This window comes from Bacillus sp. B1-WWTP-T-0.5-Post-4 (assembly GCF_009183795.1).
GTDB classification, from domain to species: domain Bacteria; phylum Bacillota; class Bacilli; order Bacillales; family Bacillaceae_G; genus Bacillus_A; species Bacillus_A cereus.
Genome location: NZ_WEIJ01000003.1, coordinates 288,358 through 403,700, shown reverse-complemented (window position 1 = coordinate 403,700; position 115,343 = coordinate 288,358). Strand labels below are relative to the sequence as shown.

Sequence of the window (115,343 nt, the reverse complement as noted above, 5' to 3'; positions counted from 1 at the left end):
AGGGAGTTTTCAAGGGGGAAGTTTGGCAGAAGATACTAAGGGAGAGCAAGTTTCTTATCGAAATGTGCTCAAAATGGAGCCAGTCGGTGTACAACTACCAGTACAAGAATTAGCTCATTCATCGAAAGTGCTCGAAAGCAAGTCTTTTGAGAAAAGGCTACAATTTGCCGATTTATCACAAAGACCACCTGAGGTGAAAAAAGAAAGTAAGCAATTAGCTGTAGCGAAAACTTATACAATTGCTGAATTAAATCAATTAAGCAATCAGCAGTTAGTAGATTTACTTGTAACAATTGATTGGGAGCAAATTACGGGGCTATTTCAGTTTAATACAGACAGTCTAGCATTCTATCAAAATGATAGTAGGATGCAGGCGATTATTGATAAATTGAAGCAGCAAGGACAAGCCTATACGAAGGATGATTCAAAAGGGATTGAGACATTAGTGGAGGTATTACGTTCAGGATTTTATTTAGGATTTTATAATTCGGAACTTAGTAAATTAAATGAACGGAGTTATCATGATAAATGCTTACCTGCATTAAAAGCGATAGCTAACAATTCAAATTTCAAGCTGGGTACATTAGAGCAAAATAGAGTGGTATCATCATACGGAAAGTTAATAGGAAACGCTTCGAGTGATGTGGAAACGATAACATCAGCTGCAAAGATTTTTAAACAATATAATGATAATTTTTCTACATTAGTAGATAATCTTTCAGCTGGAAATGCTATTTACGATATTATGCAAGGTGTTGATTACGATATTCAATCGTATTTGTACGATACGAGGAAAGCACCGAAAGATACAGTATGGTATCAGAAAATAGATAGTTATATTAATGAATTAAGTCGTTTTGCATTAATGGGAACGATTACAGCAAAAACCGGTTGGCTTATTAATAATGGCATTTATTATACAGGTAGACTCGGTACGTTCCATAGTACAGGAACGAAAGGGTTACAAGTTGTAACAGATGCGATGAAAATATATCCATATTTAGGGGAGCAATATTTCGTAGCTGCTGAGCAAATTGCAACGAATTATGGCGGGAAAGATGCAAATGGTAAAGTGGTGAATTTAGATCAAATAAGAGAAGATGGAAAGAAAAAATATTTGCCAAAAACGTATACGTTTGATGATGGGGCAATTGTTTTAAAAGCTGGAGATAAAGTGACAGAAGAAAAAGTAAAACGTTTATATTGGGCGGCAAAAGAAGTGAAGGCACAATTCCATCGTACGGTTGAAAGTGATCAACCTTTAGAAAAAGGAAATCCTGATGATGTATTAACGATGGTTATTTATAATAGCCCAGCGGAATATCAATTTAATCGTCAATTGTACGGATATGAAACGAATAACGGTGGTCTTTATATAGAAGGAACAGGTACGTTCTTTACTTATGAGCGTACGCCAGAAGAAAGTATTTATAGTTTAGAAGAATTATTCCGGCACGAGTTTACGCATTATTTACAAGGTAGATATGAAGTACCAGGGTTATGGGGACAAGGAAAAATATATGAAAATGAAAGATTATCTTGGTTTGAAGAAGGAAATGCTGAATTTTTTGCAGGGGCAACGAGAACGGATAATGTTGTACCGAGAAAGAGTATTATAGGAGGGTTATCTTCAAACCCAGCAGAGCGTTATACGGCAGAGCGAACGTTAAATGCAAAGTATGGAACGTGGGATTTCTATAATTATTCCTTTGCTTTACAATCGTATATGTACAATAAGAGATATGATATGTTTGATAAAATACATGATCTTATTAGGAAAAATGATGTAACAGCATATGATGCATATCGCTCTACATTAAGTAAAGATGCGAATTTAAATAAAGAATATCAAGACTATATGCAAATGTTAGTTGATAATCGTGAGAAATATAATGTGCCATTAGTATCAGACGATTATTTAGCGAATCATGCATCGAAGCCAGTTTCAGATATTGCAGCAGAAATAACAGCGGAAGCAAAATTGAAAAATGTATCAGTGAAGAAAAATAAATCACAGTTCTTTAATACATTCACACTACAAGGAACATATACAGGAACTGCAGCAAAAGGAGAATATGAAGATTGGAAAACAATTACACAAAACGTTAATGATACGTTAAAACGTTTAAGTGCAAAGGAATGGACAGGCTATAAAACAGTAACAGCATACTTCGTAAATTATCGCGTGAATGCATCAGGACAATTTGAATATGATGTTGTGTTCCATGGTATTAATACGGAAGAAGGGGCAGAGAATAAAGCACCAGTTGCGGTTATAAACGGTCCGTATAGTGGAAATGTAAATGAAGCAATTTCATTTACAAGCAACGGATCAAAAGATGAAGATGGGAAAATTATTTCATATAAATGGGAGTTTGGTGATGGAGCAGTAAGTAATGAGCAAAATCCAACTCACGTATATACAAAAGAAGGAACGTATACGGCTAAATTAACAGTAACAGACGATAAAGGAGCAACTAATACTGCTACAGCGACTGTAGCTGTTCAAAAGAAAGAAGATAACAGTGTAGAAAAAGAACCGAATAACTCATTCCAAACAGCAAACAAACTGCAGTTAAATCAAGTCTTACGTGCTAGTTTAGGAAATGGCGATACAAGTGATTTCTTTGAAATTAATGTGGAAACTGCTAAAAACCTTCAAATTAACGTAACGAATGAAAATAATATTGGAATGAACTGGGCACTTTATTCTGAAGCAGATTTAAATAATTATGTTACGTATGCTCAGCAACAAGGGAATAAATTAGTAGGTAGCTACTACACGTATCCAGGGAAGTATTATTTACATGTGTATCAGTATGGCGGGGGGACAGGGAATTATACGGTGGAAGTAAAGTAGTAAAAGGGGAGTTGTCTTTTTCAATGAATGGAAAAAGGTCTGTACTTTAATGAAAAAACAACTGCAGGAAATGTCACTAGTGATAATAACAAATTAAGTGTCGCGAGATATTATATTTACATTAAACAAATCTAATCAGTAAATGAGATAAAATCGATGAACTAGTATTTCATCACGATGTAAGAAAAGTTATAAATATTAAGTGCGTTTAATGTAGTTAAACTAAAGGATCAGAGTGTATCTGTAACAATAGATAAGCTCTGATCCTTATTATATTTAATTAACGCATATGAATTTAAGATAATTAATAAGTAAGCTAGCTAGCGGGATTCTTAAAATTCATTTATGTAATTAACTAAACAGAAAATTGTTATCACATTAGCAAGGGATACTAATAGAAAAGCGTGTCCCTTTACCTAATTCACTCTCTATTTCTATATCTCCGTTTAATTCTCTAATAATACTATAAGCAATCATAGTACCAAGCCCAGTTCCTTTTTCTGTTGTTGAATAGAATGGCAAAGCAATTCGTTTTATTTGTTGAGATGACATCCCAATTCCTGAATCAATAATATCAATTATGATATTTCCTTTTACTTTTTGTATATTTATTTGTAATAATCCACCATTTTTCATAGCCTCAATTCCGTTTTGGATGATGTTGTTTAGACAGAGTTTGAATTTTTCGGGGTCCCCATTTATATAAAAGGAATCTGTACTATTTTGTTTGATTTCAACTTTGTATGACAGAGCGAGTGGTGAAATAGTATCTTTCACCTGATTTAAAATGTGATTAATATCTATTTTCTCTTTTAGGGTGTTCTGTGGTTTGGTTAAAGATAAATAGTTATTAATAGTAGATTGTATTTGCTGCATTTCAATTAACATGATTTCTAAGTATTGCTCCTGAGATAGCTTAGAGGCATGTTTTTCATTTAATAATTGAGTGAATCCATGTACCGTGGTTAGTGGGTTGTGGATTTCGTGTGCAATTGACGCTGCTAGTTCGCTAGCTATATAAAATTTTTCAGCCCGTTGCAGTTTTTCTTTCATTTTATATTTCTCAATCATTTCCTCTATAAAATAAACTGATAATAATACTGTGAAAATATTAATGACTATATAATTTAATAAAAATTCTATGAGAGTAGAGTCTATTTTACCTCCTGTATTTATTTGAGTTACAATACCGCAAATAGAAAGTGAAGCTGTACATACTAAAATAAGAAGTAAGCTTAATAATATCTTTTTTTCTTTAAAATACATAGGTAATAAGTAACGAAAGAGCATTGTTATACCCAAAATAATAGTGAAGATAATAAATGATGGAAGAACGCCATTTCCGCCTAAGTAAAACCGGTAAGAAAGATATAAAATTCCTATAAAAACAATGTTTTTTGTATTTCCATATAGAAAAACTAATATAATAGGAATAAAACGTAAATCATAAATAAATCCCACATGTAAATGAAAAGGAAAAGTCATACAAAAAATAATAGCAATGGAGGAAAGGATAGAAAATAACATATTATTACATGTTATTTTTTCTTTAAACTCTAGCCAGAATACGTGATAGCTAAGGATACAAATTATTATAATAAAGGTATTTAATAAAAGAGTAGAAATTCCCATAGTTTTGCATCTCCGATAGTTTGTAAGTAGAATTATGTATGAGTTGGACAAAGATGTTTAGTATTAGTAGACTTTTTATCTAAAAAGGAAGGGTACTTGAAAAGTGCTGTTATATTACTCGTATTAAAATCGATAAGGAAAATAGAAAAAATAATAGATAAAAAATCTATTTAAATTCATGTGCATATGAAATTATAAACTAACTTTTGTATAGGTAAAATTGGGATTGAGTTACTGATAAAATAAGGTTCTTTAAGTATGAATATTCTGTGAAAATGATATGTGTGGTGACTCCTGTTTTGTAGCCTTCGTTATATTAACATGGAATATATCAAATTACAAAGTGAAATTTTAGAAAAATTTTATTAGTACATTTTATCTGAAATAGAAATGCCATTTATTTGAGTATTTTGGTACTTCCTCGTATAAAACTTTGTTAGAAAAAGATTTTAAAATTTATAAGTTTTTTATGAAGTGTAATATTGTAGCTTTATCTATGTGGCTTTCTCAATAACTATTAAGGCGGAAAGTTAAAATATATAGGTTTATAGATATGAATTATTACATAAAAACGCACTTAAAAAAGGATGTATGATGGTAATAGAATACAAACATCAAGGGGGAACTTAAAATGAAGTTAAATAAACTAGTGCTTAGTTGTGGAGTAGTTTCAGCATTAACACTTGGTGTGTTAGGGAATAATACTTATGCTGAAGAAGTACACAAAACGAATGATCCAATTCATGTAGTTGAACATGTTTCTGCAGACTTATTATTAACCCAAACAATGGATTATAGTGGCGAGGCTGTAACTTCTTTCGTATATGATGGGAGTACTGACTTAAGCTTTTCTATGAAAAATAATGGTCAAAATACAATGGGATATAGTGTAAAAGGTCCAAATACAGAGCTAATTGTTGGTGGTTATATAAAACCTGGAGAACAACAAATTAATGTTACAAATGTACGGAATGCTTTATCTCCATTACCGAATGGAACATATAAAATTTACGTTTCAAATGATGATGGTTCTAAGGGGCAATTCCAAGTTTCAGTAAGATCTATGAATTAAATTTAAAACGCTTTGTTTTTAAGTTAATTTAATCTTTACTTATTGGAAAGAAGCTAAAGTGAATTGAGAATTACCGATAAAAATGAAAACGAGCACCTTATCTAATTGTGAGAGGGTGTTCGTTTTTTGCTATTAAACAGAAAATAATTATAAATATATTTTGATATTCCCATTGCTAACCTACTAGATTGTGTCAACTAGAGAATGTCTACTATAAAACATATTAAAATAAAGATGATGTAACATTCCGCTAAATTATATGGGGAAATAGAAAAACCACCCTTATATGAGTGGTTTTAGTAATTATTTTTAGGTTATACATTTAAAATTAGGCTAAGTTATAGAAATAATAAACATTTAATCCGTTGTTATTATTTTGGTTCTGGATAATGATTGTAGTATGAGATTCTAATAAATTCTTGGTAGACATTTGTTAATTTTGCATCTCTAAGAGCATCGTTGAATTTTTGCATACGTACACTCCCTTGAGCGTAGCCTCCACCTGGAGTATAAGGGGTTCTTGCTTCAAAGTCATCCAAAAATACTTTTAATTTTTTATAGTCTTGAGATTGATAGAAAGCCACGGCCTCTTCAGGAGTGACATCAAAGTAAGAGGATGACGTTGAGTTATAAGAAGCTGCTTGAGCAGTAGGTGCCTCTAGCATAGTTGCAGCTCCACCGAACATAGTAAGCGCCATAGAAGATACAATAATTTTTTTAAACATAATAAAACCTCCATGTAGAATATTGGATTAATAGTAATCCTGTAATCATTATAGTTACACTGGAAATGATTATCAAATGCAATATTGCATAATGTATTCCGCTATTTTGGGGCAGTAAGACTCCCGCCCAAAAATTCAATGAAAGCAAAGAAGTTAGATGGGAATCGGGAGGATTAAAGTTTCACTTTATTCTTTGAACGAGAAGTCACCTTTATATTTAAATGGAGGAGTGTAATAGATTAGAAGAGGTGTATAAGTTACTCAGGTTAACAAGAAAATGAAGAGGATATTTTTAATAGGGGAAAGCTTAATAACTGGAGTAAAGGAATTGCTATTTATATATTTAACATACATATTTGTCTTTTAAATTGTAGGCGTGTTTTAGAATTTGTATATAGTAAATTCGTTAAAAAACTTGATAAATAATAAAATGTGTAAATTTTTTGACTATTTTATTAAAATTATTTAATATTTGTAATTTATTGTTTTATAATGATAAATGGGTCGATCGTGAATGTTTTAGATATTGCGATATATACTCGGATTAATTTATTCTAGGGAGGTTACAAAATTGGGTAAGAGAGTCATTATAAGAGTTTTTACATTATTATCAGTACTGGCATTATTCCTTAATGTATTTTTACCTAGGGCTAGTGCAGAGGTTATGACGCATGAGAAATATTCAATGGACTGGAGTTATAGTAATAGTCTAGGTAAGTACATTCGCACTGAAATGATTAAAAATTCAAGTGGTCAAATTGCTTATTGCTTAACCCTTGGATTAAAATCACCAAATGGTGAAGATCTTCCTGAAATGGGGAAAACAGATAATGTAGTATATAGAGTCTTATTAAATGGTTTCCCGCAAAAAAGTGCTGAACAGCTGGGAGTAGCTAATAAAAATGAAGCGCATTATGCAACGCAACTTGCGGTTTGGAATGCATTAGGTCAACTCGATGTAAATGAATTAAAACATGAGAATAAAAATGTTGAAAAAGCAGCTAAGGCTATTATTAGTAATGCTAATAATAGTGAAGAGACTCAAGATGTTTTTATGAATGTGATTCCTGCTGAAAAGCAAAAAGCAGAATTAAAGGGCGAATTCTTCGAAACAAATCTATATTCAGTACAAACAAATGCTAAGAGTGGTTCTTATAAGGTAGTAGCGAAAAATGCACCTAATGGAGTTAGAATTGTAAGTGAAAATGGAGAAGTGAAAGATCAGCTTTCAGTTGGAGAAAAATTTCGTATCCAAATTCCTAAGAATACAAAAACGGGTGAATTTAATTTAAGCGTTGCTGCTAATTTAACTAAAGTTCAAGCAATTGCTTACCGTGGTACGGATACTGTTCAGAATGCTACAGTACTATTAGAGAGAAATGAAGAAAAGCTTAGTAGTGATCTTGCAGTAAATTGGGAAGCAGCTGGTTCTTTAAAAATTAAAAAGGTTGGAGAAAATGAAGAAGTTTTAGCTGGTGCAGTATTTGAGGTCTTTAATGTAAATAATGAATCAGTCGGAAAAATCACGACTGGTGCTGATGGTATGGCAGAATTAAACAACTTACTAATTGGTACTTACACATTAAAAGAAATTAAAGCACCAACAGGCTATGTTTCAGATGATAAACCACAAACTATTGAAGTTAAGACAGGAGAAACAGGAGCTGTCCAAATAGTAAATAACAAAGTAAAAGGTAACATCGAAATTAAAAAGCTTAGTGATTCAGGAAAGATTTTACCAAATGTTGAATTCACAGTCTTCACTGAAGATGGAAAAGAAGTGAAAAAAGTAGTAACAAAAGAAAATGGAATTGCAAACGTTGAAGGTCTTACGTATGGTAAATATTATTTCTTAGAGACAAAAACACCTAATGGATATATTGGAAATAAAACAAAGTATCCTTTTGAAATTAAAGAGCACAATAAAACACTTACTTTTACAGTGGAAAATACCGAAGTGAAAGGTAGTGTAAAATTACTAAAAGTAGATAATGAAGATATTAGTAAAAAATTAGAAGGTGCAGTATTTGAATTGAAAGATGAAAGTGGAAAAGTAGTTGGAGAATATAAGACAGATAAAAATGGCGAGATTAACGTCAAAGATTTAGCGTATGGTAAATATTCATTTGTAGAAAAGGCTTCTCCAAATGGTTACGTTCTTGTTAAAGAACCAATTGTGTTCGAAATAAAGGAACATGGAAAGATTATTGAGTTATTGGCAGTTAATCATCTTATCAAAGGTGATCTAGAAATTACAAAGGTAGATGTAGCTGATGGAAATAACAAGCTTCCAAATGCAGAATTTACGATTTATAACGAAGCAGGAAAAGAAGTAGTAAAAGGAAAAACAGACGATAAAGGAATCGCTAAATTTGAAAAGTTACCATTTGGAAAATACACATATAAAGAAACTGTTGCACCAAAAGGTTATGTATTAAATGAAGAAACGTTCTCTTTTGAAATTAAAGAGAATGGTCAAATCATTAAACACATTGTCAAAGATGAAAAGATTCCTTCAATAAAAACAACAGCTACTGATAAAACAGATGGTACAAAAGAAATGCACACGTCTAAGTCTGTAACAATCCAAGATAAAGTGGAATACAAAGACCTACAAGTAGGTAAAGAGTACACTTTAAAAGGTAAATTAATGAATAAAGAGACTAATAAACCATTAGTTGTAAATGGTAAAGAAGTAACTGCTGAAACGAAGTTTACACCAAAAGAAGCAAATGGTTCTATTACACTAGATTTCACTTTTGATGCAACTGGTTTAGAAGAAAAAGAAGTAGTAGTATTCGAAGAGTTACTGAAAGACGGAAAAGTTGTTACGACACATGCTGATATCAATGATAAAGGTCAAACAGTTAAGTTCGTTAAGCCATCAGTAAAAACGACAGCAACAAACAAAGCTGATGGTGGAAAAGAGATTCATTCAAAGGATTCTATCACTATTCAAGACAAAGTGGAGTATACTAACTTAGTTGTAGGTAAAGAGTACACTGTAAAAGGTAAACTAATGAACAAAGCTATTAACAAACCATTATTAATTGATGGTAAAGAAGTAACAGCTGAAACGAAGTTTACTGCAAAAGAAAAGAATGGGTTTGTAACATTAGACTTTACTTTTGTTGGTGCTGAACAGCAAGGAAGAGAAGTAGTCGTGTTTGAAGATTTATTACATGAAGGTCAAGTAATTGCAACTCATGCTGACATTAACGATGTAGGTCAAACAGTTCGATTTGTAGAACCTTCTATTAAAACGACAGCAACAAATAAAGCTGATGGTTCTAAAGAGTTAGATGCTTCTAAATCTGTAACAATCCAAGATAAAGTGGAATACAAAGACTTAATCGTGGGTAAAGAATACGTAGTAAAAGGCAAACTAATGGATAAAGCAACCAACAAACCATTATTAGTTGATGGTAAAGAAGTAACAGTAGAATCTAAGTTTACTGCTAAAGAGAAAAATGGTTCTATCACACTAGATTTCACATTTAATGCTTCTGCATTACAAGGTAAAGAAGTAGTAGTATTTGAAGAACTGTATCAAGATAATATATTAGTAGCTATTCACGCTGAAATTGAAGATAAGGGACAAACAGTGAAATTTAAAGAGGGAAAATCGGAACAACCTAAACCAGAACAGCCAAATTCAGATGAAAATACGCCAACACCAGAGCAACCTAACGAGCAAGTAAAAGAACAACCACAACTTAAGAAAGAAATTCAATCTAAAATTGGATGGTTACCGCAAACAGGTACTAATCTTACAAGTTGGATTTCTATGGCTGCAGGAGCATTACTGTTAATTGCTGGTGGAGTTATTTTCTTAAAACGTAAAAACGCATAAAAACTAAAAAATAAGCACATCTGTTTTTATAACAAGATGTGCTTATTTTTATCATTTTAGCCAAGAAGACTCCTATATTTAAGCGTGAATGGCATTTAAAATAGCAACTTTATTTGTAGTAAACAATACATAATTTTGTTTTACTGTTTTAATTAAAATACGGTCTGTTGTCCCATAAGCTGTTCCAATACGTATTACATCTACTTCTTCAACACCAGCATAGGTAGCATCTTCGGTAACCTCAATCACATCACGTAATGGAATTGTAATCTCCGCCAATTGCCATGAAATAATTAACTCTTCATTTGTTTTTTTTACATTAATGCCTAGCATTATACCAAGACCTTTCAATAATAATAATATGCTACACTTCTAATCTTATTATATAAATTTTTAGATTATTTATCTATATATAGGAATAGAATTTATTTCTATTTGTGAGCATCTTAATGATGTCAAACAAATAGAAGGATATACAGTCTTTCTATTAAGAAATATGTTAAGAACAAAATTTTACTTCAAATTAATATGAATTTGATATGGTTGAGATATTATGAACGAGAAACAGTAAGAGTTGCAGGAAGGAAATGAATAATGAGACTTAAATTAGTAGGGATTTTCATTTGTGTAATTATGATGTTAGGTATCTTTATAATTTACACCAATCAATCTATTGGTAAAGAATCAGATAAGATGAACTATGAATCTCGTGAAAACTTCATAAATAAAGAGAAAGATAGTAGAGGAAAAAGGCAATCAAAATACAATGAAAGTTCTTTTGCTAGTATACAGGCTGTAGTTAATAAGGAATATGGATTACCCGAAGACTTAGTGGACAGGATTGTTACTGCATTAACAGATAAACTTAATGTGTAAATTATTCAGTGTTTATGAATTCTATTATTACTATTTAAAGCCTAATTTCTCAATGTATTGTAGAGAAATTAGGCTTTTTTTATCAATTCATTAAAGTTTTTATAATTCAAGGACTCAAGTTAATGATTATATTTTCAAGTATTCGTTTTGAGCTACATAGATATAGTTTTCGTTGCAACTGTTTGTTGAAATATTTTATCATGCTCAACAATAACCATTGTGGGATTAAATTGTTGAATAAGTTCTTCAATCTGCATGCGGGAATAGATATCTATAAAATTTAGTGGTTCGTCCCATATATATATATGAGCTTTTTCACATAAACTTTTAGCGATAAGCAGTTTTTTCTTTTGTCCACCAGAATAATGAGATATATCTTTTTCAAATTGAATTCGGTCAAAGTCCATCTTACTTAGGATGGACTTAAATAAGGTTTCATCAATCTTGTGCTCTTCAATAAAGCCTGATAGCGATCCCTTCAAATGAGAAGTATCTTGTTGGACATAGGAAATGATGAGTCCTGTACCTAAAGTAACTAAGCCTGTATGCTGTATCGGATGTCCTAGAATTAGTTTTAGGATACTACTTTTTCCGCTCCCATTCGTTCCATCAAGTACAATTCGGTCACCTTGTTCAACTATGAAGCTAATCGGCTCATTCACAATTTGATCATTGTACTTAACGGACACGTCAACTAAAGTAACCAATTCATTTGATTTAAATTGCAATTGTTCCAATTTTAATGACTCAGTTTTTTCCACATTTTTTAGTAATTTTGATTTTTCCTCAATAGCTTTTTGTTGCCTTGATTCAAGGTTTTTTGCTCTTTTCATCATCTTGGCTGCTTTATGTCCTACAAACCCCTTATCTAACTTAGAGCCTGAATTCCTCGTTCCATTTTTTGAAGCTTCCACGTCATGAGACCAACTTGCTGAACGTTTGGAAGACTGTTTTAATCGCCCTATGTCTTTTTGTAGACGCTCATTTGTAGCCTTCTCGTGTTCTTGCTGTCTATCAAAATTTAACTTCCAAGATGAATAGTTACCACTTTGAACTTCAATATTTGCTCTATTAATAGATAGGATATGGTCAACGCACCCATCTAAAAAGATTCTGTCATGTGAAATTAAAATAAATCCTTTTTTCTTCCTTAGATAATCGGAGACTATCTTTCGTGCATCTGTATCTAAGTGATTTGTTGGTTCATCAATTAATAGAAATTGACCCGCATTTAAAAACAGTGCAGCAAGCAACACTTTTGTTTGTTCCCCATTTGATAATGTTTTAAATGGTCTGTACATGACCTCAGCATCAACATTTAAATAGGATATCTCACGTAGAAGTTCCCAATCTGCGGCTTGGGGACAAATTTCTTCAAGGATTTCATGAGTGAATTTGTTCTTATCTGAAACAGAGTAGGGGAAGTAATTGAATTCTACTGAAGCAAGGATTTTCCCGCTATACTCATAATTCCCTAACAATAAATTAAAGAATGTCGTTTTACCTCGTCCGTTTCTACCGATAAATCCCAGCTTCCAATCCGTATCTATTTGGAAGTTTACACTTTCAAAAATATTATCAAAGCTACCTGGGTATGAAAAAGTTAAGTCTTGGACCTTTATCATTGACATAATAATTCCTCCTTTATATATCGAAACGTTTCATATAAAGTCGGAACATCCATCCATTTTTTAATTCCTCTATATAAGTTTGATGGATATTAACGACTTATATAGAGCATTACATGTGTAACAATAGTATCTGAAGTACTCATTTTTCTCGCTCCTTTATTTGTGAAGTACATTTAACAATTAGTAAGTTTCAACTAAGACAAACAGGAATAAAAAAATCCCCCAATTTGTAATCGGAAGGATTAGTCTTTCGTCTATACTTAATAAGTACTTATTAATCATTTGAATCATGACAAATAAAGTATGAACTGAATTTTAAAAATGGATAGACTAACCCTATATTTTGTAGTTTGAAGTTATAAAATTCAACTTAAAATATAAATTAGTTAATCATTATTCATCCATCATTCCTTTCATAATTCTATTTTTAGAGTAACATTCTTTTTAGGGAGATGCAATATTAGCTTCAATTTCATCTAATACTAAATCATTTATAATTCTTTGAGTAAGGAGATAAAACTTTACCGCCCTTTTTATAAACATCACATTTTTGTTCAATAGGTCATGTCTTTTGTCCGTTAAAAAGGGAGGATATGAAATTGACATCAACTTTTTGTGTAACTATAATAGTTACAGTTGGTTTCGTAAACTAATTTGAATTTCTATTTTAATGATAGTATATTTTCATTCCTTTTTAAGTGTGACAGATAGCAACTATAATCCAATAGAGGAGTAGATTCTATCTCATATGTAAAGAGTAGATAAGTTGTACCCGCCAAATTTACGACGCGCAAATACTTAAAAAATTACATTTTTCAGCTTATCCTTTTTAGAATCCTCAGTATTGGTAATTGTAAACATCTACAAAAAGTTAATAAGATTGTTGTGTGTAGAAAGAAATCTTTTAAAAAGGTCATAATATGGATAATAGGTAGCACACATTTTAATTAGTAGGACTTGTGCTACCATCAAGCCATTTTTTAATAAAAGTATAGAAAAACTCAAGAAGGTGAGTCCATTGCGTAAGCATGCATATGTGCAATTTTATGTATTGATATTGGCTTTAATAACTTATATAAGCTTTTGCTTTATATTTTTATTTGTTTTTCCGAATCATTATTTCGTATCAGATTTTAATATCCGACTATCATCTTTAGTCGTTGAAACTACTGTATTTATCTCATTACTGTATTCTATATTATCCCAAAAAATTAAGTTAGGAGTATTCTGGGTTTGCATTACTATTGCAATAGGGTGTTTTTTGATAGGGAATTTCATATCCGCTTTTCAAGTACTTAATGTAGAATTACCAATACAAAATTTTAATATTTCTGATGTATTTCTACTGTTTTTCTTATTCTTCTTTCTTTTTGCGTTCTTTTATAAAATTATGATGGAATGTAACAAATGGGAGAAAACGTATTTACTTTGTGATTTATGCATTGTTGTTACTGCTATTTTTACATTAGAGTGGTACCTATTTAATAAACCATCTGCAAATATTTTATTCTTATCAATTGGAGATGTTTTTCTCTCATTTATTTTTCCGATTATAGATTTATTGCTTCTATTACTTGGAGTTACACTGATCTTTCGACCTGCTATTTTCAATGCAAAAAGTAAATTGTTTATTTTTATCCTAGTATTAACTGGATTGGCTATTACGGACTATTTGTATTTTTATTTACAAGGTGATTTGTCAGAGCGTTCAGTTATATTTTTAAGGTGTTTGTATAGAGTTTTCCTATTATTTATCGCTATTGCTGCTACAATCCCAAAGAATACTTCTTCTAAAAGAAATTATTTTATTATTAATCCGACATTTGGAGAGAAACTTCTTGGTATATTCCCTTATCTTGCAGTTGCAGTCTTAATTGGCTTTACTTTGAAAGAGCAAACTTCTTCAGCTACATTAATTACGGGAAATTGTATTGCTTTTGTATTTGTACTGATTCGTCATACAATCGTACGAATGCAAAACAAAGAGTTAACTAAAACATTAAAAGTGTTTAATAATCAATTAGAACAAACAGTATCTCAAAGAACAAGGGATTTAATAAATAAATCTAATGATTTAGTAAAAAATCAAGAGAGATTTAAGTCATTATATGAGTATCATCCGGATCCTATTTTAACGATTGATTCAAACGGTATCGTATTAAATATAAACCAGGCTGGAAGTATGTTACTAGGAAAAGAAAGTGCTGCATTGATAGGGAAAGAGTGCTTCTCTATTTTTTTAGATGAAGATAAATCTGAATTGGAAGCAGCTATAAAGAAAGGGAAACGATGTAGTTCATCTTCACTACAGTTACGTGTGAAAAATAACAATGAGAAGGATATACTCTTTTGGTATGTCACTATAGTTCCTATTATGATAGAAGGACAAACCTTTGGGAGCTATGTAATGGTAAAAGACATAACAAGGATGAAACAACAACAGGAAGAGATAAATTACCTTGCATTCCATGATACGGTGACGGAGATTGGAAATCGTATATTCTTCCAACAAGAATTAGATAGATCTATTAAGCGTGCACAAAAAACACAGGATAAGTTTGGGCTCCTGTATATTGATTTAAATCGCTTTAAGACTATTAATGATACATTGGGTCATTCGATTGGTGACAAGGTTTTAAAAGAAGTTGCCAAACGTTTTAGGACATGTCTGTCACCGACTATTCCTCTAGCAAGAATAGGTGGTGATGAGTTTGCGATCATTGTCCATAACCAAACAGAGCAACAGCTATTGGATTTGTGTAAAACTCTATTTCGTATAACTGAAGAACCATTTGTAGTAAATCAGCATAGTTTTTACTTATCTCTTAGTATAGGAATAGCAGTGTATCCATTTGGAGGAATAAATACTACTACACTTTTACAACACGCTGATATCGCTATGTATAGCGCAAAGGAAAAAGGTAACAATGCTGTTTGTATGTATGACGAGACATTATCTCAAAAAGTAACTCGTCGATTACGATTAGAACAGGATTTACCAAATGCAATTGAAAATAATGAGTTGTTTTTATTGTATCAACCACAAATTGATAGTAAGGCAGGTAAGGTTATTGGTGCAGAGGCTTTAATACGTTGGCAACATCCAGAGCTTGGGCTGATTTCTCCTTTTGAGTTTATACCTATCGCAGAAGAAACGGCGCAGATTATTTCAATTGGGAAGTGGACGTTACAGAAAGCGTGTCAACAACTGAAAGAATGGCATTCTACGGGCTTTTCAAATCTAAAGATGGGGATAAATTTATCAGCTATAGAGTTTGAACAGAAAGATTTTGTTCAAACCATTATATCTACCATAGAAGAGATAGGAGTACCTGCTAATTCGATTGATTTGGAATTAACAGAGCGAATAGCAATGGTAGATGAAAAGGAAACCTTATCGAAGTTAAAAGCATTAAAATCATATGGTGTACATTTATCAATTGACGATTTTGGTACAGGTTATTCTTCATTAGCGTATCTGCCTCTTTATCCAATTGATACTTTGAAAATTCCAAGAGAATTTGTTAATAGGATTGGAACTTCTACTGATGGAGATGAAATTATACAAACCATTATTTCACTTGCTCATACTTTAAACATGAAAGTGATAGCAGAAGGGGTAGAAACGAAGGAACAATTAACAGTGTTACAACGTAATGCATGTTATCTAATTCAGGGCTATTACTACAGTAAACCTGTAAATGAAGATGAATTTATTGGTTTTTTAAGTACAATACAAAATGAATAAGTGAAAAATCAGTATATGTATGAAATAAAGTGAAAAGACGATCTATCCATATGGATTTGAACGTCTTTTCACTTTATTTTCAGTAGTTATGCAGCAAGGTTTCAGCCTTTGAAAGTAAAATAAGTATCTATATTCCTTGTATTTAGGGCTAATGGGATATGAGGTGAAAGTTGCTTCTTGTGAAACCGCATTAGGGACAGCTCGTATATTCTTAAAGCAATTTGAAAAAGCGGAAGAACATTTCAATCGTTCCATTGACCTTTTGCAAAAACATAATAAAGAAAAATTGATTTTAATAGTAAGGCATAATCTAGGACTATTATATGCAACTCAAAATTTATCTAAATTAGCAATTCGTCATTTATCAGAAGTGACAGAGAAGAATATTGCCCATTTTAAAGCATTGTTCTTACAAGCGCGTGAACACTATAAGCTAAGAAAAACAAATATTGTAAAAGAACTTATTGAAAAAGGATTAGCAGTTTGTATGGAATTAGGAAATGAAGAGTATGTATATCATTTCAATATTTTACGTTCTCTTAATGAAGATGAAGCAATTAAACTCTTAGAAGAAGTGAAAAAAGTATTTCTTACTTCGAAAAGCAAGGTTTATGGGATTTCGTAGAAGAATATGCAGATCTAAAAAAGGAAGAAATTATACAATAATCACATGCTATCATTTTTAATAGCTAATTAACAAAAGGACTCCAATTATGGAGTCCCTTTGTTAATGGGATAATGCTTTAGTTTATCTAATTATAACAATATTTGTAAAAAGTGTAAAGGGGTCCTAGTTTGGAGGGGGAATTATTTAATCTTTTTTATTTAATAAAAGGGATGATATTTAGTTATCTGCGCTTCTTAATTATGTTTTTTATCACAATTTGAAGTAAATTTCAGTTAATCTTATTTATTTTATAGGAATTATAAGTTATACTAAAAGTAGGTGCAAAATGTACCATTTGAAAAAGAGTGCATTGCAAAAAGGAATCCGTAAAGGATTCCTTTTTTGTTTCTTTTAAAATGAAGCAACGTTCTAATTATCTCTTTCTTTTTTTATGAATGAACTACCAATGTATAAATTTAAAAGGTATTTTTGGAAAATTGCCATATTCCTGTAACAAAACAAAGGTATGTTATGTGTGTTAAATATAAAGAGAAAGAAGGAAAAGTTGTGAAAAAAGTTTTGCCAATTGTTGCGTTATTAGGCATGATGAGTTTTGGAGTACAGGAAATGAATGTAAGAGCTGATACATACCACAAGGGCGATTCAAAAATTAGTTTTTGGGATTCGAAAAGAAAGGGTACTAATTTCATGAATAGTACGTCATTACCTGAAAACTATAAAAGTGCAAAAGAAGCTAATATTGAATATGTACGTTTAGCACCTGATAAATGGGCAAAAGATAAAGATTTTCTATTTGAGGATAAACCAGATACTTCTGGAAAGGATTTTCTGATAGGTAATGCAGATAACTATCGGGGATTAGTAAAGGAAGATCTAGAAAAATTAAAGGCGGATTTAGATGCCGCACAATCACAAGGAATGAAAGTCGTTCTTACAAAGTTATCCTTACCTGGTGATCGATGGCGCCAATTTAATAATAATAAGAATGACGACAGAATATGGGAAGAAGAGAAGTATCAAGAACAAGCAAGTCAATTTTGGAAGGACCTCGCTCTGGAACTAAAAGATCACCCCGCGGTGGTTGGTTATAATATTATAAATGAACCACATCCAGAAACAGCTAAAAATAATAGATATAATGATTTTTGGACGGAAGATTACGAGAAATGGTATGCAAAAGTAAAAGGAACGACAGCTGATTTAAACAGATTTTATGAAAAGGTGATTAACTCCATTCGTGAAGTGGACAAAGAAACACCGATTATTTTAGATTCAGGTTTATATGCTACTCCATGGGCCTTTAAATATTTAAAACCAGTAGAGGATAAAAAAACACTATACGCATTTCATATGTATGAACCATATGAATTAACGAGCCAAGGTGAAAAACAAAACAAGGAATATCAATATCCAGGATTAGTAAAAGTAGGGGATTTAGAGAAACCTGTAATGTGGAATAGACAGGGATTAGAGAAGTTTTTGAAGCCAATTCAACAATGGTCTAAGAAAAATCATGTACCATCTAATCGAATTATTGCAGAGGAGTTTGGAATTAACCGTACTGTTCCAGGTGCTACCCAATACATGCAAGATCTTATTTCTATCTTTAACCAAAAAGGATGGCATAAATCATTCTATGCATTCCGTGAAGACACATGGACAGGGATGAATTATGAATTGGGAACAGAAAAAATAAAATGGGATGAAGAGGGTAAACCGATGCGTCAAGATAATTCACTCTGGGATGTAATAAAAAAAGATTTACAAACGCGTAAATAGTTTAGAATATTAGGTTTAAGGACTAAATATAAGCATCTAATTCAAATAGAATTAGATGCTTTTTATTTCGAAAAAAGGTGGAGTTGAATTAAAGGTTCCATCTTTTCTTTTGCATAAAGAGTACCAATCAGGTTTATTTACAACGAAAAATAAGATTTTTAGAGAATAGCTTAGAAAAAATTGTGGAGGTTTAAACAAATGTGGTCACAATTGTTTAAACCTTTAAAGTAAAATGGAAGTTGGACAGTTGCTATACAGGCAGCAAATTTACAATATGTTTCGGCTGAGCCTTCGGGAAATATAATAGCAAATCGTAATGCAGTTAATGAATGGGAGAAATTCGAATTAATTCCGACTGGGGAATTATATACGTACGCTTTAAAAACTAAAAGTAATGGGAAGTATGTTTTGTTTGAGCCAAATGGTAGAGTAGTAGCAGATCGTACATCAATTGGTGCATGGGAAAAGTTTATCTTATATAATGGTGGAGACAATAGGATATATGTATTACAAGCACTAAGTAATGGTAGATATATATCAGCAAATGGTGGTAGAGAATTAACAGCTACTAGTTATGTAGCTGGAAGCTGGGAAAGATTTGTTATTGTATACTTCTAAACTTTGAAGTGTTATATATCTAAATGATAATGGCATGTTTAGTTGGTATAAATACCTAATACAATAAAGTTTTAAGCATGTAATACAAGTGTATATTAACGTGTAAAAGGGCTGCAAATAATTAGCAGTCCTTTTTGCATGGACTTACTGAGGTTATAATGAGAAGAAAAAGAACCCTATAGGGTTCTTTTTCAAGGCATATTAACAGTAAGGAGAATCATGAAATGCTACTTCAAATCTTTATTAGGGGAAAGATTTTGAAAAAGCTTAACATGTATTTATTTTTACATAAATGTAAGATGTAGTAAATTGATAATGTTTATACTTACTATTACTAATATTCAATTAAGATAGTTAATACTATTTATATAGTGTTAACTGGTGTATAGTACAGTATAGATTTAGAAATTTAATATTAGATTACATTTGTTAAAAAAGTTAATAGATATATTATTTCAAATTTTAACTAACATTTAAACGGTTTTAATTGAAATTGGTTGTGTATTAACCCTTATAAGCCAATAAAAGTAAATAAAATAAACAAAGACCCTGTAATAAATACAGGGCCGGATACAGGGTTAAGGGAACGCATAGTTTCTTAATATCATAGTAGCATATATTCTTTGTATAGCTACATGAGGATTTTGACAGAATTAAGAACAAGACAGAAAATCTGTAGGAAAGCAAATATAGTGCTGGAAATGTGATTTTAAATTAAGCTATAGGTATATTGAAATGGATGAAAACTCTTGAGTACCATGATTAAATTGCCTTTAATTATGAGGTCTAGGTTAGAGGGATAATTGGATCTTACTGAAAAGAAAAAATGTTTTTTAGATTAAAAGAAGAAAAGACATCTTTTGGGTGTCTTTTCTTTAGGTAAACAGTTCACATATTGCTGAATTAGATACGAAACCATAATTCGACTACGAAGTAAATCCTAACATAATCTGAACAGAAAAAATATGTAATATTACATTTTTAGTTTTTAATTATTTTATTCAATATAGAGAAACAACGTAAATAAAAGGGCATGCAGTCGTATCTGCAGCCCTTTTTAGGAGGAATTCAAGACACCATTAGGACACGTATTGGTAAACAGGTTCAAAAATAGTATGTGTGAAAAGAAAAAGTCCTATACCAAAAGTAGACAGGACCTCATCTTTTTACATTTTAAAAAATGAAATTCTGTCCTTTTGAAATCAGTACAGCACACACTTGGTTTGAAATGAAATTAGAAAAAGTATACATGAAAATGGCAGACAACTATTTTGTTGCCTGCCGGTGCCAGTGGGTTGAATGAGTTAGTCAATTCAATAAATTGTGCTATCCCATTACCAGAAGAGTGAAGCCGCTAGTTCAAACGGCTTAGACATAGTTTGTCTAATAAAGAAAAAATTATGAGTAAAGATTTTGTTTGCTCTATATGAAAAGATAAATAGATATTCATCAGACAAGGATAATTTAGCATATCTTGAATAGGGTGTAGGAACGAATTAAAGAAAGGGATATTTGTTTAGGAAGGGACTGACTCAGGAGTGGGACTTTCGGACAGGGTTTGGGGAGCGGTGATTGCCTTTGGCATTGCGACTAATCTCGTTGCTTGTATAATGGCAGTATACATTCAAAAATATGAGCTAATGATAAATCATCTTACAAATATTTTATTTTTAATAATTATCTCTTTAACGTTTATAAAGATGAAAATTAACAGATGGGTGGCTTTAGGATTTACATTAGTTGTAATAGAGAAAGGTATTAAAGCGGGCTATGACTTCTACACACATAATTATTATAGTGTCAGTTGGAGTTTAGCTATCATTGTCTATTGCATATACGAGATGGAAAAGTATCATATTGAAATAAACGAATAGGCGCAACAAAAAGGTGTTAGTAGGTGGAATTCTTTTTAAAATACTATAAAAAAGACACTACAAGAGTGTCTTTTTTTTGAAAATACTCTATAATTAACTTTGGGGAAGGTAATGTTAGAGTATTCGTTTAGCATTATCTTTATATTTGATAAACCATGAAATCGAAAGATTTTGTGGTTTATTTTATGAACAATAGATATTAAAGTATTGGCAGTGAGTTATTAATCATTTTAAGCATTAGGGGAGAATGGATTAAAAGTCTAACATCGAATAACGGTTCCGGAATATAGTGTTGCGAAATGATCTCCCATATCCCAAACGGTACTTGCCTGTATATAGCCCTTAAAGCCTTCTGAAGAATAATAAATCTCTTTTGGTATACTTTCTTTAGTTTGGAAATGTGCTTTAGAGTACTTTACATAATGGTTTTTAACAACTTTTGCTTCTGGAACAATAGTGTTTTTTTGTTCCAATTTTGGCCTAGCACTAGAAGGTGGTATGAATTTTACATTGTCTTGGTAATTAGGCTCTAAGGTGTCAGCTTGTACACTGTGTGACGAAACAAAGGTGCTTAGACTACTTCCCGCGATTAAAGTTGCAAATACTAACTTTGAGAATTTTGTTAATCTACTCATTCTATAATCTCCTTTTTATTATTTTGTAAGGTATCTCCTTACACCTCACAGTCTATATCCACTACAAAAGGGTGTACATACATATTGATAGACAAAATTCTACAAAATACCGCATGTTTTTGGGGTTTATGTATAATAATCCAATGTCTAATAATCTACCAAAAGTAAAAAGGTAGGTCTTATATAAAAGAAAATGAATAATTTATGCAGGTAATGTATATGGAATTATTGTTTAAATATTCTAAAATGAGTTGATAAAGATGTTGGTAGGTTTTTTGGAAAACAAATAATTCCCTAGGTGAAATTTGGAGGGAACATTCTCTGTTAGAGTTTTTATAAGGGAATTCATTTTCGTAGATTCAAAATGTAAAAATAACTAAAAGAGCAAGTGTTTCAATGGGTAAAAAGCTATGTTGAGTCTTTTTTCTCTGTTGGTGGTCGTCTAATCAATGAAATGACGGATGCTAATGATAGTTTGTGTCTAGCAACATTCGTGTATAAACGAATGAATTAAGAAAAGGGTGAAATATTGGATAACTCGAAATGGATGCCTTTAAGTAATGTTGATGATGATGAGGAAATTTGGGTAGGAGCAAGAGTTAGGTTGTACAATGTTGGTATGAATAGAGAAGATAAAGAAAATAATTTCTATGAATATATTATTTCTTATATCTACGACAACACTAACTACTTACAACTAACTAATTTAACAACAGGAAAAGCAGGTTATATTATTTGTGTCATTGAAAAAGAATTACCAAATAATTATGCTTTGGGCAGAACATTAAAGCAAAGAATAGGTTTAGAAAATACCTATTTTAGATTTGAATAATCAACAAATAAGGGAAGCACCAACTCTAAGGTGTCTTCCCTTATTTAATACTTTTTATCAATAATCAATATTAACAGAGCCTAAATAAAAAAGTGAGAAAAATGATAAACACTCTTCTCACTTTCATCAATTAGGGTGGCATATACATAAATATGCGTTTGGGTGGATTTTGGATGAAAAATCCACATGCATAGTATAACAAAAAAATTATGGCTTTTCGCATGTAATATTGCATATGAAAAATAGTAAAGTTTTAAATTTTAATATTAACAACTTATATATATGTGTTACAATGTAATTCTCTAATTTATTTTATTCTCCTATTTAGAATTTATAGTTTAGTGATTCAATAAAACAAAAGTGGTTGTAATAAATAGATAAAACGATGAAATAATACAGTTAGAATGGTTAAAAGGCAGTTAAATATAAGTATTAAAAGAAATAAATTTACTTATTTATGTTTAGTGAATGTATTATGGTAAGAATTTCATCCGATTGGATTAGCGCTAAACTAGATTTTTATCCAAACAAATCCAATAATTATTTTTTAAATGAAGTATATGTTGCATCAAGTTTATTTGGAATAATTCGTAGTCTAATAATTGCTGAATCTAGAAAAATAACATATTCGAAAGGAGGACAGATAAAACTCTGTCTGTGAAAATTAAATCTCTAAATTATAAAGTATGGATAATAGGATGTAATTGTGGTTTCATTTCGAATGGTACCATAAATGAATGTGGAAAAGTAAAGGAGAAAAATTTAAATAAACTATATAAGTAGTAAAAATGAAAAGGAGAAGTAGCTAGTGTTTAATATAAAAGAAAGATTGGGGCAAATAAAGCTTAAAACGAAGTTGTCTATGGCATTTATAGCAATATTAATTATACCAAGCCTTATCGTAGGAGTATCATCTTATAATAAAGCAAAAACAGATCTTAATGAAACAATTCTACAATCTGCAAAAGATAATATAAGTATTTTAGATAAGATTGTTGATGATGAATTAGAAAATAAGCATACAGATATCACTCATTTTGCAAAGGTACTCACACAAGGGGATTATAATCCTGAACAATCGCAAAATGTACAGAATAAATTTGATCAATATATACAGTTACATCCAGAGATAGAAACGATTTATACGGCATCCAGTAACAATCAATTTATTCATGCACCTGTTGGAAAAATACCAGAAGGGTTTAATCCGCTAGAAAGCAGTTGGTACAAGGATGCAGTAAAAGCAGATGGAGAGATTATTGTTTCATCTCCATATAAATCAAAGTCTACAGGAAATATGGTAATTGCAATTGCAAAGCAGAATGCAGATAAAAGTGGTGTCATTGGCGTAGATTTGAATATTAAAGATATCGTAAAAACATCCAAAATGATAAAAATTGGGAAGCAAGGATTTGTATCTATAGTTAGTCAAGATAAAACTATAGTTGTTCATCCATCACTAAAACCTGGAGAGAAATTAGATAAAACTTTAGTGGATGAATTGTACAAGACAGAAGATGGAGTAATTACTTATAGCCTCAATGGTGAAGATCGAAACATAAGCTTTAAGACAAATAAAAAAACAGGTTGGAAAATAGCTGGCGTAATGCCTACGAAAGAAATTGAAGAAGCTACCAATCCTATTTTTTATAAAACGCTCACTATAATAGGGGCTTCATTATTGTTAGGTGGAATTGTAATTCTATTCATACTCAAATCTATAATTACTCCACTCAGACAATTAGTCATTTCAGCTCAAAGAATTAGTCAAGGAGATTTAACCGAGAAAATAGATATTCGTTCAAAGGATGAACTTGGTCAATTAGGTGGTAGTTTCAATACAATGGCAGAGTCGTTACGTAATATTATTTCTCAAATTAACACATCTGCAGGACATGTAGCTGCGTCTTCTGAGGAACTAACTGCTAGTGTAGAGCAAGCAAGTGTTGCGACAGAACAAATTACAAAAGAGATGGAAGAAATCTCGAACAGTGCAGAGGTTCAAAATAATGAAGTTGAGTCTGGAGCTGAATTAATTGGTGAGGTAACACGAAATATTCAATACGTAGCTGAGAGTGCTTCTGAAGTATCGGCTTCATCCATATACACTAAACAAAAAGCCAATGAAGGTGAACAATTAGTAGAACAAACTGTAACACAAATGCAGTCTATCCATCACTCTGTTTCTCAATCCGATAATGTCATAAAATTATTAGATAAGAAATCACAGCAAATTGGCAGTATATTAGAAGCGATTCAAAATATTGCGGAACAAACAAATTTATTAGCATTAAATGCAGCGATTGAAGCAGCTAGAGCTGGGGAACAGGGGAGAGGGTTTGCAATTGTTGCTGATGAAGTTAGAAAGTTGGCGGAGCAATCATCCGAATCTTCAATGGAAATTGGAAGTTTAATTAAGGAAATACAAGCAGACGTACATGAGACTGTAAAAGCTATGAATGAAGTAGGCGTAGAAGTACAGTCGGGAATTAAGGTTGCGAATGATACAAAACAAAGTTTTTATGAGATTTCAAAATCTGCAAATGATATTGTATCAAAAGTGCATGGTATGGTAGAACTATCAAATAAAATGACAACTGATGCAATGAAAGTTGATACATCGATTGATCAAATAGCTATGGCTGTAAAAGAAAATTCTTCAAGTATGCAAACGATAGCTGGTTCATCTGAGGAACAACATGCTTCTATGGAAGAGATAAATTCTTCAGCAATACAATTAGCACAGATGGCGGAAGAACTTCAAGAGTTAATTGGTGGATTTAAGATTTAAGTTGAGATTCTAGGAGAGAATGCTAGAATCTTGTTACAGAGTGGAAATGAAAAATCCTATAACATAGTAAATAAGTATAATATGTACTCTCTATGCGTATTGAACAGGCAGATAAGCCATTTAAAAACCCTCCATTTGGAGGGTTTTTAAATACATTTACATTAAATTTGTGGTGGTGCACCACCATAATCGCCAACACTATATGAAGGAGCAGGATAATGCCCATGAGTAGCAAGCTGATCTGTTTTAGAAAACTGAAAAATTCCCACCGTTAATACCCCAATAAAAGCAATGCCTGATAATAATAAGCTAATTTTTTTCATTATTTTAACACTCCTTTTGCGATTGATTTTTGTCTTGCTTGATAACAAATATGGAAATAGTCACTTACTTTTTGGTGGTTCTCTAATTGTCTACATTTTGTGGCAAATAATTCGGCGTATTCGACAACATATTCCCATAATTCTTCTTCCTCAAAGTATAAGATTCCTTCTTGAATGATTTTTTCTAATTCTTCCAATGGAATATTTTCGTTTAATTTTTTTAAAATAGAGAAGTGGTGTGTGTATTCTTCGTTATGAATTTCTCTACAAATCTGTAGCCCCTTATCAATGAGTTGGCTGGCCGTTGATTGTTCTCCTAACTTATAATGTTCCTTAGCTTGTAGGAAGATGGCCTTGAAGTGTGTCGGGATTTTCTCTGTTACTTCTGAAAGGTGACGAATAGCTAAAGTAGACATACTTTGATCAGAATACAGCCACCCCATAGTATTTTTTACGTATAACAAGGAATCTTCTTCCCTATTTTTTTGTAGTAAATCAATTGCGCAATGTAGATATTCTTCTGCTTGTTCGTACTGTTTTAAATAGATGCAGCAACCACCTAGCAAACTATTACAAAAGGCTGTTTTTACTTCATAACCTTCGTACTTTGAAAAGATTGCTCTCGATTTATTTGCGTACTCGATAGAAGCGAGATTGTTATAGGTATGGTGATAGAAAGTAGCAATTCTATAGTAAAATTCAGCATGTTCAATTTCATCTGGTATAGCTACCAATATTTTTTCTGCTAGTTTATAATGTTCCTCTGCCTCAGTATAATTAGATATAAAAGTGGAATGAATGGATTTGAAAAAATGATAATAGAATTGTAGAAATTGATCTGTAGGCATATCATAATCGCTAATAGTATCAAAACTATTTTGTTGAATACCAAGGCTATCTGTTAAGACCTTGTAACGAAATTCGAGTAGTGAATAGTATAGTAACAAATTTTGATCCTGATGTTCTTGATCTGGCTCAATGCTTAACTTATTAATTTTTTCATCAATTTTCTTTTTTAGATTAGTAGCTTTTATAACTTGTTGAGATAGCATAGCTCGATACCAGTCGTTCAATAGAGAGGTTAATTGCTCATTTCCCTTTACTGAAACACTCATAATATACGCCCCCATTTTCTAAAAAAATCCTAATCCAATTTAATTATAAACATCATAACAAAATAGAAGAAAAAATGGAGTGATATTACAATATTTTTCAAGAAAATTCATAAAAAACAATCAATTTGTGTCGAATATACTTAGAATAAAACATCCAAAAATTATCAAAAGATGATATGAGTCTTTATACGTTCTATCAGGTGAACTTAGAAACTGTGATTGAAGATTTATGAAATTTCCTTTTCTTAAAACGGATCAATTACATATTAATTTTTAAATTATTTTATCGGATACATATAGTATGTATCCGATAAAATATATAAATCTTGCGTATGTAAATAAGAAGACAATAAAGAAAATAAAAAAGAACTTGTAAGAATTCCTATAAGTTCTTTTTTAGATAATGTAAAAAGGTGAAACAGAACATCTCATTATTTGTAATAGTGAAATTATCTTACTTATGGTTTTGTTTTATAGAAGATGTACTATATTGAAGATTTGTTCTTATTGTTGATTAAAGGCAAATTAAAGACTGGTAGGGAAGAAGTGCATAAAAGAGAAAGCCTTCTTTACTTATTCTGAAAAGATAATTCAAAAAGCAATTTGTGTATAGAATAAGCAATGCATGAATTCATCAACATTGGTGATAATAAATCAGAGAATCAATATATAAGCATGAACTTTAGTGGAATAGCTACAAGAAGGGGATAATTCTATAATAGTAGATATAATTATCAAAATTTTCATCTTAGTTACTTTTCGGGTAGGATAAGTAGAAGAAAATAGGAAGTTTTTCTTTGAAGAAAGCTCTTTTGACAGGAATAGATTTTTTCATAACTAGAACAAATAAATTAATAATCGCATATACTGTATTGTCGTTAAAGCAAGACATTATTTTCTCAGAACAAGGGAATCACTAGAAAAATATGTGATTCCTTTATTCTTAAGTATAATGTCAATAGTTGATTTGAAATAACCGAAGAAATAAAATCTTTGTTAATGGACAATCACATAATTTTAGGTATAGTAGGTTTATAATTTAGACTATAAAAATTAATGTATCTTTTATTATTTTAACCAAGAAGACTCCCTCCATAAGGAACTCACAGCAAGTATGGGGAAGTGGGAGTAGTTCAAAACATGCAATATTGTTTGATTTGGCTAATACATAGATTTATCATCTCAGAACTGGTGTAAGAATTATAATGTTTATACCATTCTATTGTATTTTCTAAAGTCTGTTGTAGGGACCATTTTGGCTGCCAATTAAGATTGAATTTTGCTTTGCTAATGTCAAGATTTAGTAAATTTGCTTCATGAAAATTTATTGGACCTATATTTTCTGCTGTCCAATCCCCGCAGCCCCAAATATCTAGTAAACTGGTCACTAATTTTTCTACTGGAACAATATTGCTTAGGGATGGCCCGAAGTTCCATGCTCCTGAATAAAGGATACCGTTATTTATAATTTTTTCTGTAAGGAGTAAATACCCGCTTAAAGGTTCTAGTACATGTTGCCAGGGTCTAATAGCAGTAGGGTTTCTAATAATAATGTTTTTGTTTGATTCTAATGCTCGTATACAATCAGGAATAATTCTATCTATTGACCAATCACCACCACCAATTACATTACCAGCTCGAACGCTTGCAATTATTTTCTTGTGTTGAGAAAAGTTTTCTTCTGAAAAGTAAGAATTTCGATAGGAAGAAATTAAAAGTTCACAGCATCCTTTGCTTGAGCTATATATGTCATGGCCGCCCATAGGGTCAATTTCACGATAACCCCAAGGCCATTCTTTATTTTCATAGCACTTGTCACTTGTCACCATAATTCCTATTTTAGCTGATTCATGTAATCGAATTGCCTCTAGTACATTCATAGTCCCTACAACGTTTACCTCGTATGTTTCTCTAGGATATTCATATGAATAATTAACTAGAGGTTGGGCAGCTAAATGGAATACAATTTCAGGTTTATAATCTGTAAAAACCTTATTTAATTTATTAAAATCTCTAATGTCTCCACGAATATCAATTATATTATTTTGAAGGTTAGTAATGTTAAAGTTATCATTCTTATTTTTAGGATCTAATGAATATCCGATTACAGTAGCACCTAATTCATTCAACCATAGGGATAACCAAGAACCTTTAAAACCAGTATGTCCAGTAATTAAAATTGTTTTTCCGTAAAAAGCATTATTAAAGTTTTGGTTTAACAATTAGTCCACCTCCTTTAGTACCCTATTTTTAGGGGGTTAGGTATAAATGTTTATTATTTTTATACCAATTAACAGTTTTTATAATTCCTTCTTCAATATTAATTCTAGGTTCCCAGGAAAGAGAGTTTTTTATTTTTTGCACATCCGCTTCAGGAACCCATCTTTCATTTGTTCTAGAGGAAATTGCACCGTAATTTGGTCTGGAATTGGTTTTCAAATGTTTGAATAATAATTCTACATAATGTTTCAAGGGGTGAATAGTGCCGCTCCCAATATTAAAAATTTCATTTTGTACAGTAGTATTTTCTACTGCTAGGATACAGGCATCTATTACATTTTCTATATAACAATAATCTCTTAATTGATTACATAAAGTTAAATTTACATCTTTGTTTTGTAATACTCGCAAGATTATATAGCTAAAAATTTTATGCGGCTCTTCGCCTTCTCCGAATATGCCAAAAGGTCTTAATGTTATAAGATTAATATTGTTTTCGCTAGCAATTTGATGGGCGAGTATAGTAGCAGCAGCTTTGGTACTTCCATAGATATCCACAGGAGTTAGTAACATATTTTCATGAATAGGTTCCATCTTGTTACCGTATTCAGAACTACTCCCAAAATTGATGATTTTTTTACAATTCACCAATTTTGCTGCTTGAATAATGTTACAAGTCCCTATAACATTTGTTTCTATAGCATGGATGTAATCTGTATGGGCAGAATTTACACCATAGGCTGCCAGGTGAAAGATATAATCGGGATTAATTTTCTTTATTGCATCTTGTACTTGTTTTTTATCTCGTATATCTATTTCATAGGTTTCAATATATTTTAGAATATCCTTTAGTCTCCAAGAGTTTGATGGTGTTCTTATGAAAAGAACAATTTTTGCTTGTAAATTTAAAAGTCTTCGTGCCAAGTGAGAACCAATAAAACCGTATCCACCAGTAATAAGGAAAGTTTTATTTTTAAATGAAGCAATCATAGTGATAATCTATCCTTTATTAAGATGTATTTTTAGTTGCTGAAATAAATAGATTTATTTTTAAATAAGGAAAGTATCAGTCTTAATTGTGATGAGGGGAGGGGTATTTAAAATAATTTTTTATTGTTGTTGTATCAATTTGATCAGCAAATAAAGAGGAGGAAGGTTTTTGAAAAGTATTATGAAGGGTATGACATGTCTTATTCAATTGTTCAATATAAGGAATGTATATATAATCTAAAACTGCTGGAGGTAATTCTAAAGTTTCGTGTTTCCATAAATCGAACTCATTTGGATTAATAATTTGCATACTTCCAAAATGAAAAGCTATTAATTCATCTTGATCAATAAAAACTTTATTATCTGTTTTGGATATAGAACTGCTATTTAAAATGACATTCCAAGGTGCTGCATCAATACCTCTATGAGTCATGATTTTTATATTAGAAAAGATGTTAGGAATGTGATTTAAATATTTTTGATCACCCCATCTATCCATTTCAACATCATAATGATTATTACAATATTCTAGGCATTTATCTTTCCACCATGTTAAAATTTCTTTACTATTTTGATCGTTTTTGAAGCCTACTAAACCAGCTTGGTATATACCGTGTATGCTTTCAATTTCAGTAGAGCTTCTTTGAGGGCAAAGGAATACAGAGTATTTCCACCACTCATCAAGAATGATATTAGGTGCTGTAAAGAAATACATATCAGCATCACAATATATAATGTGATCAACTTCCGGATAAAGACTAAGGACATGTAGACATAGGGGCGCTTTTAATGTCCAACAATACTCTTGTAAACTTCTATCATTTTTTATACTGAGGAGTTCATGATTTTCAATTTCTTTTACCGGAATTAGTATGGCGTGCTTTAATTTTAATTTCTCTAATATTTGATAAGTTAGATCATCCATACAACAGATCCATACAGTAAATTTAGCGTTGAAATTTTCTAAGGAATAATAAGAGGTCAATCCTTGAATTAATCGTTCTTTACTTATAATCATGGAAAAGTTCATAAAATGATTGGATTGATTCATTTTTCTTCTTAATTGTGAATCTTTATATAAAGTTTGAGCTTTATTTATATCTTTTTTACTTAAAAATTGTTTAGTATCTTTATTGAATTTATCCTTTAATTGCTTTAAAACAAATTGAATTCTCTCTAAATACGGAGTGTAAATATGGTTTAATATATTATTGGGTATTGAAATTTCTCCCAAAGACCAAAGATCAAAATCATTTTCAGTAAAGATAGTAATACATGCAAAATGGTAAACAACTAGTTTGTCGTTTTCAATAAATATATCATTTTTAGTCTTGTCAATTTTATAATCGTTATTATATATACAGTTCCAAGGCGCAGCATTTATACCTAAGTTATTTGAAATTTTTACTTTTGGAAAATATATAGGGATATAATCTAAATACTTTTGGTCTCCAAATTTCCCCTCTTCAGCCTCGGCACTGCACCAATCTATACATTTATTTTTCCACCATCTTACACTTTTTAGTCCATAGAGATCATTCTTAAATCCAATTAGACCAGCCTGATATTTTCCGTACATTTTTTCTACCCAATCACGATCTCTTTGGGGGGTTAGGAAGATAGAATGGTCACCCCATTCCTCAAAAATAATATTAGGGTCAGAGAAAAAGCATAAATCACCATCACAATATAGAATAGATGGTAAATCATAATTGACCAATAAATATTCTATCAAGACAGATTTTAAAGTCCAACAATATTCATTTACTTTTCTTTTTCTCTTAATTGCTTTTAGTTCACGATCTTCTAATTCTTCAACTTGTAAAAGGTTTACATTAATTAAACTCATTTCTTTTAATAGTGAATATGCAAAAGGATCTATACAACAAATCCACAATGTGAATTTTTCTGAGTACTGCATTAATGATTGCTGTAAAGCAATAATTTTCAAGACATACTCACTACCTACAATGACGCAGAAATGATTATTTAGATCATGTTGTTGATTATAGAATTGGGGATTAATTCTTTTTTGAGTATTTTTTTTGGAGAGATTTGAAGCTTTAATTCCTGTTGAAAGTGGGTTAACTATTTTCTCATTAGAGGGGATGTACAATCGAGGTAAACTTATTTTTTTATCATTAGAGTTCAATGCTTATTCAGTCCTCTCCACTAAAATTTATTTGGATTCCAACTTTCATTTACAGTTTTTAAATCTTTAGGTGTATCGACACTAGCCCAAAAGTCATTGTGTTCATAGACGGCGAGCTCATTGTCTTTTATTAAATTTCGAAGAGGATCTTCTTCTAGAACACAATCATCATTATTACTTAAATAATTGAATATTTCTTTGTTAAATACAAAAAAACCGCCATTAATTACTTCATCAAGTAATGGTTTTTCTTTAAAATCAATAGCAATTCCATCTTCGACCGCCAATAGGCCGTATTGACTATTTTTTTTAATTCCAGTTAATGTAGCAATTTTTCCTTTTTCTTTATGGAATGCTATTAGTTGATCAATATCTATATTGGCTAATCCGTCACCATAAGTTAATAAAAAGGTTTCACCCTGTACAAAGGATTCAAGTTTTTTTAGTCTTGCCCCGGTCATTGTATCAATTCCTGTATCTATAAAGTGTATATTCCAATTTTCTAATTTCTGAAGTAGCGTATATTGACTGGTTTTAAAATTCAAACTAAAGTCATTCTCTTTCCAGCTAAAGTCCATAAAATATTCCTTAATTTTCTCACCTTTATATCCTAAGGGTAAAATGAAATCAGAATGTCCATATTTTCTATACCAATTCATTATATGCAAGAGGAGAGGCTTTCCTTGAACTCGAACTAATGGTTTGGGAATGTCCTCTAAAATTCCTTGCATCCGAAGCCCTTTTCCGCCACACAAAATTATGACTTTCATAGATTTATTTCCTTCCTCTCTATATATTTTACTAATTTAAACTATGTAGTTTGTTTGGTAAATGTATACACGGTTGTACCATAATGACAATCAACTAAAAAAAATATGTTAGATTTATAATTCAGATGCTGATTAAACGTGGAGAATACACACTGTAGTTTATCATTAATTATATGTAAATTAGGTTCTTTTAAAATCTATGCTTTAGTTTATTTAATATTAATGAAAGAAATTGCTTGTTCTTAAGATAAAAGAAGGGGAAGGAAATCCAGGGAATTGAAGAAGCTTATAATGAAATATCCAAGAAGACAAAATATAAGATAAAGTATGGAAGTAAGTAGTCGTGAATGCACTACATAAGCAGAATATGCTGATCGCATAAATGATTATACAGAAATCAATAGAAGAATAACAAAGGGAATTAGCCATTTAAAGGAAAATGGAACAACTATTTTTACATTTTATAAATTCAAAAAAGAGCACCGCATAAAGGTGCTCTAGTGATGGAACTAATTTTGTAAAGAACTATTTATTCAATAAAGAAGGACTTACGAATTATTATATGAACGTTTTGTTAATTAAGTGTGTATCAATTAGACAGGAATTTTATTTTTCTACACCTATTTGATTTTACGGGCCAAATCATGTTAAAAGTAAGAAGAAAATTATTAAGTTAATGTTATTTTGTTTAAAATAACATCCCAATCGGAATCATCACCTTCCCATCTATCCTGATAACGTGGGAGTTCAATTGAACAAACCCTCGATATTCCCCAATTTTGTTCAACAATATTAGATATACCCTCCTTGAAATTAACAATAAGAATATTAAAATCCTTATTTGTAATTTTAGATAATACGTTTTGTAATTCAACCGCTTCATCTCGATTTCCCCAAATTCTAATGAATAAAATGGATTCACTACTATTTATTTTTTCAAGGAATCGATTAATTCTAGTGTCTAATTTAGCTTTAAAAGAAGGATAGGTTGATTTCAAATCCTTTTCGGAATTAATAGGAAAATCATGCATTGAAAAACAATTATAATAAGTGTCCTTTATACAGTAGGTAATTCGTTCTGCCCATTTAATTTGATTATCAAATTCTGATTCAATAAGACCGTAACTTTCTGAACCTTCTATAACCATATTTTCCAACTTCATGAATTTTTTAAATCGATTTTGAAGTAATCTGTTTACATCTGAAAGTGATGGATAATAAAACCAATCTAAAGGTCCAGAAAATGTTCTTAAATTGTGTCTTTTGATTTGGTTGGTGACTTGACACAATCCTCCTAAACTTACAATTACGCCATAGGATTTTTGTATATCTTCTAGGTTCATGCTCATCATCCTTTATAAAAGTAATTTAAATTATCTGTTCAGTATATGATGCAATAACATATTGATGTGGACCTATATATCACAGTACATAGAGCTAAGACATTTGTATAAATTTAAAAAGTCAAATACCTAAGTTGAGGGATTTCATCTTTGACGTTATATCATGGAGTTATTATTGGAATGAAAGCTGGTAGGGATATTGCGCCAGAGTTATATATTCTCCAGTAACTTAATTTAGAAACCTGTTCTTGATTACTGTAGTAAAATTGTTGTTCTTTTAAAAGAATCCTTAGATAAAAAAGAAAAATCTATTGGCTAGCATTTAACCAGTAGATTTTTCTTTTCATCTTCATAGTTTTCCTGCCTCTCTTAAAGTTATGATATATAATCTTTTAAAGACTGACACGGTGCATTTTTTTTCATAATGCACGCAAAAAAATCAGTTTAAGAATTATGTGAAATCGTGTCAAAAAATTAAAGGTAATTATATATGTATTTAAGATGATATCCATCTGCGTGTATTTTTTGAAATTTTTAGATAAATGCAATGATAATGGCTTCTTAAGAATTAATTTAGCACCTTGTTTATTTAGAAAAGCCCTATAAACCATTTAGTTCATAGTAAAAGTAATATATTTAATATTAAATGTCTTGCATAATGCGATAAAATTTCACAATTTTTTATCAATATATACAGAAAAAGGTAACGAAACTTAAGCGATATTTAATACTTTTCATATTTGTGAAGTATGTGAATTTGTTTATTTTAACATCTAAGATGTTAGATGTTGTTTTTTAAACATTACTTATCCGGATTCATGAAAAGTATTTTAATGCATTATTTTTATTTTATATAATAATATTTAGTTTTAATATTAAAACTAAAATATGGAAGTAACATAGGGGATTTACGCATATAGTAATGTTGATGGTAAAATTAACAAAATTTTCATTTAAATCAGATAAAACTATGATGTTTTTAACTTATAATCATGTTACTACGATGAAAAAATGGCTACTAATTAGTTAATTTAAAAATCAATTTTAGATAGGAAGAGGATAATGAAGACCAGAGATAGTTATAAAATTATTGTAATTGGTGCTGGGACAGCAGGACTATCTTCTACTGCACATTTATTACGAAATGTACCCCTATTGAAAGAAAGTATAGCAATTATTGATCCATCAAAAAAACATTACTTTCAGCCACTATGGAGTTTAGTGGGGGGAGGAATTGTTTCAAAGGAAAGTACGATGCGTAATCAGGAATCGCTTATTCCAAAAGGGGCAACGTGGATCCCTAAAAGTGTTGTTGAGTTATTTCCATCTGAAAATAAGATACTTTTAGATGACGGACTGCTACTTGAGTATGAAATTCTTATTGTAGCAGCTGGTATCCAAATAAATTGGGACAGTATTAAAGGCTTAAAAGAGTCTATTGGCACTAATGGGGTATGTAGCAATTATTCTTATACATATGTTGATTCTACTTGGAGAGAAATCGAAAAATTTAAAGGAGGAAATGCGCTTTTTACCCACCCTAATACTCCTATTAAATGCGGTGGTGCTCCACAAAAAATTATGTACTTAGCAGAGGAGTATTTTTGTAATAGTGGTGTAAGAAACAGAAGTAAAGTAATATTTTATTCTGCAAACAATAACATATTTCAGGTTCCACGATATGCAAATACTTTAGAACAAGTACTAGAAAGAAAGCAAATTATAACGAATTATAATAAAAATCTAGTGGAAATTATCGCCGAAAAGAGAGAGGCAATTTTTGAAGATACGCAAACACTAAAAAGAGAAACCGTACCATATAGTATGATACATGTTGTTCCGCCAATGGGGCCACCTAATTTTATTAAAGAGAGTGAGATAAGTGATCATCAGGGGTGGGTAGATATAAGCCCTTATACTTTGCAGCATGTGCAATATAAAAATATTTTTGGACTTGGAGATTGTACCAATTTACCTACCTCTAAAACTGGAGCAGCAATTCGAAAACAAATACCCGTCTTAAAACAAAATATTATGGACGTACTTAGCGGAAGAGATTTACAGGCTAAATATGATGGATATACATCATGTCCGATTGTTACAGGATATAAAAGTCTTATACTTGCTGAATTTAACTATGAACATGAGCCTCAAGAAACGTTTCCATTTAATCAAGCGAAAGAACGGTATAGTATGTTTTTACTTAAAAGATATATGTTGCCATATATGTATTGGAATTTAATGTTGAAAGGGATTCTATAGGAGAAGATAAAAAGTGGTTACAAAAATTGAAAATTAATTTGAAATAACTAATTGGAGGGAATAGCTATGCTTTTAAAATATTTTTATGATGAAAAATTAGCACATGCTTCCTATTTAGTCGGTTGTCAGAAAGAAGGCGTAGCAATCGTTATTGATCCTAGTCGCTATATAGAACAATATATAGAATTTGCTAAGAAAGAGGGGATGGAAGTAATTGCTGCGGCTGAGACTCATATTCATGCTGATTTTCTTTCTGGGTCTAGAGAACTTTCTAATCTTTACCATGTAAATTTATATGTATCTGATGAAGGAGATTGTGATTGGAAATATCAATATCTTAACGAAGGTCGATACAAATTGGTTAGAGAGGGCACAGAGTTTAAAGTAGGTCATATAAAATTTAATGTAATTCACACCCCAGGGCATACGCCTGAAAGTATTTCTTTTTTAGTAACTGATACAAGTCAAAATAATTATACGAATGATAAACCGATAGGAATATTCACAGGTGATTTTATATTTGTAGGAGATATAGGAAGACCGGATTTATTAGAAACTGCAGTCGGTATTAAAGATACTGCAAAAATAGGAGCGAAACAATTATTTGATTCTATACAAAAAATAAAAATACTTCCTGATTATTTGCAAATATGGCCATCACATGGTGCGGGAAGCGCATGTGGAAAAGCATTAGGAGCAATTCCAACTTCTACATTAGGTTATGAAAAGATGTTCAATTGGGCATTTCGGTGTAATGAAGAAAGTGATTTTATATCGACTTTATTGACGGGACAGCCAGAGCCTCCAAAGTATTTTTCATTAATGAAGAATTTAAATAAGTATGGTCCGCCAATTCGTAAGAAGAGAAAAAGTACTGCTATTAATACAGTAGAAGAACTTCAAGAAATTTTGAAGAGCGTTTATCAAATAGTTGATATAAGGGATGTAGAGAGTTTTGCTGCAGGTCATATCGAGAAGTCAATTAACATACCTTATAACAATTCTTTCACAACTTGGTGTGGATGGTTATTAGATTATAAAAAAGAAACTTTAATAATTCTAGATGAGGAAAAGGTTAAAGTAGAGGCAGTTATTAGAGAATTTGAATCTATTGGGTTAGATAATATTATTGCTTTTGCACCCTTAAAAGTAATACAAAGACTTGATAGATTTGAAAGTTACAAAGAAAAAACATCGATTGAATTATATCCGCATATAAAAGGTGGAAGCGTTAAGGTTATCGATGTGCGTAGTAAAAAAGAGTGGGAGGAAGGACACCTTCATGATGCAATACATATCACTTTAGGTAATCTATTTGAACAACTAGATTATATACCGAAAGATTTTCCAATAGTTTTGCAATGTCGAACCGGATTACGTTCCGCTATAGCAGCTAGTATTTTACAAAGAGCTGGTATAAAGGAAGTAGTGAATTTAAAGGGAGGATTTCTTGCATGGAAAGAAGAAGGGCTTCCTTATACAACATGCAATCTCAATGTGTAGGAAAATATTATATGCTAGGTAAGAATAATTAAAAGAAGTTATAGATGACGTGTTAGAAAAGGGAATCATAATTGTCGCAGATTCAGGAAATACATTAGGATTATTAATTGATTATCCAGTTAAATATGAAAATGTAATATTTGTTTTAGCATTAAATAATTTAACATTGGATCCATCTTTTATGGAATGGCAGTGTTGGAAGTACTTAGGTATTATCAATAAGAACCCAATTTAAAATTCTCTTGGATGCAAGAGAATTTTTTTATTGGGAATAGTAAGGGGGAGGGGAGGTGCATTACATATGGGAAAAGGTAGAAGTAATAATGCTGGTAAAAAGCAACCAAATTTTGATGATTCATCTAATTTTGCTAAACAAAGCCAACCGACAGAAAAGAAGAAGAAATAAGAACAGGAGCTCTCTTGATAAAGGGAGCTCCTGTTAAAAGTGGACTGACGTTTCAGAATAACATATCGATGGATTAACCCAATAGCCATAAATACAAGGTTTTAATTTTTCGAAGGGCACCTAATTTAATATTATTGTCCCGCTTTTTTATACTTATTGACGCGTTAAATCCATTTAAAATGCTCCTTAATGGCGTTGGGCGTGACCTTCATTAAAATTTTTTAAACCTAATGGGACTTACCATTAAGAGGGCGAGGATTAAAGTAATCCATGCATTACTATATGAAAACAATGCCATACCAGCCAATGATAATCCTGCAGCTGGAATAGGTAATCCCTTAAAATATCCAATAGTTGGTTTAATACTAAATTTAGCTAATCTTAAAGCACCCATTGTTGGGAATAGGATAAATGCCAAAGAAGTTAAAATAGAAGGTGTTGCTATCGTATGAAATAAAAGCGCAGGAGCGACGCCGAAACTAACAATATCAGCTAAGGAATCCAATTCTACGCCAAACTCACTGTTCACTTTTAATTTTCTTGCAATTCTTCCATCAAGAAAATCTAAAACAGCTGAAAAGAAAATGAGAATGGAGGCTGCTCCTAAATATTCACTCATATTCAAGGTGATTGAGAAAACACCGCACAATAAATTTCCAATCGTAAATAAATTCGGTATAACTTTTACAAGCTGATTAAACAAGTTTGTTCCTCCTAAATTAATTAAACTTCACATTTCTGTAGCAATTTCTATATATTCTTCCGTTATTCTTAAAAATATATGACCACTGTATTACTGTAAGCTAATTAAATTTCGATAAGAGAAAAATTGATTTCTTAAATGTTCCACTGGTTTATAAAAATGTTTAATCATTTTCAGTACGCGTTATTGAATATTAGCACCTGATAGTTGATATTTCGAGTAGTCAGGGATTTTCCGGTTCTGGTGCAAAAAATTCAAGGTAATTAAAAATAATCTCTAAAAAGGAGACATAATGATACTATTATTTTAAAAAGGTTCGTGGTTGGTATCGAATATAAAAAAATAGAATTTTTATACAAAAATCACCCGAAAGGGTGCCTTTTGTACCTCTTAAAATGACTGAAGATGTGTTTACTTGAGTTCATTAGGTAGTTAGAGGTTGATAGACTATCTTTAACGAAAATGTTGAGTAGTTCATCTTCATTATATATCAATTTAATAATGATTGGGGATTTAGAAAGTTCCATGGAAAGTACATATCAACCTGATTGGAAGATTGGAAATTTAATAACTGGTGATACATTTTACTTAACGCAACATTTTGGTGCGCAAATGAAAATTTTTAAAGTCCACACAAATGGTACCCTAGAACGATTCCAAACAATAGAACCAGAATTAAAATAAAATTTTTGTAGCATCAATTAAATTCATTTCTTTTTATGCAAACACACTTTCAGCGGAACTAACTTCTTCACTATTTTGCGCTGGAAAGACTTTATAAAAAATGGTTACGTTTTCTGATCTTGAAATAACCCTCTCGAATTGCAATCCTGCTTTTTCTAAAAGCTTTACTGCATCAACAATAGAAGTAATTGCTACAAAAGTTTTTCAAATAAAATTTCTAAAAGCTTGATAGGTAATACCAAGGGAAAAGACCGTAGCTACTATATGTGCAGTCCATTTAGGCATATTTAAATTTAATACGGTATTGTACAACATTCCATATACGATACAAATGATTAATATGAATGCAATGAATTGAAGAACTAATAAAAATAGCGGTTGTTCCATTTATTCTCACTTCCTTTATTTGATATATTAATATAATTTATTTAAATGTGAAAGTTTTATTTCTATGAATTTCCAAAAAATGTGATATGAAAGGCATAGTAGTAATCACAAGAATTACTGCAAAACTATAATGGAACTAAAAGTATTATGACGAGATCAGTAAAATAGTAAAGAAGGTCACCATTCACGGCGACCTTCTTTACTATGCGTTATACCCAAATAATTTTAAATCTTCTCCTGAATCTGAAATGATTTTCTCAAATCGTAATCCTACTTTTTCTAAAAGCTTTCCTGAGGCGATGTTATCTATAGAAGTAATTGCTACAATTCGTTTCATGCTGAGCTTTTGTACACCGTATTCGATTATCGCAGAAGCTGACTCGTAGCCGTATCCTTGTGAACGAAATGTCTCTAAAAAGGCAAATCCGATATCAACGTCTTCTAATGAATCTCTTTTAATAAGGCCACACATACCAAGTGGAGTGAGATCTTCTTTTCGTTCTACTAAGTAAAGGCCAAATCCGAGTTTGTTATACATATCGATGGGACCGTTTACAATATAACTTTTTGCATCTTCTAAGTTTCTAACTCCTTTGTCACCGATAAACTGAATCCATGCAGGATCGTTTACTAACTCAAGAATAAAAGGAGCGTCTTTTATATCAAACCAACGAAGGTTAAGACGTTCGGTTTCAAGAACTATCAATTATTACACCACCTTTAAAAAGTTATAACAATTAGTATGGATTGTGTAAAACAAAAGTGCAACATATTTTAATGGAGCTTTGTTTGTTCACATAAAGTTCGTTTGTTTTGTATAGAGAGATATTTTATAATTAGGATTGATTGTAAAGAGTGAGATGCTTATACAATGACTCCTAGGTGACTAGGAGTTTTTACTATATAACTATCATTATTACTAAATATGACACACTACACATTCTACTCAAGGAGGTACATAATGAAGAAATTATATAATGCATCGTTTACGTATTTGATTATCGGTTTATTATCAGGGATTTTCGCTAGGGAGTATGGTAAGTATAAAGGGATTTTAGGATCTACTTTGTTAAATCTTTTGCATACACATACACTTGTACTTGGCTTTTTCTTCTTTTTAATTGCTTTAGGATTAGCAAAAGTATTCGCGTTTCATGAAGTGCAAGGGTTTAATAAGTGGTTTGTTTTACATAACATTGCATTAACATTAATGTTAGGTTCGCTAGCAGCGAGAGGGCTTCTTCAGTTAAATGGAGCTGACTTTAAAGGGTTAACTTATATTGTAGGATTTTCTCATTCGTTGATGGCAGTTACTTTAATTTGGTTTATGTTGTTAATAAAGAAATCGTTTAAAATGTAGTGGAAAAGAACTTGTAGCGTGTGCTGCAGGTTCTTTTTTGTATGTTTAGATTTAAAAATCTCATTTTTCTAATTATTTTGTATAAAGATGGTATACTTGTTTTAAATTTAAAAAGGAGAGTTGATTATGGAAATAACAATTGAACATGTAGTAAATGAATTAAAAGGCATACTTCCTGAAGATCGAGTAGTAATAAATATGACAGTACGAGAGTTACATAGTAAAGATGAATCTTACCATGTTAGTAGTTTACCTGATGTAGTTGTTTTTCCAAAAACGACCGAAGAAGTTAGCGCGATAATGAAAATAGCGAGTCAGCACGGAACAGCTGTCGTTCCATTTGGAGTAGGGTCCAGTTTAGAGGGACATGTAATTCCTTACGAAAAAGGAATCACAATGGACTTTTCTCTTATGAACAAAATACTTGAAATAAGAGAAAAGGATTTTCTTGTGAGAGTACAGCCAGGGGTGACGCGCTCTCAGCTTAATAAAGAATTGAAAAAGTATGGATTATTTTTTAGTGTAGACCCAGGAGCTGATGCAACGTTAGGAGGAATGGCTGCTACAAATGCGAGCGGAACGACAGCGGTAAAGTATGGGGTAATGCGTGATCAAGTCCGAGATTTAGAAGTCGTTCTTGCTGATGGAGAAGTAATACATACCGGGAATTTAGCGGCGAAGTCATCATCAGGTTATCATTTAAATGGTATTTTCGTAGGCTCAGAAGGAACACTTGGATGTTTCACGGAGTTAACTTTAAAAGTATACGGTATACCAGAACATGTTATGGCTGCGAGGGCATCGTTTCCAACTATAAATGATGCAGTAGAAGCTGTAATTAACATATTACAGGCAGGTATTCCAATCGCGAGAATTGAACTCGTTGATGAATTATCTATGAAACAAGTAAATCATTACAATGAAACAAGTTACAGAGAAGAACCGACACTGTTTTTAGAGTTTCACGGCAATGAAGCAGGGTTAAAGCAAGATATTGAATTTACGAAAGAAATCGTTCTTGATCATAAATGTATAGAAATTGCATTTGAGATGGAAACAGCAGCGAGAAATAAACTGTGGGATGCAAGACATAACTTAGCGTACTCTTACGTGCATAGTTATCCTGGTAAAAAGCTAATGAGTACAGACGTATGTGTGCCAATTTCGGAATTAGCTGGAGCGATTCAACATGCGAAAGAGGTATTAGATAAAGTAGGGCTTATTGGCGGTATTCTCGGTCATGTTGGGGATGGGAATTTCCATGTACTCTTAATGATTGATACAAATGATAAAGAGGAAGTGAAGAAGGCAGACGAAATAAATGAAAGTATCGTTCAGTATGCTCTTAAACGAGGAGGAACGTGTACAGGAGAACATGGCGTTGGAATCGGAAAACGAAAGTATCAAGAAGAAGAGCATAGGGCAGCATTATTTGTAATGGAGAAAATAAAGAAAGCTCTTGATCCGCAAAATATTTTGAATCCGAATAAGGTGTTTCAATTAAAAGATAGGGGCTGAGTGGATGAAAGTACTAGAAGCGATAAGTAATGTAGCTGGAATGTATTTTGCATTTTGGACCGGCTGCTGCACTCCCAAGTGTATTAGCAGCAGTATGGCATAACATTGCAGGGCCAATATTAGCAACCATCTGGTCAAAAAATGCAAAGAACACTTTCAGCGATGAAAATGTATCAATAAATATAGAAAAATAGGAATGATAAATAATGCAAAAACGTATTGTACATTTTGAAGGAATGGTTGTATTTTTAGCCACGATTTATATGTATTCGATATATGAGTTTAGTTGGATTATATTTTTTGTATTCCTTTTAGCGCCGGATCTATCAATGTTAGCATATGGGATTAATAATCACGTTGGTGTGAAAATATATAATGTATGTCACACATATATCATATCCATATTAATTGTTCTACTAGGTGTCTATTTTAAGATAGATACCGTTATAATGATTGGCTTAATATGGACAGCACATATTGGAATGGATCGAATGTTTGGATATGGATTGAAATATGAGACGGGTTTTAAGGATACTCATATTCAGAGGTTATAAGAAAAAGTATTCATATTTACAGCGGATTTATTAAAATATTGAACGAAATTCAGTGAATGAATTTCGTTCAATTGTTGAGAAATATATATATAGATAGATATAAATAATCGAATTATGTTATTTTTATGATAATTAAAAGAAGGAGAGTGGATTTGATGAATATACAAATCACTGGCAATGAATTAATTACTAAGATGCTGAATGATTGGTATCGAGATATTAGAGCTCAACGTATAAGTGAAGCAAAAAAATTAAAAGGGGAGATCGATAAAAAGCTTTATATTATCGAATCAGATGTAAAGGTTGCATTTCACTATTATCTGTTAGAATTTCGATATAAAGTGTTAATAGATGGTTTAGGTAATTTGAAAAAAGCTTTTGATAAAATAGATGCATTGCCTAAACCAAATGATGAATATTCTAATTATTATTATTATTTATTCAAAGCCATTCATTATACAATTCTTACTAATTATAGTAAAGCTAGCAACTATTTTGAAAAAGCTGAAGGGTTATTAGAGCATATTTCAGATGAAATTGAATATGCAGAGTTTAATTATAGAGTTGCTATATTAAAATACCACTTGCATTACGCATATTCAGCTATTGAATACGCTTCAAAAGCAAGAGATATCTTTGTTAAACAAGCAGGGTATGAAGTGAACATAGCGCTGTGCGAAAATATATTAGGATTATCTTTTTCGGAATTAAAGCAGCATGATAAAGGTGAGGAATATATTGCGTCAGCAATAAACATTTTACAAAAAAATGATGCTGAAATGTTAGTATTAAGAATCAGACATAATTTAGGTTTATTGTATGCGAGTCAAAATCTTTCAGTTTTAGCAATTAGACACTTATCTGAGGTTTCTAAAAAAATGCCTACTCATTATAAGGCAATCTTTTTAGAGGCAAGAGAATATTATAAATTAGGTGAAATAGAAAAAGCGAAGGAATTAATTGAAAGTGGATTGAAGGTTTGTGAGGAATTAAAAAATGATGAATATAGATATCACTTTTTAATTCTAAAGGGATTTTGTCAGCATTTAGAGGTAGAAAAAATAGAAAAAATTATTCTCGAAGGTTTTTCTTACTTTGAAAGAAAAAATTTATCGGAGTATATTCACGAATATACTGAAAGTCTGGCATTAGAGTTTCATAAAGTAGGTAATATAGAAAAAGCAGAAAAGTATTTTTTTATGAGTTATGAAATAAAAAAGAGAATACTTGAAAAAGAAGCATTGAAATAAAGAAAAAACTTGGATTATCTATAATAGGAATAGCAGCTGGAGTTATGGGGGTTTATGGTAGAAGGTCTTTGTAATAATTTAGCTCAAAGTGGATATGGTGGAACGTTTATAATTATAAAACCTAATGAAAATCCATATGCTGTCTCTGAAGATACAACGATGCCTGCAAAACAAATCTTCTATTGAACGTGGGTAATTAAACAAGTCACAAATTATAATTTGTGACTTGTTTAAGGTTGGATACTAAATGTGTTGCTTTCAATATTGAAAGCAACTTTTAAGTTTGTGATTAATAGTTAACTTAATAAATTTTTGGGTTAAAATAAAAACAAATTTTTAATCAAGTGCCACAAAAAGTACGATAAGGGCGATTCGTCGGTGCAGGCGGAGCGCAGTATTCTTCTTGATCTGTAGAATACGCATAAGGGTTTGATAAAGCTTCAAGAAGTTTCTCCATTACGCTATAGTCGTCATTTGTAACAGCTGCTTCTAATGCTTCTTCTACACGGTGGTTCCTCGGGATGATTGATGGGTTATTATTTTTCATCATCTCGTAGGCGTTTTCTTTCGATTGTTCTTGTCTGTCTAATCGAGATTGCCACAGTTTGTACCATTCTTTAAATTCAGGACTTTCAAATAGAGCTGTATTTTCGATAGCATCAAGAGTTAATGAACGGAATGTATTTGTGTAATCCGCTTTATATTTCTCCATCATTTTTAAAAGTTGCTCAATAAGTGAGTGATCTTGTTCTTCGTTGCTAAATAGTCCTAATTTCTTTTTCATTCCAAGGAACCACTGTTTTTCATACTGTACGCTAAATTTCGAAATTTCGTCTTGAGCGATTTTTAATGCTTCTTCTTCATCTTCGTGCAGAATTGGTATTAAAGATTCAGCTAGTCGTGCTAGATCCCATGCGGCCATATATGGTTGATTTCCATATGCATAACGACCTTGTGTGTCAATAGAGCTAAATACAGTTCCTTGGTCGTAATTGTCCATAAATGCACAAGGACCGTAATCAATTGTTTCGCCACTGATCGTTATATTGTCAGTGTTCATTACGCCGTGAATAAATCCAACAAGTTGCCATTTTGCGATAAGACTGGCTTGTCTTTTAATGACTTCTTGTAGTAATGCAGTATATCGGTTTTCATGAGATTCAATTTCTGGGTAATGCCTTTTTATCGTATAGTCAGCTAGTGATTTCAGGTCCTCTATTGAACCACGAGCTGCAGCATATTGAAATGTACCGACGCGAATATGGCTACTAGCTACTCTAGTTAAAATTGCTCCAGGTAACTTTGTTTCACGATAGGTTGGTTCACCGGTTGTGACAACTGCTAAACTGCGGGTAGTTGGAATATCGAGTGCATACATTGCTTCGCTAATAATATATTCACGTAGCATCGGACCGAGTGCAGCACGGCCATCTCCTCGGCGTGAATAGGGAGTAGGGCCAGAACCTTTCAGTTGAATATCGAAACGCTCACCTGAAGGAGTAATTTGTTCGCCAATTAAAAGAGCACGACCGTCGCCTAACATATTAAAATGTCCGAATTGATGACCAGCATATGCTTGAGCTAATGGATGAGCTCCTTCTGGGAGTGCATTACCAGCGAAAATAGCAATTTCAGCTTCCTTTTTCAGTTCTTCAGGGGTCAAGCCAAGAGATATCGCTAATGAATGGTTTAGTTTAACTAACTCCGGTGAACTTACGGGAGTAGGGGGGATTTCTGTATAAAATGATTGTGGTAAAGTCGTATAACTATTATCTAAATTCCAACCTGTTTCATTATTTTTAGTCATTGTATCTCCTCCTTTTTGTATTTTAAGTTATGTATTTGTACGTATGTATTCTTTGTAAAGTTAACTAAAAGTATAATATAATATTTCCCCTTGCAATCTATTGTAAGGACTTCATTGCACTATGTCTATTTAACAGCAAATTTAAAACCTCCATTTTAAGAAAATGGAGGTTTTATTATTATTTAATTTTTACAATTATTTTTCCTTTTGCTCTTCCAGACTCTGAATATTCCATTGCTTTTTGCGCATCTTCAAAAGGGAAAACTCGATCGATTACCGGTTTAATTTTTCCGGCTTCAATATAGTTTGCAATAGTACGTAATTGATCCCCGCTTGGCTTCATAAATAAAAATGAATATTGAGCATTATGCTTTTTTTCAAGTACAGTAAGTTTTTTGCTGGCTAATGAAAACAAGAGAGTTTTAAAGAATCCTGAACCAAATTCTTTACCGAAGCGAGCATTCGGCATACCTGAAACGGAAACAATGTTTCCTCCGCTTTTTATAATATTGAATGATTTTTCAAGTGTTGCACCGCCGATTGTATCAAATACCGCATCATAATTTTTTAGTATATCTTCAAATTTTTCTGTTTTGTAATTAATAATTTCATCTGCGCCAAGAGACGTTACTAAATTTGCACCAGCTTCACTAGCAGTCGTTGTAACAGTAGTACCCATTATTTTTGCTAACTGAATAGCGAAAGTACCAACACCACCGGATCCAGCGTGAATTAAAATCTTTTGTCCTTTTTGTAATTGCATGATGTCATGTAAAGCTTGATAGGAAGTTAAGCCAACGAGTGGAATCGAAGCCGCTTCCTCAAAACTTAGATTTTTTGGTTTTAAAGCAATATCATCTTCATGAATGGCTATATACTCCGCGAAAGTACCAATCTTATTTTTTCTTGGACGAGCATATATTTCATCACCGACTTTAAAACGAGTCACTTTTGATCCAACCTTCGTGATGACACCGGAAAAGTCATTCCCAAGGATTAGAGGCATTTCATATTTCAGTAACATTTTAACTTTTCCATCACGTATTTTAAAATCAATTGGGTTAATACTAGCTGCATGAATTTCTGCGAGCACTTCATACTCATTAATTTCAGGAGTAGGTACCTCTGCCATACGCATTGGGACTTTTCCATATCTATCAATTATCATTGCTTTCATATCTTATACCTCCAAGTTTTAATAAAAGTTTTGCAATAGCTTCTCAATATCTAATACAAGATTTTTTAATAAACCTAATTTTGTACGTATATCAATATAATAAAAATTCTTTGTACCTTCTTTTCTCATTAAAATAATGCCAGCTTCTCGTAAAATCTTAAGGTGATGTGATACTGCTGGACGGGAAAGGTGTGTTTGCTTCGTGATTTCTCCTACACGTAATCCTGTTTGACATTCTGTTTCCATTAGCACTAATAAAATAGCTTGACGTGTTTCATCACCAATTGCCAATAATACTTTTTGAGAATCAATAAAATCTTTTTTTATAATATTTAATTGTTCTTGTTTATTCATTTCAATCACTTTGCCTCCAGGTAATTAGTCGAAAGGTTTAAGATGATAAACCGTTACTTCGATACGGTAATGCTACATGATTGTTGCATGAGGTGCAATATTGAGAAAGAAAATCGAGACGAATGAATTTTTTATTGTTGAAAATTATAGGGAGATAGAAAAGGGATTGGAAGGATTACATAACACAATAGATGAAGTTTTAAAAATAAAAAATGATGTAACAATAAAATAAGCGGTCGTAACCTTGTATAATCCATAAGGTTACGACCGCTTATAATGTTTATATTATTTTTGATTTTTACGATAGAACATGGTTCAACGTAAAGTAAGTTCTTTTGTTTTACACTTTCATACAGACACAATTCAGGTGGATTATAGATGTATGAAAAGGTAAAAGGAATTTTGGGGCGTAATCTATCTGTATGATAATTCAAAATGAAATATAAGTCTATATTTTAATGTTTTTTTGATTATATTTATGTCACTGAGCTCAGAACAATGATGTGGAGGGTAAATATATGAAATCGAATTATGTACCAGTTTTAATTGTTGGAGGGGGATTATCTGGGTTAGCGTCTGCGTTATTTCTTGCAAAACATAACATTGAGTACTTACTTATTGAAAGGCATCCGTCTACTGCCATTCATCCGAAAGCAGGTGGTCTTACTTTACGTACAATGGAGTTATTTCGAGAATTAGGCTTGGAACAAAGAATTAAATTGGCAGGTAAAGCATTAGAGAACTGCCGAGGAAGAATAGCGGTTCATACAATAGCTGAAGCGAATAAAGAAGACTTGGAACAAATGAGAGCGACGCAATACAGAAACGATGAAGAGTTACTTCAAAAAATAGAAAAGATTAGTCCATCAAAACAAACTGCATGTTATCAAATTATTTTAGAAGAGATGATGTTACAAGAGGCAAAAACGCTAGGCGGGCAACTATCTTTTTATCATGAATTAGTTTCATTTGAACAAAGTGAAAACGGGGTAAAAGCAAAGATTCGAAATCGTGAAACAGAAAAAGAAAGTGTCATACATTGTGACTATGTAATTGCAGCGGATGGAGCGAAAAGTAAAATACGTGAGCAGTTAGGGATTAAAACTGAGGGTCGTGGAACCATTGGTGGCTATTATATGAATATTTATTTTGAAGCTGATTTAAGAGAGTTTATACAAGGAGACGCATTCGGTTTTTCGATGGTACTTCATCCGGAGGTTCTTGGTGCACTTATCCCGGTTGATAACGTAAAAAAATGGATTTATCATGTAGCCTACGATCCATTAAAAGGAGAGGGGCTAGAGGACTTCACTATAGAACGTTGTAAACAAATTATTCAAATAGCAATTGGAAGTACAAATGTTGAATCAAAAATATTAAGTGTTTTACCGTGGGAAGCGGCCGAAAGTACAGCGGTGAAATTTCAAGGGAATCGAACCTTTTTAGTTGGAGATTCAGCACATATTATGCCGCCAACAGGAGGATTTGGTTCAAATACAGGAATACAAGATGCGCATAACTTAGCTTGGAAATTAGCGGCTGTTATAAAAGGGAAGGCAAAACCAAAACTGTTAGAAACATATCATGAGGAGAGACACTCTGTTGCAAAATTAACGACAGCTTATGCAAGTAGTTTACTGTTTCGTGCTGCGAATAGAGAGGAAGGCAGTTTGAATAATATGGATGGTTTAGCTGTTACAGTTGGATATCAGTATTGTTCAGAGGCAATTATAGATGATTCAGTCACTCCGCATAGAATGGATAGCATAGAGTTGAACGGAAGACCTGGAACGCGAGCGCCACATTTATGGGGAACGTATGAAGGGAAGAAAGTTTCTACATTAGACTTATTCGGTAACAGTTTTGTATTACTTACAGGAGTAGAAAATAGTTCTTGGGCTGAGGCAGCACATGCTGTTTCAGCTAAATTAGGAATAAATATAAAAGGGTATCGTGTTGGCTTAAGTGGAGACTTTGTTGTTCCAGAAGATATTTTTAGCAAATTATATGGTATAGAGAATGGAGGTGCTGTATTAATTAGACCAGATGGCTTTATCGGATGGCGTTCGGAAAAAACGGTAGTAAATCCAGATATAGTATTGGAAGAGGTAATGAGAAATTTATTATGTGATTTTTAAGTAACTACAGAAATATTGTTTTATGTGCTTCACTCTACTGAAAAAAATATTCACAAATTTCAATAGGTTTGATATGATTAAATTCGACAAGTTAATAGAGGCCGGAGATATTTGAGAAAAGCCATAAATTTATTTAGGGACACAGGAGTGTAGCCTAAATAATTTATGGCTTTTTTTATTGAATGAACCGTACAAAATAGGGAGTTACATGTGAAAAGGAGGGTTATAGAAATTAAATAGGATAATACTAGTTTTCTATATTAATAATATAGAAAACATTTGTAAGATTGGAATTTTAATATAGGTTTATAAAAATAATGAAAGTGTGTCTTCTGTTTCGTGTAAATCTCATTAGCTTGTTGAAATTTGCAACGTAGGAAGGGTTAGAAGAATGAGAAAGATTATTAGCGTTTTAGTTATTTTCTTTATGACTGGAAGTATGTTTGCTGGGGGAGCTGTTCATGCGAAAGCAGAAGGAAAGCATGAATGGAATACGAATAAGTTTTTAAATATTGCACATCGCGGAGCAAGTGGGCATGCACCTGAGCATACTTTTGCTTCTTATGATTTAGTGAAAAAAATGAAAGCGGATTATTTAGAATTAGATATTCAATTAACAAAGGATGGCCAATTAATTGCAATGCATGATACAGCAGTTGATCGCACTACAAATGGAACAGGCGAAGTACGCGATAAAACGTTAAGCGAAATAAAGAGTTTAGATGCTGGATCATGGTTTAATAAAGCGTATCCAGAAAAGGCTAAGCAAGAGTATGTTGGGCAAAAGGTTCCAACTCTTGAAGAAATCTTCCAAAAGTATGGAAGAAGTATGAAGTATTATATTGAAACAAAATCACCAGATGTGTATCCAGGAATGGAAGAGAAATTGTTGGCGTTGTTACAAAAATATAATTTAGTAGGCCAAAACATGTCTTCTAGTCGTGTTATGATTCAATCATTTAGTAAAGATAGTTTGAAAAAGATTCATAGTATGAATGAAAATATTCCGTTAGTTCAATTGCTTTGGTATTATCCAAATGAAAACAATGAAATTGTTGAATGGTCTGGCATTACACATGAACCGAAAAGTGTAACAAATGATGATTTTCAAGAAATTAAAAAGTATGCAGCGGGTATTGGACCAAACTTACGTAATGATAACGGGGAACTAATTATTGATGAGTCCTATATGAAAATGGCTAGGAAAAATGGACTGTTAATTCACCCTTATACAATTAATGAGAAACCAGATATGAGACTGTTAATCAAATGGGGTGCTACAGGAATGTTTACAAATTATCCGGATCGATTACATAGTGTATTGAAGGAAAAATAAGTGGAACAGGGTATACCAGTGTTTTAGGTATACCCTTTTTAATCTAACTCTCCGATAAACAGAATCTCTTTTTTATAGCATTCATCTGCATCATAAATAATTTCTTGAAAGTGAAGCGTTTTGAAGGAATGACAAACTGACATTTCCCATGTCTCCCAAAAATCAATTTCATTTGAAAGAAGAATCCATTTTTGAAATTCACTATCTCTATTAAAGAAATTATGAAAGTAGTCCTTATTTTTAAATATAATGATTTGCGAATCCCACAAATTATTTATAGAAATCAAAACAACAACTCGATATGTATGTGTATCGCTCGGTTTCATATTTATTAAATGATTTGCTTGATTTAATAAGGTTTGAATACATAACCGTTTTACTTTTCTAGGTGTTTTACGAGAGTCAATAAAAGCTTGCGAAACTGGCAATAGCATATTCCAATATTCATCGTTATAGAAAGTAGAAGGGAACGTTTTTGTATGTTCCTCAATTCGCTTTATCATAGTGTTTGTTTTTCGGTTCATACCACGTATTTTCTTTTCACGCATTGTGAGTCATCTCCATAAATTTTTGTAATGCAGCAGAGTGATATATATCTTTTCTAGTAATAAAAGTAGTAGGAACTTTTTTGAAGCTATTTGGTAAAGGATTGAATGATATGTCATGTTTATGACCACTTAAAATAGACTTCATCATAATTGCTATGCCCATACCTGATTTTACACATGCGAGAATCGCTTCAATTGTTCCAAACTCTAATACTCGCTTAGGTGAAATTCCTTCTTCTTGAAGCCAATCTTCTAATAAATTTCTATAATAGCACCCATGACTAAATGCAAGTAAATTCATGTCTCCTATGTCTTTAAAGGAAGATAAAGGCTTTTTGCTAATGAGAACTAATTCTTCTTCACGAAATATATTTGTATGAAGTTCAGCATGCTGAGTAGAGCCAGCTATAAACGCTCCGTCCAGTTTTCGTTCTAGTACAAGCCTAATCAATTGTTCCGTCGTATTTGATTCTAAAATCAATTCGACTTTTGAGTATTTCTCATAATAGGCCGTTAATATAGATGGAAGTCTTACAGCGGTTGTAGATTCTGTACATCCAATTTTTAAAGTGCCTCTTGGTTCGATCCCATTACTTTGAACTGCTTTAACAGATTGATCCATTAAGTAGATAATTTGTTTGGCGTATGTTAATAAAATCTCACCGTTAGAAGTTAAAGTTACACCTTTTCCGTTTCGGTAAAATAAAGGCACACCTAATTCGTTTTCTAGTTGTTTCATACGCATTGTTACGCCAGACTGTACATAGTTTAAATTTTTAGCTGCGTGAGATATGTTTTTTTCTTTCGCAACTTCGTAAAATACAGTTAAATCTTTTATATCCAAGTATCATCCCTCCAGAAAAGGTATCATTTTTTTTGATGAATTACATGATAAATCTTTATTTTATATGATATCAGAACTTTCATACAATGGAAGGGGATGGAGGGATTATTGTGTTAATGGAAGAAAGGGTGAATAGTACTTATAAGTGGGTTATGTTAATTTTTGCGACGGTTGCTCAAACAACAGCGACACTTATAACGTATGGTGTTGGAGCGTTTGCTTTATTTTGGAAAGAAGAATATGCACTTACGAATACGGAGATTGGATTGTTAGTAAGTGTTGTAAATATAGGACCGCTATTTTGTATGCTTTTTGTCGGGCGGCTACTTGATCAATACAATGAAAAGTTGTTAATTTCGATAGGTTCATTTTTACTAGGAGGTTCGTTTTTACTGACTAATATGGTCAATGGATTTAATGGGTTACTCTTTGTACTTTTATTAGTAGGAACGTTTTATAGTGTTTCGCAGCCAGGAGGAAGTAAGGTGATAATGAAGTGGTTCTCAAAAGAAAATCGCGGGTTAGCGATGGGGATTAGACAAGCCGGTATACCGATTGGTGGTACATTAGCGGGAGTATTGATCCCGTTTCTTACAATAAAATATAATATGGCCTATGCGGTAAATAGTATTGCATGTATTTGTATAATTGGAGGGTTTTTATTTTTTATATTTTATAAGGAACCATATATTCAAGAGAAAGTTAAACAAGAACGTAGTAAACTTTCTTTTTGGATGCAGTTAAAAGAAGTGATGTGTAAAAAAGAGTTGTATGCAATTTATATAACTGGCATTTGTATGATTTCATTGCAAATGGTGTTAGTTGCGCACTTTATAAAATTTTTAGTATTGGAACAATCAATCACGCCAATTTTAGCTGGAAAAGTATTTTCCGTTATGTTCTTTTCTGGAATGGTTGGTAGGGTTATATTAGCAGCTACTAGTGATTTATTTTATAAGGGGAATAGGCGTACCCTCCTATTTATAACTGTTTGTATTTCTATTTTCTTCATTCTAATATTAGTAATGAGCATACATACAATAACGAATGTATTGTATGGTGTAAGTGCGTTGTTAGGGTTCTTTTCAATTGGATGGTTTAGTCTTTTTATAACTGAAGTTGCGGAATCAGCAAGTGAAGAATCGGTAGGGATGACAGTGAGTTTTGCACTTACATTAAATCAAATTGCCATTATTGCTGCGCCTGCTTTATTTGGTTATATTGTAGATAAGAAGGGATATACGTATGCGTGGTTATGCATAGTTGTATTACTAACTATTTCAGCGGTTAGCTTATATAGGAATTATAGAAAATGAAGGAATGTTAGCAATGTAAATTTTTTATGAAGAAAGTCTAAAGAAATGTTGAATGAGCGACATTTCTTTTTTTATTTGTTGTATAATCAAAATATAAATGAGATTCGTTTTCAATTTCGTTCATTACCTCTTTTGAAATTACCTGTAATTTTAGCCATAATTAGCTGTTTTTCTTTATCGTTATTTGCATGATTTATTTTATTTAAAAATTTTTCAGCATCATTTCCTTTTAATACTATAATCTGTTTTTCGTAATATTCGATTAATACCATGTTATTTTTTGTTATCCGATAATGAAACATCTTATCATCTAAACGATTGCGTTTATCGGTGTTTTTCATATTACATCTCCATTCTTTTTAGTATGTAACAAATGTTACAAAAGAATTTGAAATTATAGTGTAATGCATCCGATTGTATGTTGGAAATTTTGCAAGAAAGAAATACAATAGAGAGTAGTCAAAATTGAAAATGAGAAAAAGGAATCTAGTTTTAACAGAGTGAATATTAAATAATATTATAATATACTTGATAATTAAAAGATATAAAATAGAATGGATGTACGTTAAGTGAAACTAGATAAAAGAGGGTTCCTAGTATGTTAAAGAAATGGTTAATCGTTTTCTTTATTTTTGCAGTTTTTTGTGGAAGTATTGTTACACTAATACATGCAAATAAAGGAAAAAAATATGATGCAAAGGCATTTTCTAATGTAAATAGTAAGCAAAAAGATGTTAAGCAGGAAATTGATGCGAATGAGAAAAAGCGTTATGAAATTGCAGCTGGAAAACTAGATCAGTACTTAAAAGATAAAGGATTTAATGGAAGTGTTCTTGTAGCAAGTAAAGGTCATGTGATTTTACGAAAAGGCTACGGTTATGCGAATGTGAAAGATCAAGTATTAACAACGCCAAGAACGAAATATCGCATTGGTTCTATTACGAAAACAGTTGTTGCAATATCTATTATGCAACTAAAAGAAAAAGGGAAGTTGAACATTGAAGACAATGTAAATAAATATATCCCATCGTTTCCAGCAGATAAAAATATTACGTTACGAAACTTGTTAACACATACGTCTGGATTACCAGAACAGGGACAAGGTAGTGTTGACGCAGCATCACGGTTAAAATTAGTAACGTGGATTGGGGCACAAACGTTACAATTTCCAGCAGGGACAGGATGGAAATATACAGATTATAATTATATGGTGCTTGCATATATTGTAGAAAAAATATCGAATAAACCACTTGCTGAATATGTGAAAGAAAATATTTTGACTCCCGTTGAAATGAATGAATCTGGAATGGGCGCAACACTTCCAGAAGATATTTTCTTAGCAGAAGGGTATACGAAAAAAGATAATAAGTTAATAGCCACGCCGCGCTTAAAAATGAACTGGCTGTATGGTTGTGGTGAAATGTATACGACTGTTGAAGATATGAAAAAGTTAGATGAAGCTATTATGGATGGTAAACTACTTTCTAAACAAAGTGTATCAGATATGTTTTCTGCATCACCTGCAAGGAAATATGGATTTAGTTTCTATATTTACCCAGATTATTATCATAACCACGGTGTATTAGCTGGCTGGAACACTTTTAATAATTTTAACTGGGATAAACGAACGTTTGTCATATTATTTTCTAACGTCCAAAATGGTATGAATGACGCATTTAATCAAGAATTTAGGAAAATGGCGAATGATTTAATAGAAGGAAAGGGAATATAAAAAAGAGCCTCTAGCGAGAGGCTCTTTTTTATAGGGTTGAAAACTCCTCAACAAGTTGAGTGAATTGTTTCAATGCACTTTCAATCGGTTCTGGCGTTGTTAAATCGACGCCAGCTTTTTTCAATAAGTTTAATGGGTAGTCTGAACTTCCACCTTTAAGGAATTCAATATAATTTTTCTGAGCATTCGGATCACCGCTTAATAGTTTATCAGCGATTTGAATGGCAGATGCGAATCCAGTTGCATATTTGTATACGTAAAACGGGCGATAGAAATGAGGGATTCTAGCCCATCCGTATTTTACTTCTTCATCAAATACAAGTGAATCACCGTTATATTCTTTAAATAGCTTTTCATAAATTTCACTGAAGACTTGTGCATTTAATGGTTTACCTTGTTCAGCCATTTCATGTGTGATTTTTTCAAATTCTGCAAACATAATTTGTGTAAAGAAAGTACCTTTAAATTTCTCAATAAAATGGTTAATTAAATGGTTACGCACGTCCGTATCTTTTGCTTCTTTTAATAAATAGTGAATTAATAACACTTCATTTACTGTAGAAGCGACTTCTGCGACAAAGATAGAATAATGTGCAGAAATTCTTGGTTGGTATCCATGTGAATAGTGCGTATGCATACCGTGACCGCATTCATGAGTAAGAGTGAACAGGCTGTTTAAATCATCGTGATGATTTAAAAGAATGAAAGGATGAACGCCGTATACACCAAAGTTATAAGCACCAGAACGTTTTCCTGGTGTTTCTCTTACGTCTATATATCTTTTATCTTTAAAACTTTTTAATGTCTCAATATATTCTTCTCCTAAAGGAGCTAGTGATGCAATCATAATGTCAAATGCTTCACTATATGGGATGTCTTGTTTTGCACCTGCTACTAAATCGACGCCTAAGTCGTATTGTCTTAGTTCATCTACGTTTAATTTTTCTTTTCGAATTTCATTGTATGTATGTAATGTTTGAATGTTTTTTTTCGTTGTATCAATTAGGTTTTCGTATACTTCTTTCGGAACCATATCGCCAAATAATGATTTCTCTAGCGCTGATGGATAGGTTCTTAATTTCGAAACAGTAACATTATTTTTAATAGCAGCGGATAAAGTAGATGCGATGGAATTCTTTAACTGAACATATGGTTTGTAATATGCTTTATAAGCTTCTTTACGCTTTTCACGATTCGTATCTTCTATTAACTTTGCATACATTCCGCGTGTTAAGTTCACTTTTTCTCCATCGTCAGTCGTCACTTCACCAAATAATATATCTGCATTATTTAACATACCAAATGTGTGCTGTGGAGAAGAAAGAGCTTCACCCATTTGTGATAAAATTGCTTCTTGGTCCTGATTCAATACGTGTTTTTTATAACGATATAATTCAAATAAGTCTTCTTTATAATATTGTAAGCCTTCTGTTTCTTCTATGTAAGAATGTAATGTGTTTTCGTCTATGCTAAGTAAGAAGGGGGAAAAGAAAGATTTCGCTGCACTTACTTTCACGTGTAATTGTGATACTTTATCGACAAGAGATTGCGCGTCAGTATCGCGTGTATCAAGGTCAGATTGTAATCGTGCATAAGCGAACATTAAAGATATTATGCTAGAAATTTCTTCACTCTTCGTTAAATAAGCTAATAAACTATTGCCATCGTGAATATTGCCATTAAATTCGTGTAATTCCTTCGTTAATACTTCAATTTTATGAAAATCACTTTCCCAATCTTCAATTGTATGGTAAATGTCTGTTAAATCCCATTTTTCTATATCAGCTACTTGTAATCGATCTTTAAGTTCTGTCATAATCATTTCCTTTCTAAACATGTAGTTATATTTCTATATAACTATGAAATACAACAAATTGCAAAAAATCCCTGCTGAAAATTGAAAAGCCTTGCTAAAATAACAAGGCTTACTTACTTATAGTGTAATTCCGAATTTTGAATGTAAAAGGTTTGTATATTGCATGTCTGTAACGGTTTCTTTCGTTTTTTTACCATTTTTCGCTACTGTAAGGCTATCTTTCGTTAAAGAGGCATGCCCATCTTCAGTTAGTTTTACAATAAGAGGTACTTTATTAAAGGGTGATCCTTCATGTTCAACGATAATTTTTTGTGCTGTATTTGTTTTTTCTTCATCCACTTCTTCTATATAAAATGCATAGCCTAACGTCCAATCATCAGCAGAAGATTGATCCAAGAACTCATTGTTTTTCCGCATCTCTAAAATGTAGTTTCCCTTTTCGGTCATTTCTTTACGAATACGATAATCTCCTGTAGCAGAGTGAATGACTTCACCTGAGAAAGGGACAGGGGCAAGAGGTAAGTATGATCCGAATCCTACTTCAATTAAATAAAGTTCATTATGATGTGTTAAAACGGTTGCGATATGGCCAGAATCAACAGCCCATATGGAGTTTGCAGCGTTATAAACTGTTCCTGAAACGAGGTGAACATCGAATCCAGAATCTTTCAGGAAGTAATACATAGTAGGATTGAGTTCATAACAAAGACCGCCACGGTTATTTACTAAAATTTTCTCTTTCAAATTTTCTTTTGATATTTCTTTAAAATTCTTTTCGAGAATATTTAAGTTTTCAAAAGGAACAGTTTGTGCCATTGCGTACATAATGTTAGATAAATCTTCAAATGAAACTGTGTCTTTTTCTTCTATATGTAATCGTGCGAAAAATTGTTTTTGAAAGTCTGTCATCGAAATCCCTCCGTTATGCTTTTATAGGTAAATTGTAAACAATCTTGAATAGGATGTGAAATGAAAACTACGTTGAATATTTGAAATTAGATTAAAAATAATATGGGAGAGTGAGAGATTGCTACTTTACTAACGGTGGGACGAATATTATAATAATTCTGATAAACTATGCAAACGCTTTCTTGGAAGGGGATGGTGTACAGATGTTTAAAAGAATAACAATAGTCGGATTGTCAGTTGTTATGTTTTTACCTAGTATATATGAGGGGAGTAAGGCATATGCAGACACAGTTAACAATGGAACGTTAATGCAGTATTTTGAGTGGTATTCTCCGAATGATGGGAATCATTGGAATCGTTTGCGTACTGATGCTGAAAATTTAGCGGAAAAAGGAATTACATCTGTTTGGATACCACCTGCATATAAAGGAACTATGCAAAATGACGTAGGATATGGAGCATATGATTTATATGATCTGGGGGAATTCAATCAAAAGGGCACAGTGCGGACGAAATATGGGACGAAAGCACAATTGAAATCTGCAATTGACGCTTTACATAAGAAAAACATCGATGTATACGGTGATGTAGTTATGAATCATAAAGGTGGGGCTGATTATACAGAAACTGTCACAGCAGTTGAGGTAGACCCGAGCAATCGAAATAATGAAGTATCAGGTGATTATGAAATTAGTGCGTGGACGGGATTTAACTTTCCAGGGCGTGGAGATTCTTATTCTAATTTCAAATGGAAATGGTATCATTTTGACGGAACGGATTGGGATGAAGGAAGGAAATTAAACCGAATTTATAAATTTAGGGGCATAGGTAAAGCATGGGACTGGGAAGTGTCTAGCGAGAATGGGAATTATGATTATTTGATGTATGCGGATCTTGATTTTGATCATCCAGATGTTGCGAATGAAATGAAAAAATGGGGAACGTGGTATGCGAATGAATTAAATTTAGATGGTTTTCGTTTAGATGCTGTTAAACATATTGATCATGAATATTTGCGCGATTGGGTAAATCACGTTAGACAGCAAACAGGGAAAGAAATGTTTACAGTAGCTGAATATTGGCAAAATGATATCCAGACTTTAAATAATTATTTAGCAAAGGTTAATTATAATCAATCTGTGTTCGATGCACCACTTCATTATAATTTTCATTATGCTTCAACAGGAAATGGAAATTATGATATGAGAAATATTTTAAAAGGAACGGTAGTTGCGAATCATCCTACACTTGCGGTTACTCTAGTTGAAAATCATGATTCACAGCCTGGTCAGTCATTGGAATCTGTAGTGAGCCCTTGGTTCAAACCGCTGGCATATGCATTTATTTTAACGCGTGCAGAGGGGTATCCTTCTGTTTTCTATGGTGATTACTATGGTACAAAAGGAAATAGTAACTATGAAATTCCAGCGTTAAAGGACAAAATTGATCCGATTTTGACGGCACGAAAAAACTTTGCATATGGTACGCAACGTGATTATTTTGATCATCCAGATGTGATTGGCTGGACAAGAGAAGGTGATAGTGTACATGCTAATTCTGGTTTAGCAACATTAATCTCTGATGGACCAGGAGGGGCGAAGTGGATGGATGTTGGAAAGAATAACGCAGGGGAAGTATGGTACGATATTACGGGTAATCAAACAAATACTGTAACAATTAATAAGGACGGATGGGGGCAATTCCAAGTAAGTGGAGGATCAGTTTCCATATATGTTCAGCAGTAATTTGGTGATGAAAAAGAAGAGGTAGACTGAAATATAAGTTTTCCTCTTCCTTTTTACATTCTGTATAGTTATAAAAGTATGACACCTTTACTTCTCACGTAACATATAGTATGATGATTTCAATAAATTAGATTTCAATGACTATAATATAACTTAATGAGAGGTGCTTTTTGTGAGTGCGGTAGGTATTAAATAGGAAAAATTTAATGAAATAAATCGGATAAGACCAGGGGATTTTTATGTACATCATACCCCTAATTTTGTCATGCATTTATTTCAAAACCTATGAAGATACCTACAATACTTTATAAAGCGTGTAATAAGGGACTGCCATCTATTTTTTATGGCTTATTTCCTCATATGTTATTACACATGCCTTGTAAATGTAAAAGCTGCGGTATCCCCGCAGCTTTTTTGTATATGTTTTTATTGTATAATTATGGAATTTTATATATGACTCATTGGAATCTAATGAGTAGGTATCTTCATTTATGATAAAAATCAATCATAGTGAGGAGAAACAAAATGAATACGATGACTTTTGAAAAGTTACAATATAACGAATTAAAGGATATAGTGAAATCTTATTGTGTAAGTGGATTAGGTAAGGAATTATTAAACAAATTAGAGCCGAGTACGAGTATAAAAGTAGTGAGAAATCGGTTGAATGAAACGACAGAAGCACGAGCTATATTAGATGCAGAAGGGCATGTTCCTTTCTTCGGCATTTCTAATATTGCTAGTACAATTCAAAAATTAGAAAAAGGTATGATTTTAGATCCAGAAGAATTAGTGAGTGTTTCAGACTTTTTACGTGGATGTAGAAAGATTAAAAAGTTTATGTTAGATAAAGAATTTTTTGCACCAGTATTAGCTTCTTATGCAAATTCAATGACTGAATATAAAAGTATTGAAGAGGAAATTAACTTTTCAATTAAAGGAAATAGTATTGATGCAGCTGCAAGTAAAGAGTTAAAACGAATTCGAAATAATATCGATTCTGTAGATGGGAAAATAAAAGAACGTTTAACGAAGTTTTTAAATAGTAGTGCAAATAAGAAATTCATTCAGGAATTCTTTATTAGTAAAAAGGATGACCGTTATACGATTCCAATTAAATCTTCCTATAAAAACCAAGTTGCCGGAAGTATTATTGAAGCCTCGGCAAAAGGTTCTACTGTATTTATAGAACCGCATACGGTTACGAAATTGAATGCAGAACTAGCAGGTTTGAAAGCAGAAGAAGCGGTTGAAGAATATCAAATTTTAGCGACTTTATCAGGGATGGTATTAGAAAATATTTATAGTATAAAGATTAACATGGAGCTAATTAGTCAGTATGATATGGTATTTGCGAAAGCGAAGTTTAGTAAATCGATTGATGGAATAGAACCGAAGTTAAATGATCATGGCTACATTCATTTAGTGAATTGTAAGCATCCGCTTTTAACAGGGCAAGTTGTACCCTTAAATTTTGAAATTGGTCAAGAGTATCGTAGTTTAATTATTACAGGGCCGAATGCGGGCGGAAAGACAATTGTGTTAAAAACAATTGGATTGTTAACATTAGCTACAATGTCAGGTCTTCATATTGCAGGAGATAAAGGGACAGAAATCGCTATTTTTGAAAATGTATTTGTAGATATTGGTGATAATCAAAGTATCGAAAACGCACTAAGTACATTTTCATCTCATATGAAAAATCTTTCTGAGATTATGAGGATGTCAAATAATAATACGTTACTTTTATTTGATGAAATAGGGAGCGGTACAGAACCGAATGAAGGTGCAGCACTTGCAATATCTATTTTAGAAGAGTTGTACCTTGCAGGATGTATTACCGTTGCGAGTACGCATTACGGAGAAATTAAACGATTCTCAGAAATGCACGATGACTTTATGAATGCAGCGATGCAATTTAATAGTGAAACGTTAGATCCGCTTTATAAATTAGTTATCGGAAAATCAGGAGAAAGTAATGCACTTTGGATTGCGAATAAAATGAGCGTAAAAGAACATGTGCTGAAAAGAGCGAAAGAGTATATGGGAAATAAAGAGTACGCTTTAGAAAAAGTGAATGAAAGTAAAATTAGAAAACCGAAATTTGTACAAGAAAAAAGAGAATCTCATTATGAGTACAAAATCGGAGATCGTGTTAATTTATTGGATCATGATGATTTTGGTATCATCTATAAGGAAAAAGATAATTTTTATAACGTTGTTGTATATTATAACGGTGAATTCGTTGAAGTAAATGTAAAACGTATTACTTTAGAAGTAGCAGCGAAGGAGTTATATCCAGAAGGATACGATTTAAATACACTATTTGTTGATTATAAAGAAAGAAAAATGCAACACGATATTGAGCGCGGATCGAAAAAAGCACTTCGTAAAATTCAAAAAGAAATAAGAAAGAATAGAGGATAAGTTAAAATGGTAACGATTAGACAAGAACAAAAAAATGATTATAGAAAAACAGAAGAAGTCGTAAAAGAAGCATTTTTAAAGGAAGAATTTAGTGATAAAACAGAACATGAACTTGTAAAACGTATTAGAGAATGTGACGCGTTTGTTCCGGAGTTATCAATTGTTGCGGTAGATGAAGATATAGTTGGTCACATTATGTTATCGAAAATTACAATAGAACAATGTGGAACTTCTGTAGAATCGTTAGCACTTGCACCAGTTTCAGTTGCTAGGGGCCATCAGAAGAAAGGAATTGGTGGAAAACTGATTACGGCTGCTTTAGAAAAAGCGAAAGAACTTGGATACGGATCAGTTGTAGTATTAGGACATCCAGAGTACTACCCGAAATTTGGTTTTAAGAAAGCAAGTGAGTGGAATGTAAAAGCACCGTTTGAAGTGCCTGAAGAGGTATTTATGATAAAGGAATTAACAGAAAATGCTCTTCTAGGTGTAGAAGGAATTGTACAATATTCGAGTGCTTTTGCTGAGTAGGAGTAACGGTTAAGAAATGTAATCATAAAAGATGCTATCTTTTTGTATGGATATACAGAAAGATAGCTTTTTTTATTAAGCGGATCTACTGACGTATATTTTGCTCAATGAATAATTGAGGTGGTAAAATTGATATAGAAACGTAAAGGGAGAGAATGAAATGAATAAGCGAGAAACAGATAGCAATGAGAATGCAGTTACGTTATATGTTACAAGACACGGTAAAACAATATTAAATACGAATCATCGCGCGCAAGGTTGGGCTGATTCTCCATTAGTAGAAAAAGGTGTTGAAGTTGCCACAAATTTAGGAACAGGATTAAAAGATATTCATTTTATGAATGCGTATAGTAGTGATAGCGGCCGAGCGATTGAAACTGCTAATTTAGTATTAAAATATAGTAAGCAATCAAAATTAAAACTTGAGCAAAGAAAAGATTTGCGAGAATTAAATTTCGGTATTTTTGAAGGTGAAAAACTTGAGAATATGTGGGATGTGGTTGGAAAAGCTGCAGGCGTTGCATCACCAGAAGAACTTATGAAGTTTTCTATTCAAGAAGTGATTAATCTTATTAGAGTAGCAGATCCTACAAAACAGGCGGAAGATTGGGAATTATTTTCTACTCGTATAAAAGCTGAGATAGATAAAATTAGTGAAGAAGCTGCTGGAAATGGTGGCGGTAACGTTTTAGTTGTCGTTCATGGGCTTTTGATTACTACCTTAATAGAAATGTTAGACAGTAGCAAAACAAAACTTGGGGTGGAAAATGCTAGTGTGACGAAGATTGTATATCAAGATGGAACATATACAGTCGAGTCGGTTGGAGACATGAGTTATGTTGCAAAAGGGAAAGAAAGTGTGGAAATATAATTAAATCTCAAATAGAAATAAGAAAAGGAAGGTAGAGAAATCTAGCTTCCTTTTCATTTTGTGAACTATGGGATTAATAAAATCTTCCCTGTGCTTTTACGGCTCTCTAATAATTCATGAGCAAGAGCACCGTCTTGTAAAGAGAATGTAGTAGGATTTGAAATGTTTAATTTTCCAGTTGCGATCCAATCGAATAATTGAGTAGATCGTTTTTTACGTTCTTCATAAGTGGTAAGAACGTTCCAAAGGTCTCCGCCAGTTAAAGTTTTTGAAGTATCCATAAGCATACGTGGATCAACTGGAGCAGGATTACCACCAGCCATTCCGTAAAATACGACAGTACCGCCAATTTTAGTAGCGTTAAAACTTTCCTCTAATGTAGAACCTACTGATTCATATACAAGATTTACTCCAGTTCCATTAGTCATTTCAAGTACTTTCGTATGCCATTCTTCGTTATATAAAAATACGTGATCGGCACCAGCTAATGTAGCTATCTTTGCTTTTTCTTTTGATGATGTAAGACCAATTACTGTTCCGCCCTGTAGTTTAATCATTTGAATAAGAAGTTGACCGACGCCACCAGCTGCAGCGTGTACTAAAGCTATATCACCTTGTTTTAGTTGATAGCTATCGTGCGTTAAATAATGTGCAGTTAATCCTTGTAATAAGACAGAAGCGGCTGTTTCAAAAGAAATAGAATCTGGTAGTGGGATTACTTTTTCAGATGGAACGGCAACTAGTTCTGCATTTGCAAATGGGACGTCCGCAAATGCAATACGGTCTCCTAGGTTGATAGTAGTAACGTCAGCTCCTACTTTTTCAACAATTCCAGCTCCTTCATAACCTAATACATAAGGCGGATTGCCAGCAAGATGATAATCGCCGCGGCGTCTATAAATATCAGCGAAGTTTAATCCGATTGCTTTCGTGCGGACAAGAATTTCATTTGGACTTATGATTGGATCGTGTATTTCTTTATAGTGTAGAACATTAGCGTCTCCGAATGTTTCGAAACAAAGTGCTTTCATATGGAATACCTCCATTTATATTGTTTATAGATGTTCTTTATCATACAATACAAATATCAATAGACAAAGAGGATTATTTCGATGGAATCAATCGGAAATATCGATTGAAAAGAGGGATGATAAATGGAAATAAAACAGTTAATTACATTTAAAGTAGCGGCACATACTTTGAACTTTACACAAACTGCGAAGAAATTAAACTTTGCCCAATCGAGCGTTACAGCACAAATTAAAACATTAGAGGCTGAGCTCGGTACACCACTATTTGAGAGATTAGGGAAACGTCTTTTCTTAACTGAAGCAGGTAGGAAGTTTCAACTATATGCCGACAAGATGATTGCACTCAGTAACGAAGCGAAAATGGCTGTGAAAGATGATGAAGAAATAGCAGGTACGTTAATAATTGGTGCACAAGAAAGTCAATGTACATACAGACTGCCTTCTATATTAAAGAGGTTTAAAATACAATTCCCAAAAATAAAACTTATATTTAAACCAGCACACTCCAATAAAGATGCGAAGGAACAATTGATGGAGGGGAAAGTAGATCTTGCATTTATTTTGGACGAATGTAAAACAGAAGATGTTTTACATGTGGAACCACTTATGAACGAAGAATTAAAAGTAGTAGCTGCTCCTACGCATCGTTTACTTGAACAACCTTCAGTTTCTATAAAAGATTTAGAGAGTGAAACACTTTTACTAACAGAATTAGGCTGCTCGTATCGGACTTTATTTGAAGAGCTATTTCGCTGGGAAGATGTATATCCAACAAATAAAATTGAATTTGTTAGTGTTGAAGCAATTAAACAATGTGTTATTGCAGATTTAGGTATAGCCGTTTTACCAGCGATAGTAGTAGAAAAAGATATACGGGAAGGGAAGTTAAAGGAGTTGATGTTAAACGAAACAATCTCTCCGATTTATACGCAAATCGCTTGGCATAAAGACAAATGGATGACAGTGCCACTGCGACAATTTATTGATGTAACGAGGGAGTTTTTTACAACGGATTAAGTGGAGAAATATTTATTTTATATAAAAGAAACAATGGCAATTTTGTATAAAGAACCGATGCTTGAATATAACAAGTATCGGTTCTTTTATGTTTTAAATAAAGGATGCTATAAAATTTGTATTTCTCAACTTTTTTCTTACAAGGATAAGTAAAATTCTTCGTATATTCCAATAATCATAAGGGAATTTACAACATTTATTCGTTTCTGTAAGATGCATCTAGGAAGCGTGAAAGGAGGGCTTACATAACAGTATAGGTTGTCTTTAGTATATATAATCATTTTGAGGGGGAATTTAAAATGTTTAAAAAGTTAATGAAAGTATGCGTGTTAAGTGCGGCAAGTATAGGTGTATTATTTAGTTTCCAAGGAAGTACATTTGCAGCTACTGATTTAAGCAGTTATTATGACGGGAAAAATCCAGCAACAACGAAAGTATACGGGGGAAGTACGACGTGTGATGCAGATGGATTTAATGCAAAGTCTACAGCAGTTTATGAAGGTAGTAAAAAAGTAGGAACAGTGTATTTACGTTACAGTAATAAATGTCATGCAGCATGGTCTAAGCTTGTTTTAGATCAACCAGCTCCTTCTGTTTCTGGAGGGGTATATGCTTACGCTGTTATTAATAAATATAAAAATGGTGTATTCCAAAAATCAGTAGACTCTAATAGTGGCAATGGAGCAATAAAAACAGGACAAACGAGTACGTATACAGGAATGGTGTTTGATTTAACTGCTGATTTTGGTTATACAGCTGATGCCGAAGCGGTGACGATTAATAACGGCTACGGGAAAACTGGACGTTATTAATAAAGGAGTGGAATTCTATGAAGCTTTTTAAAAAGGTAAGCGCATGTCTTTGTCTGGCATTGCTCATCGTAACTAGTGTGTTTAGTACGACCAACAATGATAAAGCATACGCAGAAGACCATTCATATGATGGGAAAAGTCCTTATTATAATAGCTGTGATCAATCCGCAGTAACGAAAGAAAAGAAGTGGATTGATTCAAATTCTTATGTAGAATTAAAATTTAGCACGACATGTAAGACAGCATGGGCGAAAGTTACTGTAACTCGCCTGGCAATTTATAATAATGAAGCTGATGCAAGGATTGTTAGAAAAACAGATGGAAAGGCATACACTTGCGGAAGTGCTGGAGGAAATGGTGTTGTAAATAAAGGGCAAACATCATGCTATACGCCAATGGTATATGATTTAGATCCAAGAAAGGCACAAGCACAAGGGAAACATGCCATTCCGAATAGTGATGCATATAATTATGCGGAGACTATTTGGTATTGATACGATTATACATGTTTTAAGAGCTGTTATTTGATATAAAAAAAGAAAGAGCCTTACTGCATTTTATTGTGGTAAGGTTCTTTAAAATTGTTTAATAGATTAAGTACATCCATTTACAAAGATCTGTCTATATAATCGCTTTTAAGTATGGCCATAATAATTTCATCTGAGTATGTATCGTTATAAAATAAAGATTGACGTAAGGTTCCTTCTTTTACAAAACCAACTTTTTCATAAGCTTTAATTCCGCGTAAATTATGGCTAAATACTTCTAACTGTAAACGATTTAATGATAGTTGTTCAAAAGCAAAACTTAAAACTATTTTAATAGCTTCAGTTCCATAGCCTTGTCCTGTTAATGCTATTGAAATCATTGATATTCTGAATCCTGCTCTTTTGTTCTCCTCATCGATATCTAAAATCGACAACTCTCCAATCATCTCGTCAGTACTTTGTAAACAAATAGCGAAATCATAGCGACTTGAATCATTATTTATATGATCTATATGTTTCGTAATTTGCTCCAATGAAAAAGTGGACTTAGTTCCAGTCATATATCTTATTTCATCATCCATTGTACTTTCTAATATAATAGGAGCATCTAGCTGACAAAGAGGCCTTAAATAAATTCTTTCGCTCTCTAATCTCATTATAATTTTCTCCTTTAGTTAGTAATTGAATGTATAAATACTTAAACTTTCTTCAATGAGTTACATAAAAAATATGAATCTTAATTCGATGTTACATGAATTTTATAATGGTATGGTATACCTAAAACAAATAATAAAAGTTTTATACACAACAAAATGTATCAACGAGTTTTTTGATCATACTATTATTCTTGCTGCTCATTCCGCTTTTAAATGAACACGAATGTATTAACTAAGGTCTGTATCAGGAGGAGTATATCCAAGGTGACGAGCCATAGATACAATTTGTCCTTTATGGTGAAATTCATGCGTCTCCGTATGAGTTAAAAGCCATAGCGGAGTTGTGCTCCAAGGTTCTTTTTGCCATTTCACTTCATTTGCTATATTTTCGAGCCAACGGTCATTGTATTCATCTAAAAAACGTTGTACAGTCTCATCTACTAACTTAAATCTAGCGCGAACTTTTTCCACATCTGCATGCTCAATTTCGTAATCGCTAGCAAATGAAAAATCTGCTCTTTTTTGCTTGAATGCGAATGATCCAAGCCAGTATCGATAGCAATCGGCTACATGAATATGAGTCTTTATAATGCTACCGCTTCCGAAATTAGAAACTGTGCTATGTAATTTTTCTACTGGGATTTCTTCCAAAAACGAAAATAGAGTTTCTCTTGTAGCACTAATAAGATTATATTGTTGTTTTAAAATATGTAACATGCAAGTACACTCCTCTTTTATTAACATAGTAAGTAATTCTATATTTACGAGGAGTGAACCTTTTTATTATTTTTAATAAGCATATTAGATGTATTTCTTATTTGTTTCTGATAGATTAAACAAGGTGAAACCTTAATAAGTTGAACATTCTTAGTTCATAATAAATTGTACATCAAGAAGGGGAACGATAAAATGAATAGACTAGTGGGTTTAAAACAATTTGAAATAACGCGCGGGGCGTTACTTAAATTTATGGAAACGTTAGATGATAAAACTGTGGATACGCAGCCAGAGGGTTTTAACAATACAATTCGTTGGCATATTGGACACGTGTTAACAGCAGCAGAGACTTTCATGTTCGGAAGAGAATTTAAACAATTGCCAACTGAATATCCAGGTATGTTTGGATATGGATCAAGACCATCTAAATGGACGACAGAAGGACCATCGTTAGAAGTGTTAACGGCTCAATTAAAAGAACAAGCAAAACGTATTAACGAAATTCCAGCAGAAGCATTTGAAAATAAACTGCCAGAGCCATTCCTAGGATTGGAAACAGTAGGGGAGCTTTACGGTATGATGCTTTATCATGAAGCTGATCATATTGGGCAAATGAAGGCGATGGAACGTATTATTAAAGCTCTTTAGTCTTAATTGCATATAACAAGCAATACAGTTGTAATGTTAAATAATATATACAAAAAAGGTAGATAAATTATTATCTACCTTTTTTGTATAACTTCTTGAAGGATTAGAGAATTTTATAATTTTTTATGTGGTGATTATTAATTATAGTATTCCTAAATATGGAATATACGTATAATGATAGAGAAGAACTAGAAATAGGGGTGAATACTATGATTACATTAGAGAAAAAGTTGGAGCAATATAAACATACATATGTACAGTTAAAGGGAGAACTAAAATGGAAAACGAGTGATTCTCGAACAGGAATGATGATTGCTGCTATGTATGCAGGTAGTGATAAATTGTTTGATCTCGGACGTTTTTTAGAAATTAGTAGTTATATTAAGAATCAGGTAGGGATGTTTTCATACTTAAAGTCTTATCATCGTTTTGTAGTGGCCGCAACATTAGATATTCACTTTACAGATTACAAGAAAGCTTTTCGGACGTTTTTAGATTTATATGAACAATTGGTCATTGGTGGCTTTAGCCGGAGTATATTTACTTATCTCGCAGCAGCTGTGCTTTTGACAGAAGAAGATGAACAGCATGGCGCGCACATTCAGCGTTCGATGCAAGTATATAAACGCATGAAAAAGGATCATCTCTTTCTTACAAGTACAAATGATTATCCGCTCGCAGTTTTATTAGCAGGACAATCAGAGCATGTAGAAACACTTATGGACCGAGTGGAACGTCTTTATCAGAAACTAGCGACAGCTGGTTTGCGTAAAGGGAATGATCTTCAATTCTTGAGTCATATTCTTTCATTAAAGAAGGAGGTCAGGGAAGAACTATTAGTTGCAAAATGCACAAATATATGGAATTTGTTAAAGCAAGAAAAGGTAAAAGTAAAACAGATGCATTACCCAGCTATTGGGCTACTAGCGTTACTCGAGGACGGAGAAAAAGAGATTCATTCTATTCGAGCATTTATTGAAAAATTGCAGGGGGATAAATTGTTCCGTTGGCATACAGATACAAATATTCTTATTGCTATTCAACTGTTCGTAAGTCAGAAAGGTGAGGAAAGTAAAGCTACCAACACAGGTTTACAAACAATGATAGAAGTCCTCATACAAGCACAACAGGCAGCCATGATGGCAACGATTGCTGCTTCATCTGCAGCAACATCTTCTGCTAGTAGTGGTTCATAATGTGCAACTGCTTATGCTCTTGTAAATTATAACTCCTTTGATAAGGTCGGTTTAAAAAATATTACTAAAAAAAGCCCATCACTCTCTAATGAGTGATGGGCTAATTGATTTTACATAATCAGCATTATCTTTTTGATTCCTTCAAATGTTTGAGCTGCGTGACAATCATAATGCTAATAACAACTAATAAAAACCATGAGCTAATTTTGCTTAAGTGAACGAGGTTCCATGCTTCCCGTTGATTTGGATATTGCCATGCACCGAAAAATGTTGCGATGTTCTCTGCAATCCAAATGAAAAATCCGATAAGGAAAAAGGAGAGAACGAGTGGTATTTTATATGTAACGCCTCGTAATGAAAATTCCACAAATGTCTGAAAGAAAACGATGAATAGAAGTAAAGTTAAGAACCATCTAAAATCGTATAGAAAATGATGCGTAAAAAAATTGAAGTAAATCATTGCTCCTAATGGCACGGTAAAAATAGTTTTCGGCCAATGATGCATTTTTAAATGCAACCTTCTCCAGGCTTGACATATGTAACTCGCGACACTCGCATACATAAAACCGCTGTAAAGCGGAACTCCAAAAACCTTCGAATATGCCTCTTCGGGATAACTCCATGAACCGAAATGTACTTTATATATTTCTAGTAAAAGGCCGATGAGGTGGAAGATGGTAATTACTTTTAGTTCGTCTTTTGTTTCAAGACCAGTCTTGTACATAATCCACTGCATAAGAAGGCATACGATGAGTATGAAATCATAGCGGTATAACCCTGGGATCGAAACGATTTTTGAAAGGGCTAGTGTTAAGAAAATAACGACTGGGAATAAGCAGGATAATGCTTGTTCATAAGTAAAATAGAGTAGTTGTTTTATATATAACATTGCATCACCTTGGATATTTTTATTTGAAAACTCAAAATAATGATTAAGTATACTACACTTTTAAAAATAAGCTAGTAGTCTATTTTGCGTGTATTTGTAAGTTTTGGAAGGGAATTGTAATAAGTATTTTAATATTTAGCGAAGTGAAAAAATAGTTTGCTATTTAAAAAAAGTGGCGATATAATATCTAAATGAAAATGATAATTATTATCAATAATAATTACAAATAAAAAATAATTATAAAAAACAACTGAATATAAAGGATGAAATGAAACATGTTACATAAGCCTGCTGTATATGCTGGCAATAATCGCTGGCTACATATTAAGTTCATATGTTTCATGAGCTTAACAATTTTATGTTTAATCGGCTCTATATTTTTAGCTGTTGCATTTGGTGCAAAGGATATCCATTTGCAAACCGTATGGACAGCGGTTTTTGACTATAATCCGAAATTAACGCAGCACCAAATTATTTATGAATTAAGGCTCCCGAGAGTAATTGGTGCAGCAGTTGTAGGGGCAGCTTTTGCGGTTGCTGGTGCTGTTATGCAAGGTGTAACACGAAATCCTTTAGCTGATGCAGGTGTACTTGGAATAAATGCAGGTGCGATGTTTGTAGTAGCACTTAGTTTTGCTTTTTTCCCACATATGCCGTATGCCTATTTAATGATTGTTTCCTTTATTGGAGCTGTCTTAAGTACAGTACTTATTTTTGTTATTGGATCAGCAACATCAGGCGGGTTAACACCAATGAGGTTAACGATTGCTGGAGCGGTTATGGCAGCGCTTTTACATTCATTAAGTTCAGGTGTTGCGATTTATTATGATTTAAGCCAAGATTTAGCGTTTTGGTATGCTGGTGGTGTTGCAGGGGTTAAGTGGGAACACTTGAAATTTTTAGTCCCTATTATTCTTATAACGATTATTTTCGCGACAATGCTAGGGAGATCTATTTCACTCATATCAATGGGAGATGATGTTGCTACAAATTTAGGAGTGAAAACGAACCGAACGAGAATACTAGGGATGATTATAGTAGTTATTCTGGCAGGTGTTTCTGTTTCAGCTGTTGGTTCTATTGGATTTGTAGGACTAGTTATCCCGCACATTGCTAGAAAATTAGTTGGTGTTAATTATAGACTCATTATTCCTATGTCAGCATTATTAGGAGCTATGTTATTAGTTGTAGCTGATTTAGGGGCAAGAACAGTAAATCCTCCTAAGGAACTTGCGATAGGGATTATGGTAGCTCTTGTTGGAGTTCCGTTCTTCCTCTATATAGCACGTAAAGTTGGGAGGGAGTTATAAGTGAAGGATCTTTTTAACACGGATAAAAAGAGAGCTATTACTGTAACTACAATCTTCGGATGTATAAGTATCGCTGTAATTTTAATTAGTTTAAATACAGGGACACTGAGTATAGCGCCACTTAGAGTAATTGAAACACTTTTGGGTTATGGTAATTTTGAGAGTGCAACCGTGCTATATGATTATCGTATGCCAAGAATAATAGTCACGATGTTAGCCGGTATTGGTCTTGGTATTTCCGGTGCGATTTTGCAAGGGTTATCACGTAATACACTTGCAGATCCTGGTATTTTAGGGTTGCATTCAGGTGCATCTTTCGGTCTTATCGTATTTGTTACTCTCTTTCATTCTATTAATGAGAGTGCATCCATTTTAATACCGTTATTTACATTTGGCGGAGGAGTATTAGCTGCATTTCTTATTATTTTACTTGCGAGTGATCGGTCGAAAGGTTTACTTCCCATTAGACTTATTCTCGTTGGTATTGCAGTTTCAGCTGGCTTTAGTGCAATTTCGTTATTTTTCTCTCTCAAGTTAAATGATGAGACGTATACATTCGCTTCTAGATGGCTAGTTGGTAACGTGTGGGGAAGGGATTGGATTCATGTCTTTGCATTATTACCTTGGATTTTCATACTAACCCCTTATGCGTGGCTAAAATCTAAAACGTTAAATGCATTGTCACTAGGTGATAGTGTAGCGGCAGGACTTGGTGTTTCTGTTCAAAAAGAACGGTTATTACTATTAGCTACAGCAGTTGGATTATCTTGCGCAAGTGTATCGATGGCAGGAGGGATTGGTTTTATCGGTTTAGTTGCTCCGCATATCGCAAGGAAGTTAGTAGGTACTACATATCAACACTTTCTTCCTTTAGCTGGCATTATCGGAATGATTATTTTAGTGCTAGCAGATACGATAGGTCGTTCTATATTTGAGCCAAACTCTATTCCAGCTGGTGTAGTAGTGGCAGCTTTAGGAGCACCGTATTTTCTTTATTTACTTACAAAAACAAAATAAATACTTCAAAGAGGAGAACATATGAAAAAGAAACTTACTATTTTATTTAGCATGATGTGTATTTTAGTATTAGCAGCATGTGGTCAAACGAAAGCTAATGAAGAAGCAACGAAAAAAACGGAAAAAAGTAATGACCCAAAAATTGCTTCCATGTCTATTCATTTAACGAATGATTTACTTGCATTAGGAATTACACCAGTAGGTTCTGTTATTGGTGGAGATTTAAAAGATTTCTTACCGCACGCTAAAGAGAAGTTGAAAGATACGAAGAAGCTTGGTGTTGTAACAGATCCGAATATGGAAGCGTTACTTCAATTAAAGCCAACTGACATTTATGTTGATGAAAAATATGCTGGTAAAGATGTAGCGAAATACGAAAAAATTGCAAAAACACATTCTTTCAATTTAGATGAAGGTACGTGGAGAGAGCATTTAAAACAAGTTGGTAAACTTGTAAACCGTGAGAAAGAAGCAGATAAATATATTAAAGATTACGAAGAGCAATCAAAACGAGTAAAAGGTTTAATAGATAAAGAGCTAGGTAATAACGAAAAAGTAATGGCAATTCGCGTTACTGCAAAAGAATTGCGTGTATTTAGTACGAAAAGACCGATGGGACCAATTTTATTCCAAGACTTAGAGTTACAGCCTGCAAATGGTGTAGAGAAAATTGATGGAAACCGTCCTTTCGAAGTCATTTCACAAGAAGTATTACCTGACTTTGATGCAGATGCGATTTTCGTTGTTGTAAATAGAGATGATAAAGCAAAAGCAGCATTTAAACAACTTCAAGAAACGCCAATTTGGAAAGACTTAAAAGCAGTTAAAGGCAAGCATGTATACATTATCAATGATCAACCATGGCTTGACTATTCTGCTTTAGGAAACAAAATGGCAATGGATGAAGCGGAGAAAATGTTTACGAAATAATATAGTTTTGCTATTAGGAAAGGCCCTCTAAATTTGGAGGGCCTTTCTATTATTGTTAGAATAAATAAAAAATTATACAATGAAGTTAATTCAATATGGAGGAGATGTGCCAATGTCAGTGCTTATTGTAAGTATCCCGTTTATGAAACAGTTTATGGAACAAGGGGATAAATAGGCTAAAATAAGTATCCCTGTTATTTAAAAGGGGGAGTTTGAAATGACAATGAATCTTTTTCGAAATAAAACGATTAAATTATCAGCTATGAGAGAAACAGATGCTGAAGTAATGGCTATGTGGCAAGAAGATAGTGAGTATTTAAGAAATGTTGATACAGATGTAGCATTCCCGCAATCTTTAAATGAAATAGCAAGTGATGGGTTATTAAAAGGACGGAGATCGAATAGTGTTTCTTTCATGGTAAGGACAGTTCAAGAAGCTCGCTTAATTGGTTTTGTGGCGATTCATAGTATAGAGTGGAATAACAGAACAGGTTTATTAGCCATTGGTATAGGAGATGCGAATGATAGAGGAAAAGGATATGGGAAAGAAGCAATACATCTTATTCTAAAGTATGCTTTTTATGAATTGAATTTACACCGCATCGGTCTCGATGTTATTTCGTATAATAAACCTGCCATTGCATTGTATAAAAAGATGGGTTTTGAAATGGAAGGCTGTATGAGAGAAGCGGTTCAAAGAGATGGGAAGTGTTTTGACCGTATGATTATGGGGATATTGCGGGATGAATGGATAGAGCGGCAAGGTTAGAAAGTACATTCGAAATTATATATGTAGTATGCAGGAGATATAATGGTAATTGGCGAAAATTTACAGTGTGTTGATTGAATTTATAAGGAGTCATGCAAAATGAATTTAGAAAAGGAAAAACCAGTAAATGAAGAGGTCGCCGAATTAAAAGAACTTATTAAAGAGTTACACGGAAGTGTGCACCAACTTCAAAGTGAAGTGCAGCAACTAAGGCACGAAAGACCAGTTGTTGAAGTGAGAAAAGGTGTTCAATTATCACCAACAATTGTCGGACAAATTGGTGGTATGATTTTAGGTGGTTTAGCAATTATCGGTATATTTTGGTGATGAAAAAAGGTTTGCAGCATGATGCTGCAAACCTTTTTGTATTTGACGATATAATTTCATGCAATACAACTTTTACATTAAATAACGTAAATATATATAGGCATGTGATAACAAAAGTGCAACAATAGTTAATGGTAAACCAATTTTTAAGAAGTCCATATAAGAGAATCCATGTCCTTCACGTTTTGCAATACCAGCAACGACTACGTTTGCAGATGCTCCGATTAGTGTTCCATTTCCTCCTAAGCAAGCTCCAAGGGATAACGCCCACCAGAGTACTTCGATTTGCGGAGAATCGACAGATAGTCCGAGTCCTGTAGCTAAGTCTTGAATAAGAGGAATCATCGTTGCGACAAATGGGATGTTGTCGATTGTCGCAGATGCGATGCCAGATACCCATAAAATAAGTATAGCTGCGAATCCGATGTTACCGTTTGTTACGTCGATTACTTCTCTTGCAAGTGAAGAGATAAGTCCGATATCAATTAACCCGCCAACGAGAACAAATAATCCGGCGAAGAAGAAAATGGTAACCCATTCAACGTGGGCAAATACATCTTCAATATCATGTTCTTTCACGCCGATTAACATAAGAAGTGTAGCGCCTGTCATCGCGATAACAGCAGCGTCTACATGAATAATCGAATGAAGTACGAAGCCTAAAATAGTGAGTCCTAAAATCGAAATAGATTTTAAAAGGAGGCTTTGATCTTTAATATAATCTTTTTCGTTTAATGCCATTAGTTTTTCGATTTGTTCAGGTGTTGTTTTTAGTTTGTTACGATACATGAAGTAAATAATGCCAAGTGTCACGATAGAAATAATAATTACGATTGGAGCTAAGTTAATTAAAAAGGCGTTAAAGTCTAAATGCTTGTTTGCTGATCCAATCATAATATTAGGTGGATCACCGATTAATGTTGCTGTTCCGCCTATATTTGAAAACAGCACTTCTGAAATCAAATAAGGCACAGGATTTACTTTTAAAATACGTGTAATGGATAATGTAACAGGAACGATTAATAAAACAGTCGTTACATTGTCCAAAAATGCTGATCCGACGGCAGTTAATAGGGATAGTAATAATAAAATGCGAATCGGTTTTCCGCCAGCTGCTTTTGCCGCTTTAATGGCCACAAATTCAAAGACGCCTGATTGACTCGTAATATGTACGAGAATCATCATCCCAATTAAAAGGGTAATCGTTTCCCATTGAATATGTGATGTGAAAGCAGTATGTAAATCTACAACTCCAAAAATAATCATAATAGCAGCACCGAATAGTGCGATTACAGCACGATTCAATTTCTCAGAAATAATAAATCCGTACGTGATTAAAAATACGGCAATTGCAAAATAATATTGCCAATTTGCTACTTCATGTGCTGACTGTTCCAATCATGTCACCTTCTTTAAATTATGTATTCAATTGTCGAAATGTATCTCGCTGCAATAATACGGGATAAAATATATTGTAGCAAATTCAAAAAAGAAAGAAAACTATTTAACAAAGTGAAGGAAAAAATGTATTTTTTACATATCATATAAAAAATATAAAAAACACAGTGCAAATTATTAGGAAAAGTGAGCGTTGTCCTCTAATATAGAGATAGCAATTTACATTATTTTTGCGTAAAATGGTTTAAAGAGGTGAATTCCGATGGAAATAGTAAAAGATAGTTCTCTTATTCAAAATGAAATTGAACGTTTTGTAAATAAAGATGTATATATTCATTTAGAAACGACAAACGGAGCGTATGCATCACACATAAATGAAAAGATGATGACAGTTGGTGCTTTCATTCGAAATGCGATTATCCGTTTTGAACGCGGGAAGATAACTGGAACAAATCCATACCGAGTTGGTCTGAAAATGGATCACGGTTGGGTATATGCTGAAGGTATTACGCACTGGGAAGTAGACGATCAAGAGCGTTTATTATTAGCTGGACATGATAATTTAGGTCGTCTAGCAGTTGCACTTGAGTTAAGCTTAACACCATTTAAGTAAGAAGGAGGGAAACTTATGGAGAGACATGTACTTGTTGTATTTCCGCATCCAGATGATGAAGCATATGCTGCGGGAGGAACAATTCGCTTATTAACAGATCAAGGAGTACCTGTAACGTATGCATGTGGTACTCTAGGACAAATGGGACGTAACATGGGTAAGAACGTATTCGCTAACCGTGAAACGATTCCACATATCCGTAAGAAAGAATTGAAAGATGCTTGTGAAGCGATGGGTATTAAAGATTTAAGAATGCTTGGCTTCCATGATAAAACGTTAGAATTTGAAGATGTTGATTTCGTTGCTGACAAAATTGAAGCAATCATTCAAGAAGTAAATCCATCTCGAATTATTACATTTTATCCAGAGCACGGTGTACATCCAGATCATAATGCATTTGGCCGCGCTGTCGTTCGCGCTGTATCACGTATGCCAAAAGAAGAGCGCCCAGTTATTCATGCTGTTGCGATTACGAAAAATCGTGAAGCAGTATTAGGAGAACCGGATGTTGTAAATAACATTAGTGAAGTATTTGATCATAAATTAACTGCATTAGGTGCGCACCGTTCACAAACAGAAGCAATGCTTGAAGACACGCATGCAAAAATAAAAAACAAAGATGCAGCAACATTAAAATGGCTGCAACTTGAACAGTTTTGGACTTATAAATGGGAGTAGGCTAGAAGGATACCTTCTAGTTGCTCTTACATAGAAAAAGCGCCGTCACTTGTGATGGCGCTTTTTCTTTTTGAAGACTATACATTTTTTAGGGTGCTTCAAAATTTTTAAATTAACGTGCAGTATAGCCTCCATCAACAAGAAGTGTTGTACCGTTAACAAAACTAGCATCATCACTTGCTAAAAATAAGACAGCTTTAGCGACTTCTTCTGGTGTTCCAAGTCTGCCTTGCGGATGAAGTGAAGCTAAATATTCTTTCTGTTGAGGATTAACACTACCCAGTAAAGGGGTGTCAATATAACCAGGGCACACCGCATTAATACGTATTCCATATTTAGCGTAGGCAGTACATAAATTTTGAGTTAATAGTTTCACACCACCTTTTGCAGAGGAGTATGCTGTTGGGGTAGGTAATGAAACAAAACTATGAATCGAACCAGCGTTAACGATGACACCACCTGTACCTTGTTTAAGAAATTGTTCAATCGAATATTTATCAGAAAGGAATACCCCAGACAAATTAATATCAATAGTTCTTTTCCATTTTTCATAGGATAATTCGTTTGCCGGTGCATCATCAGCAACGCCGGCATTGGCATACATAATATCTAATTTACCGTATGTACTTACTGTCTCATGAATTAGCTGTTTAATATCTGTCTCTTTTGTTACATCGGTTTTAATAAATAACGTATTATATCCATGTGCATTCAATTCATCTGATAGTTCTTTTCCACGTTCAGAAAAGTCAGCAATAACTACTTTTGCACCTTCTTCGATAAAAAGACGAACAGTAGATTCGCCAATTCCACTTGCACCACCAGTTATGATTGCCACTTTGTCTTTTAATTTCATATAAACCTCTCCATTCATCAATGAATTTAAGTCGAATTTTTAAATCTTGTTACTAAACTATTAACCTTAAATAGTAAGTAGATAGAAGAAAAAGCTCGCGTTTACTTAATCGTGAGAGTGCTATTTTTTCTTTAGTGTACTTTTTGATACAGTTATGGACGAAAATATTAATTTGGTCAATTTTATCATTAGATTGAATATTTGGTAAAGAGCTCTCGAACAGAGCGAGTAAGGATGTTGAAAAAGTAAAATAAACATTCAGTATTATTTGTAGGGTAAGGAACAAAGGGGAGAGATGCATAACGAAAACTACTACTCTAGTTAAATAGGAAAAAGCCTTGCAGGGGGGCAAGGCTTTAAACAGGGTATTAAAAATGATTGATTTATTAAGAATAACTTCTTCTTGTGAATAAACTAATTTTAGCATAATAACTCATATATATGTGTTACGAATTTGTGAATAAAAACTCAATGATAAAAGTATGAGTGAAAGGAAATAATGTATATGAGAAGCGTATATTTTGAATTATTTAATAGAATAATATATATTTATATTGATTTAATGATTTTAGTTTGTTAAAAATGGGGAAATCGATATGAAGGTTAAATTTGCCGTAATAAAAGATGAGAATTTTGATTGTAGTTTATTGGAAACAAAATTATTGAAAACTTTTAAAGAAGTAGATTGTGAAGCAGATATTGTAAAGGTTGAGGATGAAATTTTTGAAAACAATGATATACAAACGTATTTATCAGAAATAACCATTCATGTTACTGGAAAAAATATTGGATATAGATCCGTTTCAGCCAGTATATTTATTGTTCTAGAGAGTTTATCAATACAGCTATTTCGTATTCATATTAGTATACTTTAAGCACTTCAAAAAGTGACTTCTTCAGAAAATCATACTGATTATATTGAGTTGTAAATATGAAAACAATAGAAATTATCGTAGGTGCTTCAGAATGTTGGATTGCACCTTGTTTGTTGTTAAATAAACAAGGGATTCTTTTTTTAATTTATCTTAACGCTGATTTATATAGAAGATAGGAAACATGTGAATAATTCAATTAGATTGTACAAATAATTTGGTACGCGGATATACGCAATGTATTCACAGGTAAGAGGGTTGTCTCATAATATATATAGATTTTTCTATTAAGATGAACAGAGGGTGTGAATATATGGAAGATGTTTACGCTAAAATTGACAGTCTCAAGGCGGAGCAAAAAGAAATTATGAGAGACATTCGAAATTTAGAAACGCGTACTACTATTAATGAGAAAGACATAGCAACAATCAATAAGCAATTAGAAAAAATAAGTACAAACACTACTTGGATTTTGCGAATTATTATTAGTGCGATAATAATGTCAGTTTTAGGATTGATATTAAAAGGGATGATTTAAAAGAAAGAGGGGAGCTCCCTCTTTCTTTTATGTAAATGAGAAGCTATAAATTTTCCGTTTCCTTTTCATCTGCATACTTATCCTCTAAGGAAATTAATAGAGGGATTGATATAGTTACAAGAATGATTAAAGTAGTTATAAAAGATTTAGAAAGAGAAAAAGAACCTTCAATTAAGGGTGATAAAAACTTGAATGAAAGTATGCTTGTTATTAAGGAAATTACTAAAAAGCTCAAAAGAGATATATTTTTATTCTTTATAGATGTCTCTATAAAGTCTTTAACACAGGTTATTACGACAAATATAGTTAATATGATAAGAGAAACAAAATAATGTGTTAAATTCGTCATACTAATAGTAGGATCGTCTATTATGTAAGCAAGTAACTTAGATACTAATATTCCTCCAAACAATAAAATAATAAAAGCAAGTAATCCTTCCGATATATAAGTGCTGAAATTGCCTTTCTTGTTAAAGAGTTTATAGTTTAGAGTAGATTGGGTTATTTGAATTAGGAATAGGGTAATAATCCATACATAATATACAAATGGTAATTCTCCTGAGAATAGAGAAAGTAGAAAGTTTACTACTGTCCTTAAAATTTCAATCATTACGAAAGGCCTCCAGTTTGTAAGCTTGTGACATTAAAATATGCTAGTCTATCGTTTAATAATTAAACTTACTAATTCAAACTATTTCTAATTATTCCATAAAAAGGTGAATGCATCAAGTTATCTTTTTAACAATTCTCCAAGGCCGAGCACTAGTAAAAGAAACGCAGAATGTAATATAATTGAAAAAGTATATTTAAAAATCGATGTTAATATTACCCTCCTATAAGTATTAACATACGTAATTGAGGTGTTTTCTTTGTTGTTTTATGAACGGATTTCTATCATGGCCCCTCCTGTTCCGTAGCTAAGGAAAGTCTTTTTATTTCTGAGATTTTCAAAGTTATAGGAGGGTATGAAAAATGAAAAAAGTCTCAGTACCATCACTTTTGTTAATGATTGTTCTTGTCGCATTTCCGCAAATTAGTGAAACGATTTACACACCGTCTTTACCAGACATTTCAAAGGCGTTACATGTAAGTAATAATGAGGTGCAGTTAACACTTAGTGTGTATTTTGCTGGTTTTGCGTTAGGTGTATTTTTTATTGGGTGGTTATCAGATATAATTGGTCGTCGCCGGGCGATGTTACTTGGAATTGTCGTATATGGCGCTGGGAGTTTCTTATGCTATATTGCAAGTTCCATTGAAGTTTTATTGATAAGTCGTTTTATTCAAGCGTTTGGAGCAAGTGCAGGATCCGTGGTTACACAAACGATTCTTCGGGAAAGTGTAGAAGGGCATAAGCGGCATGTTATGTTTGCTCAAATCTCGGCAGTCATTGCTTTTACACCAGCGATAGGACCGTTAATTGGTGGCTTTCTTGATCAAATGTTTGGATTTAAAATAGTATTTTTAAGTTTAGTAGTTATGAGTATCGGTATTTTTCTGTATACGTTTGTTTCTCTCCCTGAAACAAAAACGGTCTCAGTAACGAATAAAATAAATGTATTTTCAGTCTCGAAGAGGTTAATTACAAATCCGAAAGTGGTAACATATGGGCTGTTAATTGGAGGAGCAAATGGTGTTTTATTTAGCTATTATGCAGAAGCGCCGTTTATCTTTATTGAATATTTTCAATTATCGCCTAGTATGTATGGATTTCTAGGAATTGTTGTTGCATCTGCTTCTATTGTTGGAGCGAAAATTTCAAAACGTTTACTTGCTACTTATAAACCAGAGAAAATTATATATATCGGTTGTCTCGTAATGACAGGGGGAGCTATCCTTTTATCTGTTATTACGTTTATTGGATTAAATCCGAATGTAATATATATGGTTGTATTTTTAATAGCAATGTTTATATTGTTATTAGGGATTGGAGTAGCGTTACCTAACTGTTTAAGTTTAGCGTTAGTAGATTTTCAAGATGTCATTGGTACAGCAGGTGCATTGTTTAGTTTAGGGTACTATGTAATTGTAACGATGACAATTTTGGGAATGAGTCAGCTGCATACAGGCTCGTTACTAGTGATGCCACTTTATTTTCTGGTTATTGTAGTTATAATGGTAGTGTTTACTAGGGTATTTATCTTTGGTAAGCAAACTTCGAAATCGATTTAAATATGAAATTGTAAAAGAGTCTCATTTTTTAATGAGACTCTTTTATATTTTGGCTGGGGTAAAGAAGTTAGTAGTTTATTAATATATTAAATTTCTCATTGGTATATAAATCGAATGTGTGGGGAATTACGTTATTAACTATAAAGGTTGAAGTATTTGAGATATGAAACCGAGGAAGAAATACTCTCCTCGGTTATTTATATTGTAATAATATACATGCCGGAATCATATTGAATAGATGTATTTTATTGTTAATTTAGTTAAAAATTAATCAGACTTATGTATAATAATTTATTGAAAAAATAATTGAATTTTTCAGATTAATGAATTAATATAAGGTAAGTAATTTTAAGATTTATAGAATATTGGAAGATGAAAGGTTTTGAGAATTTTATTAGGAGCGCAAAACGATTTTAGGATAGCTTTAAAGCTAGTGTAAAATGACGTTTGCTTCATCATTTTCAGGGCCGAAAGGAATTAGGGGAAAGCATCTTGTGTTAAAATGCGGCTATGAATCATCTAAGAGGGGGAAGTGAAGTGGCAAACAAAGAATTGAAAAGAGGTTTAGAAGCACGTCATATTCAAATGATTGCTTTAGGCGGAACGATTGGTGTTGGTTTGTTTATGGGGTCAGCCAGTACAATTAAATGGACAGGTCCGTCAGTAATGCTTGCTTATGCAATTGCAGGTATTTTCATCTTCTTCATCATGCGTGCCATGGGAGAAATGTTGTATATGGAGCCAAGTACAGGCTCATTTGCGACGTTCGGTCATAAGTATATTCACCCGTTAGCTGGTTATATGACAGCGTGGAGTAACTGGTTCCAGTGGGTAATCGTTGGGATGTCAGAAATTATTGCGGTTGGAGCATATATGCAATATTGGTTCCCGGACTTACCAGCTTGGATACCAGGTGTAATTGCAATGGTTATTCTTGGCGCAGCTAACTTAATTTCTGTTAAGTCATTTGGTGAATTTGAATTTTGGTTTGCGATGATAAAAATCGTTACGATTCTATTAATGATTATTGCGGGATTTGGACTTATTTTCTTTGGAATTGGTAACGGCGGAGAAGCGGTTGGCATATCTAATCTTTGGTCAAATGGCGGTTTCTTTACAGGTGGTTTCTCAGGATTCTTCTTTGCTTTATCACTTGTAGTTGGTGCATACCAAGGTGTGGAATTAATCGGTATTACTGCTGGTGAAGCGAAGGATCCAAAGAAGACACTTACAAGAGCGATTCAAAGTACAATTTGGCGTATCTTAATTTTCTATATTGGTGCTATTTTCGTTATTGTAACTGTGTATCCGTGGGATCAATTAAGTACAATTGGTAGTCCGTTCGTAGCAACTTTTGCGAAAGTTGGTATTACGGCAGCTGCTGGACTTATTAACTTCGTTGTAATTACAGCAGCAATGTCTGGTTGTAATAGTGGTATTTATAGTGCTGGTCGTATGCTTTATACGTTAGGTGTAAATGGACAAGCACCGAAATATTTCACGAAACTTTCTGGAAATGGTGTACCTTTATTTGGTACAGTTGGCGTAATTATCGGTCTGGCGGTTGGTGTTGTTTTAAGTTACATCGCACCGAAAAACTTATTCGTATATGTATATAGTGCGAGTGTACTTCCTGGAATGGTACCATGGTTTGTCATTTTAATTAGTCAAATTAATTTTAGAAAAGAAAAGGGAGCAGAGATGAAAGATCATCCGTTCAAAATGCCATTTGCTCCTGTTACAAACTATTTAACAATTGCCTTTTTAATTATGGTATTAATCGGAATGTGGTTTAACGATGATACTCGTATTTCATTAGTTGTAGGTATTATTTTCTTAGCTATCGTTACAATTAGTTTCTATGCTTTCGGAATAGGAAAGCGAGCTCCGTTAGACGTTCAAAATAATAAAGAGATTTCAAGTAAATAAAGAAAAGGCTGTTCATCTGGAACAGCCTTTTCTTATTGTTGTTATTTGTCGATAAATCGATATAATTTGATTTATGATAGATATATTTGAAAAATCGTTGATATATTGTACGTTATGATAGATATATTTGAAAAATCGTTGATATATTGTACGTTATGATAGATATATTTGAAAAATCGTTGATATATTGTACGTTATGATAGATATATTCGAAAAATCGTTAATATAACTTCACATACTATCTGTCACTATCATGATTAAAATTTCTCTAATACGATTTTCCCAATGGTGTGCCCGCTTTCAAGTAGTGCATGTACTTTCTTTAAGTTTTCAGCGTTAATCGGTGTTAATGTTTCATTTTTATGTAAACTGTACTGATAGTTTAGAAGGAGTTTATTTCTAAAAAGAAGAATTTTTTACTGTATTACTTTATCCTAAACTAAATGTAAAGGTGGATACATAATGACAGTAAAGAAACTTTATTTCATCCCAGCAGGTCGTTGTATGTTGGATCATTCGTCTGTTAACAGTACGTTAACACCGGGAAAATTATTAAACTTGCCGGTATGGTGTTATCTTTTGGAGACAGAAGAAGGTCCTATTTTAGTAGATACAGGTATGCCAGAAAGTGCAGTTAATAATGAAGGGCTTTTTAACGGTACATTTGTTGAAGGACAGATTTTACCGGAAATGACTGAAGAAGATAGAATCGTGAATATATTAAAGCGTGTAGGGTATGAGCCGGACGACCTTTTATATATTATTAGTTCTCACTTACATTTTGATCATGCAGGAGGAAACGGTGCTTTTACAAATACACCGATTATTGTGCAACGAACGGAATATGAGGCAGCACTTCATAGAGAAGAATATATGAAAGAATGTATATTACCGCATTTGAACTATAAAATTATTGAAGGGGATTATGAAGTGGTACCAGGTGTTCAATTATTGTATACGCCAGGCCATTCTCCAGGCCATCAGTCGCTATTCATTGAGACGGAGCAATCCGGTTCAGTTTTATTAACGATTGATGCATCGTACACGAAAGAGAATTTTGAAGATGAAGTGCCGTTCGCAGGATTTGATCCAGAATTAGCTTTATCTTCAATTAAACGTTTAAAAGGAGTTGTGGCGAAAGAGAAACCAATTGTTTTCTTTGGTCATGATATAGAGCAGGAAAAGGGTTGTAGAGTGTTCCCTGAGTATATATAGTGCAAAAAGTCATGAGTTCGCGTGCTCATGACTTTTTCGTTTAAATAATTTTTTTAAATAAATTATAAACTTTTTTTGAACTATCTTCGTTTAACTGATAGTACGTAAGGTTTACATCATCAGGAGTATCTTGCTGAGCAATCATCACTTCGCTGCTGTGATGATCAACTATCCATATGAAATATTTTTTATAAGTTCCATCCTCGAAAGTAATCCACATATCACAATCTATTAAATCTGATCCTTCTTCATCCAATGTTAATTTGCCTTTTTTTGCGGTATTCATACTGTTAATAAATGTTTTTAATTCATCTGTTTTTGTGAGAAAGATATCCTGTTTTGTTTTAATTGATTCGACATGTATATCTTTTATTTCCTGTTTACCTAAAAAAACAGGAGGCTCATTTGGATCTCGCGAGCTTGAAATAATAGTAGCTTTCTTTTTCGGTTTATTTGCAGTATAGAGATCTTGAATAGATTTTCCCGAGTTTATAAACCATACAATTCCACAAATAATCAATACACTACCTAGCAATAAAATAATTTTTTTAATAGGATTTTCTCCTCTCTATTACTTCGTGTGAAGAGCTTTTCTATTAATATATGATAGGTAAGCGTAAAGTATTATAGTTGAACTTGGTTATGCTTCACAGTTTTTATCGGGCGATCTATGAGTAAATTGTAAGTGAGCCCAATTAATACGAAAATGCCACCGATAACTTTACCAATTGAGAGTTCATTTGTCAGGAAGAAATCAATAATAGTCCCCGCAAATAATTGTCCGATAAAGATGAGTAATGTTAAATAAAAGGCTGATATTTTAGGAGTAATATAGTTGGATAATGAAATAACGATAACGCCTACTAATCCGCCTAAGTATACGGCGATAGGAATAGATTGCAACTTATGAATAGGGATATACAATGAATCTGAACTGAAAATTAAAAATAACATAGAGAAAAATAATCCAGTAATATAATTGAAAAACGTGCCTTCCCAGTTTCCAATTTCCTTTGCTAAATTCGCGTTAATAATTCTAGCAACGACGATAGAAACACCAGCTAAAATAGCGATCGTAATATATAACATATTTTTGCCCCCATTAATATATTGTCATGATAATAATCCCAGAAGAGATGAATACTAATCCAACTAGTTTTTTCTTTTCAAACTTTGCAACTTTCATTCCTAATAAGCCGAAATGATCGATAATGATGGAAGCAATGGATTGGCCGAGTAAACTTAATGCGATCGTAATAGAGGCACCAAGGACGGAGAAACTTATATTATTAAAAAGAACAGTGAATACTCCAATCGCTCCAGCGCTATATAAAAAAAGCGGAATACCTTTATCGAAATGAATTTTATGTTTGTTTAAGATTAAAACGAAAATAACTGCAATTAAACCGACAAGGTGAATGACCACGCTTGCTGTGTACTTGCCAATTAACTCAGATAAAATCCCATTCAGTGGAAGCATAACGGCGATGAGCACACCAATAAAGACAGAAAGAAAGTTATACAATGTAATATCCCCTTTGTATTTCATATTTGTAATGACTGTATCATGCTGAAATTGTGTATTGTTATGACATATGTCATAGTGGAAGAAGAAAATTTTGATTACAATGGGGATGAGTTGTAAAGGTGGGGAACTATGAAGAAAGTATGTAATTCTATTAAATTAGCAGAGTATATGAAGAAAAATAATATTGATTCATTTTTTAGTCATGATATGAAGCCATATATGGAACTTATATTTTTTAAAAAGAATGAGTTTATTTGTAGAGAAAATGAAGAGATAGATTATTTATATTTCTTTGTTGAAGGAAAAGCGAAAGCGTTTAACACATTAAGTAACGGGAAATCCGTATTACTGTGTTTTTATGATAGTTTGCAGTTACTTGGAGATGTGGAGTTAATTCATTCCCAAAGGATTACTTCAAATGTACAAGTAATGGCAGATTCATATTGTGTTGGTTTACCATTAGGAAAAGTGAGAAATCAGCTATTTCATGATGCGAAATTTTTAAGATGTATTTGTGGATCGTTAGCACATAAGTTAAATCGACTTTCAAAAAATAGTACAATTAATTTATTGTATCCGCTTGAAAATAGACTTGCGAGTTACATGTTAGCAGCAGGGGAACGAGCAGTTCAGCATGAAAATAGAATTGTGTTTAGTGGGAATTTAACGGAAATAGCGGAATTGTTAGGAACGAGCTATCGGCATTTGTTGCGAACATTAAATATTTTTTGTGATAAAGAGATAATAAAGAAGAACGATGGATGCTATGAAGTAGTAAACGTGGATGTTTTGAGAGAATTGGCAGCAGATGTTTATAAATAGGAGGAGAGTATAAATGATAACACCTATATTTAGAATTTTTGATATTGAAAAAGCAAAACTATTTTACTTAGGTTTTTTAGGATTTAAACTGGATTGGGAACATCGGTATGAGGAAAATATGCCATTATATTTGCAAATTTCGTTACAGGATGCTGTGATACATTTATCAGAACATCATGGTGATGCCTCACCAGGTGGTGCGATTCGGATCAAAATAGATGATGTAAAGGATTATCATTCTGTATTATTAAGTAAAGAATATGCTTATTCGAAGCCGAATATAGAAAAACACCTTTGGGTACAATTGAATTAACTGTAATTGATCCGTTTTCAAATAGAATTACACTGTACGAGGAAAAATTGTAGAAATGGAATGAAGAGTAGTTCATAGAGCAGTGAACTGCTCTTTTTTATTTTGAGTAGATATTGAATTATATAAAAATAAAATGTTATGATTATGGAAACGTATGAATATATGAACAAGTATTCATACGTTTAAGAAGAGGAGGGATTAGAATGAAAGATCTAATTATTATTGGGGCGGGTCAAGCTGGATTAACAATGGGATATTACTTGAAGCAAGAAGGGTATAATTTTTTATTACTTGAGGCAGGAAAACGAGTTGGTGATTCATGGAGAAATCGATATGATTCTTTGCAGCTTTTTACCCCAAGGTCTTACAGTAGCTTGCCGGGTATGGCGTTAATAGGTGAAAAAAATGAATTTCCATATAAAGATGAAATTGCAACTTATTTAGAAAAATATGCAAGACATTTTCAATTACCGGTACAATTACAAACGGAAGTTCTAAAAATAAAGAAAGAAAAAGAAATATTTGAATTATATACTCCTACAGAAATTTTACAAACGAAAAAAGTTATTATCGCATCAGGTGGTTTTCAGCAACCATTTATTCCCTCAGTTTCAGCAAATCTATCATCACATATTTTTCAAATACATTCATCACAATATAGATCATCATCGCAAATTCCACAGGGAAAGGTACTTGTAGTAGGTGGCGGAAATTCAGGAATGCAAATAGCAGTAGAACTTGCAAAAACGCATGAAGTTATGTTGTCTATTAGTCATCCTTTAACGTTTTTACCGTTACAACTTTTTGGAAAAAGTATTTTTAATCTGCTAGAAAAAGTGGGTTTATTGTACGCTGAAATAAATACAAAGAGGGGAAGATGGTTTCAGAAGAGAAAGGACCCTATTTTCGGTTTTGAAGGTAAGAAACTTATTCGTAATGGAGCAATCAAACTGCAAGAAAAAGTAGTAAGTGCATCAGGAAATAACATTATGTTTCAGAATGGTGATACTTATAGTGCAGAAAGCATTATATGGTCAACTGGTTTTGTTCAAAATTATAATTGGATTGAAATTAAACAGGCAGTGAATGAGAAAGGATTTCCTAATCATATAAAGGGAATCAGTCCAGTAAAAGGATTGTATTATATCGGATTACCGTGGCAATCTCAAAGGGGTTCCGCACTTATTTGTGGTGTAGGAAAGGATGCAGCGTATGTACTTTCTGAAATCAAAAAAATAGATCAGTAGCGATAACTACTGATCATCCATATGTACATGAATTAGGAGAGGTCAAACATTTATTAACTTTATTATAATAGATTTTCATAGAATTAAAAACTGAAAATTCAAATTTCATGTTGAGAAAGTTTTTTGTATCGAAATATATGAAAAAATAGGGATTTTTATTAAAACAGAAAAAGATATTTCTATTTTAGTAAATTATGATATAGTCTAAATAATCGTGTTTTTCCATAAATGTAATTATTTTCATTTTAGTTTTGTTTATATGAGGGAAGGAGAAGTAATTATGAAGTTTGATGATCAACGCTTACTAGGAGTACGATTAGGTTCTGTGCTTGTGACAGAGGAAAATCAATATTTAGTAATTAAGAAAAAAGATCATTATGCACTATTAAATATACATAATTTAGAATGCACACATGTTGAAGTGCAGTTAGAACATTTGGAAGAAATGTTGCGGGAAGATTTCCAAGAAAGTATAACGGAGATTATCGCACCAGAACATATAAAAATTGTTGCGAAAAATGTTATATAAATAAAGAAGCTGGAAGGAACAGCTTCTTTATTTTCATTATAAGGATAACGTTTTTACAACCTCACCAATGATCCCTTCCATTTGATGAACACCTAAATCGGAATTAGTCATAATAACAGCACCATTCCCGCAGTATGGATAACAAACCATCATACATTGAAATCCAACGCCCCATCCAAGTGAATATATTTGTAAGTCTTCATTTGAATCATCTAGAAAAACACCTAATCCAGTCCATTTTGAGCAACCTTGAGAAGAAATCATGTCTATTACTAATTTTTGAGAAAGTTTTAGTTTGCCCTTTCCTTGTAAGGAATGAATGATTTCAATAACTAAAGCTGATAAGTCAGTTGGTGTTGTCCAAATACCTGAAGCAGCTGCAAATGGATAAAATGGATACTTCTCATTTGTTACAGTTCTATCTTTATTATGTCCGCAAGCAAAAACGTCGGTTTTATCTATGTCTTGTGGAGAGAAAAGTGTACTGTTTTTCATTTGTAGTGGCTGGAAGATGTGTTCTTCTAATAACTGACTAAATAATCTTCCTGTAATATCTTCAAGTAGTAGTTCGGTTATACAAAAGCTTGCGTCTGAGTAGTGAAATCCACTTTCTGGTTTATAAGTTACCTCTATAGGTACGGGACAATATAGTGTTTTACCAGAAAGGAGCTCAGACATATTAGGTAATCCTTTTGCAGGTGTATAATGTTCAAAACTATTAGGTGGATCAATGAGTCCAGATTGATGGCTTAATAAGTTTCTCAAAGTGATGCTTTTTTGTGAAGTAAATAGATTAGTAGGAATGTTCCAAGATGTGAGTTTATCATTTACGTCTTCATCTAAATGCACGATACCATGCTCTGATAATGTTAGTACGAGCATTGTAGTGATGAATTTGCTGATAGAACAAGAATTAAAGAGAGAATTTGTAGTAACAGCTCTAGTTGTTCCAGCTTCAAGTGTTCCAAAGGCAGTCGCTTCATCTAGTTTGCCATTATGTATAATAGCGAGGCTTAAACTTGCAACGGAATATTGATTCATTTTCTCGTATATATTGCTACTTTTTAAGTTCATGGTGACTCCTTTCTTTAAAGACAGAATATTATTTTTATTATACAGTAGTAAAAAAAAGAAAACACTTCTTCATTCACCAATGAAGCGTTTTCTTTTTTTGTTAGTTTGAAGTGAACTTTTGAAAAGATTTGTCTCGGTACATGTACATAACCGATGAGATTGTTATTAAAGAAATAATGATTTGTTTGTTTTTAATTGGTGCATTGAAAACAAGCCAACCAACTATATCAAATAATAAATGTAGCAAGATTGAAAGAACTACAAATTGAAGTAACGTATTTAAAAATCTTTTCATAAAGTGTCCCCCTAAAATAATAGGTTTTATTAACAGTTTGATATAGTGGCATTATACAGTAAATGTTTCATGTGGTAAAATTTACATAAGTTAGTGAAATAAAACAAATGAAAGTTAGTAAAGGGGAACATTTATGGAATTCTGGATGGTTATACTGATATTAGCCTTTGGTTTCATTTATATCGCTGAAAAATTAGCTACAATTGAAAAGAAAAATGATGCGCGTTTAAAGAGAATTGAAGATAGATTACAATTAATTACGAAAGAAATGGGAATTGTAGAAAGAGAACCTGAAATTAATAAAGAACTACGCCAGCTTGTAGAAGAAGGAAAAAAAGTTACAGCAGTTAAGAGAGTAAGAGAAGCTTTTGGTTTTTCCTTACTAGAAGCGAAGCAATATGTTGATAAATTATAAAAAAGATCATCCATTTGGGTGATCTTTTTCACTGCACCATGCGTGCATTTACATAAGCCGCGATTATAAAGTGTCCAATTATATGGAACAAACATTTGAGATAAATTGTCTAATATAGGTAATAACTATTTAGCTTGAAAGAAAGGGTTGATGACATGAAAAAGAATACGTTGTTAAAAGTAGGATTATGTGTAGGTTTACTAGGAACAATTCAATTTGTTAGCACAATTTCTTCTGTACAAGCATCACAAAAGGTAGAGAAAACAGTAATAAAAAATGAGACGGGAGCCATTTCAATATCTCAGTTAAACAAGAATGTATGGGTTCATACGGAGTTAGGTTATTTTAATGGAGAAGCAGTTCCTTCGAACGGTCTAGTTCTTAATACTGCTAAAGGACTAGTGCTTGTTGATTCTTCTTGGGATGACAAATTAACGAAGGAACTAATAGAAATGGTAGAAAAGAAATTTCAGAAGCGCGTAACGGATGTCATTATTACACATGCGCACGCCGATCGAATTGGCGGAATAAAAACGTTGAAAGAAAGAGGAATTAAAGCGCATAGTACAGCATTAACCGCAGAACTAGCAAAGAAAAGTGGATATGAAGAGCCACTTGGAGATTTACAAACAGTTACGAATTTGAAGTTTGGCAATACAAAAGTAGAAACGTTCTATCCAGGGAAAGGACATACAGAAGATAATATTGTTGTTTGGTTGCCACAATATCAAATTTTAGCTGGAGGCTGTTTAGTAAAATCTGCGGAAGCTAAAGATTTAGGAAATGTTGCGGATGCGTATGTAAATGAATGGTCTACATCGATTGAGAATGTGCTGAAGCGATATGGAAATATAAATTCGGTAGTACCTGGTCATGGAGAAGTAGGAGGCAAGGGATTACTTTTACATACATTGGATTTATTAAAATAAGAAATTGTAGAAATACAAAAGAGAGGAGAAATAATTTTCTCCTCTCTTTCTTCTAACTATATTTAAATGCTGAATCTGTCGATTACGTCAGCATATATTACTGAGATTTTAATTCCAAGTATACAAATACTAGTACTGTCATAATTGCAATAACAACGTAAGTAGCATCAAGCATTATAAGTGTTTTTAAAGTTTCAGTCATCGTAATTCACCCCTGTTATAAAAATATAACATGATCTTTTTATTGATTGGATAAGAGATCATAAAGATAAAATGTATATGAAATTTCTTAAGTAGCTTCTATATAAATATATCATATAAATAATGTAAGTAATGTTAAGATAATGTAAATGTATTGTAAATAAAGAGGTTTACAATGAAGGCTTTAATAAAAAAATGATAGTTCCTTAAAATAAAAAATACGCTATTTTCATATGAGATGAATTGCAATTATTTGTATAAGGGATTCAAAAAAATTTTTTCGTTGTATATATTTCTCCAAATTAATTATTTAGCTATTTAAAAGTATCGAAAGATGTGTGCACACTAATGTATATTTTTTGGATGTCAATAAAAGTATTATGTCAACAATATGAACTGTCACAAATCTTTATATATTATTGTGATTGATATCACATCACTTTTTTTCAATGGGTATTATGCTTAAGGTGTAATGAATGATTGGGAGAGGGTGGGATGATATGTTTTGTTATCAATGTGAACAAACGCCAACAGGCGGATGTAAAGTAATGGGTGTTTGTGGCAAGAATGAAACGATTGCGAGTTTACAAGATACGATTGTGTTTGGGCTAAAAGGAATTGCAGCTTATCGCACACATGCTGCTCAGCTAGGGTATACGGATGCATTTGTAGATGCTACAACACAAGAAGCTTTATATATGACATTAACAAATTCTAACTTTAACGAACAAGAGCATATTGATATGGCTATGAAAGTTGGGAAATCAGCTTTACGGGTGATGGAGTTATTGGATGAGGCACATACGAATCATTTTGGTGTGCCAGAGCCTGTACAAATTACACAAAATCGTGTAGAAGGTAAAGCAATTGTAGTTACGGGCCATAATGTATTTGCATTAGAAGAACTATTAAAGCAAACAGAAGGAAAAGACATTAATATTTATACGCATTCTGAAATGCTACCAGCACACGGATACCCGCAGCTGAAAAAATATAAACATTTAAAAGGAAACATCGGTAAGGCATGGTATGATCAAAGACGCCTTTTTGAAAAATTTACTGGTGCCATATTAGCTACAACGAACTGTGTTATGCCAATTAAAGGCTCGTACTCTGATCGATTCTTTTCATATGAAATTGCAGGTTTAGAAGGTGTACAAAAAATTGAAAATGATGATTTTACACCATTGATTCAAAAAGCGCTAGAACTTCCAGAAGTACATATGGAGTCGGATGAACAGTTAGTGACAGGGTTTCATCATAATACAGTATTATCATTAGCTCCAGAAATTATTGATGCAGTAAAAGAGGGGAAGATAAAGCGTTTCTTTGTTATCGCCGGTTGTGATGCACCGGGAAAAGGCGGAGAATATTATCGTGAATTAGCAACGTCACTTCCGCCAGAAACGGTTATTTTAACAACTTCTTGCGGGAAATTCCGCTTTAATGATGTGGATTACGGTGTTGTACCTGGTACGGAAATTCCGCGTTACATTGATTTAGGACAGTGCAATAATTCAATTTCTACAGTGAAAATAGCGGCTGCTTTAGCTGATGCTTTTCAATGTGAAGTGAATGAATTGCCAGTAAGTATTGTACTATCATGGTTTGAACAAAAAGCGGTTGCCATTTTACTCGGGCTATTTAGTCTTGGGATTCAAGATATTCGCATTGGTCCAAAGGCTCCTGAATTTATTTCACCTGGCGTGCTTGATGTATTACAAGAAACATTTGGTTTAAAACTAGTTACAAATGCAGCAGAAGACATGGCTATGATGTTATCGTAACGGAAAAGATGTTTTCACTTAATTGTGGTTTTATAAATCATTTGTATGTGTGTGAGTAAACGCACATACAAATGATTATTAATAAAGAAAATCGCTATATCTATAAATTTTATAGAGCTTTTAAAGTGTAACACCACATGCCCATCACCTTAAGATTTTAAGTATCCCCAAAACGAAATTTCTACATGAATATCTATAATTTTACCTCTTTTTCATTTGATTTGAAAATAAGCTTTCTATTTTTAAAAACCAACGATACCACCTCAAATTATAGGAATAAAATCCATTCATTTATTAGGAAAATGGATTGAAAATAATAAGGTAGACTAAAAAGTAAAATATTATTTATGATAATCATTCTTTTATAAAATTTAAATTGGAAATAGCCCTACTCATTTTGATTGCGCATTTTCAAAATGGAGGGGCTTTTTTTACTGTAAAATCAATAACTGCATCTTATTTTTGTTGAAAAAATTCTCATTCTTATTTTGAAAGTGATATGGGTACATTTACATGCACATCAATCTTTTATTATGAAGTGGCCCTTGAATATATTGTTTTTTTATTGACAGACATAAAAATGATTTATTTGCTGTATTGATAATTTGTAGACGTTATAATAAAATGTTTATGTATATGTAAACTTAATTTATTTTTGTTTGGTTTTATTATGAGGTTAGGCAGTGTTAATAACAATAAAATAATGAATATATCACCTGTAAAAAGAATGAAACCAATACGGAGAAGATGATTTTGTTAAAAATTCGAAAAATAAGCGTTATTAGCTCTTGAAGAAAAATGACTAGAAAAATTACAAGCATATGGAAAATAGGGTTATACAAAAAGTCCTAAAGGGGGACGGAATTATGGAGAAAAGAAAGTATTCAGTAACACCACAAGATCGAATGAATTATGTATTAGGTCTTTATTCTGCAGATCAACAAATTAATGCAGTTCTTTATTTTCCTGTAGGTATATCTAAGGAAATACTTGAAGAATCAGTAAGGATAACGTTGCAATTGCAACCAGTTTTGAACAGCCGGTTTGTAGAAAATGATATTCCTTACTGGGAGGAACATTCATCTGACACTAACTCATCTATTTGCTTTTTTGCAGAAGGAAATAATCAAGAACTTGAAATAATGGCAATAGATTTTATTAAGGAACCTGGTGATCGTATTCAGGGGCCTATGGTTCAAACGAAATTATTACGGGGCACTACAATAGATATGTTAGTTGTGAAATTGTCTCATCTATGTTCAGATGGTGCAGGAGTCAAGGAATATATAAAATTGCTTGGAACAATATATACTCACCTTTCATTGGGACGGTCTAAGAAGCAAATTATAAAGGAATTTGATGAGGGAAATGAGAGTTGTCGAGATCAATCACATGTATTCAAATACGCTGGAATATCGGACATAAAAAGTGCGTATCGTCCTAACCAAGAACAACAGGCATCGTTATGGTCTTTTCCATCTCAACCTAACAAAAATAAATTTCCCCAAATGTCCGTACGGCGATTGAGCCATAAGCAAACTCTACGTTTAACCCAATGGACAAAAGCACAACAGGTTACCTTGAATGATGTAATCATGACTGCTTACTTCCGAGTTTTATCACATTTCACTGTGTATGCAGAACCTCGCACTGCAGAAAAAATGATTGGTTTGACAATTGATTTACGTCGATATCTGCCTAATAATACAACTGGTGCTATTTGCAACTTATCCGGTATGGAAATGCCAGTGATTAAAATGGAAGACGATGAAACATTTAAGCAGACTCTTGTTCGAGTTAAACAATCAATGGATAAAATAAAGTCTCAAAATCCAGGTCTTTCTTCAGCAGCAGGAATGGAGTTACTGGCAGAAATGAAGCTATCTACAGTGAAGGAAATGTATAATCAGCAATATGAACAGGCTGTACAGATGGGGATGGCGTTGCCATTACTGACAAATTTGGGAGTGATTGCTGAGGAACCTATTCAGTTTGGTCAAATTCAAGCTGAGGACGGGTATATGGCATCACCTATTATGTATGCACCATTCTTTTCAATGGGAGCAAGCTCTTATAATGGAAGGCTTACATTTACGATCGGTTATCATGCGCCGGATACATCAAAAGAAAAGGTAGAAAAATTTTTAGATAGTGTTGCTAATCAACTATCAGAAATAAAATAAAAGAGAATATAGAGAACAGATTTCTAACAGAATTGTATTTTAGGGGCTCGTATCATGTACGGATAATCTCTGGAAATTTTCTCTGACCGCACTTGCCTTTATGCTTTATATGCAATGGGAATGGTAGTGAGAAACAATTTGTATCGTGAAAAAACAAGATATATCGGTATAAAAACAATAAAACAGAGCTGATTTAAATTACACTTTGAATCAGTTCTGTTTTGCTAGTGTGATGGTCCTTACAACAAAAAAGTAGGCTGTATCCGATTAGGGTAAAGCGGATTTTTAATTTTTTTGAAAATAAAGTTGACATCCATAACTACTTAGTCATACAATGTAGATGTAATAAGTGATACTGAATAGTTCGGATTCACAAAAACTGTTCAGTAAAAAATTCGCCTTAGTACTCTGTGATACTGAATATAAGTCAGACAGAATAGGGGGTAAAGGAGGATCAGGACATGGAAAATTTAACTGAAATGCTGAAAGGTTCACTGGAAGGGTGTGTACTGGAAATCATTAGTCGCCGTGAAACGTATGGCTATGAGATTACCCGCCACCTGAATGATCTTGGGTTTACCGAAGTTGTGGAAGGTACGGTGTATACCATCCTCGTACGATTAGAGAAGAAAAAGCTTGTGAATATTGAAAAGAAACCATCAGATATGGGACCGCCTCGTAAGTTTTATTCATTAAATGAAGAAGGCCGCCAGGAGCTTGAATTGTTTTGGGAAAAATGGGATTTTGTATCGTCAAAAATTAACGTCTTGAAGTCAAAATAGGTTCATAAGATAAAATGTTCCGGCCGATACTTTGGGAATTTCTTGTTCGGTTTTATAAAAAAGGAGGAAAATAAGATGTTAGAAATGTTCAAAAAGTTAATTGGTGATAAAAAAGAGTACAAAATGATGATGGCACGAGTTGAGGATCTGCCAGAGGACTACCAATTTGTATTTAAGAAAATTCAAAACTACATGTGGAATTTTTCAGCGGGTAACGGGATGGATATGTTACACATACAGTATGAATTAATCGATTTGTTCGAAGCGGGTGCAGCGGAAGGAAGACAAGTGCTTGACATTACTGGGGATGACGTGGCTTCCTTTGCTGACGAACTAGTGGCAAATGCTAAAACTTACGTCTCCAAGTATCGTGAAGATTTGAATGAAAGTATTATGAAGAAATTGAGAAAAAAATAAATGGAATAAGTAGTACCGACTGATTAGCTGGTTACACATATGAATTGCCATCATAGCTATTCAGTTATATTTTTAACTCGGTACTAAGTAATACAGAATATCAGTGATACTAAATAGATAGAGGTAAATAAATAGTCTTCGCAAAACATTTTTATAGGGAGGAAAAAAGTATGAGTCATGCAGCGATTTCTGTAAAAGGCTTGAAAAAATCCTTTAAAGATAAGGAAGTTTTAAAAGGGGTAGATTTTGAGGTGCAGCGTGGAGAAATTTTCGCGCTGCTAGGCTCAAATGGAGCGGGAAAGACGACAACGGTCAACATCCTTTCGACACTAATGAAGCAAGATAGCGGTGAAGTAAGTATTTGTGGATTTGATGTACAGAGTCAATCAGATCATGTTCGTCAAAGTATCAGTTTGACAGGGCAGTTCGCAGCTTTAGACGGTATGCTGACTGGGAGGGAAAACTTGATAATGATCGCCAAATTACGTGGTGTTTCCAATCCTGCTCAAGTTGCTGACAATCTACTTGCAAGATTTAGCCTGACTGATGCGGCAAACCAAAGGGCAGATCAGTATTCAGGCGGGATGAAGCGCCGGCTTGATATCGCGATGAGTTTGATTGGGGCGCCAGCAGTTATTTTTCTTGACGAACCAACGACTGGACTTGATCCTGAAGCGCGAATCGAAGTGTGGGATACAGTCAAGGAACTTGCTGGAAGCGGTACAACTATTTTGCTTACGACTCAGTATTTGGAGGAAGCAGAACAACTGGCAGACCGTATCGCTATTTTGCATGGCGGAAAAATTATTACGACAGGTACTCTTGCTGAACTAAAAGAGATGTTCCCGCCAGCAAAAGTGGAGTATATCGAGAAGCAACCGACATTGGAAGAAATATTCCTTGCGATCATTGGAAAAAAGGAGGAGATGTAAATGAAAAGTAAAACAGGTGTATTACTAGGTCGTTTAATGCGTAACATTATGCGCAGTCCGGATACAATTATTACAGTGGCGATTACACCGATTATGATGATGCTATTATTTGTCTACGTGTTTGGCGGCGCAATAAAAACTGGAACGGAAAACTACGTTAATTATTTATTGCCGGGAATTTTGCTAATGGCTATCGCATCCGGTGTAGCTTACACTTCCGTTCGACTATTTACGGATGTAAAGAGTGGGCTGATGGCACGTTTCATTACGATGCCTATTAAGCGCTCATCGATATTGTGGGCTCACGTTCTAACCTCTCTGGTTGCTAATGTACTTACTATCGTGGTGGTTATTCTTGTTGCACTCTTAATGGGTTTCCGTTCCAGTGCTAATATTCTAGATTGGCTCGCGGTAGCTGGGATACTTGGGATGTTTACGCTGGCGCTAACATGGCTAGCTATCATTCCAGGATTGAAAGCGAGGTCTATGGAAGGGGCGACTGCTTACTCGTACCCGCTAGTTTTTCTTCCATTTATTAGTTCGGCCTTTGTGCCTACCGAAACGATGCCAAAAATTGTTCGTGCGTTTGCAGAGAATCAGCCTGTAACTTCAATCGTGAATGCGATTCGTGCTCTTTTATATGAAGGAACTGTTGGAAACGATATTTGGATTGCGCTCGCTTGGTGCGTAGGTATAATGGTCATCTCTTACTTTTTCGCCAGTAAAGCATTTAAACGTCAGTTAGGGTAAGAAACGTGATAAACGAAACCTTCAGGAATAATATATATTTAGAAAAGCACGGGAGATTTTCCGTGCTTTTATTATTTATCATGCTCTCATTGTAGTAAATGAAATGGTATTTAAAAATAGGATAATTATCCAGTGATAAAGCTTAATATTTGAGGCGCACTGCTTATGGAATGTATAAGCACACTCGTTTTTGTAAATCTGCTAATACTTCATCGGGTATTTCTTTGATTTTAATATCCTTCCCTAGAAAAAGCAGCCAATTTATTATTTCCGTCACTTCATCGGGATTGTTAACATTGATAAAAGTTTTTAAAATGGCTGTGGATTGGTAAGGATTAGTATAAGATATTGAAATTTTTAAAGGATGGTATTTTTTGAACTGGGCAATTGCTTTTGGTCCAAGTTCAAGTACCAAGTTGATTATTTCGTCCTTCTTACTTAGTTTTTCTAAAATCTTTTTCTTATTTAGCCTTTTGTTCGTCGTGTATGGTTCGATATTAATGAGATCATCGACAGGAAACATCATCTTCTTTTCTTTTTTTAAGTCAAACCCTTCAATGATCCAATGGCTTTTTTCTTGATAAAGGTGCAATAGATAAATTGGATAAGTCTTGATTTCTTCATCTTCTTTAATGGTAATCAATAAATGGTTATCCAAAAGAAGGATTTGAATGAGTTTTTCTAACATAGGATGGGGGAGATCAGAAAGCTCAAGTAGATCGGGATTATGAGGGTTAGTCCCTTGGAAAAGCAAGAGTTGATTTAAAAGAACGAGATCATCTTGCTGGGTTTCTGAGATGAGTCCTAGTAGTTTTTCGGCTAAAGATTGACGACTCTTTAGGTAGGGAAGTTGTTGATTCCTCGTAGCCATAAAGGCAATAAAAAGAGCTTTTACTTCATTATCAGTAAAGCGAACAACGGGCAGGATAGAGTTGTGCATAACAAAATATCCCCCGGTCCTCCCAACTTCAGCGACAAGAGGCATTCCCATAGCTTCAATGTCTCTAATGTCTCTAATAGCTGTCGACCGTGATATGTTAAATTCTTGTATAATTTCAGAAATTGTAAAGTGAGAGCGGTTGTTGATATACCGCATAATTGTATTAATCCGTTCAACTTTTTTCATTTTAGTCTCCTAAACAGTATCATTTTTTGATATGGTTTAAAGGTATTATAAACGTATCAGATGAAAAGATAAATCGTTTGATTAATAAAAAAAGAGGCAGGTTTTGAATATGAAAAATTATACGATAGAAGAAAAAGATAGCTTTATTGTGTTAGGTATTGGAACTGAAATTAAGAGTGCATACACAGACTTTGCTGGAATAAATAAAGAAAAGGAAGAATTTTGGTCGGCTGTTAAAGAAGATGGAAGGCTGGACACTTTAAAAGCTTTAGCTACAAATGAATACATTTTTTCCGTGAGCGAAGCGGTGAATAACAAAATGATGTATTATGCGGGTGTCATGACAGAAGCACAAATAGAAGAAGAATCTAGAGTAATCCAGTTTCCGAGGGGAGAATACTTAGTAGTGAAAGGGGAGGGCAAAACGGCTGAAGAGCTAAGTAATAAGTTGACTGGTATCGCCTTCGGTCAAGCTTTACCAGATGCAAATGAGTTTGCTTATGTTGGTGGACCAAATACGACGGTTGAGATGGGGAAAAGAAACGGCTTAGTGTTTGGTGAAATGTGGATTCCAGTTGTTAGGAAGTAAAGTGATAAAAGGTACGAATATGGGAAGTAGAGGCTAACAATCTTGGATTGTTGGCCTTTTTAACATGAATATAATATTCATATGTCTATTGTATTTTTTGCGGCAAGATTAAATAGCTTTTTTGTTACTTTACAATAAAGTATACTTAATATCAGTAATTCATGTAATTAGGGGTGGTTTCTATATTTAGAGAAAATACAAAAAGGATACTTCTGTCATTAGTAACAAATCCAATACTAATAATTGTATATGGGATTTTTTGTTATGAGTTGGCCTTATACTGTAAGTACGGAAGAATGAATTATAATATTTACATTTTGTTATTATGTATAGTACTTTTTATATCCATAACTACATTTACTACAATGCGGGTGATAAAAAATAGAGAATATGAATCTAAAAAATTAACAAATTCAATAGCATGGAGATCCATTTCTATTATCATTATTGTTGCAATTACATCATTTTATGGGATGCAGATTTATAAAAGTGCAATAAATTACAATGGTAAATTGGCATGGTTTATAGAAAAGTTAAAACATGAAAGGTCAGTTAAACTTAAACATAATAATATATATAAGTCTGGAGTAGAAGGTATTTTTGAAGATATAAATAAAAAATATCCTTTGCCAAAGAAATTGTATATGGCAACTGATTTTGATCTTACATTTCATTCAGATGGAACAATCACAGCGTTTGATACATTTGTTTATGGGAAAAATGATGATGGGAAAGAAGAAACTTATTTAATCTCTTATAATAAGAAGAAGTCAGAAGATATTACTATAATACGAGACGGATACGCAAAGCCTGATTATAATGATGATAAATTAGTAGAACCTTTAATTGAAACGGTTAAGGCGATTCCAGTTAAGCAAACGGTTAGAAAATGGAATGAAAGTAAGTATGGGTTGATTTATTATGGAAAAAGAAATTGGGGATCCAATACAGAGGGAATTATTAATATTACTGAGGATAGTAAGGGGCAGAGTCTTAAAAAAGCAGCTTCTGATATCATTGGATATACTGTATCTATATTTGTCCCTGGAAAAGAGCAAGAGCTAGTCCCTGCTAGATATAATTTAATAAGTGACGCAAGTTGGAGTAAATCAAAGACGCCTCCAAAAGAAGATATGCTTAAAGAGAAGAAACAACAAGATTTAAAGAATGAAAAAGAACAGTTTTTCCTATCGAAAGAAGTTGGTTATAAACTAAATATGACAGATAAAGCATTAGGGAGCGCCTTTTATTCATTAAGCAAGACTAGTGATGAAGGGAAAACATGGGAGGTTATCAATCCAGACCCATTTAATGGGGGGATTGGTAGTGTATCAGGAATCACTTTTATAAATGATAAACTTGGGTTTTTAGGAGCAATTAGGCCTTCTGGTAATGAAGGAGAGTTATATCGCACAGATGATGGGGGAGTATCTTTCAAAAAGGTAGAATATCCGCCGCATGAAGTGAAATTAGATCATACACAGTCCACAATAAGTCCTTTTGATTCACCTAGTATGCCATATGAGAAAGATGGGGTTTTTAATATGTTAGTTGGACAAGGGGCAGATGGAGACTACAATGGCGATAGTAGTGCACTTTATCAATCAAAAGATAACGGAGAGACATGGGAATTTGTAGAAGAAGTGAAAAAGAAATAATCAGAATTTTTTTTTGAAAAATAAGGTAACTACTCAGCTATACATTTCATGACGGACAGGAAGAATTTACGAGTGAAATAATTAAAGTTCTTTCTCATGCTGGAGATTGGTTAATATGGTCTACTATTCTTGCATCTTCCATCATGTATACTGTTACTTTATATAAGAATCATCCAGATATCAGAAAAATTATACATGCTCGTTTTGAAGAAATAAAGCAACGAATAAAATATTAATGTAACTAATAAAAAACGTTATTCTTTCTAGTAATTTTGCTTATTTAGAAAGAATAACGTTTTTGTTTTTTAATACTCAAGTAATAGTTTACCTGCAGTTCCTATCATATAATTTATTGAATTTTAATATACGTTATGTATAACAGATATTTACCTTATAAAATAAGGGGGGAATATTATGACTGAGACAAACGAATCTTTAGAAGTTAATTTGAAAAAAGATGTGAAGTTTTCTATTATAATTCCTGCGCATAATGAAGAAAAGTACATTAGAAAATGTTTAGATTCAATTGCAAAGGCATCAGAGGCATATAAAGAGCAAACGGAAGTTATAGTTGTTTTAAATCGTTGCACAGATCAAACAGAGGAAATAGCAAAATCTTATAATTGTGTTACATTGAAAAATAACGATAAAAACTTATCTAAAATTCGAAATGCAGGGGCTAAAATAGCTAATGGAGAAATAATCGTCACTATAGACGCTGATACCATAATGACAGAGTCTATGTTGTCTAATGTAGATAAATATTTAGCTTCAGGTAAATACATTGGTGGTGGGGTAAATGGGAAGTTTGAAAGAATATCTTTAGGAATATTTCTCTCCGCAATGTTAATCATAATCCCCTTACTTTTTAAGTACGGAGCTATATCTGTAGGGATTTTTTGGTGCTATAGAAAAGATTTTATGGCAATCAACGGATTTAATGAAAACATGCTTATGGCAGAAGATGCAGATTTCGCTAAACGTTTAAAAGAGTGGGGAAAGAAAAATAATAAGAAATTCGGTACTATTAAAAATGGAATGATAACTTCATGCAGAAGATTTGATACATATGGAGACTGGACTTTACTTAAAAATCCAAAAGTAATTTTAGCTTATCTAAAAGGAAATGATAGAAAATACGCAGATAAGACATATTATGATAACCAAGAAAGATGAAAATGGAGAAAATCTGCAGGGGAGAGCTAGTACTTTTTTAGATATAATGAGAATCCAACTTAATTTAATAGATATTATAAGAAAACCATCAATTTGATTACCCTTTTTCAAATTGATGGTTTTTATTTTTGAAATAAATATGTATTTTTTTATAAAAATATTTTTTGACCCCCATAAAACTTTGTACTCCTCCGAATATGTATAGTGAAAAAAATAAATAGAAGAAAAATGACTATGAAAGAATATAGAAGTATTAATAAAATTACTAGATTAAGTGGCATCCAAAACGGAAGGATGAAATTACCAATTATATAGAGAAGAGTTATTCAAGGATTGCAGATAAAATAGAAAATGAATAAGCAAAACGAACGGTAGAAAATAAGAAAGTAGATAAAAATACAAACTTAACTTTAGTGCCGAGAGAAAAGGAAAAATCATTAAGAAAACGTTAGACTCTAAAAATATAACTAACAGCAAGAAAACAAGACCGAAGAAAAGTACCAAGAAAATCTGGTTAAATGGTCACTTGTGTAGTGGCCATTTTGCTATTTGAAGGAGGCTGGGAGATTACAAGTGTTGAGTTTAGTAATGAAGATCTTAAGAAAACCGAAAATAGAAGATATCGTATGTAACATACAAAACAACGAAGAAGATAAAGAAGCGTTTATCGTACAGTATCAGCCTTTTATTAGAAAATCAATCTCATCTGTCTGCCGCCGATATATTACAGAACAGGATGATGAATATAGCATTGGATTGTTTGCATTTAACGAAGCAATTGAACAGTATTCCTATACAAAAGGAAAATCCTTTTTAGCGTTTGCTGATCTTCTTATAAAAAGAGATGTAATTGACTATATACGTAAGGAGTCTAAACATAACTTTGTCTTTTTAAAAGAAGATGAGCAAGAGGAAATGTTAGAAATGCAAGTGTCGCTTACGGAGTATATGAAAGAGATGGAAAATAGTAACCGTAAGGAGGAAATTCTTCATTTTCAAAGTGTGCTAGCTGAGTTTAAAATCACATTCTCAGAGCTTGCTAAAGAATCTCCTAAGCATCGTGATACGCGTGAGCACTTAATAGAAATTGTAAAAATTATTATAAAAGAAGAGGAAATGATGGAAGAGCTGTTCCGAAAGAAAAAGTTACCGCTTAAACATATTGAACCGCGTGTTAGGGTAAGTCGTAAAACGTTGGAACGACATAGAAAATACATTATTGCAATGTGTATTATTTTTGCAAACAACTATACATATATTCTGGATTACATAAGAGGGGAAAAGCATGATGAATAAAGGAATTGTGATGGATATAAAAAAGCATAGCGTAGTTGTTTTAACACCAAATGGAGAGTTTATTACGTGTAAAAGAAAAGGGGATTCTTGCATGATCGGGGAGGAAATCTCATTTGATGAGCAAGAACAAAAAGCATCGCATTTTTCGATCCCTTCCTTTTTAAAACCTGCATCAATACTTGTTGCTTGTTTTCTATTTGCAGTGCTGTTTTTCTACAACCAACCAGAAGAAAAAGTATTTGCTTACGTCTCAGTTGATATAAATCCAAGTTTAGAGGTGAGCGTAACGAAGGATTTTCGTGTTATAGATTTACAGGCTTGTAATGATGATGGAAGGCGTATTTTAAAAGAATTGAAGCAATGGGAAAATAAACAATTACAAGAAGTAATACGTACTATTATAAAGCAAAGTCAAGAGGATAAGTATTTAACGAATGATAAGCAAGTTATGCTAACAGCAGTTGCAAAGGACAAGGCGCTAGAACCACAGTTAGAAAAGGCAATGAAAGAATTGAAGAAAGAATATGAGTTAAAACATATTACAGTTGAATATCAAAGTAGCACGATGCAAGTACGAGAGAATGCTAGAAAAGCTGGAATTGGCACAGGTGTCTATATAAAGCAAGAGAATGAGAAAAACAAATCGCTTACTCCTCCTGCCACGCCGCCTAATCCGGTGGGAAATGAAGAAGAGGTGCAATCACAGCCGGAGTCATCTCCTGATGCATCAATGGATTTATCTCCTGTAGACGAAAAAAAATATGAAAAGCAAGAGCAGAAAGAACAAAAGAAAACAGAGGAACAGCCATCGAAGCAAATAAAAGAAAACAATGGAAGAGGATCTCAGCAAGAAAATAGAGGGAATCAACAGGAGAATAAAAGTAGAGAATCACAACAAGGAAATAATGGGAATCAGCAAGGGAACAATGGAAGAGGATCACAACAAGGGAATAATGGAAATGGGCAAGGGAACAACGGAAGAGGATCACAACAAGGGAATAATGGAAATGGGCAAGGGAACAACGGAAGAGAATCACAACAAGGAAATAATGGAAATGGACAAGGGAACAACGGAAGAGAATCACAACAAGGAAATAATGGGAACGAGCAAGGAAACAACGGAAGAGGGTCACAACAAGGGAATAATGGAAATGGGCAAGGGAACAATGGAAGAGGATCCCAGAAAGAAAATGGTGGAAACGAGAAAGGGAACAATGGTAGGGGGTCTCAACAAGAAAATAGAGGCCACCAGCAAGGGAATGAAAAGAAGAATCAATAGAATATGGAAGTGAGAGATTCATTTCAAAGCTAAAAGGATTTCTCTCGCTATTGTGGGCAGTAAAACTCCCATCTCAAAATTTGGCTGGGCAAAGAAGTTAGGTGGGAGTTGGGCTGCTTGTAAATGCCCAATTGGTGAGGGCTGATTAAAGTTACACTTTATTATTTTATAGTTCTATTAAGAAGGAGTATGTGAAAAATATAATGGAGAAAAACATTCAACAAGACAAAGATAAAGAAAAACCTGTTTTTTATGATCCGAAAGGAAGGAGAAACATAGCCTTTATTTCGTTTCTATGTATCTCAATAGTTAGTGTAGGTGTTGTATTCTATTTTTTCTTTCAAAGTATTTTTTCAACACCAGAAATTCCAAATATGAATACCGCTGTACAACAAGATACTAAACTTGTACCAATTAATCAAAAACTTAGTGATCAGCAGTTAAAGAAGGAAGAATTTAACCCAAATACCGAAACGAAGGATAATAAAAATTTGGTGAATCCGCCGAAGGATAGTAAACAACCTAAAGAAGTGTATGGTTTTTACGTAAACTGGGATGAAAATAGTACCGCTTCTTTAAAAGAAAATATCGATTCCTTAACTACGTTAGTACCAGAGTGGTATCATTTAAAAGCAGATTTAACGATTAGAAGTGAGATCAAACCTGAGATAGTAAAGTTGGCAGAAAAAAATCAAGTGAAGATTATGCCTTTGCTTACTAACTATACTGAGGAAGCTTCTGGTCCTGATAGTGGGCTAATTCATAAGTTACTGAATTCCTCAAATGATGTAAAGACAAAGTTTATTAATGATTTAGTAAGCCAAGTTAAAAAGAATCATTTTTCAGGAATTAATATTGACTTTGAGGCCGTACCTGAAAGTGATAGAGAAAACTTAACAAATTTTATGAAAGAACTTACTACGGAATTTCATGAACATGATTTGCTCGTTACACAAGATGTTCCAGCTAATGATAAGGCTTTTGATTATAGTGCGTTAGCAAAAATAATAGATCGAATGATTGTAATGATGTACGATGAGCACTATGGAGCCGGGGAACCAGGACCAATTGCTTCAAATAAATGGTTCCAACATACATTGAAAGAACTGAATATTCCGTCTAATAAGCTTATAGTTGCTTTCGGTAACTATGGATATGATTGGGAAGTAAATAGTAAAGAAGCTGCGAAATCATTAACTTTTTCAGAAGTTATGGCAATGGCTCAAGGTTCAAATATGAAAATTCAATGGGATAAGAGTAGTGGAAATCCTTATTTTAGATATAAAACAGGAGAGAAAGAACATACTGCTTGGTTCTTAGACAGTGTTACTCTCTATAATCAAGTGAAAATTGCAATGGAGAACAATGCAAAGGGCTTTGCATTATGGAGACTAGGAGCAGAAGACCCTACAATATGGAAAGTTTTAAAAAATCCTATTGAGGCACAAAAAAATCCTAATGTATTACATAAAATCAATAGTTTAGATGAAGTAAATTATTCTGGACAAGGTGAAATTTTACAGATTGAGAATGAAAGAAAAAATGGATTGAGAGATTTTAAAGTAGGCAAAGATGGTTATATTACAGATGAAGTATATCAATCCTTACCATCTGCATATGAAGTGCAACGATATGGAAAACCAAATGGGAAACAAGTAGTATTAACATTTGATGATGGACCAGACCCGAAATATACGCCAGAAATTTTAGATATATTAAAAGAGAATCAAATAAAAGCTGCTTTTTTTGTACTTGGTGAAAACGCACAACTAAATACTAGTATTGTAAAAAGAATATACGATGAAGGGCATGAAATTGGGAATCATACTTTCAAGCATCCTAACATAGCTGATACGTCTTTACTACGAACGAAAGTAGAACTTAATACGACGCAACGTTTAATTCAGGAAGTAACTGGACATTCTACGGTTTTATTTAGACCGCCATATGAAGCGGATGCTAACCCGGATTCATCAAATGAAATATTGCCTATTTTACGTGCACAAAATATGAACTATACAATGGTAGCGGAAAAAGTTGATCCCGAAGACTGGGCAACACCATCAACAAATGAATTAGTAAGACGTGCTCTTAATCCTATTTATAAGGGAGAGGGAAATATTATTCTTCTCCATGATGCGGGAGGGGATCGTACCCATACAGTAGAGGCGCTCCCAATCATTATTAAAGACTTAAAAAAGCATGGATATAGTTTTGTAACAATTTCAGATTTAATGAATAAAGAACGAGATGAAATTATGCCTCCTGTTTCTTCTGAGGGGAAGCAATATTTACTTTACAATAAAGCTGTCTTTTCAGGAGCTGGATATTTTAAGCATATATTAACAACTATTTTTTATATTGCTATTGGATTAGGGATTTTTCGATTTTTATTCTTAATTTATTTTGCATGGAAGCAGAAAAGAAAAACGTTATCTCGCTATATTAATTCGTCTTATCAACCTTTTGTTAGTGTTGTCATAGCGGCATATAATGAAGAAAAGGTGATAGCCAAGACGATTCACTCAATTTTGAATAGTAATTATAGAGAATTTGAAGTTATTGTTGTGGATGACGGATCGACAGATGGTACGTCAAAAGTAATGAAAGAAACATTTTATAAACACCCTAAAGTTCGTTTCATTCAGAAAGAAAACGGCGGGAAATCATCGGCAATGAACCTAGGGTTTCAACAATCGCGAGGAGAAATCATTGTCACTTTAGATGCGGATACTATTATTGCGCAAGATGCTATTTCTTTAATGGTTAGACACTTTGAAGATCAGAATGTAGCTGCAGTTTCAGGTAATGTCAAAGTGGGGAATAGACGGAATTTGTTAACTACTTGGCAACATGTTGAGTATATTACAGGGTTTAATTTAGAACGTAGAGCTTTTGATGAGTTAAATTGTATTACAGTCGTTCCAGGAGCTATTGGGGCGTGGCGCAAGAAGAATGTAGTTGAATCTGGATATTTAAGCGAAGATACATTAGCAGAAGATACGGATCTTACTATTACATTTTTACGTCAAGGGCATAGAATTGTATATGAAGAAAAAGCGCATGCTTTTACGGAATCACCTGAGGATGTGAAAAGTCTCATTAAACAGCGATATCGTTGGTCATATGGTACACTTCAATGTCTTTGGAAACATCGAAAAGCGTTGTGTAATTCAAAACATAAAACATTAGGGTTTATTGCACTGCCTAATATGTGGTTATTCCAATATGTTCTGCAATTCATTGCTCCTTTTGCAGATATATTAATGATTATAGGACTATTTAGTAGTAATCCGCTAAAAGTTTTAGGGTTTTATCTTGTATTCTTTTTAATGGATCTTCTCGCTTCTCTGTTCGCATTTAAATTAGAGGAAGAGAACCCAAAACCATTGGCATGGTTAATTTTACAACGTTTTATTTATCGTCAATTTATGACTTATGTTGTCATTAAATCTATATTCTCATCGCTTCGAGGAGTAGCGGTAGGGTGGAATAAACTAAAGAGACTGGGGAGTGTTAAACATTCCACGGAACATAAGGAGGCATCATAAAAGAGCAGACTATTTGCTCTTTTTTCATTGATTTTAGTTAGTTGAATGTAGAGTTGTAGCATAAAAACTGCTGCTTCTATAATGAGATTCCTATTCCTCATTAATGGTGAGACATTATGTTAAGCTAATCCTTTAGTTTCGGATTAAATTTTTTTTATATTTTTTTAAAATGACGGACACAAAAACGCATATACCTTCGAATTATATATATGGATAACATAAATATGTATATAAAAGGGGAGAAATAAGATGAAAGAAAAAAAAGAAATGTTTCAAGAAATCGCTGAGGTGTTAAAGGTATTGGCGCATCCAGTTCGTCTATCTTTAGTAAAAATAATGCTTGCAAAAGGTCCTACTAATGTAACAACAATGTATGGGGATTTACAAATGCCTCAAAGTACAATTAGTCAACATTTATCTAAACTAAAAGCTGCTAAAATGGTTACAGGTACTCGGAAAGGATTAGAAATTTATTATGAGGTAACTGACAATCGCACAAAATCAATATTAGCATGTTTAGTTTAAATAATGACTTCTATTTCAAAATAAAAAACGCTATTCTTTTCTATGATTTTACAGAGAGAATAGCGTTTTTTATTTTGAAGGAGTATCTTTTTATTAGCTTGATGGTGATATGGTATTATCTCTAAAATACAAAAATATTGATTTCGCTTTTATTCTTTCTCAGGAGTTTGAGCTCAAAAGGCCGACTATCACTTTGTTTCCAATGAACTGGACAGTGGAAGAACTTATATTTTTGAATAGAGGGCATTCTATGTTTTTGATATATTAATAGTTGGGGAACAAAAATAAGGGGGGATATAGAAATGGAATTATTTGATTACTATAAGCGAAAAGGAAAGATGAAACTGTTAATTGGGACGGGTATTTTTATTCTTGCTTTATGCGCTGTATATGAAGATTGGGGACATATTAATTGGGGGCAGTTTATCTTTTTTGTTATCGCTGCTTCTATCTTTTTTGGAATTGGATTTTGGCAGTTAAGAAAAGGAAAGTTGATACAAAAGAATATGATAAAAAGTAATGCAACATTTTGGGATGTTGATACTTTAGTTGTATTAGAATTACCTAAACGAAACAAGCAATTTGGTTTATATCATCCTGATGGTAAGTATATAGCAGGAACAAAGGTGGTTTCATCAAATATTCTTTTTTCAGTAATACCTTTTTTACATAATAAAGATGTTTACGGATTAGAAACGAGTAGCGGGGAAATTCTAGCTTATTTTCATACTGAAGTGGACGGATATGATTGGGTAATTTATGACTCGAATTATAACCAAATTGGTATGTTTAAAGAAAAAATGATACAAGGATTTACTATGATACGAGGTACTTTGATGACAGATAAAGCCACAAAATTGTCAGATGTAGAAGTTGAGTTTGATTTTATTCAAAGTACTCTCCGTACAATAGATGGACGTACATTAGCAATTGGTAAGCAGGGATATATGCCTATAGAATGGAGTGAAAGGTTTATGGGTTTAAATGTACCTACTATTACCTTAGGTTCTAATGCGTCTAATAATGAAAAAATTCTCGGTTTAGGGGTGCTTCTTTATAGCTTACGTACAATTGAGATTAGAAAAAGTAGAGCGAGCGTTTAATGAGGCGGAAGTAGTGTTTATATGCGAAAATTTATAGAAATCTCATTTTTCTAATTGTATCTTTTTAGATTGATGGATGTGGGGTCACGTCCATCAATCTAAGAAAACAAGTTAGCTAAAAAATGATGAAAATAAACTTTATAAAAATAAAAAATATGAACGTAGAGGATGAAACAAAGTATATAGTGCTTTTTTAGTCATGTAATCTTTTAATTTGATGATCTTTTCCCCATTCAAACAGATTATCCATTATTTGCATTAAAGATTTTCCGTATTCACTTAGTGTGTACTCAACCTTTGGTGGTACTTCTTGATATACGGTACGATAGATAATCCCATCAGCTTCAAGTTGCCGAAGTTGTTGTGTAAGAACCTTTTGTGTAATGTTTGGGATTTCTCGTTTAATTTCATTTGTTCGCATTTTTCCATCCGACAAAATACATAAAATATGAACTTTCCATTTTCCACCGATTACATCGAGTGTTGTTGCAATTGGGCAATTATCATTTTGATTCATATAACACCTCCAAAGGTACTTCAAGGTTCCTATAGTACCTGAAAGTACGTACTTTTCAATTATATGTAACTCATTCATACTAATACGTAAAGGATTGATTAATTTATAAAGGGGCTGGAAAATGATGAGAACACTTGTAATTGTAGCACACCCTCATATTGAAAAATCAAAAATTAATAAAAGATGGATAGAAGAACTTGAGAAACATTCAGATGAAATTACGGTGCATGAATTATATAAGGTGGCACCAAATTGGGAGTTTAATATTGAAGAAGAGCAAAAGTTATTAGTAGAACATGACAGATATATATTTCAATTTCCGCTTTACTGGTACAGCACACCACCATTATTAAAAAAATGGTATGATGATGTATTAACATATGGATTTGCGTACGGATCACAAGGAGATAAAGTGAAGGGGAAAGAATTTGGTGTAGCTATTTCTATAGGTGGATTAGAAAAAGACTATGAAAATAGTGGGATTACAATGGATGAGTTGACGAAACCATTCCAAGCTACATGCCTATATACAGGTATGGAATTTATACCTTCCTTTTATTTATATGGTGCAGAATATAAACTAAGTGATGAAGAGATTGATAAAAGTGCACCTGAGTATGTGCAATATGTAATGAACAAGAAGTATTCTAATATATAATGAAAAATAGCCATTTACTTGTGAAGTAAATGGCTATTTTATATTCTTCTTATATTCACTAAGTGTAATCTTTAGTAAATTAATAGTTAATCTGGTAAAATAAAAAACCTAACATATATAAAGGGGAGTTTTACTTGAGAACGATGCGACAATTATTACAAAAGAGAGCAATGCAGTCACCAAATTTGGAAGCGCTTGTAGGGGGGAAGAAAAGATATTCGTTTCAGCAATATAATGAACGAGTAAATCAGCTTGCACATTATTTGTTACATAATGGTGTGCAAAGAGGAGATCGTATAGGAATACTATGCAAAAATAATCACCCATTTCCAAGCGTTATGATGGCAAGTTTAAAAATTGGAGCGGTATTTATTCCGCTAAATCATCAGCTTACTGTATATGAATTAGAAACGATTGTAAAAGAAGCGAAATTAAAAGTGTTAGTTATTGATGAAGAATTTAGTGAAGTGTTATTAAAGGTTGATGCTGTTAAAGAAATTCCTTATGTAATTCAAACGACAAAAGAAGGTTTTGGTTCATTTGAATTAGAGCTGCAAAAACAGCCAACGACAGAACCGAACGTAGAAGTTCATGAAGAAGACGACGCCATTTACTTATTTACTTCAGGAACGACTGGACAGGCGAAAGCATGTGTAATTGGACATAAAAACTTACATCACTATTTTGCTGAAATTGCGGGACAAAGAGAAATCCCAGCAGGTGAACGCTTTTTATCTGTGCATCCATTGTTCCATATGAGTGGCGTGCTTTCTATTTTAAATTGTATTTATCATGGCGTTACGATGATTTTCTTAGCTGATTCGAATCCTACTCTTATTTGGGATAAGATTGAAGAAGAGAAAATTACTACGATGCTTGCGTTCCCTGCTGTTTATAGTTACATGCTTGATGAATTAAATAAAAAAGAACGTAATATT

The 115,343-nt window shown here is 32.9% G+C and carries 101 protein-coding genes and 5 pseudogenes (2 of these 106 only partly in view); 69 read left to right on the top strand and 37 right to left on the bottom strand.

Features of this window, described 5'->3' with window-relative positions:
- Positions 1-2,860, top strand: partial view of a collagenase ColA gene (gene colA / locus GBN91_RS12750; protein ID WP_152121587.1) — the 3' portion only. Its footprint begins 56 nt before the window's first position; the window shows 2,860 of its 2,916 coding nt (coding positions 57-2,916); the start codon falls outside the window, past its left edge; it ends in the stop codon at positions 2,858-2,860.
- A 378-nt stretch (positions 2,861-3,238) separates the two neighbouring features.
- Here colA and GBN91_RS12745 read toward each other — a convergent pair whose 3' ends face one another.
- On the bottom strand, positions 3,239-4,492 hold the full coding sequence (locus GBN91_RS12745; RefSeq protein WP_152121586.1) for a sensor histidine kinase: 1,254 nt from the start codon (positions 4,490-4,492) through the stop codon (positions 3,239-3,241).
- A gap of 631 nt (positions 4,493-5,123) precedes the next feature.
- On the opposite strand from GBN91_RS12745, the gene GBN91_RS12740 reads away from it, so the two are divergent.
- Complete coding sequence (locus GBN91_RS12740) at positions 5,124-5,564, top strand: hypothetical protein (RefSeq protein ID WP_000773522.1); 441 nt, start codon at positions 5,124-5,126, stop codon at positions 5,562-5,564.
- Between the two features lie 371 nt (positions 5,565-5,935).
- On the opposite strand, the gene GBN91_RS12735 is transcribed toward GBN91_RS12740, so the two are convergent.
- Positions 5,936-6,289 carry a hypothetical protein gene (locus GBN91_RS12735; RefSeq protein ID WP_086388746.1) on the bottom strand — a complete coding sequence of 118 codons (354 nt, stop codon included), beginning with the start codon at positions 6,287-6,289 and terminating at the stop codon, positions 5,936-5,938.
- A 571-nt stretch (positions 6,290-6,860) separates the two neighbouring features.
- On the opposite strand from GBN91_RS12735, the gene GBN91_RS12730 reads away from it, so the two are divergent.
- Entirely contained in the window at positions 6,861-10,142 is a 3,282-nt protein-coding gene (locus GBN91_RS12730) for a VaFE repeat-containing surface-anchored protein (protein ID WP_152121585.1), read from the top strand.
- A 78-nt stretch (positions 10,143-10,220) separates the two neighbouring features.
- On the opposite strand, the gene GBN91_RS12725 is transcribed toward GBN91_RS12730, so the two are convergent.
- On the bottom strand, positions 10,221-10,475 hold the full coding sequence (locus GBN91_RS12725) for a SunI/YnzG family protein (protein ID WP_000900695.1): 255 nt from the start codon (positions 10,473-10,475) through the stop codon (positions 10,221-10,223).
- 261 nt (positions 10,476-10,736) lie between these two features.
- Between GBN91_RS12725 and GBN91_RS12720 the strand changes: the two are divergent.
- Positions 10,737-10,970, top strand: a pseudogene (locus tag GBN91_RS12720) (hypothetical protein); the annotation flags it as partial.
- A 200-nt stretch (positions 10,971-11,170) separates the two neighbouring features.
- Here GBN91_RS12720 and GBN91_RS12715 read toward each other — a convergent pair.
- Positions 11,171-12,649 carry an Lsa family ABC-F type ribosomal protection protein gene (locus GBN91_RS12715; protein ID WP_000061795.1) on the bottom strand — a complete coding sequence of 493 codons (1,479 nt, stop codon included), beginning with the start codon at positions 12,647-12,649 and terminating at the stop codon, positions 11,171-11,173.
- 1,018 nt (positions 12,650-13,667) lie between these two features.
- On the opposite strand from GBN91_RS12715, the gene GBN91_RS12710 reads away from it, so the two are divergent.
- The 5 genes and pseudogenes from GBN91_RS12710 to GBN91_RS12690 all read left to right on the top strand — a co-directional run bounded on the left by GBN91_RS12710 (position 13,668) and on the right by GBN91_RS12690 (position 21,296).
- Positions 13,668-16,397 (top strand): sensor domain-containing protein, encoded by a 2,730-nt coding sequence (locus GBN91_RS12710; protein WP_152121584.1) that lies wholly within the window; start codon positions 13,668-13,670, stop codon positions 16,395-16,397.
- A 151-nt stretch (positions 16,398-16,548) separates the two neighbouring features.
- Positions 16,549-17,022 (top strand): tetratricopeptide repeat protein, encoded by a 474-nt coding sequence (locus GBN91_RS12705; RefSeq protein WP_137074040.1) that lies wholly within the window; start codon positions 16,549-16,551, stop codon positions 17,020-17,022.
- 513 nt (positions 17,023-17,535) lie between these two features.
- Positions 17,536-18,804, top strand: coding sequence for a glycoside hydrolase family 5 protein (locus GBN91_RS12700; RefSeq protein ID WP_152121583.1), 1,269 nt, complete (start codon positions 17,536-17,538; stop codon positions 18,802-18,804).
- 231 nt (positions 18,805-19,035) lie between these two features.
- Positions 19,036-19,422: pseudogene (locus tag GBN91_RS12695) on the top strand (fascin domain-containing protein); the annotation flags it as partial.
- A gap of 1,538 nt (positions 19,423-20,960) precedes the next feature.
- Entirely contained in the window at positions 20,961-21,296 is a 336-nt protein-coding gene (locus GBN91_RS12690; RefSeq protein WP_152121582.1) for a hypothetical protein, read from the top strand.
- Between the two features lie 260 nt (positions 21,297-21,556).
- Here GBN91_RS12690 and GBN91_RS12685 read toward each other — a convergent pair whose 3' ends face one another.
- On the bottom strand, positions 21,557-21,931 hold the full coding sequence (locus GBN91_RS12685; protein ID WP_152121581.1) for a hypothetical protein: 375 nt from the start codon (positions 21,929-21,931) through the stop codon (positions 21,557-21,559).
- Between the two features lie 547 nt (positions 21,932-22,478).
- On the opposite strand from GBN91_RS12685, the gene GBN91_RS12680 reads away from it, so the two are divergent.
- Positions 22,479-22,763, top strand: coding sequence for a hypothetical protein (locus tag GBN91_RS12680; RefSeq protein ID WP_002024558.1), 285 nt, complete (start codon positions 22,479-22,481; stop codon positions 22,761-22,763).
- A gap of 808 nt (positions 22,764-23,571) precedes the next feature.
- Positions 23,572-25,554, top strand: coding sequence for a methyl-accepting chemotaxis protein (locus tag GBN91_RS12670; protein WP_152121580.1), 1,983 nt, complete (start codon positions 23,572-23,574; stop codon positions 25,552-25,554).
- 161 nt (positions 25,555-25,715) lie between these two features.
- On the opposite strand, the gene GBN91_RS28870 is transcribed toward GBN91_RS12670, so the two are convergent.
- The 7 genes from GBN91_RS28870 to GBN91_RS12640 all read right to left on the bottom strand — a co-directional run bounded on the left by GBN91_RS28870 (position 25,716) and on the right by GBN91_RS12640 (position 34,467).
- Positions 25,716-25,877, bottom strand: a complete 162-nt coding sequence (locus GBN91_RS28870) for a hypothetical protein (RefSeq protein ID WP_000724107.1) — start codon at positions 25,875-25,877, stop codon at positions 25,716-25,718.
- Positions 25,877-26,992 (bottom strand): Rap family tetratricopeptide repeat protein, encoded by a 1,116-nt coding sequence (locus GBN91_RS12665; RefSeq protein WP_000116953.1) that lies wholly within the window; start codon positions 26,990-26,992, stop codon positions 25,877-25,879. Before GBN91_RS12665 ends, GBN91_RS28870 begins: the two co-directional genes overlap by 1 nt.
- A 1,133-nt stretch (positions 26,993-28,125) precedes the next feature.
- On the bottom strand, positions 28,126-29,214 hold the full coding sequence (rfbG, locus tag GBN91_RS12660; RefSeq protein ID WP_139849049.1) for a CDP-glucose 4,6-dehydratase: 1,089 nt from the start codon (positions 29,212-29,214) through the stop codon (positions 28,126-28,128).
- Positions 29,215-29,242: 28 nt separating this feature from the next.
- Complete coding sequence (locus GBN91_RS12655; RefSeq protein WP_000561952.1) at positions 29,243-30,202, bottom strand: NAD-dependent epimerase/dehydratase family protein; 960 nt, start codon at positions 30,200-30,202, stop codon at positions 29,243-29,245.
- A gap of 82 nt (positions 30,203-30,284) precedes the next feature.
- Positions 30,285-32,354, bottom strand: a complete 2,070-nt coding sequence (locus GBN91_RS12650; RefSeq protein ID WP_001087527.1) for a glycosyl transferase — start codon at positions 32,352-32,354, stop codon at positions 30,285-30,287.
- Between the two features lie 20 nt (positions 32,355-32,374).
- Complete coding sequence (locus GBN91_RS12645; protein ID WP_000864434.1) at positions 32,375-33,124, bottom strand: sugar phosphate nucleotidyltransferase; 750 nt, start codon at positions 33,122-33,124, stop codon at positions 32,375-32,377.
- Positions 33,125-33,792: 668 nt separating this feature from the next.
- Complete coding sequence (locus GBN91_RS12640; protein WP_001047153.1) at positions 33,793-34,467, bottom strand: papain-like cysteine peptidase; 675 nt, start codon at positions 34,465-34,467, stop codon at positions 33,793-33,795.
- Positions 34,468-35,529: 1,062 nt separating this feature from the next.
- On the opposite strand from GBN91_RS12640, the gene GBN91_RS12635 reads away from it, so the two are divergent.
- Positions 35,530-36,729: an FAD/NAD(P)-binding oxidoreductase gene (locus GBN91_RS12635; RefSeq protein ID WP_000857313.1), complete on the top strand. Its 1,200-nt coding sequence runs from the start codon at positions 35,530-35,532 to the stop codon at positions 36,727-36,729.
- Positions 36,730-36,795: 66 nt separating this feature from the next.
- A complete protein-coding gene (locus tag GBN91_RS12630; RefSeq protein WP_000925326.1) occupies positions 36,796-38,232 on the top strand; it encodes an MBL fold metallo-hydrolase in 1,437 nt (478 codons plus the stop codon).
- 617 nt (positions 38,233-38,849) lie between these two features.
- Here GBN91_RS12630 and pssA read toward each other — a convergent pair.
- Positions 38,850-39,341 (bottom strand): CDP-diacylglycerol--serine O-phosphatidyltransferase, encoded by a 492-nt coding sequence (gene pssA / locus GBN91_RS12620; protein WP_000483080.1) that lies wholly within the window; start codon positions 39,339-39,341, stop codon positions 38,850-38,852.
- Between the two features lie 501 nt (positions 39,342-39,842).
- Here pssA and GBN91_RS12615 point away from each other — a divergent pair.
- Positions 39,843-40,025, top strand: coding sequence for a DUF5065 family protein (locus GBN91_RS12615; RefSeq protein WP_002000399.1), 183 nt, complete (start codon positions 39,843-39,845; stop codon positions 40,023-40,025).
- A gap of 204 nt (positions 40,026-40,229) precedes the next feature.
- On the opposite strand, the gene GBN91_RS12610 is transcribed toward GBN91_RS12615, so the two are convergent.
- Positions 40,230-40,412 (bottom strand): hypothetical protein, encoded by a 183-nt coding sequence (locus GBN91_RS12610; RefSeq protein WP_006922728.1) that lies wholly within the window; start codon positions 40,410-40,412, stop codon positions 40,230-40,232.
- 202 nt (positions 40,413-40,614) lie between these two features.
- Complete coding sequence (locus GBN91_RS12605) at positions 40,615-41,118, bottom strand: GNAT family N-acetyltransferase (RefSeq protein ID WP_000636205.1); 504 nt, start codon at positions 41,116-41,118, stop codon at positions 40,615-40,617.
- A gap of 255 nt (positions 41,119-41,373) precedes the next feature.
- On the opposite strand from GBN91_RS12605, the gene GBN91_RS12600 reads away from it, so the two are divergent.
- The 6 genes and pseudogenes from GBN91_RS12600 to GBN91_RS29455 all read left to right on the top strand — a co-directional run bounded on the left by GBN91_RS12600 (position 41,374) and on the right by GBN91_RS29455 (position 45,280).
- The gene (locus tag GBN91_RS12600; RefSeq protein WP_000737896.1) at positions 41,374-41,772 is read left to right on the top strand and encodes a DUF2871 family protein; all 399 of its coding nucleotides are present in this window, start codon (positions 41,374-41,376) and stop codon (positions 41,770-41,772) included.
- Positions 41,773-41,898: 126 nt separating this feature from the next.
- Complete coding sequence (locus GBN91_RS12595) at positions 41,899-43,290, top strand: FAD-binding oxidoreductase (RefSeq protein ID WP_152121579.1); 1,392 nt, start codon at positions 41,899-41,901, stop codon at positions 43,288-43,290.
- Positions 43,291-43,340: 50 nt separating this feature from the next.
- A pseudogene (locus GBN91_RS12590) lies at positions 43,341-43,484 on the top strand (bile acid:sodium symporter family protein); the annotation flags it as partial.
- 12 nt (positions 43,485-43,496) lie between these two features.
- On the top strand, positions 43,497-43,844 hold the full coding sequence (locus GBN91_RS12585) for a DUF4260 domain-containing protein (protein WP_001172068.1): 348 nt from the start codon (positions 43,497-43,499) through the stop codon (positions 43,842-43,844).
- A 155-nt stretch (positions 43,845-43,999) separates the two neighbouring features.
- Positions 44,000-45,094 (top strand): response regulator aspartate phosphatase, encoded by a 1,095-nt coding sequence (locus GBN91_RS12580; protein WP_152121578.1) that lies wholly within the window; start codon positions 44,000-44,002, stop codon positions 45,092-45,094.
- A gap of 54 nt (positions 45,095-45,148) precedes the next feature.
- Positions 45,149-45,280: a hypothetical protein gene (locus GBN91_RS29455; RefSeq protein ID WP_264299189.1), complete on the top strand. Its 132-nt coding sequence runs from the start codon at positions 45,149-45,151 to the stop codon at positions 45,278-45,280.
- 154 nt (positions 45,281-45,434) lie between these two features.
- On the opposite strand, the gene GBN91_RS12575 is transcribed toward GBN91_RS29455, so the two are convergent.
- The 3 genes from GBN91_RS12575 to GBN91_RS12565 all read right to left on the bottom strand — a co-directional run bounded on the left by GBN91_RS12575 (position 45,435) and on the right by GBN91_RS12565 (position 48,441).
- Complete coding sequence (locus GBN91_RS12575) at positions 45,435-46,901, bottom strand: protein adenylyltransferase SelO (protein ID WP_088346236.1); 1,467 nt, start codon at positions 46,899-46,901, stop codon at positions 45,435-45,437.
- 178 nt (positions 46,902-47,079) lie between these two features.
- A complete protein-coding gene (locus GBN91_RS12570) occupies positions 47,080-48,078 on the bottom strand; it encodes an NADP-dependent oxidoreductase (protein WP_152121577.1) in 999 nt (332 codons plus the stop codon).
- A gap of 18 nt (positions 48,079-48,096) precedes the next feature.
- Positions 48,097-48,441, bottom strand: a complete 345-nt coding sequence (locus GBN91_RS12565; RefSeq protein WP_000571870.1) for an ArsR/SmtB family transcription factor — start codon at positions 48,439-48,441, stop codon at positions 48,097-48,099.
- Positions 48,442-48,532: 91 nt separating this feature from the next.
- Here GBN91_RS12565 and GBN91_RS29450 point away from each other — a divergent pair, with 91 nt between their 5' ends.
- The 3 genes from GBN91_RS29450 (at position 48,533) to GBN91_RS12555 (ending at position 51,906) form a co-directional block, all read left to right on the top strand.
- Positions 48,533-48,664, top strand: a complete 132-nt coding sequence (locus GBN91_RS29450) for a hypothetical protein (protein ID WP_001227548.1) — start codon at positions 48,533-48,535, stop codon at positions 48,662-48,664.
- A 286-nt stretch (positions 48,665-48,950) separates the two neighbouring features.
- Entirely contained in the window at positions 48,951-50,570 is a 1,620-nt protein-coding gene (locus GBN91_RS12560; protein WP_098905915.1) for an FAD-dependent oxidoreductase, read from the top strand.
- Between the two features lie 391 nt (positions 50,571-50,961).
- Entirely contained in the window at positions 50,962-51,906 is a 945-nt protein-coding gene (locus GBN91_RS12555) for a glycerophosphodiester phosphodiesterase (RefSeq protein WP_046392928.1), read from the top strand.
- 38 nt (positions 51,907-51,944) lie between these two features.
- Here the strand turns inward: GBN91_RS12555 and GBN91_RS12550 are convergent, their stop codons facing one another.
- Together GBN91_RS12550 and GBN91_RS12545 are read right to left on the bottom strand one after the other, a co-directional pair.
- Entirely contained in the window at positions 51,945-52,454 is a 510-nt protein-coding gene (locus tag GBN91_RS12550) for a DUF3916 domain-containing protein (protein WP_152121576.1), read from the bottom strand.
- Complete coding sequence (locus GBN91_RS12545; RefSeq protein WP_000351691.1) at positions 52,447-53,298, bottom strand: LysR family transcriptional regulator; 852 nt, start codon at positions 53,296-53,298, stop codon at positions 52,447-52,449. Before GBN91_RS12545 ends, GBN91_RS12550 begins: the two co-directional genes overlap by 8 nt.
- An 86-nt stretch (positions 53,299-53,384) precedes the next feature.
- On the opposite strand from GBN91_RS12545, the gene GBN91_RS12540 reads away from it, so the two are divergent.
- Positions 53,385-54,614 carry an MFS transporter gene (locus GBN91_RS12540; protein WP_048558158.1) on the top strand — a complete coding sequence of 410 codons (1,230 nt, stop codon included), beginning with the start codon at positions 53,385-53,387 and terminating at the stop codon, positions 54,612-54,614.
- Between the two features lie 110 nt (positions 54,615-54,724).
- Here GBN91_RS12540 and GBN91_RS12535 read toward each other — a convergent pair whose 3' ends face one another.
- Positions 54,725-54,955: a hypothetical protein gene (locus GBN91_RS12535; protein WP_152121575.1), complete on the bottom strand. Its 231-nt coding sequence runs from the start codon at positions 54,953-54,955 to the stop codon at positions 54,725-54,727.
- A gap of 257 nt (positions 54,956-55,212) precedes the next feature.
- Between GBN91_RS12535 and GBN91_RS12530 the strand changes: the two genes are divergently transcribed.
- Positions 55,213-56,346, top strand: a complete 1,134-nt coding sequence (locus GBN91_RS12530; RefSeq protein WP_000915193.1) for a serine hydrolase domain-containing protein — start codon at positions 55,213-55,215, stop codon at positions 56,344-56,346.
- A gap of 28 nt (positions 56,347-56,374) precedes the next feature.
- Here the strand turns inward: GBN91_RS12530 and pepF are convergent, their stop codons facing one another.
- A complete protein-coding gene (gene pepF, locus GBN91_RS12525) occupies positions 56,375-58,162 on the bottom strand; it encodes an oligoendopeptidase F (protein ID WP_149214883.1) in 1,788 nt (595 codons plus the stop codon).
- A 117-nt stretch (positions 58,163-58,279) separates the two neighbouring features.
- Entirely contained in the window at positions 58,280-59,071 is a 792-nt protein-coding gene (locus GBN91_RS12520) for an arylamine N-acetyltransferase family protein (protein WP_016123111.1), read from the bottom strand.
- Between the two features lie 203 nt (positions 59,072-59,274).
- Between GBN91_RS12520 and amyS the strand changes: the two genes are divergently transcribed.
- From amyS to GBN91_RS12500, 4 genes are all read left to right on the top strand, one after another.
- Positions 59,275-60,816 (top strand): alpha-amylase, encoded by a 1,542-nt coding sequence (amyS, locus tag GBN91_RS12515; RefSeq protein ID WP_000476409.1) that lies wholly within the window; start codon positions 59,275-59,277, stop codon positions 60,814-60,816.
- A 525-nt stretch (positions 60,817-61,341) separates the two neighbouring features.
- On the top strand, positions 61,342-63,243 hold the full coding sequence (locus GBN91_RS12510; RefSeq protein ID WP_152121574.1) for an endonuclease MutS2: 1,902 nt from the start codon (positions 61,342-61,344) through the stop codon (positions 63,241-63,243).
- A 6-nt stretch (positions 63,244-63,249) separates the two neighbouring features.
- Positions 63,250-63,774 carry a GNAT family N-acetyltransferase gene (locus tag GBN91_RS12505; protein WP_006925380.1) on the top strand — a complete coding sequence of 175 codons (525 nt, stop codon included), beginning with the start codon at positions 63,250-63,252 and terminating at the stop codon, positions 63,772-63,774.
- Positions 63,775-63,934: 160 nt separating this feature from the next.
- Positions 63,935-64,645: a histidine phosphatase family protein gene (locus GBN91_RS12500; protein ID WP_152121573.1), complete on the top strand. Its 711-nt coding sequence runs from the start codon at positions 63,935-63,937 to the stop codon at positions 64,643-64,645.
- 65 nt (positions 64,646-64,710) lie between these two features.
- Here GBN91_RS12500 and GBN91_RS12495 read toward each other — a convergent pair whose 3' ends face one another.
- Positions 64,711-65,676, bottom strand: a complete 966-nt coding sequence (locus tag GBN91_RS12495) for a quinone oxidoreductase family protein (protein WP_000645266.1) — start codon at positions 65,674-65,676, stop codon at positions 64,711-64,713.
- Between the two features lie 123 nt (positions 65,677-65,799).
- Here GBN91_RS12495 and GBN91_RS12490 point away from each other — a divergent pair, with 123 nt between their 5' ends.
- The 3 genes from GBN91_RS12490 (at position 65,800) to GBN91_RS12480 (ending at position 67,999) form a co-directional block, all read left to right on the top strand.
- Entirely contained in the window at positions 65,800-66,693 is an 894-nt protein-coding gene (locus GBN91_RS12490; protein WP_152121572.1) for a LysR family transcriptional regulator, read from the top strand.
- A gap of 299 nt (positions 66,694-66,992) precedes the next feature.
- Positions 66,993-67,505, top strand: a complete 513-nt coding sequence (locus GBN91_RS12485) for a DUF2690 domain-containing protein (RefSeq protein WP_044307094.1) — start codon at positions 66,993-66,995, stop codon at positions 67,503-67,505.
- Positions 67,506-67,522: 17 nt separating this feature from the next.
- Positions 67,523-67,999 (top strand): DUF2690 domain-containing protein, encoded by a 477-nt coding sequence (locus GBN91_RS12480; protein ID WP_016123103.1) that lies wholly within the window; start codon positions 67,523-67,525, stop codon positions 67,997-67,999.
- Between the two features lie 113 nt (positions 68,000-68,112).
- On the opposite strand, the gene GBN91_RS12475 is transcribed toward GBN91_RS12480, so the two are convergent.
- A complete protein-coding gene (locus GBN91_RS12475) occupies positions 68,113-68,649 on the bottom strand; it encodes a GNAT family N-acetyltransferase (protein ID WP_113302961.1) in 537 nt (178 codons plus the stop codon).
- Positions 68,650-68,877: 228 nt separating this feature from the next.
- Complete coding sequence (locus GBN91_RS12470; protein WP_006925360.1) at positions 68,878-69,366, bottom strand: DinB family protein; 489 nt, start codon at positions 69,364-69,366, stop codon at positions 68,878-68,880.
- Between the two features lie 192 nt (positions 69,367-69,558).
- Here GBN91_RS12470 and GBN91_RS12465 point away from each other — a divergent pair, with 192 nt between their 5' ends.
- Both GBN91_RS12465 and GBN91_RS12460 read left to right on the top strand, forming a co-directional pair.
- Complete coding sequence (locus tag GBN91_RS12465; RefSeq protein WP_001081123.1) at positions 69,559-70,014, top strand: DinB family protein; 456 nt, start codon at positions 69,559-69,561, stop codon at positions 70,012-70,014.
- Between the two features lie 158 nt (positions 70,015-70,172).
- Positions 70,173-71,210, top strand: a complete 1,038-nt coding sequence (locus GBN91_RS12460; protein ID WP_152121571.1) for a DUF4003 domain-containing protein — start codon at positions 70,173-70,175, stop codon at positions 71,208-71,210.
- Positions 71,211-71,334: 124 nt separating this feature from the next.
- On the opposite strand, the gene GBN91_RS12455 is transcribed toward GBN91_RS12460, so the two are convergent.
- Positions 71,335-72,099 carry a DUF817 domain-containing protein gene (locus GBN91_RS12455; RefSeq protein ID WP_113302959.1) on the bottom strand — a complete coding sequence of 255 codons (765 nt, stop codon included), beginning with the start codon at positions 72,097-72,099 and terminating at the stop codon, positions 71,335-71,337.
- A 275-nt stretch (positions 72,100-72,374) separates the two neighbouring features.
- Here GBN91_RS12455 and GBN91_RS12450 point away from each other — a divergent pair, with 275 nt between their 5' ends.
- The 5 genes from GBN91_RS12450 (at position 72,375) to GBN91_RS12430 (ending at position 76,452) form a co-directional block, all read left to right on the top strand.
- Entirely contained in the window at positions 72,375-73,409 is a 1,035-nt protein-coding gene (locus tag GBN91_RS12450) for a FecCD family ABC transporter permease (protein WP_113302958.1), read from the top strand.
- Positions 73,410-74,426: a FecCD family ABC transporter permease gene (locus GBN91_RS12445; RefSeq protein WP_113302957.1), complete on the top strand. Its 1,017-nt coding sequence runs from the start codon at positions 73,410-73,412 to the stop codon at positions 74,424-74,426.
- Between the two features lie 21 nt (positions 74,427-74,447).
- Complete coding sequence (locus tag GBN91_RS12440) at positions 74,448-75,356, top strand: iron-hydroxamate ABC transporter substrate-binding protein (protein WP_086388728.1); 909 nt, start codon at positions 74,448-74,450, stop codon at positions 75,354-75,356.
- Between the two features lie 217 nt (positions 75,357-75,573).
- The gene (locus GBN91_RS12435; protein ID WP_086388727.1) at positions 75,574-76,125 is read left to right on the top strand and encodes a GNAT family N-acetyltransferase; all 552 of its coding nucleotides are present in this window, start codon (positions 75,574-75,576) and stop codon (positions 76,123-76,125) included.
- Between the two features lie 99 nt (positions 76,126-76,224).
- A complete protein-coding gene (locus tag GBN91_RS12430; RefSeq protein ID WP_017673084.1) occupies positions 76,225-76,452 on the top strand; it encodes a coiled-coil domain-containing protein in 228 nt (75 codons plus the stop codon).
- Positions 76,453-76,524: 72 nt separating this feature from the next.
- On the opposite strand, the gene GBN91_RS12425 is transcribed toward GBN91_RS12430, so the two are convergent.
- Entirely contained in the window at positions 76,525-77,850 is a 1,326-nt protein-coding gene (locus GBN91_RS12425; RefSeq protein WP_152121570.1) for an ArsB/NhaD family transporter, read from the bottom strand.
- Positions 77,851-78,112: 262 nt separating this feature from the next.
- Between GBN91_RS12425 and GBN91_RS12420 the strand changes: the two genes are divergently transcribed.
- Together GBN91_RS12420 and bshB2 are read left to right on the top strand one after the other, a co-directional pair.
- The gene (locus tag GBN91_RS12420) at positions 78,113-78,463 is read left to right on the top strand and encodes a YojF family protein (protein WP_000407045.1); all 351 of its coding nucleotides are present in this window, start codon (positions 78,113-78,115) and stop codon (positions 78,461-78,463) included.
- 15 nt (positions 78,464-78,478) lie between these two features.
- On the top strand, positions 78,479-79,141 hold the full coding sequence (gene bshB2 / locus GBN91_RS12415; RefSeq protein ID WP_000439483.1) for a bacillithiol biosynthesis deacetylase BshB2: 663 nt from the start codon (positions 78,479-78,481) through the stop codon (positions 79,139-79,141).
- Between the two features lie 112 nt (positions 79,142-79,253).
- Here the strand turns inward: bshB2 and GBN91_RS12410 are convergent, their stop codons facing one another.
- The gene (locus tag GBN91_RS12410; RefSeq protein WP_016123096.1) at positions 79,254-79,997 is read right to left on the bottom strand and encodes an SDR family NAD(P)-dependent oxidoreductase; all 744 of its coding nucleotides are present in this window, start codon (positions 79,995-79,997) and stop codon (positions 79,254-79,256) included.
- Between the two features lie 596 nt (positions 79,998-80,593).
- On the opposite strand from GBN91_RS12410, the gene GBN91_RS12400 reads away from it, so the two are divergent.
- On the top strand, positions 80,594-80,872 hold the full coding sequence (locus GBN91_RS12400; protein ID WP_000865005.1) for a hypothetical protein: 279 nt from the start codon (positions 80,594-80,596) through the stop codon (positions 80,870-80,872).
- A gap of 310 nt (positions 80,873-81,182) precedes the next feature.
- Positions 81,183-81,407 (top strand): hemolysin XhlA family protein, encoded by a 225-nt coding sequence (locus tag GBN91_RS12395; protein WP_000390462.1) that lies wholly within the window; start codon positions 81,183-81,185, stop codon positions 81,405-81,407.
- Positions 81,408-81,450: 43 nt separating this feature from the next.
- Here GBN91_RS12395 and GBN91_RS12390 read toward each other — a convergent pair whose 3' ends face one another.
- Positions 81,451-82,017, bottom strand: coding sequence for a DUF5823 family protein (locus GBN91_RS12390; RefSeq protein WP_000570052.1), 567 nt, complete (start codon positions 82,015-82,017; stop codon positions 81,451-81,453).
- Between the two features lie 362 nt (positions 82,018-82,379).
- Here GBN91_RS12390 and GBN91_RS12385 point away from each other — a divergent pair, with 362 nt between their 5' ends.
- The 3 genes from GBN91_RS12385 to aiiA all read left to right on the top strand — a co-directional run bounded on the left by GBN91_RS12385 (position 82,380) and on the right by aiiA (position 86,723).
- Positions 82,380-83,579, top strand: coding sequence for a multidrug effflux MFS transporter (locus tag GBN91_RS12385; RefSeq protein ID WP_000758017.1), 1,200 nt, complete (start codon positions 82,380-82,382; stop codon positions 83,577-83,579).
- A gap of 537 nt (positions 83,580-84,116) precedes the next feature.
- Positions 84,117-85,508 carry an amino acid permease gene (locus GBN91_RS12380; RefSeq protein ID WP_152121568.1) on the top strand — a complete coding sequence of 464 codons (1,392 nt, stop codon included), beginning with the start codon at positions 84,117-84,119 and terminating at the stop codon, positions 85,506-85,508.
- Between the two features lie 462 nt (positions 85,509-85,970).
- A complete protein-coding gene (aiiA, locus tag GBN91_RS12370) occupies positions 85,971-86,723 on the top strand; it encodes a quorum-quenching N-acyl homoserine lactonase AiiA (protein ID WP_152121567.1) in 753 nt (250 codons plus the stop codon).
- 40 nt (positions 86,724-86,763) lie between these two features.
- Here the strand turns inward: aiiA and GBN91_RS12365 are convergent, their stop codons facing one another.
- From GBN91_RS12365 to GBN91_RS12355, 3 genes are all read right to left on the bottom strand, one after another.
- Positions 86,764-87,258, bottom strand: a complete 495-nt coding sequence (locus GBN91_RS12365) for a YhfM domain-containing protein (protein ID WP_000901692.1) — start codon at positions 87,256-87,258, stop codon at positions 86,764-86,766.
- An 89-nt stretch (positions 87,259-87,347) separates the two neighbouring features.
- A complete protein-coding gene (locus GBN91_RS12360; protein WP_000965811.1) occupies positions 87,348-87,812 on the bottom strand; it encodes a DMT family transporter in 465 nt (154 codons plus the stop codon).
- A 13-nt stretch (positions 87,813-87,825) separates the two neighbouring features.
- Positions 87,826-88,272 carry a DMT family transporter gene (locus GBN91_RS12355; protein WP_041183997.1) on the bottom strand — a complete coding sequence of 149 codons (447 nt, stop codon included), beginning with the start codon at positions 88,270-88,272 and terminating at the stop codon, positions 87,826-87,828.
- A gap of 108 nt (positions 88,273-88,380) precedes the next feature.
- Between GBN91_RS12355 and yeiL the strand changes: the two genes are divergently transcribed.
- The 4 genes and pseudogenes from yeiL (at position 88,381) to GBN91_RS12335 (ending at position 91,162) form a co-directional block, all read left to right on the top strand.
- Positions 88,381-89,073, top strand: coding sequence for a transcriptional regulator YeiL (gene yeiL, locus GBN91_RS12350; RefSeq protein ID WP_000754830.1), 693 nt, complete (start codon positions 88,381-88,383; stop codon positions 89,071-89,073).
- 13 nt (positions 89,074-89,086) lie between these two features.
- Positions 89,087-89,439: pseudogene (locus GBN91_RS12345) on the top strand (glyoxalase superfamily protein).
- 150 nt (positions 89,440-89,589) lie between these two features.
- Positions 89,590-90,633: a flavin-containing monooxygenase gene (locus GBN91_RS12340; protein ID WP_000653872.1), complete on the top strand. Its 1,044-nt coding sequence runs from the start codon at positions 89,590-89,592 to the stop codon at positions 90,631-90,633.
- 280 nt (positions 90,634-90,913) lie between these two features.
- Positions 90,914-91,162 carry a hypothetical protein gene (locus tag GBN91_RS12335; RefSeq protein ID WP_000666948.1) on the top strand — a complete coding sequence of 83 codons (249 nt, stop codon included), beginning with the start codon at positions 90,914-90,916 and terminating at the stop codon, positions 91,160-91,162.
- A gap of 36 nt (positions 91,163-91,198) precedes the next feature.
- On the opposite strand, the gene GBN91_RS12330 is transcribed toward GBN91_RS12335, so the two are convergent.
- Positions 91,199-92,236 (bottom strand): serine hydrolase domain-containing protein, encoded by a 1,038-nt coding sequence (locus GBN91_RS12330; RefSeq protein WP_152121566.1) that lies wholly within the window; start codon positions 92,234-92,236, stop codon positions 91,199-91,201.
- Between the two features lie 100 nt (positions 92,237-92,336).
- Positions 92,337-92,531 (bottom strand): hypothetical protein, encoded by a 195-nt coding sequence (locus tag GBN91_RS12325; RefSeq protein WP_000819654.1) that lies wholly within the window; start codon positions 92,529-92,531, stop codon positions 92,337-92,339.
- 133 nt (positions 92,532-92,664) lie between these two features.
- On the opposite strand from GBN91_RS12325, the gene GBN91_RS12320 reads away from it, so the two are divergent.
- From GBN91_RS12320 to GBN91_RS12285, 8 genes are all read left to right on the top strand, one after another.
- Positions 92,665-92,946, top strand: a complete 282-nt coding sequence (locus tag GBN91_RS12320) for a hypothetical protein (protein ID WP_006929472.1) — start codon at positions 92,665-92,667, stop codon at positions 92,944-92,946.
- A 155-nt stretch (positions 92,947-93,101) separates the two neighbouring features.
- Positions 93,102-93,875: a BcII family subclass B1 metallo-beta-lactamase gene (gene bla2, locus GBN91_RS12315; RefSeq protein WP_046392920.1), complete on the top strand. Its 774-nt coding sequence runs from the start codon at positions 93,102-93,104 to the stop codon at positions 93,873-93,875.
- Positions 93,876-94,576: 701 nt separating this feature from the next.
- Positions 94,577-95,863: a hydroxylamine reductase gene (gene hcp, locus GBN91_RS12310; RefSeq protein ID WP_152121565.1), complete on the top strand. Its 1,287-nt coding sequence runs from the start codon at positions 94,577-94,579 to the stop codon at positions 95,861-95,863.
- Positions 95,864-96,729: 866 nt separating this feature from the next.
- Positions 96,730-98,046 carry a condensation domain-containing protein gene (locus GBN91_RS12305; protein ID WP_000415478.1) on the top strand — a complete coding sequence of 439 codons (1,317 nt, stop codon included), beginning with the start codon at positions 96,730-96,732 and terminating at the stop codon, positions 98,044-98,046.
- A 461-nt stretch (positions 98,047-98,507) separates the two neighbouring features.
- Entirely contained in the window at positions 98,508-98,828 is a 321-nt protein-coding gene (locus GBN91_RS12300; RefSeq protein WP_000429487.1) for a PadR family transcriptional regulator, read from the top strand.
- A gap of 75 nt (positions 98,829-98,903) precedes the next feature.
- Positions 98,904-99,245: a DUF1048 domain-containing protein gene (locus GBN91_RS12295; RefSeq protein WP_113304147.1), complete on the top strand. Its 342-nt coding sequence runs from the start codon at positions 98,904-98,906 to the stop codon at positions 99,243-99,245.
- Positions 99,246-99,415: 170 nt separating this feature from the next.
- Positions 99,416-100,177 (top strand): ABC transporter ATP-binding protein, encoded by a 762-nt coding sequence (locus GBN91_RS12290; RefSeq protein WP_000017473.1) that lies wholly within the window; start codon positions 99,416-99,418, stop codon positions 100,175-100,177.
- Complete coding sequence (locus tag GBN91_RS12285) at positions 100,178-100,927, top strand: ABC transporter permease (protein ID WP_000837816.1); 750 nt, start codon at positions 100,178-100,180, stop codon at positions 100,925-100,927.
- A 163-nt stretch (positions 100,928-101,090) separates the two neighbouring features.
- On the opposite strand, the gene GBN91_RS12280 is transcribed toward GBN91_RS12285, so the two are convergent.
- Entirely contained in the window at positions 101,091-102,053 is a 963-nt protein-coding gene (locus GBN91_RS12280) for a helix-turn-helix transcriptional regulator (protein WP_152121564.1), read from the bottom strand.
- A 109-nt stretch (positions 102,054-102,162) separates the two neighbouring features.
- Between GBN91_RS12280 and GBN91_RS12275 the strand changes: the two genes are divergently transcribed.
- From GBN91_RS12275 to GBN91_RS12230, 9 genes and pseudogenes are all read left to right on the top strand, one after another.
- Positions 102,163-102,642: a GyrI-like domain-containing protein gene (locus tag GBN91_RS12275; protein ID WP_000801022.1), complete on the top strand. Its 480-nt coding sequence runs from the start codon at positions 102,163-102,165 to the stop codon at positions 102,640-102,642.
- Positions 102,643-102,815: 173 nt separating this feature from the next.
- Positions 102,816-104,300 carry a WD40/YVTN/BNR-like repeat-containing protein gene (locus tag GBN91_RS12265; RefSeq protein WP_347400310.1) on the top strand — a complete coding sequence of 495 codons (1,485 nt, stop codon included), beginning with the start codon at positions 102,816-102,818 and terminating at the stop codon, positions 104,298-104,300.
- A gap of 41 nt (positions 104,301-104,341) precedes the next feature.
- Positions 104,342-104,536, top strand: a pseudogene (locus tag GBN91_RS12260) (hypothetical protein); the annotation flags it as partial.
- A gap of 178 nt (positions 104,537-104,714) precedes the next feature.
- Entirely contained in the window at positions 104,715-105,476 is a 762-nt protein-coding gene (locus GBN91_RS12255; RefSeq protein ID WP_000140997.1) for a glycosyltransferase family 2 protein, read from the top strand.
- Positions 105,477-106,049: 573 nt separating this feature from the next.
- Positions 106,050-106,772, top strand: a complete 723-nt coding sequence (gene sigI, locus GBN91_RS12250; protein WP_002082432.1) for an RNA polymerase sigma factor SigI — start codon at positions 106,050-106,052, stop codon at positions 106,770-106,772.
- Complete coding sequence (locus GBN91_RS12245) at positions 106,762-108,051, top strand: anti-sigma factor domain-containing protein (protein ID WP_152121563.1); 1,290 nt, start codon at positions 106,762-106,764, stop codon at positions 108,049-108,051. Before sigI ends, GBN91_RS12245 begins: the two co-directional genes overlap by 11 nt.
- Positions 108,052-108,254: 203 nt before the next feature.
- The gene (locus GBN91_RS12240; protein ID WP_114555576.1) at positions 108,255-111,602 is read left to right on the top strand and encodes a trifunctional glycoside hydrolase family 18/polysaccharide deacetylase/glycosyltransferase family 2 protein; all 3,348 of its coding nucleotides are present in this window, start codon (positions 108,255-108,257) and stop codon (positions 111,600-111,602) included.
- Positions 111,603-111,851: 249 nt separating this feature from the next.
- Entirely contained in the window at positions 111,852-112,127 is a 276-nt protein-coding gene (locus GBN91_RS12235; RefSeq protein WP_000660066.1) for an ArsR/SmtB family transcription factor, read from the top strand.
- A gap of 302 nt (positions 112,128-112,429) precedes the next feature.
- Positions 112,430-113,230, top strand: coding sequence for a hypothetical protein (locus tag GBN91_RS12230; RefSeq protein WP_006924244.1), 801 nt, complete (start codon positions 112,430-112,432; stop codon positions 113,228-113,230).
- 193 nt (positions 113,231-113,423) lie between these two features.
- On the opposite strand, the gene GBN91_RS12225 is transcribed toward GBN91_RS12230, so the two are convergent.
- Positions 113,424-113,747 carry a winged helix-turn-helix transcriptional regulator gene (locus GBN91_RS12225; protein ID WP_001072981.1) on the bottom strand — a complete coding sequence of 108 codons (324 nt, stop codon included), beginning with the start codon at positions 113,745-113,747 and terminating at the stop codon, positions 113,424-113,426.
- Between the two features lie 124 nt (positions 113,748-113,871).
- Between GBN91_RS12225 and GBN91_RS12220 the strand changes: the two genes are divergently transcribed.
- Both GBN91_RS12220 and GBN91_RS12215 read left to right on the top strand, forming a co-directional pair.
- Positions 113,872-114,405: an NAD(P)H-dependent oxidoreductase gene (locus tag GBN91_RS12220; RefSeq protein WP_033692650.1), complete on the top strand. Its 534-nt coding sequence runs from the start codon at positions 113,872-113,874 to the stop codon at positions 114,403-114,405.
- A 143-nt stretch (positions 114,406-114,548) separates the two neighbouring features.
- Positions 114,549-115,343, top strand: partial view of a class I adenylate-forming enzyme family protein gene (locus GBN91_RS12215; protein WP_193222115.1) — the 5' portion only. 699 nt of this gene lie beyond the right edge of the window; 795 of the gene's 1,494 nt are visible here — the first part of the coding sequence; it begins with the start codon at positions 114,549-114,551; its stop codon lies off the right edge, out of view.

Bases quoted from the DNA above. Each gene is read 5' to 3' on its own strand.
- GBN91_RS12665 (WP_000116953.1), bottom strand. From the start codon at position 26,992: ATGAGTGTTTCAGTAAAGGGAAATGAGCAATTAACCTCTCTATTGAAC.
- GBN91_RS12435 (WP_086388727.1), top strand. From the start codon at position 75,574: ATGACAATGAATCTTTTTCGAAATAAAACGATTAAATTATCAGCTATG.
- GBN91_RS12595 (WP_152121579.1), top strand. From the start codon at position 41,899: ATGGAAATAACAATTGAACATGTAGTAAATGAATTAAAAGGCATACTT.
- GBN91_RS12530 (WP_000915193.1), top strand. From the start codon at position 55,213: ATGTTAAAGAAATGGTTAATCGTTTTCTTTATTTTTGCAGTTTTTTGT.
- GBN91_RS12585 (WP_001172068.1), top strand. From the start codon at position 43,497: ATGCAAAAACGTATTGTACATTTTGAAGGAATGGTTGTATTTTTAGCC.
- bshB2 (WP_000439483.1), top strand. From the start codon at position 78,479: ATGGAGAGACATGTACTTGTTGTATTTCCGCATCCAGATGATGAAGCA.
- GBN91_RS12470 (WP_006925360.1), bottom strand. From the start codon at position 69,366: ATGTTACATATTTTAAAACAACAATATAATCTTATTAGTGCTACAAGA.
- bla2 (WP_046392920.1), top strand. From the start codon at position 93,102: ATGAAAAAGAATACGTTGTTAAAAGTAGGATTATGTGTAGGTTTACTA.
- GBN91_RS12500 (WP_152121573.1), top strand. From the start codon at position 63,935: ATGAATAAGCGAGAAACAGATAGCAATGAGAATGCAGTTACGTTATAT.
- GBN91_RS12330 (WP_152121566.1), bottom strand. From the start codon at position 92,236: ATGAACTTAAAAAGTAGCAATATATACGAGAAAATGAATCAATATTCC.
- GBN91_RS12715 (WP_000061795.1), bottom strand. From the start codon at position 12,649: ATGTCAATGATAAAGGTCCAAGACTTAACTTTTTCATACCCAGGTAGC.
- GBN91_RS12355 (WP_041183997.1), bottom strand. From the start codon at position 88,272: ATGAAATACAAAGGGGATATTACATTGTATAACTTTCTTTCTGTCTTT.
- GBN91_RS12220 (WP_033692650.1), top strand. From the start codon at position 113,872: ATGAGAACACTTGTAATTGTAGCACACCCTCATATTGAAAAATCAAAA.
- GBN91_RS12295 (WP_113304147.1), top strand. From the start codon at position 98,904: ATGTTAGAAATGTTCAAAAAGTTAATTGGTGATAAAAAAGAGTACAAA.
- GBN91_RS12680 (WP_002024558.1), top strand. From the start codon at position 22,479: ATGCCTTTAAGTAATGTTGATGATGATGAGGAAATTTGGGTAGGAGCA.
- hcp (WP_152121565.1), top strand. From the start codon at position 94,577: ATGTTTTGTTATCAATGTGAACAAACGCCAACAGGCGGATGTAAAGTA.
- GBN91_RS12580 (WP_152121578.1), top strand. From the start codon at position 44,000: ATGAATATACAAATCACTGGCAATGAATTAATTACTAAGATGCTGAAT.
- aiiA (WP_152121567.1), top strand. From the start codon at position 85,971: ATGACAGTAAAGAAACTTTATTTCATCCCAGCAGGTCGTTGTATGTTG.
- GBN91_RS12495 (WP_000645266.1), bottom strand. From the start codon at position 65,676: ATGAAAGCACTTTGTTTCGAAACATTCGGAGACGCTAATGTTCTACAC.
- pepF (WP_149214883.1), bottom strand. From the start codon at position 58,162: ATGACAGAACTTAAAGATCGATTACAAGTAGCTGATATAGAAAAATGG.
- GBN91_RS12745 (WP_152121586.1), bottom strand. From the start codon at position 4,492: ATGGGAATTTCTACTCTTTTATTAAATACCTTTATTATAATAATTTGT.
- GBN91_RS12550 (WP_152121576.1), bottom strand. From the start codon at position 52,454: ATGCGTGAAAAGAAAATACGTGGTATGAACCGAAAAACAAACACTATG.
- GBN91_RS12280 (WP_152121564.1), bottom strand. From the start codon at position 102,053: ATGAAAAAAGTTGAACGGATTAATACAATTATGCGGTATATCAACAAC.
- GBN91_RS12285 (WP_000837816.1), top strand. From the start codon at position 100,178: ATGAAAAGTAAAACAGGTGTATTACTAGGTCGTTTAATGCGTAACATT.
- GBN91_RS12615 (WP_002000399.1), top strand. From the start codon at position 39,843: ATGATTGGGGATTTAGAAAGTTCCATGGAAAGTACATATCAACCTGAT.
- GBN91_RS12570 (WP_152121577.1), bottom strand. From the start codon at position 48,078: ATGAAAGCAATGATAATTGATAGATATGGAAAAGTCCCAATGCGTATG.
- GBN91_RS12705 (WP_137074040.1), top strand. From the start codon at position 16,549: ATGGGATATGAGGTGAAAGTTGCTTCTTGTGAAACCGCATTAGGGACA.
- GBN91_RS12305 (WP_000415478.1), top strand. From the start codon at position 96,730: ATGGAGAAAAGAAAGTATTCAGTAACACCACAAGATCGAATGAATTAT.
- GBN91_RS12395 (WP_000390462.1), top strand. From the start codon at position 81,183: ATGGAAGATGTTTACGCTAAAATTGACAGTCTCAAGGCGGAGCAAAAA.
- GBN91_RS12490 (WP_152121572.1), top strand. From the start codon at position 65,800: ATGGAAATAAAACAGTTAATTACATTTAAAGTAGCGGCACATACTTTG.
- GBN91_RS12275 (WP_000801022.1), top strand. From the start codon at position 102,163: ATGAAAAATTATACGATAGAAGAAAAAGATAGCTTTATTGTGTTAGGT.
- GBN91_RS12685 (WP_152121581.1), bottom strand. From the start codon at position 21,931: ATGAGTAGATTAACAAAATTCTCAAAGTTAGTATTTGCAACTTTAATC.
- GBN91_RS12450 (WP_113302958.1), top strand. From the start codon at position 72,375: ATGTTACATAAGCCTGCTGTATATGCTGGCAATAATCGCTGGCTACAT.
- GBN91_RS12385 (WP_000758017.1), top strand. From the start codon at position 82,380: ATGAAAAAAGTCTCAGTACCATCACTTTTGTTAATGATTGTTCTTGTC.
- GBN91_RS12640 (WP_001047153.1), bottom strand. From the start codon at position 34,467: ATGAACCTAGAAGATATACAAAAATCCTATGGCGTAATTGTAAGTTTA.
- GBN91_RS12505 (WP_006925380.1), top strand. From the start codon at position 63,250: ATGGTAACGATTAGACAAGAACAAAAAAATGATTATAGAAAAACAGAA.
- GBN91_RS12390 (WP_000570052.1), bottom strand. From the start codon at position 82,017: ATGATTGAAATTTTAAGGACAGTAGTAAACTTTCTACTTTCTCTATTC.
- GBN91_RS12430 (WP_017673084.1), top strand. From the start codon at position 76,225: ATGAATTTAGAAAAGGAAAAACCAGTAAATGAAGAGGTCGCCGAATTA.
- GBN91_RS12480 (WP_016123103.1), top strand. From the start codon at position 67,523: ATGAAGCTTTTTAAAAAGGTAAGCGCATGTCTTTGTCTGGCATTGCTC.
- GBN91_RS12600 (WP_000737896.1), top strand. From the start codon at position 41,374: ATGAAGAAATTATATAATGCATCGTTTACGTATTTGATTATCGGTTTA.
- GBN91_RS12630 (WP_000925326.1), top strand. From the start codon at position 36,796: ATGCTTTTAAAATATTTTTATGATGAAAAATTAGCACATGCTTCCTAT.
- GBN91_RS12465 (WP_001081123.1), top strand. From the start codon at position 69,559: ATGAATAGACTAGTGGGTTTAAAACAATTTGAAATAACGCGCGGGGCG.
- GBN91_RS12320 (WP_006929472.1), top strand. From the start codon at position 92,665: ATGGAATTCTGGATGGTTATACTGATATTAGCCTTTGGTTTCATTTAT.
- GBN91_RS12725 (WP_000900695.1), bottom strand. From the start codon at position 10,475: ATGCTAGGCATTAATGTAAAAAAAACAAATGAAGAGTTAATTATTTCA.
- GBN91_RS12410 (WP_016123096.1), bottom strand. From the start codon at position 79,997: ATGAAATTAAAAGACAAAGTGGCAATCATAACTGGTGGTGCAAGTGGA.
- GBN91_RS12340 (WP_000653872.1), top strand. From the start codon at position 89,590: ATGAAAGATCTAATTATTATTGGGGCGGGTCAAGCTGGATTAACAATG.
- GBN91_RS12610 (WP_006922728.1), bottom strand. From the start codon at position 40,412: ATGGAACAACCGCTATTTTTATTAGTTCTTCAATTCATTGCATTCATA.
- GBN91_RS12400 (WP_000865005.1), top strand. From the start codon at position 80,594: ATGAAGGTTAAATTTGCCGTAATAAAAGATGAGAATTTTGATTGTAGT.
- GBN91_RS12510 (WP_152121574.1), top strand. From the start codon at position 61,342: ATGAATACGATGACTTTTGAAAAGTTACAATATAACGAATTAAAGGAT.
- GBN91_RS12245 (WP_152121563.1), top strand. From the start codon at position 106,762: ATGATGAATAAAGGAATTGTGATGGATATAAAAAAGCATAGCGTAGTT.
- GBN91_RS12655 (WP_000561952.1), bottom strand. From the start codon at position 30,202: ATGATTGCTTCATTTAAAAATAAAACTTTCCTTATTACTGGTGGATAC.
- yeiL (WP_000754830.1), top strand. From the start codon at position 88,381: ATGAAGAAAGTATGTAATTCTATTAAATTAGCAGAGTATATGAAGAAA.
- GBN91_RS12455 (WP_113302959.1), bottom strand. From the start codon at position 72,099: ATGTTATATATAAAACAACTACTCTATTTTACTTATGAACAAGCATTA.
- GBN91_RS12240 (WP_114555576.1), top strand. From the start codon at position 108,255: ATGGAGAAAAACATTCAACAAGACAAAGATAAAGAAAAACCTGTTTTT.
- GBN91_RS12230 (WP_006924244.1), top strand. From the start codon at position 112,430: ATGGAATTATTTGATTACTATAAGCGAAAAGGAAAGATGAAACTGTTA.
- GBN91_RS12535 (WP_152121575.1), bottom strand. From the start codon at position 54,955: ATGAAAAACACCGATAAACGCAATCGTTTAGATGATAAGATGTTTCAT.
- GBN91_RS12475 (WP_113302961.1), bottom strand. From the start codon at position 68,649: ATGAGATTAGAGAGCGAAAGAATTTATTTAAGGCCTCTTTGTCAGCTA.
- GBN91_RS29455 (WP_264299189.1), top strand. From the start codon at position 45,149: ATGGTAGAAGGTCTTTGTAATAATTTAGCTCAAAGTGGATATGGTGGA.
- GBN91_RS12645 (WP_000864434.1), bottom strand. From the start codon at position 33,124: ATGAAAGTCATAATTTTGTGTGGCGGAAAAGGGCTTCGGATGCAAGGA.
- GBN91_RS12290 (WP_000017473.1), top strand. From the start codon at position 99,416: ATGAGTCATGCAGCGATTTCTGTAAAAGGCTTGAAAAAATCCTTTAAA.
- GBN91_RS12520 (WP_016123111.1), bottom strand. From the start codon at position 59,071: ATGACAGACTTTCAAAAACAATTTTTCGCACGATTACATATAGAAGAA.
- GBN91_RS12235 (WP_000660066.1), top strand. From the start codon at position 111,852: ATGAAAGAAAAAAAAGAAATGTTTCAAGAAATCGCTGAGGTGTTAAAG.
- GBN91_RS12635 (WP_000857313.1), top strand. From the start codon at position 35,530: ATGAAGACCAGAGATAGTTATAAAATTATTGTAATTGGTGCTGGGACA.
- GBN91_RS12740 (WP_000773522.1), top strand. From the start codon at position 5,124: ATGAAGTTAAATAAACTAGTGCTTAGTTGTGGAGTAGTTTCAGCATTA.
- GBN91_RS12555 (WP_046392928.1), top strand. From the start codon at position 50,962: ATGAGAAAGATTATTAGCGTTTTAGTTATTTTCTTTATGACTGGAAGT.
- GBN91_RS12360 (WP_000965811.1), bottom strand. From the start codon at position 87,812: ATGTTATATATTACGATCGCTATTTTAGCTGGTGTTTCTATCGTCGTT.
- GBN91_RS12735 (WP_086388746.1), bottom strand. From the start codon at position 6,289: ATGTTTAAAAAAATTATTGTATCTTCTATGGCGCTTACTATGTTCGGT.
- GBN91_RS12485 (WP_044307094.1), top strand. From the start codon at position 66,993: ATGTTTAAAAAGTTAATGAAAGTATGCGTGTTAAGTGCGGCAAGTATA.
- GBN91_RS12560 (WP_098905915.1), top strand. From the start codon at position 48,951: ATGAAATCGAATTATGTACCAGTTTTAATTGTTGGAGGGGGATTATCT.
- GBN91_RS12325 (WP_000819654.1), bottom strand. From the start codon at position 92,531: ATGAAAAGATTTTTAAATACGTTACTTCAATTTGTAGTTCTTTCAATC.
- amyS (WP_000476409.1), top strand. From the start codon at position 59,275: ATGTTTAAAAGAATAACAATAGTCGGATTGTCAGTTGTTATGTTTTTA.
- GBN91_RS12225 (WP_001072981.1), bottom strand. From the start codon at position 113,747: ATGAATCAAAATGATAATTGCCCAATTGCAACAACACTCGATGTAATC.
- GBN91_RS12540 (WP_048558158.1), top strand. From the start codon at position 53,385: ATGGAAGGGGATGGAGGGATTATTGTGTTAATGGAAGAAAGGGTGAAT.
- GBN91_RS12700 (WP_152121583.1), top strand. From the start codon at position 17,536: ATGTGTGTTAAATATAAAGAGAAAGAAGGAAAAGTTGTGAAAAAAGTT.
- GBN91_RS12300 (WP_000429487.1), top strand. From the start codon at position 98,508: ATGGAAAATTTAACTGAAATGCTGAAAGGTTCACTGGAAGGGTGTGTA.
- GBN91_RS12255 (WP_000140997.1), top strand. From the start codon at position 104,715: ATGACTGAGACAAACGAATCTTTAGAAGTTAATTTGAAAAAAGATGTG.
- GBN91_RS12335 (WP_000666948.1), top strand. From the start codon at position 90,914: ATGAAGTTTGATGATCAACGCTTACTAGGAGTACGATTAGGTTCTGTG.
- GBN91_RS12460 (WP_152121571.1), top strand. From the start codon at position 70,173: ATGGAATATACGTATAATGATAGAGAAGAACTAGAAATAGGGGTGAAT.
- GBN91_RS12575 (WP_088346236.1), bottom strand. From the start codon at position 46,901: ATGACTAAAAATAATGAAACAGGTTGGAATTTAGATAATAGTTATACG.
- GBN91_RS12440 (WP_086388728.1), top strand. From the start codon at position 74,448: ATGAAAAAGAAACTTACTATTTTATTTAGCATGATGTGTATTTTAGTA.
- GBN91_RS12420 (WP_000407045.1), top strand. From the start codon at position 78,113: ATGGAAATAGTAAAAGATAGTTCTCTTATTCAAAATGAAATTGAACGT.
- GBN91_RS28870 (WP_000724107.1), bottom strand. From the start codon at position 25,877: ATGAAAAAAATTAGCTTATTATTATCAGGCATTGCTTTTATTGGGGTA.